The 86,695-nt window shown below is 37.3% G+C and carries 70 protein-coding genes, 2 tRNA genes, 2 other RNA genes and 1 pseudogene (1 of these 75 running past the window's edge); 30 read left to right on the forward strand and 45 right to left on the reverse strand.

Going from position 1 to position 86,695, the window contains the following annotated elements; genetic code table 11:
• Positions 1-65 carry the 3' portion of an MFS family transporter gene (locus tag ACFINK_RS04380; RefSeq protein ID WP_375629940.1) on the forward strand. Its footprint begins 1,246 nt before the window's first position, so the window shows 65 of its 1,311 coding nt (coding positions 1,247-1,311); its start codon lies off the left edge, out of view; its stop codon occupies positions 63-65.
• A gap of 654 nt (positions 66-719) precedes the next feature.
• Positions 720-2,027 (forward strand): MFS transporter, encoded by a 1,308-nt coding sequence (locus ACFINK_RS04385; protein ID WP_375612014.1) that lies wholly within the window; start codon positions 720-722, stop codon positions 2,025-2,027.
• Between the two features lie 68 nt (positions 2,028-2,095).
• Here ACFINK_RS04385 and ACFINK_RS04390 read toward each other — a convergent pair whose 3' ends face one another.
• Positions 2,096-2,401, reverse strand: a complete 306-nt coding sequence (locus tag ACFINK_RS04390) for a DUF2853 family protein (protein ID WP_375638327.1) — start codon at positions 2,399-2,401, stop codon at positions 2,096-2,098.
• Positions 2,402-2,498: 97 nt separating this feature from the next.
• On the opposite strand from ACFINK_RS04390, the gene ssrA reads away from it, so the two are divergent.
• The 5 genes from ssrA to ACFINK_RS04415 all read left to right on the forward strand — a co-directional run bounded on the left by ssrA (position 2,499) and on the right by ACFINK_RS04415 (position 6,499).
• Positions 2,499-2,855, forward strand: a transfer-messenger RNA (tmRNA) gene (gene ssrA, locus ACFINK_RS04395).
• 179 nt (positions 2,856-3,034) lie between these two features.
• The gene (locus tag ACFINK_RS04400) at positions 3,035-3,586 is read left to right on the forward strand and encodes an SspB family protein (protein WP_375612012.1); all 552 of its coding nucleotides are present in this window, start codon (positions 3,035-3,037) and stop codon (positions 3,584-3,586) included.
• 8 nt (positions 3,587-3,594) lie between these two features.
• A complete protein-coding gene (locus ACFINK_RS04405) occupies positions 3,595-3,777 on the forward strand; it encodes a DUF4169 family protein (protein WP_375612011.1) in 183 nt (60 codons plus the stop codon).
• A gap of 10 nt (positions 3,778-3,787) precedes the next feature.
• Positions 3,788-4,039, forward strand: a complete 252-nt coding sequence (locus ACFINK_RS04410) for a ribbon-helix-helix domain-containing protein (RefSeq protein WP_375612010.1) — start codon at positions 3,788-3,790, stop codon at positions 4,037-4,039.
• Between the two features lie 120 nt (positions 4,040-4,159).
• The gene (locus ACFINK_RS04415) at positions 4,160-6,499 is read left to right on the forward strand and encodes an ATP-dependent helicase (RefSeq protein ID WP_375613379.1); all 2,340 of its coding nucleotides are present in this window, start codon (positions 4,160-4,162) and stop codon (positions 6,497-6,499) included.
• 56 nt (positions 6,500-6,555) lie between these two features.
• Here the strand turns inward: ACFINK_RS04415 and ACFINK_RS04420 are convergent, their stop codons facing one another.
• Complete coding sequence (locus ACFINK_RS04420) at positions 6,556-7,185, reverse strand: DapH/DapD/GlmU-related protein (RefSeq protein ID WP_375612008.1); 630 nt, start codon at positions 7,183-7,185, stop codon at positions 6,556-6,558.
• 136 nt (positions 7,186-7,321) lie between these two features.
• Between ACFINK_RS04420 and ACFINK_RS04425 the strand changes: the two genes are divergently transcribed.
• The 4 genes from ACFINK_RS04425 to ACFINK_RS04440 all read left to right on the forward strand — a co-directional run bounded on the left by ACFINK_RS04425 (position 7,322) and on the right by ACFINK_RS04440 (position 11,962).
• Positions 7,322-7,903, forward strand: a complete 582-nt coding sequence (locus ACFINK_RS04425) for an SCO family protein (RefSeq protein WP_273790767.1) — start codon at positions 7,322-7,324, stop codon at positions 7,901-7,903.
• A 26-nt stretch (positions 7,904-7,929) separates the two neighbouring features.
• Positions 7,930-8,799: a 50S ribosomal protein L11 methyltransferase gene (locus tag ACFINK_RS04430; RefSeq protein WP_375613378.1), complete on the forward strand. Its 870-nt coding sequence runs from the start codon at positions 7,930-7,932 to the stop codon at positions 8,797-8,799.
• Positions 8,800-8,821: 22 nt separating this feature from the next.
• Entirely contained in the window at positions 8,822-10,648 is a 1,827-nt protein-coding gene (locus tag ACFINK_RS04435; protein WP_375638328.1) for an aminopeptidase P family protein, read from the forward strand.
• Positions 10,649-11,557: 909 nt separating this feature from the next.
• Positions 11,558-11,962: a hypothetical protein gene (locus tag ACFINK_RS04440; protein ID WP_375638329.1), complete on the forward strand. Its 405-nt coding sequence runs from the start codon at positions 11,558-11,560 to the stop codon at positions 11,960-11,962.
• A gap of 712 nt (positions 11,963-12,674) precedes the next feature.
• Here the strand turns inward: ACFINK_RS04440 and ligA are convergent.
• The 24 genes from ligA to ettA all read right to left on the reverse strand — a co-directional run bounded on the left by ligA (position 12,675) and on the right by ettA (position 45,681).
• A complete protein-coding gene (gene ligA / locus ACFINK_RS04445; protein WP_375638330.1) occupies positions 12,675-14,834 on the reverse strand; it encodes an NAD-dependent DNA ligase LigA in 2,160 nt (719 codons plus the stop codon).
• 111 nt (positions 14,835-14,945) lie between these two features.
• Positions 14,946-16,607 (reverse strand): DNA repair protein RecN, encoded by a 1,662-nt coding sequence (gene recN / locus ACFINK_RS04450; protein ID WP_375628839.1) that lies wholly within the window; start codon positions 16,605-16,607, stop codon positions 14,946-14,948.
• A 6-nt stretch (positions 16,608-16,613) separates the two neighbouring features.
• Positions 16,614-17,507 (reverse strand): outer membrane protein assembly factor BamD, encoded by an 894-nt coding sequence (locus ACFINK_RS04455; RefSeq protein ID WP_375638331.1) that lies wholly within the window; start codon positions 17,505-17,507, stop codon positions 16,614-16,616.
• A 158-nt stretch (positions 17,508-17,665) separates the two neighbouring features.
• Positions 17,666-18,550 (reverse strand): UDP-3-O-acyl-N-acetylglucosamine deacetylase, encoded by an 885-nt coding sequence (gene lpxC / locus ACFINK_RS04460; RefSeq protein WP_375638332.1) that lies wholly within the window; start codon positions 18,548-18,550, stop codon positions 17,666-17,668.
• Positions 18,551-18,764: 214 nt separating this feature from the next.
• On the reverse strand, positions 18,765-20,537 hold the full coding sequence (gene ftsZ / locus ACFINK_RS04465) for a cell division protein FtsZ (RefSeq protein WP_375638333.1): 1,773 nt from the start codon (positions 20,535-20,537) through the stop codon (positions 18,765-18,767).
• Between the two features lie 63 nt (positions 20,538-20,600).
• Positions 20,601-21,902, reverse strand: a complete 1,302-nt coding sequence (gene ftsA, locus ACFINK_RS04470; protein WP_375613372.1) for a cell division protein FtsA — start codon at positions 21,900-21,902, stop codon at positions 20,601-20,603.
• Entirely contained in the window at positions 21,899-22,810 is a 912-nt protein-coding gene (locus ACFINK_RS04475; protein ID WP_375618227.1) for a cell division protein FtsQ/DivIB, read from the reverse strand. Before ACFINK_RS04475 ends, ftsA begins: the two co-directional genes overlap by 4 nt.
• The gene (locus tag ACFINK_RS04480) at positions 22,798-23,718 is read right to left on the reverse strand and encodes a D-alanine--D-alanine ligase (RefSeq protein WP_375611998.1); all 921 of its coding nucleotides are present in this window, start codon (positions 23,716-23,718) and stop codon (positions 22,798-22,800) included. The genes ACFINK_RS04475 and ACFINK_RS04480 overlap by 13 nt, the downstream gene beginning before the upstream one ends.
• A 237-nt stretch (positions 23,719-23,955) precedes the next feature.
• Positions 23,956-24,933, reverse strand: coding sequence for a UDP-N-acetylmuramate dehydrogenase (gene murB, locus ACFINK_RS04485; RefSeq protein ID WP_375638334.1), 978 nt, complete (start codon positions 24,931-24,933; stop codon positions 23,956-23,958).
• A complete protein-coding gene (gene murC, locus ACFINK_RS04490; protein WP_375632331.1) occupies positions 24,911-26,338 on the reverse strand; it encodes a UDP-N-acetylmuramate--L-alanine ligase in 1,428 nt (475 codons plus the stop codon). The genes murB and murC overlap by 23 nt, the downstream gene beginning before the upstream one ends.
• Entirely contained in the window at positions 26,322-27,458 is a 1,137-nt protein-coding gene (murG, locus tag ACFINK_RS04495; RefSeq protein ID WP_375638335.1) for an undecaprenyldiphospho-muramoylpentapeptide beta-N-acetylglucosaminyltransferase, read from the reverse strand. Before murG ends, murC begins: the two co-directional genes overlap by 17 nt.
• Positions 27,451-28,605 carry an FtsW/RodA/SpoVE family cell cycle protein gene (locus ACFINK_RS04500; protein ID WP_375638336.1) on the reverse strand — a complete coding sequence of 385 codons (1,155 nt, stop codon included), beginning with the start codon at positions 28,603-28,605 and terminating at the stop codon, positions 27,451-27,453. The genes murG and ACFINK_RS04500 overlap by 8 nt, the downstream gene beginning before the upstream one ends.
• 143 nt (positions 28,606-28,748) lie before the next feature.
• Positions 28,749-30,143: a UDP-N-acetylmuramoyl-L-alanine--D-glutamate ligase gene (gene murD, locus ACFINK_RS04505; RefSeq protein ID WP_375613367.1), complete on the reverse strand. Its 1,395-nt coding sequence runs from the start codon at positions 30,141-30,143 to the stop codon at positions 28,749-28,751.
• 4 nt (positions 30,144-30,147) lie between these two features.
• A complete protein-coding gene (gene mraY, locus ACFINK_RS04510; protein WP_375611992.1) occupies positions 30,148-31,218 on the reverse strand; it encodes a phospho-N-acetylmuramoyl-pentapeptide-transferase in 1,071 nt (356 codons plus the stop codon).
• A 22-nt stretch (positions 31,219-31,240) separates the two neighbouring features.
• Entirely contained in the window at positions 31,241-32,662 is a 1,422-nt protein-coding gene (locus tag ACFINK_RS04515; RefSeq protein ID WP_375638337.1) for a UDP-N-acetylmuramoyl-tripeptide--D-alanyl-D-alanine ligase, read from the reverse strand.
• The gene (locus ACFINK_RS04520) at positions 32,659-34,110 is read right to left on the reverse strand and encodes a UDP-N-acetylmuramoyl-L-alanyl-D-glutamate--2,6-diaminopimelate ligase (RefSeq protein ID WP_375611990.1); all 1,452 of its coding nucleotides are present in this window, start codon (positions 34,108-34,110) and stop codon (positions 32,659-32,661) included. Before ACFINK_RS04520 ends, ACFINK_RS04515 begins: the two co-directional genes overlap by 4 nt.
• 23 nt (positions 34,111-34,133) lie before the next feature.
• Complete coding sequence (locus ACFINK_RS04525) at positions 34,134-35,876, reverse strand: peptidoglycan D,D-transpeptidase FtsI family protein (protein ID WP_375638338.1); 1,743 nt, start codon at positions 35,874-35,876, stop codon at positions 34,134-34,136.
• Positions 35,876-36,280 (reverse strand): cell division protein FtsL, encoded by a 405-nt coding sequence (gene ftsL / locus ACFINK_RS04530; RefSeq protein WP_375638339.1) that lies wholly within the window; start codon positions 36,278-36,280, stop codon positions 35,876-35,878. The genes ACFINK_RS04525 and ftsL overlap by 1 nt, the downstream gene beginning before the upstream one ends.
• Complete coding sequence (gene rsmH, locus ACFINK_RS04535) at positions 36,277-37,275, reverse strand: 16S rRNA (cytosine(1402)-N(4))-methyltransferase RsmH (RefSeq protein ID WP_375638340.1); 999 nt, start codon at positions 37,273-37,275, stop codon at positions 36,277-36,279. Before rsmH ends, ftsL begins: the two co-directional genes overlap by 4 nt.
• A 264-nt stretch (positions 37,276-37,539) precedes the next feature.
• Positions 37,540-37,930: RNase P RNA component class A (rnpB, locus tag ACFINK_RS04540), an RNA gene on the reverse strand.
• Between the two features lie 83 nt (positions 37,931-38,013).
• Positions 38,014-38,523, reverse strand: coding sequence for a lytic transglycosylase domain-containing protein (locus ACFINK_RS04545; RefSeq protein ID WP_375613362.1), 510 nt, complete (start codon positions 38,521-38,523; stop codon positions 38,014-38,016).
• 1,363 nt (positions 38,524-39,886) lie between these two features.
• The gene (locus ACFINK_RS04550) at positions 39,887-40,264 is read right to left on the reverse strand and encodes a hypothetical protein (RefSeq protein ID WP_375613361.1); all 378 of its coding nucleotides are present in this window, start codon (positions 40,262-40,264) and stop codon (positions 39,887-39,889) included.
• Between the two features lie 2,162 nt (positions 40,265-42,426).
• Positions 42,427-43,365: an ArsR/SmtB family transcription factor gene (locus ACFINK_RS04555; protein ID WP_375613360.1), complete on the reverse strand. Its 939-nt coding sequence runs from the start codon at positions 43,363-43,365 to the stop codon at positions 42,427-42,429.
• Positions 43,366-44,031: 666 nt separating this feature from the next.
• A complete protein-coding gene (ettA, locus tag ACFINK_RS04560; protein WP_375638341.1) occupies positions 44,032-45,681 on the reverse strand; it encodes an energy-dependent translational throttle protein EttA in 1,650 nt (549 codons plus the stop codon).
• Positions 45,682-45,842: 161 nt separating this feature from the next.
• Between ettA and ACFINK_RS04565 the strand changes: the two genes are divergently transcribed.
• Complete coding sequence (locus tag ACFINK_RS04565; protein WP_375613358.1) at positions 45,843-46,379, forward strand: hypothetical protein; 537 nt, start codon at positions 45,843-45,845, stop codon at positions 46,377-46,379.
• Between the two features lie 46 nt (positions 46,380-46,425).
• Positions 46,426-47,034, forward strand: coding sequence for a bifunctional nicotinamidase/pyrazinamidase (gene pncA, locus ACFINK_RS04570; RefSeq protein ID WP_375638342.1), 609 nt, complete (start codon positions 46,426-46,428; stop codon positions 47,032-47,034).
• Positions 47,035-47,505: 471 nt separating this feature from the next.
• Here the strand turns inward: pncA and ACFINK_RS04575 are convergent, their stop codons facing one another.
• Complete coding sequence (locus tag ACFINK_RS04575) at positions 47,506-48,558, reverse strand: DUF475 domain-containing protein (protein WP_375628804.1); 1,053 nt, start codon at positions 48,556-48,558, stop codon at positions 47,506-47,508.
• A 358-nt stretch (positions 48,559-48,916) separates the two neighbouring features.
• Between ACFINK_RS04575 and ACFINK_RS04580 the strand changes: the two genes are divergently transcribed.
• Both ACFINK_RS04580 and ACFINK_RS04585 read left to right on the forward strand, forming a co-directional pair.
• Positions 48,917-49,456 (forward strand): helix-turn-helix domain-containing protein, encoded by a 540-nt coding sequence (locus ACFINK_RS04580; protein ID WP_375628802.1) that lies wholly within the window; start codon positions 48,917-48,919, stop codon positions 49,454-49,456.
• Positions 49,457-49,845: 389 nt separating this feature from the next.
• Complete coding sequence (locus ACFINK_RS04585) at positions 49,846-50,025, forward strand: YegP family protein (protein WP_142416545.1); 180 nt, start codon at positions 49,846-49,848, stop codon at positions 50,023-50,025.
• A 530-nt stretch (positions 50,026-50,555) separates the two neighbouring features.
• On the opposite strand, the gene ACFINK_RS04590 is transcribed toward ACFINK_RS04585, so the two are convergent.
• The 4 genes from ACFINK_RS04590 to ACFINK_RS04605 form a co-directional block, all read right to left on the reverse strand.
• Complete coding sequence (locus ACFINK_RS04590) at positions 50,556-50,726, reverse strand: hypothetical protein (protein WP_375613355.1); 171 nt, start codon at positions 50,724-50,726, stop codon at positions 50,556-50,558.
• A 52-nt stretch (positions 50,727-50,778) separates the two neighbouring features.
• Positions 50,779-51,090: a hypothetical protein gene (locus ACFINK_RS04595; protein ID WP_375613354.1), complete on the reverse strand. Its 312-nt coding sequence runs from the start codon at positions 51,088-51,090 to the stop codon at positions 50,779-50,781.
• Between the two features lie 306 nt (positions 51,091-51,396).
• Positions 51,397-51,645 (reverse strand): hypothetical protein, encoded by a 249-nt coding sequence (locus tag ACFINK_RS04600; protein ID WP_375613353.1) that lies wholly within the window; start codon positions 51,643-51,645, stop codon positions 51,397-51,399.
• Between the two features lie 21 nt (positions 51,646-51,666).
• Positions 51,667-51,792, reverse strand: coding sequence for a hypothetical protein (locus ACFINK_RS04605; protein ID WP_375613352.1), 126 nt, complete (start codon positions 51,790-51,792; stop codon positions 51,667-51,669).
• A 610-nt stretch (positions 51,793-52,402) separates the two neighbouring features.
• Here ACFINK_RS04605 and ACFINK_RS04610 point away from each other — a divergent pair.
• The gene (locus ACFINK_RS04610; RefSeq protein ID WP_007347852.1) at positions 52,403-52,717 is read left to right on the forward strand and encodes a helix-turn-helix domain-containing protein; all 315 of its coding nucleotides are present in this window, start codon (positions 52,403-52,405) and stop codon (positions 52,715-52,717) included.
• On the opposite strand, the gene ACFINK_RS04615 is transcribed toward ACFINK_RS04610, so the two are convergent.
• Positions 52,641-52,823 carry a hypothetical protein gene (locus tag ACFINK_RS04615; protein ID WP_375611974.1) on the reverse strand — a complete coding sequence of 61 codons (183 nt, stop codon included), beginning with the start codon at positions 52,821-52,823 and terminating at the stop codon, positions 52,641-52,643. The genes ACFINK_RS04610 and ACFINK_RS04615 overlap by 77 nt on opposite strands.
• Positions 52,824-54,520: 1,697 nt before the next feature.
• Positions 54,521-54,597 (reverse strand) — tRNA-Ile (locus ACFINK_RS04620).
• A gap of 170 nt (positions 54,598-54,767) precedes the next feature.
• Between ACFINK_RS04620 and ACFINK_RS04625 the strand changes: the two genes are divergently transcribed.
• Positions 54,768-55,511, forward strand: coding sequence for an SIMPL domain-containing protein (locus ACFINK_RS04625; protein ID WP_375638343.1), 744 nt, complete (start codon positions 54,768-54,770; stop codon positions 55,509-55,511).
• A 29-nt stretch (positions 55,512-55,540) separates the two neighbouring features.
• On the opposite strand, the gene ACFINK_RS04630 is transcribed toward ACFINK_RS04625, so the two are convergent.
• From ACFINK_RS04630 to dnaG, 3 genes are all read right to left on the reverse strand, one after another.
• Positions 55,541-56,002, reverse strand: a complete 462-nt coding sequence (locus tag ACFINK_RS04630) for a YcgN family cysteine cluster protein (protein ID WP_375628795.1) — start codon at positions 56,000-56,002, stop codon at positions 55,541-55,543.
• A gap of 610 nt (positions 56,003-56,612) precedes the next feature.
• Positions 56,613-58,628 carry an RNA polymerase sigma factor RpoD gene (gene rpoD / locus ACFINK_RS04635; protein ID WP_375613401.1) on the reverse strand — a complete coding sequence of 672 codons (2,016 nt, stop codon included), beginning with the start codon at positions 58,626-58,628 and terminating at the stop codon, positions 56,613-56,615.
• Positions 58,629-59,039: 411 nt separating this feature from the next.
• Entirely contained in the window at positions 59,040-60,977 is a 1,938-nt protein-coding gene (gene dnaG, locus ACFINK_RS04640; protein WP_375613349.1) for a DNA primase, read from the reverse strand.
• A gap of 134 nt (positions 60,978-61,111) precedes the next feature.
• Between dnaG and ACFINK_RS04645 the strand changes: the two genes are divergently transcribed.
• The 4 genes from ACFINK_RS04645 (at position 61,112) to ubiC (ending at position 66,853) form a co-directional block, all read left to right on the forward strand.
• Positions 61,112-62,329 (forward strand): mechanosensitive ion channel family protein, encoded by a 1,218-nt coding sequence (locus ACFINK_RS04645; protein ID WP_375638344.1) that lies wholly within the window; start codon positions 61,112-61,114, stop codon positions 62,327-62,329.
• Between the two features lie 69 nt (positions 62,330-62,398).
• Positions 62,399-64,090, forward strand: a complete 1,692-nt coding sequence (locus ACFINK_RS04650; RefSeq protein WP_375638345.1) for a Na/Pi cotransporter family protein — start codon at positions 62,399-62,401, stop codon at positions 64,088-64,090.
• An 855-nt stretch (positions 64,091-64,945) separates the two neighbouring features.
• The gene (locus ACFINK_RS04655) at positions 64,946-65,197 is read left to right on the forward strand and encodes a GlsB/YeaQ/YmgE family stress response membrane protein (protein ID WP_375611967.1); all 252 of its coding nucleotides are present in this window, start codon (positions 64,946-64,948) and stop codon (positions 65,195-65,197) included.
• Positions 65,198-66,346: 1,149 nt separating this feature from the next.
• Positions 66,347-66,853, forward strand: coding sequence for a chorismate lyase (ubiC, locus tag ACFINK_RS04660; protein WP_375611966.1), 507 nt, complete (start codon positions 66,347-66,349; stop codon positions 66,851-66,853).
• A 678-nt stretch (positions 66,854-67,531) separates the two neighbouring features.
• On the opposite strand, the gene ACFINK_RS04665 is transcribed toward ubiC, so the two are convergent.
• Positions 67,532-68,029, reverse strand: a complete 498-nt coding sequence (locus tag ACFINK_RS04665; protein ID WP_375611965.1) for a GatB/YqeY domain-containing protein — start codon at positions 68,027-68,029, stop codon at positions 67,532-67,534.
• 213 nt (positions 68,030-68,242) lie between these two features.
• Between ACFINK_RS04665 and carA the strand changes: the two genes are divergently transcribed.
• Positions 68,243-69,439, forward strand: coding sequence for a glutamine-hydrolyzing carbamoyl-phosphate synthase small subunit (carA, locus tag ACFINK_RS04670; protein WP_375628787.1), 1,197 nt, complete (start codon positions 68,243-68,245; stop codon positions 69,437-69,439).
• Between the two features lie 870 nt (positions 69,440-70,309).
• On the opposite strand, the gene ACFINK_RS04675 is transcribed toward carA, so the two are convergent.
• Positions 70,310-71,530, reverse strand: a complete 1,221-nt coding sequence (locus ACFINK_RS04675; protein ID WP_375628786.1) for an MFS transporter — start codon at positions 71,528-71,530, stop codon at positions 70,310-70,312.
• A 758-nt stretch (positions 71,531-72,288) separates the two neighbouring features.
• Between ACFINK_RS04675 and ACFINK_RS04680 the strand changes: the two genes are divergently transcribed.
• Positions 72,289-73,128 carry a DUF1460 domain-containing protein gene (locus ACFINK_RS04680; protein ID WP_375638346.1) on the forward strand — a complete coding sequence of 280 codons (840 nt, stop codon included), beginning with the start codon at positions 72,289-72,291 and terminating at the stop codon, positions 73,126-73,128.
• A 1,292-nt stretch (positions 73,129-74,420) separates the two neighbouring features.
• On the opposite strand, the gene ACFINK_RS04685 is transcribed toward ACFINK_RS04680, so the two are convergent.
• Entirely contained in the window at positions 74,421-75,329 is a 909-nt protein-coding gene (locus ACFINK_RS04685) for a cation diffusion facilitator family transporter (RefSeq protein ID WP_375628783.1), read from the reverse strand.
• Positions 75,330-76,094: 765 nt separating this feature from the next.
• Between ACFINK_RS04685 and ACFINK_RS04690 the strand changes: the two genes are divergently transcribed.
• Positions 76,095-76,904, forward strand: coding sequence for a TrmH family RNA methyltransferase (locus ACFINK_RS04690; RefSeq protein WP_375628781.1), 810 nt, complete (start codon positions 76,095-76,097; stop codon positions 76,902-76,904).
• Positions 76,905-77,184: 280 nt separating this feature from the next.
• Here the strand turns inward: ACFINK_RS04690 and mnmA are convergent, their stop codons facing one another.
• On the reverse strand, positions 77,185-78,408 hold the full coding sequence (mnmA, locus tag ACFINK_RS04695; RefSeq protein WP_375628779.1) for a tRNA 2-thiouridine(34) synthase MnmA: 1,224 nt from the start codon (positions 78,406-78,408) through the stop codon (positions 77,185-77,187).
• Positions 78,409-78,798: 390 nt separating this feature from the next.
• On the opposite strand from mnmA, the gene sciP reads away from it, so the two are divergent.
• The gene (gene sciP, locus ACFINK_RS04700) at positions 78,799-79,074 is read left to right on the forward strand and encodes a CtrA inhibitor SciP (RefSeq protein WP_273790817.1); all 276 of its coding nucleotides are present in this window, start codon (positions 78,799-78,801) and stop codon (positions 79,072-79,074) included.
• Between the two features lie 139 nt (positions 79,075-79,213).
• On the opposite strand, the gene ACFINK_RS04705 is transcribed toward sciP, so the two are convergent.
• Positions 79,214-79,600: a flagellar export protein FliJ gene (locus tag ACFINK_RS04705; RefSeq protein WP_375606932.1), complete on the reverse strand. Its 387-nt coding sequence runs from the start codon at positions 79,598-79,600 to the stop codon at positions 79,214-79,216.
• Between the two features lie 563 nt (positions 79,601-80,163).
• Here ACFINK_RS04705 and ctrA point away from each other — a divergent pair.
• Positions 80,164-80,865 (forward strand): response regulator transcription factor CtrA, encoded by a 702-nt coding sequence (gene ctrA / locus ACFINK_RS04710; protein WP_273790819.1) that lies wholly within the window; start codon positions 80,164-80,166, stop codon positions 80,863-80,865.
• A gap of 223 nt (positions 80,866-81,088) precedes the next feature.
• Here the strand turns inward: ctrA and chpT are convergent, their stop codons facing one another.
• Positions 81,089-81,727 carry a histidine phosphotransferase ChpT gene (gene chpT / locus ACFINK_RS04715; protein ID WP_375632317.1) on the reverse strand — a complete coding sequence of 213 codons (639 nt, stop codon included), beginning with the start codon at positions 81,725-81,727 and terminating at the stop codon, positions 81,089-81,091.
• Positions 81,728-81,941: 214 nt separating this feature from the next.
• Between chpT and ACFINK_RS04720 the strand changes: the two genes are divergently transcribed.
• Genes ACFINK_RS04720 through ACFINK_RS04730 form a run of 3 tightly spaced genes read left to right on the forward strand, consistent with a single transcriptional unit; the run spans position 81,942 to position 83,208 of the window.
• Positions 81,942-82,538, forward strand: a complete 597-nt coding sequence (locus ACFINK_RS04720; protein WP_375613340.1) for a DUF1134 domain-containing protein — start codon at positions 81,942-81,944, stop codon at positions 82,536-82,538.
• Between the two features lie 27 nt (positions 82,539-82,565).
• Positions 82,566-82,952 carry a hypothetical protein gene (locus tag ACFINK_RS04725; RefSeq protein ID WP_375628774.1) on the forward strand — a complete coding sequence of 129 codons (387 nt, stop codon included), beginning with the start codon at positions 82,566-82,568 and terminating at the stop codon, positions 82,950-82,952.
• Positions 82,942-83,208, forward strand: coding sequence for a hypothetical protein (locus ACFINK_RS04730; protein WP_375611955.1), 267 nt, complete (start codon positions 82,942-82,944; stop codon positions 83,206-83,208). The genes ACFINK_RS04725 and ACFINK_RS04730 overlap by 11 nt, the downstream gene beginning before the upstream one ends.
• A 323-nt stretch (positions 83,209-83,531) precedes the next feature.
• Here the strand turns inward: ACFINK_RS04730 and ACFINK_RS04735 are convergent, their stop codons facing one another.
• Both ACFINK_RS04735 and ACFINK_RS04740 read right to left on the reverse strand, forming a co-directional pair.
• Positions 83,532-84,650 carry a DegT/DnrJ/EryC1/StrS family aminotransferase gene (locus ACFINK_RS04735; RefSeq protein ID WP_375628772.1) on the reverse strand — a complete coding sequence of 373 codons (1,119 nt, stop codon included), beginning with the start codon at positions 84,648-84,650 and terminating at the stop codon, positions 83,532-83,534.
• A 49-nt stretch (positions 84,651-84,699) separates the two neighbouring features.
• Positions 84,700-85,656, reverse strand: a complete 957-nt coding sequence (locus ACFINK_RS04740) for a Gfo/Idh/MocA family protein (protein WP_375612035.1) — start codon at positions 85,654-85,656, stop codon at positions 84,700-84,702.
• Between the two features lie 164 nt (positions 85,657-85,820).
• On the opposite strand from ACFINK_RS04740, the gene ACFINK_RS04745 reads away from it, so the two are divergent.
• A tRNA-Met gene (locus ACFINK_RS04745) sits at positions 85,821-85,897 on the forward strand.
• 523 nt (positions 85,898-86,420) lie between these two features.
• Here ACFINK_RS04745 and ACFINK_RS04750 read toward each other — a convergent pair.
• A pseudogene (locus tag ACFINK_RS04750) lies at positions 86,421-86,695 on the reverse strand (late control protein); the annotation flags it as partial.

The raw sequence follows: 86,695 nt of genomic DNA on the forward strand, positions 1-86,695 counted from the left end.
CTATTCTTCTTATGCCCGATATAGATAAAGGAGGATATCTCGATAAAGACGATAGACTTCATTAAACTTATTTTCTGGATAAAAAAAGCCCAAGAAATTGGGCTTTTTTTGATCTCCTCTCCACCCTAGTAAAGAACGAAAAGCCCGCCCCGCATTCATCTTACAAACAACTCAGTTTCTTTTAAATTGTCTATAGTTACTGCCCTCTTTAATGTAATTTACTTGATAAGATTCTATGGGCAGCCCTACCCTAAATATTTATCACGATATCTAAAAAACACCTCATACGGAAAACCTTATCTGAGGCTTACCTCACCCTCCTAAATGATGATGTGTTATGATACAATAAGATAATTAAGGACACAAAATCCCCTTTTACATTACTTAAGCTTTTTGAAATATTTTCAGTTTTGGGGCTTTCTGCTCATAAAGACCATCTCTTCTATAATCCTCCGGTATGATGCCAATATTGCATTCTTCTCATCAAGTTTAAAGGTATCTTGATCTACTTTTCAATGTTCTCTCCCTTTAAATGCAATGTGATAACTTTTTATTCTACAACACAAGTAAAAATCTTAAAACGAATGACAACATAACTCTAATAAATCATCTTAAAGAGTTTCCCTAAGAAATTATTATAATACCATTGAATTTTTCTGGAAATCATAAACAATTATGTTTAGAAAATATGAACTATAAATCCAAAAGGGGAACAATTCATGAAAAATGAAACAACTTCAGCATCACAGGATGCAAGAAAACGTGTTTTTGCTATTATAGCAAGCGCATCAGGAAATCTCGTAGAATGGTATGATTTTTACGTTTACTCATTTGCATCAATTTATTTTGCATCACAATTCTTTCCCTCCGATGGTGATACGATTACGCCACTGTTAAAAACCGCAGGTGTGTTTTTTATTGGCTTTCTTATGCGCCCTATTGGAGCTTGGTTTTTAGGGTTTGTCGCCGATCGTTATGGACGTAAACGCTCGATGCTTATATCCATTTTTATGATGTGTGGTGGCTCTTTTTTCATCGCCATACTTCCCACCTATGAAACCTTAGGAGTAACATCAGCAATCCTTTTACTTTTAGCTCGGATGATGCAAGGACTTTCAGCAGGTGGTGAATATGGTACAGCAGCCACTTATATGAGCGAAGTTGCTCTCAAAAAACATCGTGGGCTTTTTGCTTCTTTCCAATCTGCCACCCTTATTACAGGTCAACTTCTTGCCAGCTTCATTATATTTATTCTAGCATCTTATCTCTCTGAAGATCAGTTAAAAGCATGGGGATGGCGCATTCCTTTTGTGATTGGTGGTTTCGGGGCAGTGATTGCGATTTATCTGCGTCGTTCTCTCCACGAAACAACCACGAAAGAAAGCCGCTCTCACAAACACTCTGGCAGTCTTAAGGAACTTCTCACCAAGCATACAAAAGCCGTTGTCGTAATTGCATGCTTTGCATCAGGAGGATCACTCACATTTTACACCTTTACGACTTATATGCAAAAATATCTGATCACAACCACCGGCTTTGATAAACATACCGCAACAACGATTATGACAGCTGTACTATTTATTTTCATCCTATTCCAACCCATAGCTGGTATCATAGCCGATAAAATTGGAACAAAAACTTTACTTATCATTTGGAGTATACTCTCTGTCATCTTTACATTTCCTGGACTCTGGATAATCGGTAATACGCATAGTATATGGGTTGCCTTTTCCGTCATTATTGGCTTGCTCTTCATTATGAGCATGTATACATCCATCTCTGGTGTCGTCAAATCAGCAATGTTTCCCTCTTCAATACGCGCATTAGGCGTTAGCATCTCTCATGCCATTGGCAACGCCTTATTTGGTGGTTCTGCTGAATACGTTGCGCTTGGATTAAAAAAGTACGGTCATGAATCACTCTTTTATTTTTATATAACCGTCGTGATGATCATGGCATTCATTGCTCTTCTCTTTGTCCCGAGTATGCGTAAAGGAGGCTACCTCCAAGAGGATGAAAAACATTAACCCTTTTTATCAACGAAAAAGCCCAAGAAATTGGGCTTTTTTTATCATTATCACAAATTTAATATTGTTTAAATTTTATGAAGTGCATTAAGTTGCTTAGCAACTAGATAATAAAAAGTCAGTCGACTTTTTCTACGCTCTCCAGACATCATCTCAGCCACTTTTGAAACAGCCGTTTTAGCACTCTTCTCATCGGCTTCTAAAACATCTTGAACCCATTTTTCAACACGTTCTAACTCTTTTGGATCCGATATAGCAACAAGCGCTGCATCCTGCTTTTTCATCACTAAAGCTAAACGACGGCTAAGTCGTTCTACTGCTGCTTCATCGGGATTTGAATCATATAGTTTAATATCTGCTAAATTATTTGTCATTTTGCATCATCTCCTCTCCAAAAATGAGCGGACTATACTTTACAGCCGCATCATATAGCTCCATAAATAATTAGAGGATTAAAAATATTAACAACCCCCCCTTTTCCTAAGACTGTTCTTCATCTATATTTAGAGGGCTGGTTTACCAGCTATGGTAATAAATGGACGGTGAAATAAACCTATTGGACCCGGGGGCGGTACCCGGCGCCTCCACCAAAATATAAGAAACCAAAATTATATTTTGGTGGGGGCGAAATAGGATCGACAAGGGTGTAAAGATCGCTCTTTTACTCGGCATTGTACCACCGTTATCGGGCTAAATGAGTAGTTGCAAATGACAACTATGCGGAAGCACGTCTCGCCGCTTAAGGTGGTGTGAATGTTTCAATTTAAGTCTTAAACCGTCGCAGGTTTAAGCGGGGTTCGGAGGCACCTGGCAACAGAAGCCTTCACTTTTTTAAATGTTGTTGATTGATCTATCAGACATTATCAGACATTATTTACCATAGAGTTTCGTATTTATTCGATTTATTGAGGTGCATCGTAGAAAAAATCTGCTAATTTAAAATATATTCTGTCACACAATATCAATACGCCCCATTCTGCTACGTGAAATAAAAGGAATAAACTTCGATGGTTAAAGATCAAATCCGTTACGATATTCTCGTTCAGGATGCGCTTCGTGGAGTTATCCGTAAAGTTTTATCGGAAGTTGCCAAAGCAGGTCTTCCGGGAAATCATCATTTTTTTATAACTTTTTTGACAAATGCCCCAGGCGTTAAAATTTCTCCTCGGCTAAAAAATCGCTATCCCGAGCAAATGACAATCGTCTTACAACATCAATTTAGAGATCTCAGTGTTTCAGAAACAGCTTTCGAAGTAACCCTCTCTTTCAGGGAAATAACCGAAAAGCTCGTGATTCCTTTTACTTCCATTCAGGTCTTTTATGATCCTGTAGCAGCATTTGAAGCAGCATTTGATCTGCCCTCAAATCTGACCTCTGGAGAAAGTGAAAATTCAGAAAATACCTCAACTACGCCTATTACCTTATCAAACAAACAAAAAAAAGAAAATACGCTTACAAAAGAACAAAATCTCAGTACAAATAAAGAACCTTCAAATAACGATGCAAAACAAAATCAAAGTGCTGATGTTGTCTCTTTAGATTCCTTTCGGAAAAAATAATTTTTCTCATGACTGAATTGATTAATCTTCGCCAATTTCGAAAACAAAAAAAACGTACAGAAAAATCTCTTTGTGCTGAGCAAAATCGTTATCGTTTTGGACGAACAAAAACTGAAAAAAATTTTGAGCAGCAAAAATCTTTAAAAATGCAAAAATTTCTTGATCAAAATCGTTTGCGAAACGACGAATAAAGGTGGAAAAATGCACGAAAATAATTCTATCGATTGGTCAAAAGTCATTCCACGAAAGATATCTGTTCGCGTTGATGGACACGCAACAAGCGTCTCTTTAGAACCACCATTTTTAGATATTCTAAAAGATATAGCCCGCAAAAAAGGACAATCTTTAGCCTTTATTATTACCGATATTGATAGCAAAAGACCACAACAAGTAAATCTTTCGGCTTCGTTACGCGTTTATGCCCTTCAAAGCGTTCTCACCCAAAGCCTTTAATGTTTGTGCTTATTTTTTTACGTTCTCTTTCTGTCTGTTCAACTGAAACTGTTGTGACTTTTTAAGAGAAGTTTTTTTAATCTAGAACTTCAATAAAAAAAAGACTACAAAAGAGAGATAATGAGTAATTTTTCTGATCATACCATACCTTTCTTTGAAGAAGATTCCCCTCCAGACCATGATAAGAAGAGCTCTGGTTTTTTCTCCCATACTCTAAAAGAACAAAAATCATATAACACAGACTATTTAGAACAACTCAATCCAGAACAGCAACAAGCTGTTATGAATACTGAGGGACCTCTTTTAGTTCTTGCAGGTGCTGGTACAGGAAAAACACGCGTTTTAACAACCCGTATTTCTCACATTTTACGCTCTGGACTTGCCTCTCCTCAGCAAATACTTGCTGTCACTTTCACCAACAAAGCAGCACGTGAAATGAAAATACGTATTGGTGAACTTATTGGAGAAGTTGTTGAAGGTATGCCTTGGCTTGGAACCTTTCATTCCACTGGAGCTAAAATTTTACGCCGTCACGCAGAGCTTGTTGATTTAAAAAGAAACTTTACAATTCTCGATAGCGATGATGTTCTTCGACTTTTAAAACAACTTATTCAAGCTGAAGGATTAGACGATAAGCGTTGGCCCGCACGAAACCTTGCCATGATGATTGATTCTTGGAAAAATCAAGGACTTTCACCAAAACATATCTCAAAAAGTGATGCTCATTCCTTTGGTAACGGCATGGGACGTGAACTTTATCACAGTTATCAAAATCGATTAAAAGATCTTAATGCTTGTGATTTTGGTGACCTTCTACTTCATTCTATCTCTATCTTCCAACATAATCCAGATATTCTTCGCGAATATCATTCTCAATTTCGTTATATTCTTGTCGATGAATATCAAGATACAAATACAGCACAATATCTTTGGCTTCGGCTTTTGGCCCAACATCCTCAAGGTCAACATGTTAATCTTTGTTGTGTTGGCGATGATGATCAATCCATTTATGGATGGCGTGGTGCAAAAGTCGAAAACATATTACGTTTTGAAAAAGATTTTCCTTCTGCTAAAATTATTCGTCTAGAACGCAATTATCGCTCAACATCTCATATTCTTAAAACCGCCTCCCATCTCATTGCTCATAATGAAGAAAGACTGGGAAAAGTCCTTTTTTCTGCTCAAATAAAGAGTGAGGAAGAAAAGGTAAAAATTCATTCAGCATGGGATTCGGCAGAAGAAGCACGAGCAATCGGAGAAGAAATCGAACGCGCACAACAAACCGGTCATGCATTAAATCATATGGCTATATTGGTACGCGCATCATTTCAAATGCGTGAATTTGAAGATCGCTTTGTAACACTTGGCCTTAATTATCGCGTCATTGGTGGTCCTCGTTTTTATGAGCGAATGGAAATACGTGATGCCATGGCTTATTTACGCGTTGTTGTCCAACCTACTGATGATTTAGCTTTTGAGCGTGTTATTAATACACCCAAACGCGGCATAGGAGATGCAACCCTGCGCATTCTTTATGAGAGTGCACGTGCACGTGCTGTTCCTCTCTTTTCTGCTGCCGCAGACATCATTGAAACAGATGAATTAAAGCCTAAGGCACGCAGTGCGTTACGAAGCCTCATTGAAAACTTCCGCCGCTGGCAAAATATGCTTCAAGACACTCCTCATAGAGAACTTGCCGAGATCGTCCTTGATGATTCTGGTTATACAACCATGTGGTTAGAAGATCGCTCACCAGAGGCTCCTACAAGACTAGAAAATCTTAAAGAAATGATTCGTTCCATGGAACAATTTGAAAATCTTCAAAGTTTTTTGGAACATGTTGCACTCGTTATGGAAACGGAAAATAATGAAAATATGGATGCAGTCAACATCATGACACTTCATTCAGCCAAAGGACTTGAATTTGAAACAGTTTTTCTTCCAGGTTGGGAAGAAGGACTCTTTCCCCACCAGCGCTCATTAGATGAAGGTGGACGTTCAGGATTAGAAGAAGAACGGCGTCTTGCTTACGTAGGTCTAACAAGAGCAAAAAAACATTTGCATATATGGTTTGTATCGAATCGAAGAATTCATGGACTTTGGCAACCTGCTCTTCCCTCCCGTTTTCTAGATGAATTACCAGCAGAACATATAGAAGTTGTAGAAATGGAAACATCCTATGGTGGTTATGGAAAATCTTCCTTTCAACATCACGATTCCTTTTATACTGACTATGCAACAGCAAGACAAAAGCGTGCACAAAAAAACAAGAATATTGAAGGGAAAGTTATCTCTCAATCAATCTCTCATGCACCATCAGATTTTTCTGTCAATGATCGGATTTTTCACATAAAATTTGGCTATGGTTATATTACAGCAATAGACGATCATAAATTGACAATAATGTTCGAAAAAGCCGGAGAAAAGCGTGTACTAGACAATTTTGTAAACAAAGCTTAATTACAAGTAAACCACGATCAGTTTTTTCAAGAAACCACTTTGTTTTATTCTGACTATCATTTCCATTTACGAACAAAGGCTTCAATGGGCAGATTTTGCATATCAGGCAATGCGTCGTGAATTTTATCAAGTGGCCAATCCCACCAAGCCATATTTAAAAGGCATTCTATCACATGATTGGGAAAACGCATCCGCAATCGCTTAGCAGGCACCCCAACGACAATCGTATAAGGCATAACATCTTTCGTTATAACAGCGTTCGCGCCAATGATAGCGCCATGACCAATTGTCACTCCAGGCATAATAACCGCACCATGTCCAATCCACACATCATGCCCAATAATAACACGTTTTGCACAACGCCTTTCACGAAAACCACTATCTAATGCCATATAACGAAAATATTCGTTTGGACGATAGGTTATTTTATGCGTTGAAACGCGCTCCATAGGATGCTCCAACGCATTCATCCGTACATGAGATGCAATAGAACAAAAACGGCCAATATCGCTATAAATAGCCTCACTATTACGCTCTAAATAAGAAAAATCTCCAACGGTTACATCCCGTAAAATCACCCGCTCATTAATTTCCACATAGCGCCCTAATTTACAACCATGCAGCCGCGCTGTCGTATGGATACGAGGTTCACTTTCATGAAATCGAAGATCTTTCTCAATATTCATACATCTTTCACCAATGTTTTATCAATAGATATGGAAAGACATACCAATCAAGCCAATAAAATCAACCATGAAACAAACATTGCAAAACAAACCTGCCGATGTTACAATTTCTCGATCTATCTAAGAGAGTCAAACTATGAAAAATGTAATACGCATCTTGGGGCTGACAATCATATTTCTTGCAGGTGTTTTTATTTATGATACGCTGACAAATAAGCCTTTAGGTGATAACTTTACTCTCACTGATTCTAATGGAAAAAATATTACTGAGGCTGATGTTCGAAGCAAGCCTTCAATAATTTTTTTCGGCTTCACTATGTGTCCTGAAAGCTGCCCTACCACACTGATGAATCTTGATCGATGGCTTACAGCCCTTGGGCCTGAAGCTGATAAATTAGGTATATGGTTTGTGACTGTTGATCCTGAACGTGACACACCAAAAGTACTCCATGATTATCTCAGTAATTTTAACAATAAAATTGTTGGCATCAGCGGAGATCCTGAAAAAGTTCATAAAATGGTCAATTCTTTCAACATCGTTGCTGAAAAAGTCCCTGAAACAGATGGAAACTATACATATAACCATACAGCAGCAATTTTTTTACTCAAAAAAGGTGGAAAATTAGCTGGCGTTATCCGTTATGACACGAAAGAAAGCGATAGCGAATTAAAAGATGAAATCGCCATTGAACGGTTAAAAAAACTCATCTTAAACTAAAAAAACCGATCAAAAGAAAGAACAGCATGTCGCAACAAATTCGCCTCTATTATACTGCTTCTAGAAATGAAGCAGAACGGTTCTATACCCTTATAGAAACAGCCTTTGACGAAGAAGGGTATCCTCTTGCTCTTACAGAGATAGATGAACAAAATGCTGTATATGAGCTTTCTCTATATGTCGATCAAGACAATCAAGAGAACGCATTGAAACGTTTTGCTCAAATCCTTTCTATAGATTTTGATAATATTAATATGGAAGTTTTACCCAACATTGATTGGGTACAAAAAAGCCTAGAAGGACTAAAACCTGTGCAAGCCGGTCCTTTTTTCCTTCATGGAAGTCACAACCGAAACGCCATTCCAGCAAATGTTCTCCCTATTGAAATTGAAGCTAATCAAGCTTTTGGCACCGGACATCATGGAACAACAGCCGGTTGTTTAGAAATGATTGCCAAAGTCATGAAACACGAAAATCCCAAAAATGCCCTTGATCTTGGTACTGGGAGCGGTGTACTAGCCATTGGCATAGCAATGCTCAAACCAATTACTGTGCTTGCATCCGATATTGACCCAATTGCTGTTCAAGTTGCACAACACAATATCGAATTCAATGGTGTCAAGGAATATGTTACAGCTATCACAGCAACAGGTTTTGCCCATGATGCAATTGCATCACGAGCCCCTTTTGATCTCATCGTTGCCAATATCCTTGCTAATCCGCTTATTGAACTTGCGCAAGAAGTGGTAAAAGCACTTCAAAAAGGGGGATCACTTATACTCTCTGGAATTCTTGAAGAACAACATGCCCATGTTTTAGAGACTTATATAAAACAAGGAATGAAGCATATCGAAACATACCACCGGCAAGGATGGGTTACGATACATCTGAAATAAAAGAAAAGAAAAGGACGTCGTTATGTATCAGTCTTTTGAGGCGACCACAAATCCTGCTTATGCAGCAGAACGTATTTCTTGCCTTCGTAAAGAACTCGATCACCTTGGACTCGATGGTTTTCTTGTTCCGCGGTGCGATGAGCATCAAGGAGAATATGTCCCCCCTCATGCTCAACGCCTTAGCTGGTTAACCGGCTTTACTGGATCAGCTGGGATTGCACTGATTTTAAAAAACAAAGCCATCATATTTACAGATGGGCGATATAAGCTCCAAGTTCGCCAACAAACTGATCCTGATATTTTTAATTATGAAGATCTCATAACTTGTCCTCCCTCACAATGGCTTGAAAAAAATGGTCAAAAACTTTCTATTGGCTTTGATCCATGGCTCCACACGATTGCTGCCACCGATGCATTGAGAAACGCATTAGAAATGAAAGCAGGTGGAAAACTTGTAGAAGTTCAACATAATCCCATTGATTTGCTCTGGCATAATCAACCAAAGTTACCGCAATCTGCCTTATCAATTCACCCTCTCAAATATGCTGGGTGCGATACAGATGAAAAACTCGCTTTGATTTACAAAGATATACAGCAAACTCATGCAAATGCTTTTATTTTTACAGACCCCTCTTCCATTGCATGGACATTCAATATACGGGGCAATGATGTTTCCAACACGCCTTTTTCCCTTTGTTTTGCTCTCATTCCACTTAACGAAACACCAGCCTTATTCATTGACAACAAAAAACTTGGTGTAGAACAGAAACAATATCTGGAACGTTATGCAAAATTATATGAACCAGAACAGCTTATTCCCAAGATCAAAGAGTATGTTCAAAAAGGGACAGTGTTTGCCTTAGATCCACAGCTAACATGCGAAAAATTACGAACTGTTATTGAAGAAAAAAATAGCTCTTTTATCACACTTACCGATCCTGCTGCTCTACCACGTGCCATTAAAAATGACACAGAACTCAATGGCGCACGCAAAGCGCATCTACGCGATGGTGTTGCCCTAACCCGTTTTTTTTCTTGGTTAGATAAACAAATACCAGGGTCAATAAGTGAAATTTCTGCTGCTCAAAAATTAGAAGAATTTCGCATAAATACAGCAAAAGAAATGGGAGAAAAACTTAAAGATCTTTCTTTTGATACAATTTCAGCAGCAGGAGAAAATGGTGCCATTATTCATTATCGTGTAACAACGCAAACAAATAAACAACTCAAAGCCGGTGAACTTTACCTCGTTGATTCAGGTGGACAATATCGTGATGGCACGACTGATGTCACACGCACCGTAGCAATTGGGAATATTGGAGAAGAAGAAAAACGCTGTTTTACGCTTGTCCTCAAAGGCATGATTGCTCTTTCAACTATCAGATTTCCAAAAGGCACACGAGGACAAGACCTTGATGCTCTTGCACGCATTGCATTGTGGAAAGCTGGTTTTGATTATGCCCATGGCACCGGTCATGGTGTTGGATCTTATCTTTGTGTCCATGAAGGACCGCAAAATATTTCTCGCAAAGGGTGCCAAGAACTCATCTCCGGTATGATTCTTTCAAACGAGCCAGGCTATTACCGCGAAGGCGCTTTTGGTATCCGTCTTGAAAATTTGATGATTGTGCAGCCAGCACAAAAAATTGATGGTGGAGATATAGAAATGCTCTCGTTCGAAACACTCACACATTGCCCCATTGATCGACGGTTAATCCTTCCAGAGCTTTTGACACAAGAAGAACGACAATGGCTCAATGATTACCATGCGCGCGTTTATCAGATGAATGCACCTTACTTAAATGAAGAAGATAAAAAATGGGCAAAAGAAGCAACAATGCCCCTTTAAATGAAGCAACCTATAACTTTTACCCTTTCTACAAAACACTACACCCTTCTCTTTTAAAGAGAGAAGTGCGAATTTACCATCAGCAAACACAAAAAATATTTCTACAAGATACTTCAAGTTTTTTGCTGGTACGGTAAACGCTAACCTCGGTGAAGCAAGATGAGATACACCTATACGCGGTAATACTTATCTTGGCGATCTCCATCTAGACACTCTCATATCCCTAGTTTCTTTATATGGAAACTTTCGTTATATTTTGTAACCCTCCGCATCGTATTTCTAAAACACCTATTATAACCAACTTATTACGCTGTTTGGATTCAAAAATTCTGCATATTTATTCGAATAAATTTTACCTTTTTGTTTGCTTCACAATGATAATTTATATTATTTTAATTCTTGAATCATTTACAATAGCTGTAATTCATTATAATATATATTGCTACAATGAAATAGAATCTGCCATGAAATAAAATTAAGTATTTAGAATTAAAAGAAGGAGCATGATGATAACATCAGCGTTAAGGTTTTTTATTTATTTGCATAGTTAACAATACAATATTATTTTCTAGACTATTACTTACTGTTGAAAAAACGTTATCCACAATATAGATAGTTTCCAACTGCACAGTATAAAAACAACATATATGGAGGCATGTGTTTTTACCTGAATGTGTTATTCAGCTAAAAATTAACAACAATAACAGAGGATATAAAAACTAGATAACACAAAAACAGTCACGTAAATAAAGAAGATTCAAACTCTCTACAGAGTTTTACAAATGCTCTGAAAAATACACAATAAAACGTGTGTCTTATAGCTTGTTAGTTAACAAAATCTTAAGCACAGATCTTAGTAATCTATATCCTTTCCTTATCCAGTATTTTAGAAATAAAGTGACTATCTTAATGCGTATAATTTTATTTTATTCCGTAATATTATTATTTGGATACTATATTGGGCCTTCTGTATTGAAGGAAATTACTAAATTTAAGCGAGTTCCTATTGCTTTATTTTCTGAAAATCAAGTCATTACTCAAAATCAGTACGATAAATTATACGAAGAGTACGTAAAGACACAATATCCTGATAATATATACGAAGAGCGCCTAGAAATTGCAAAAAAATATCTGGATAATAAGAGTTATGGTGTATATCATGTTCTAAGCCCTGGGATGATAGTACTAATTCCTGAAAATATAAATCTTATCCATGCGAAAGTTGTTTGGTGTGCATGCCTTGTGGACTTATTACAGGGAGAGTACAATAAAAAATTTCCAGCATTATCCCTCCCTACCTACCTACATACATAAGCTACATTCTCAATATAATTGGAAAGAAAACGATTTCATTTGGGCAAAAAATTTAGTCATGAACTCGACAGATCCAATGTTTAGATACGCACGAATGGTATTTAATTCTGAAATATTCTCAATCCAAATACTAGCTCTAATAAACGAAATTTCCTATGCTGAGAAATTTGAGAGAGATGAAGGAAGTCAGGAAAAAAATTATGCTGCTAGACGCATTAGCGAATATCCGAAATTTTGTAATGAAATTGGACAAGTGTACCATCTAATAATGCCTGATAAGTATAGGTACCAGTAATCTTTTATAAATTCAACATAATAAACAACTCGCATTTATATCCCTTATTCATTTATAGCGGAATGTTTTATTATATTTTGTAATCTTCCGCGTTACATTTCTATTACGTCATTATAATCGGTTTATTACGGCATTTTGGATTAAACTCTACATATTTGTTCAAAAATTTTACCTTTCTTCACAGTAATAATTTATATCTTTTACTAATAATAACCTTGCATATTCTTCATCATAATAGTTTAAGTTTAATATTTAAGCTCAGCGTTAATCATTTTTAATAACTTAATAAATATCAAAATATATTGGCATTCTATGTTTACAAAAAATAGCCCCTTTATCTCCTTTTTGATTCCAGCTCCCCCAAATGTAAGAGAGATAACCACACAAACAGCATACGCATCTTCTAGAAAACATCCTCTAAACATTATGTTTCTCAATCAGCTGTAGCCAAGCCTCTTCATCGATAACCTCAACACCTAATTCTTCAGCTTTAGCCAATTTGGAGCCCGCTCCAGGTCCTGCAACAAGAAGATCTGTTTTTTTAGAAAGTGAACCAGATGTTTTAGCCCCTAATCGCTCTGCCAATGCTTTTGCTTCATCGCGTGACATATGCGCCAAAGTTCCTGTAAAAACAATGATCTTCTCCGCTATTGGTGAAGAATCTGCTATGATAGGCTCCTCATCAAGAGGAGTTACTTCTTCAAGCAAAACAGATAAAATCTCACGGTTATGCGCTTCTCTATAAAAATCAACAATTGCGCCCCCTACCTGTGGTCCAATTCCTTCAATATTGGTAAGTTCCATCCAAGCCTCATTTCCTTCTTCATTTTCCTTATCACATGGCATAAATGCTTCCATAGCCGCAGTTTCAAAAGCTGTATAATTTTTATAAGCACGTGCAAGGCGGCGTGCATTCACTTCGCCAACATGACGAATCCCCAATGCAAACAAAAAACGGCTCAAAGGAATTTCTCGGCGCGCATTAATAGCATCATACAGTTTCCGAACTGAAACAATACCAAAACCTTCCATATTTTCCAAACGTATCAAAGACTTTTCTTGGCGCCGTTGTAAAGTAAAAATATCGGCTGGTGTATGAATACAAAGCGCCTCATCTTGAGCATAGAAAAAAAACTCTACCTGTTTTTTACCCAAGCCTTCAATATCAAAAGCATTGCGTGAAACAAAATGACGAATACGTTCAATTGCTTGTGCAGGACAAATAAGCCCCCCTGTACAGCGACGCACGGCTTCTCCCACTTCACGAACAGCATGACTCCCACAAGCTGGACACAAATGAGGAAAAATAAAAACAGCAGCATCTTTCGGGCGTTTTTCAATGATAACATCAATAACTTGAGGGATCACATCACCAGCACGTTGTACAATCACGCTATCACCTACACGGATATCACGTCCTTCACGAATGGGCTCTCCTTTATGACCAATTCCCTTAATATAATCCTCATTATGCAAACTAGCATTGGTCACCACCACTCCACCAACAGTAATAGGCGTAAGACGTGCAACAGGTGTCAAAGCTCCCGTGCGACCAACTTGAATGTCAATATCTTCCAAAAGCGCTATCGCTTTTTCTGCTGGAAATTTATGGGCGATAGCCCAACGCGGCGAACGAGAAACAAACCCCAAGCGCTTTTGGAGCATCAAATCATTAACCTTATAAACAATGCCATCAATATCATAGCTTAAAGAATGACGGCATTCTTCGATATCGTGATAATAGCAAATAATATCTTCTACTGTCTTAAAGACTTTTGTTAATGGATTGATAACAAAGCCATACTCTTTTAGCTTTTTCATCATCTCCATTTGACTTTCTGCCAATATTTCACTCACCTCACCACAAGCATAAGCAAAAAATTGAAGTTTTCTGCTAGCGGTTATCCGTGAATCAAGCTGACGGAGAGAACCAGCCGCCGCATTTCGAGGATTGGCAAAGGTTAACTTGCCCTTCTCTTGTTGGCTGATATTTAGTGCTTGGAAATCTTCCCGCCCCATATAAACTTCACCACGCACCTCAATGATATCAGGAAAATCACCTTGCAAAACTTGTGGAATATCAGCAATTGTTCGGGCATTTGCCGTCACATTTTCACCGACAGTTCCATCCCCACGCGTTGCCGCACGCACAAGCTGCCCCTTTTCGTAGCGCAAAGACAAAGATAAACCATCAATTTTTGGCTCCGCTGTTATTTCCAACACTTGTGTTTCTGGAAGCCGTAAAAAACGACGAATACGCTCAACAAATTCAGTAACATCTTCAGAGCTAAACGCATTATCAAGTGAAAGCATAGGCTGTGCATGAACAGATTTTTCAAATTTTTCAGAAATTGGTGCTCCAATTTTATGTGAAGGAGAATCAATACGTATAAGCTCTGGAAAAAGAGCTTCAATTTCTGCATTACGACGACGTAAAGCATCATATTCTGCATCAGAAATTTCAGGCTGATCATCACGATTATAAAGCACATCATGACGTGCAATCTCTTTTGCCAACCACTCTAATTCACGTTCTGCTTCAACAGCTGTGAGATTTTTATATGCATCTTTGTTCATAAAATCTATTCCAAATTACAAGCGCTGCCACAAGGGCCTCCCACGCCTCCTCATCAAGTGAATCTCAATAAATATAAGCTTTCTAGTATTTTTATCGCTGACTAATTACCTTTATGCGAGAAGCTTTTGAGCCGCTGCACGCGCTTCTTCAGTAATCTGTTCTCCAGCCAACATACGGGCAATTTCTTCTGCACGCTCATGTTCTTTCATTTTATGAATCGCAGTAACAAAGCGTCCTTTATCATGACTCTCAATTTTTGAAATAAGAAAATGACCATGCGCTTTCGATGCAACCTGTGGAGCATGCGTAATAGCGAAAACTTGGACATGTTCTGATAAGCGTTGCAACCGTTGCCCAATAGCCGCTGCAACAGCCCCCCCAACGCCTGTATCAATTTCATCAAAAATCAGCGTCGGTGCTGATCCTCGATCAGATAAAACAACTTTTAATGCCAGCAAAAAACGAGATAATTCACCGCCAGAAGCCACACTAAGCATCGGCCCAGCACGTGTTCCAGGATTTGTCCGCACCCAATATTCAATACGATCACATCCCTCTGCACTCCGCTTTTCCATATCACTTTGCATTTCAACAATAAATTCAGCCCTCTCTAACTTCAATGCCGGCAACTCAGCCATAACACTTTCAGATAAATGCCTTGCTGTCTCCCGACGCTTTATTGTTAAGGCTTGCGCCAATGTATCATAATTTTTCTTTGCCTGCTCTGCCTCATCTTCAAAACGTGTCAATATGGTCTGAGCCTCTTCAAAATCAGCCAGTTCAGCATCCATTTTATCGCGTAACTGAACCAATTCATCCGCAGAAACTTGATATTTACGAGCAAAACCCCGAAGAGCAAAAAGACGTTCTTCTATCCGTTCCAATTCATCAGGTTCAAAGTCCAATGCTCGTATTGCCACCTCAATACCTTCTTGTGCTGTTGCAAGTGCATGCAATGCCTCATCAATAGATTTCACCACTGGTGCAATAAGTTCTTGCGCCTCAGGAATTTTCCGCTCCAAACGCCTCACCAAATTGGAAAGCACTGGGATTGGTGATTTTTGACCCGTTAAAAGATCATCCGCTTCTTTTATATCCGTTGCTATTTTTTCTAATTTAAGCATATCTGCACGGCGAAGAGAAAGAGCATCTTCTTCACCAACTTGAAAATCAAGCTTTTCAAGCTCTTCTACACACGCACGAAGATAATCAACCTCACGTACAGCGCTCTCTACTTTAAGACGCTGCTGTTGCAAACGCTCCTCACATTCACGCCATGTGTGATAACACTGACGCAAATTTTCCACTTCATCTTCAAGACCACCAAAGGCATCTAATAATTGGCGATGTGTAGCAACATCAACAAGCGCACGATCATCATGTTGTCCATGGATTTCAACCAGCAAACGGCCAACACTCCGCATCAATGCAACACTAGACACCTGATCATTGATAAAAACACGGCTACGTCCATCACTTGATTGCACACGTCGTAAAATAATATCACCCTCATCATCAAGACCATTCTCACGAATAAGTTGACGTGCAGGATGTGAAACAGACACATCAAAAACAGCTGTGACCTGCCCGCGGTCAGCCCCATGACGCACAAGCGAAGCATCACCCCGCCCCCCTAGAGCAAGTGATAAAGCATCAAGGAGAATAGACTTCCCCGCACCCGTTTCTCCAGTTAAAACCGTCAACCCCGCTGTAAAATGAATATCGAGCGTTTCGATCAAAACAATATTATGAATCGAAAGCTGTACCAACATAGAGAATCAACGTACCCTCTTCTTGTCACCACCTAAAGCATTTGAGATCCAAGAAGATTTATGCTCACGTGGTGATATTTTATTCTTCTGCAAGAGATTATAAGAAAATTTATACCACTCACTTTTGGGATAATTACGTCCTAAAATAGCTGCTGCCGTCTGTGCTTCCGCCGTTAAGCCGAGAGCAAGATTAACCTCAGTCAAGCGGAAAAGTGCTTCTTCAATTTGATTTGTATCAGAATACTCTTCAACTACGGTACGAAACCGTCTACTTGCCGCAAGATAGCGCCGCCCCTCTTCATAATAACGGCCAATCTGCATTTCTTTACCAGCCAGTTGTTCGCGACCAAAACGGATTTTATCCTTAGCATCCTTGACATACTCAGAATTAGGATAACGCTCTATAAGAAGCTGCATAGCAGCAATAGCACGTTTCGTATCACGTTGATCACGCGTAACATCAGGAATCCGACGGAAAGAAGAAAGACCAATAATATAGTATGCATAAGCCGAGTCAGTCGACCCTGGATAAAGAGTAATATAGCGTTGAGCCATACTAATTGAATCATCATACTTTCCGAGTCGATAATTAGTAAAAGCACCCATGACCAAAGATTTACGTCCCCAGTCTGTATAAGCGTACTGTTTTTCAATCTTCAAAAACTTCTTCGATGCATCCCCAAGCCGCCCACTTTCAAGGCTAGCAAGCGCCTGATTATATAAAACATCTGGTGGCTCTATTTTCAAAACATAAGCAGATGGATCAAGGGTATTTTTCTCTTTAAAGAGGCATCCCGCTAACATACAGGTGCTTCCCAAAAGCACCACCCCCAATATCTTGCGTACAATGTTAGATTTTCTATATGTCATATTTCCAATGTACACATGAGATTTTTTCATAGTTTTTCCGGCCTCCACAGAATATCACCTTGTAGCAAAAACAATTTATCAAAGGTTTTATACCATATCACTTTAAAATCCACATAACCAATTTAGCAGTTTAGGTCAATCATCCCCTTAAAAATCAAATAAACGATAAAAAAATCTTGCCAATTTTTTTACTTTTTCTCTAAAAAGCTTTTTTCATAATATGATTCGTCTGCCAAAACAGCCTTCACCAATTGCGCATTAATTCTATGCCCACTACAATAAGAACGAAATAATCCAATAAAAGGTGCCCCAAGCAAAGCAGTATCACCAATCGCATCAAGCATCTTGTGCCGAACACATTCATTCTCCCAATAAGGACCATCGGGATTTAAAATTTTATCATTAAGGTCGATAACAAGAGAATTTTCCAAAGAAGCGCCTCTCGCCTTTCCAGAAAGCCTTAATTCTTCCACGTCTTTGATAAAACCAAAAGTGCGCGCACGTGACAAATCATCCCTAAACCCTCGTGTGGTAAGATCAAAACTGAAATGTTGCTTACCAATAGCAGAAGAAGGAAAAGAGATCGTTATATCAAAACGACGTCCATCGAATGGCAAAAGCTCTGCAACACCATGAGCTCCTTCAACCCGCACGGGCTTTTTTATAATGAAATAAGAACGCAACGCATTTTGCTGTACAATACCAACATCTTCAAAAGCTTGGCAATATAGCCACGCTGAACCATCCAAAATAGGAATCTCATTATGTGACACTTCAATAACAAGATTATCCAAATTATAAGCAGCAATTGCCGCCATCAAATGTTCAATTGTTTCAACCCTTACATCTCCATCTCCAAGTACTGTTGATAATTCAGTTTCTCCTGTTTGCGATGCATGGGCTTGAAATATTTTCTCTGTTCCGTCTAATCCACAACGCTTAAAAACAATACCACACCCAACATCCGCTGGACAAACCTTTACCACTGACAAACAGCCACTATGAACGCCAATCCCCTTAAATGTTACTGCTTTTTTAAGAGTAGACTGATATTTTGGTACTAAATTCATCATATCATTTTATTAAATTGCTTGTACATCTTTTAACAAAATTTATAAAACTATAAAAAATATTCATAGTAAATAATACAAAAAAACCGCTTATTGTAAGCGGTTTTTTTAAAACAAAGTATTTTATCCAAAATACAGTAATATATTTTACTGTATAATTTTTGTCTGATCATTAAAGAAATAATAAAATTTCTTACTTTACCTCATTTTTCATCAATTAATTTGCCTGACGACGTAAAAATGCTGGTATTTCCAACTGATCTTCTTCACTTATAAAAGTACGCTGATCTTGTGGTACCTGAGGATGCAGCTCACCAGAACGACGTGGAACATAAACAGAAGCATCTTGAGAAAGCGCCTGAGAGTTTTTATTGTAAACATGAGAATCTTTCTGCTGAGACGATCTAACAGCAGGCTCCAGCCTCGCTTCTGGCTCAGCTTCTTCACGATGTGTCAAGCTCTGTTTCAAACGCTGCCAAAGATTACGAGGACCCTGATCCGTCACAAATGTTCTTTGGCTTTGTCCATGAGCAACAGGAGGAAAATCCTTTAACTCAGGCATACGCATTGGAGCGCGCGCTTGCATTTGTTGCATTTGTTTTGGTTGCACTGGCTTTTCTTTTTGCTTCACAAGCCCTGTCATCTCATCAAGAACATGCGCTGTTGCCTCCATACTCACAGGAGCCGTCATCGCCTGTTGAGAACCACGGCTTACTTGCATACGAGGCACATTTGATCTCTGTTCCTGAACAGCATTTGAACCATACGCAACAGCATTCGTTGCACTTCGTGTTGTCATTGCTTCTGCAGGATGTGCAAAAATTTGACTTTTGGGACGGAACTGTTCTCCGGTTGATTTACCCTTCTCTATTTCAAGTGATTCGATCACTTCTACCATTGACTCAGAACGCAGAGGCGATGATTGAACATGAAAAGAACTGTGTGACGTTCCAGGATCGCTCTTGCGTATTGAAGAAGCAGGCCTTTGAATCTGAGGATGAGAGGACTGAACCACATCACTAACTTCACGATCAATACCGGTGGCAACCACAGAAACACGAATAACACCTTCCAATGACTCATCATCAATAGCGCCAAAGATCACATTCGCATCAGCATCTACTTCTTCACGAATACGATTAGCAGCTTCATCAACCTCAAAGAGAGTCATATCACGACCACCCGTAATAGAAATCAATAAACCACGCGCCCCACGCATAGAGGTATCATCCAACAATGGATTTGCAATAGCAGCTTCAGCCGCAGCCAAAGCACGCCCATCACCAGATGCCTCACCCGTTCCCATCATAGCTCGACCCATTTCGTGCATAACAGAACGAACATCAGCAAAATCAAGGTTAATCAAACCCTCTTTAATCATCAAATCCGTAATGGAAGCAACACCAGAATAAAGCACTTGGTCAGCCATAGCAAAAGCATCAGCAAACGTTGTCTTATCATTTGCAATACGGAAAAGATTTTGATTGGGAATAACAATCAATGTATCGACAGACTTTTGTAATTCTTCAATACCAGCCTCTGCCGTTTTCATACGACGTGCGCCTTCAAACTGAAACGGCTTTGTCACAACACCAACAGTCAAAATACCTTTTTCACGCGCTGCGCGAGCAACAACGGGAGCAGCCCCTGTTCCAGTTCCTCCCCCCATACCAGCAGTAATGAAAACCATATGAGAGTCTGCAAGATGATCAATAATTTCATCAATACATTCCTCCGCCGCCGCTTGTCCAACTTCAGGCAAAGCCCCAGCACCCAAACCTTCTGTCACAGCTGCCCCAAGTTGGATAACACGTTCAGCCTTTGACATAGCCAAAGCCTGTGCATCCGTATTTGCAACAACAAAGTCAACTCCCTGAAGACCAGCATTTATCATATTATTCACGGCATTCCCGCCACCACCTCCAACACCAAAAACGGTAATGCGTGGCTTCAATTCCGCGATATCTGGCCGATGCAGATTAATCGTCATTTTCTTTTCCTTCTCATAAGACACCGCAAGCCAAAGCGATGAAATTTATCCAACTAGACTTAACTAAAAACTCTCACGCAACCACTGACCAACACGCTGAAAATATCCACGCGTGCCCATCGATAAATGATTTCCTGCCGCCTGCATTGTTTTTTCTTCAAAACCCACCAATTGCGGATAAATTAACAACCCAACAGCAGATGTAAACGCCGCCCCTTTTGCAAGAGAAGGAAGCCTCGAAATACCTAAAGGCCGCCCGATACGAACATTTCTTCCTAATATAGTACGTGCCATTTCTGGCAATCCTGTTAACTGGCTTGCTCCCCCAGTCAAAATAACACGTTTACCAATGATGTGACCAAAACCAGAACGATTTAAACAATCACGGACCATTTCTAAAATTTCTTCAACACGCGCACGAATGATACGCCCAAGAACCGCGCGAGGATATTGAGTTTCACGCTGTTCACTCCCAATTTCTGCTACATTAATCATTTGCCGCTCATCAGCACTTGTTAAAAGTGCTGAACCATAAACAACTTTTAAACGTTCCGCCTCTGTTAAAGACATAGAAAATCCGCGCGCAACATCAAGAGTGACATGATGCCCCCCAACAGCAAGAGCATCTGCATGAATAAATTTCCCCTCAAAAAACACTGAAAATGTTGTTGTTCCACCACCAAAATCAATACATGCAGCCCCTAAACGCGCCTCATCATTCATCAAGACAGCAAGACCACTTGCAAAGGGAGTAGCAACCATTGCTTCAACACTCAAATGTGCACGATTAATACAAGTTTCCAAATTACGCAAAGAGGCTGTTTCTGCTGTTACCACATGCACGTCGACACCAAATGTTTCCCCTGCCATGCCAATAGGATCAAAAATTCCTTTATCTCCATCCAATACATAAGAAACTGGAACTGAGTGCATAACATGACGTTCAGCATCAAAGGCTTTACGCGAAACATCTGAAAAGGCCATACGCATATCACGCTTGGTGACTTCACGACCATTCAAATGAACCTTTCCATTAATCAAAGCACTTTGTAATCGACTTGAGGAAAAATTCACAATCACTGAATCCACCACCAAACCCGCCATTTTTTCTGCCGCATCAACAGCCAATCTTATTGATTGTTCTGCTGCAAACATATCCATAACAACACCGGATTTAATACCACGTGAACGCTGCACTCCAAAGCCTAGAATTTCCGTAGAATGTGTACGACCATGTAAATAGTGTGCATGCTTCAAAGGACGCAAACAAGCAATAAGACAAACAATCTTACTTGAACCGACATCAAGTACCGTTAAAAAACGTGTTTTACGCCCCTTCAAATGATGTGATCTGAGTAGCATCATAGGCTTCCTGCCTTTCGCGCTTTTAAAATACGTTCTTCTTCTGCTACAGTAGTATGATAACGCTCCAACGTTTCATCTGATAAAGAAACAGTAATTCGATCAGCAAGACGTAAATCAACACTGAGAATATCGCGAGATAAAAGATCTTGCATTGTACCGGACGAAAAAAGAGAAGAAAGCCTTTCAAGAGCACCATTTTCAGGCAACATAACGCGCATTCCATTATTCAAAACAAGATCCCAACGTCGATCACCTACCCGCACAAAAGCACGAATACGATCATATACTTCCGGATAGACTGACAGCGCTTGAATAAACACTTTAGCAGCATTTTGTGCACCCTGCCCAACCACAAGAGGTAAATCCCGAACAATTTCTCCTTTAAAAGGCACAATGACACGACCTGTATTATCAACAATATCCATTATGCCATCATGTTGCCAAATGGCATAGGGTTCACGCTCCACGATGGAAATGCGCATTCTATTGGGATAAATTTTCTGAACATTAGCCGATTGCACCCAAGCCTGTTTTTCCAACAGAGAACGCGCTCTTTCAACATCAAAAGTGAATATAGAAGGCGCAACATCAAGTTTTAAAATTTTAAAAATATCCTGCTTTGCCAAGCGCTTATTACCGCTTATATCGACATGAGTGACCACAAAACTACTATCCAATATGATCGTATTTACGATCACAGCCATCTGACCACTTGATGAAAGTCCATAAAAAGCCGTAACAAAGAAAAACCACACAACAGCAAAAGAGCCAAAATGGCGTGGAATATGAATATTGACAAAAACAAACTCAAACATAAACCGAAGAAAACGACGATAAAGACGTGGCAAAGCCGGCACTGAAAGCACCTCCATCGGAACATTTGTTTTATTAACATTCAACGCATACATGATGCGTCCTCCACCATCCATTGAACAATATCGCCGTAAGTACGGCCGCTCGCTTTTGCAATATCAGGAAGAAGAGACGTCGAGGTCATACCTGGTTGCGTATTAATTTCAAGCCAAACCAATTCTCCCGTTTTTTCATCAAAACGAAAATCAGAACGGCTAACACCTCGACACCCTATCGCCTGATGGGCTGCTAAAGACATTCTTTGCACACTTTGGTAAATATTTAGTGAAAGTTGTGCAGGACAAATGTGAAGAGAACCACCCGTTTTATATTTTGAGTCATAATCGTAGAATGGAAAGTGTTTATCGGGAAGAATTTCACACACATCCAGCACTTCGTTCCCCAAAACAGCACAAGTCAATTCACGACCAGGAATATATTTTTCAATCATCACCTCATCGGCATACCCCCACTCAGCTCCCCCAATATTATGCGGCGGTGCAGCTTCATTTCCTTGAACAATGACAACACCAAAACTTGATCCTTCACACACAGGTTTAATTACATAAGGAGGCTCCATGGGATGCGTTCGGCCCAAAGCAAAGCGGCTCATGATACGAGAAGGAGCAACACAAACCCCAACATTTGCAACGATAATTTTTGCACGTCCCTTATCCATTGCCAAAGCAGATGCCATCACGCCAGAATGAGTATAAGGAATTTTTAAATATTCAAGAATCCCCTGAATCCGGCCATCTTCACCAAATGGACCATGCAATGCATTGAAGGCAATATCGGGCTGCAACTGTTCAAGAACAGAAGCAATATGAGCATCAACATCCACGCGGCTCACGCGATACCCCTGCACCTCTAAAACATCAGCACACGCCGCCCCTGAAGATAAACTTATAGACCGTTCAGAAGAAAAACCTCCCATTAACACAGCTATATGTTTATCTTTCATAATAAATCACCCTCTTTCGCATACTATATGTAGTCTATATAGAATACATCAGCACTACATACAGGAAAAACAAAGTTTATCCTTGCGAATCAATAACCTAGCATTTTGCATAATGAATCAGACTCAAAAGCCGGATGCAAGAGATTCTTTGTTAATTTATTGATTCTTAATAGAAATTTTTTATTATCTCTTTGAAATGACTCAATTTTTTATTTTCACTTTTTAGTGAACAATAAATCAATGAAATGGATCAAAAGGAGAAACACTTCGACCACGCTCAAATTGACCAATACGCTCTATTTCCCATTGTAAAAGGTGGGCTGAATTTGCAAAAACACGCGCACGCACTGTTTCTCCCAATACTTCAAGATCATATCCTGTTGCTTGCCCTGTATTAATCATAAAATTACAGTGCATTTCACTCATTTGAGCGCCACCAATCCGTAAACCACGACACCCTGCTTCATCAATCACGCGCCACGCAGATCCATTCTCAGGATTTTTGAAAGTTGATCCCCCTGTCTTTTCACGAATAGGTTGCACAGTTTCTCTGTGGAGGGCAACTTCATCCATAGCAGCACGAATATCATCTTTATTGCCGAGTTTTCCTTCTAATAAAGCAGCCGTAAAAATAAAATCTTTAGGAATATCACAATGGCGATAGGAATAATGCATATCTTCCACACTCAAGATATGACGTTGCCCTTTACGATCCAGCGCATAGACCTCGACAACACGCGCTGCGGTTTCAACACCATTCGCACCTGCGTTCATTTTGAGAGCTCCTCCAAGACCTCCAGGAATACCATGATAAAAATGAAAACCTGCAATCTCAGCTTCTAAAGCGGCAGCAGCTAAATGTTTATCCGCCGTACCAGCACCAACTAAAAAGCCTTTTGGAGAAACTTGCTTCACTTGCCCAAATTTTTTTGGCGAAAGACGAATCACAACACCAGGAACCCCCCCATCACGCACCAGAAGATTAGAACCAATACCGACAATTGTTACAGGAACAAATTCAGGCAAATTTTGAAGAAAGAGAGCCAAATCTTCTTCATCGACAGGCTGATAAAAAAGCTCTGCCAACCCGCCCGTGCGAAACCACGTTACCTTACGCATCTCAACATTAGGTGTAAGCTTTCCTCTCACGCCACCTAACAGTGGTTGCAATTGCGCCAATAGCGCCTCACCATCAATGTGCTGAAAATTTATCATGACCATCCAATACCGCTAACTGATGAGGCAAAGCACAAGCCCATTGTGTGATATTGCCAGCACCAAGAAAAACAACATAATCCTCTGCCTGAGCAAATTTTGAGACAAGAGACACAACATCTTCCAAACCATGTATCAAGCGCACATCACGATGACCCGCCATTTTAATATGCTCTACCAATTCTTGAGAACCAAATCCTACAATAGGCTCTTCACCAGCCGCATAAACGGGCGTAATCAACACTGTATCTGCATCATTAAAACAAGCAGCAAAATCATCAAATAAATGATACAAACGCGAATACCGATGGGGTTGTGCAATCGCAATAACACGCCCTTTTGCACTCTCACGTGCAGCACGCAAAACAGCCTTTATTTCAACAGGATGATGTCCATAATCATCAAATATTTCAATGCCACGCCAACTTCCTGTTCGCGTAAAACGCCGTTTTACTCCGCCAAATTCTGCTAAGCCCCTTTTTATAGCTTCATTTGAAATGCCAAGTTCATGCGCAATAGCAATCGCCGCCGTTGCATTGGCAACATTATGCTGCCCTGCCATGGGCAAAAGCAAATTTTTCAACTCAATCTTTCTTCCTGTTTTGCGTGAGCGAACAAGAACATCAAAATGCGTTTTTTGACCATCCATCGAAAGATTAAGAAAACGAACATCCGCTTGTGGATTTGCACCATAAGTGATCACCCAACGATCATCAATACGGCCCGCCAATGACTGAACCTCTGGATGATCAAGACACAAAACAGCAAAACCATAAAAAGGAACATTTTCTACGAATTGCCGAAAAGCCTCACGCACAGCATCAAAACTTCCATAATGATCCAAATGCTCAGCGTCAATATTAGTAATAACAGCAATATCAGCAGGCAGCTTTAAAAATGTACCATCACTTTCATCAGCTTCAACAATCATCCAATCGCCATCTCCCGTACGAGAATTCGTACCATAAGCATTAATAATACCGCCATTAATCACCACTGGATCAAAATGACCAGCATCAAGAAGGGCTGCGACCATTGATGTGGTTGTTGTTTTACCATGTGTACCACCCACTGCAATTGCACGCCGAAATCGCATCAGCTCCGCCAGCATTTCTGCACGTCTGACAAGCGGCAAATGTCTTTCCTTTGCAGCAATATACTCAGGATTTGTTTTTTTAACGGCAGTAGAAAAAACAACAACCTCTGCATTCCCTAAGTTTTCAGCACAATGACCTATATGAACGTTAATTCCTTTTTTCCGCAAACGTTCAACATTTGCACTTTCAACTTGATCTGACCCTTGAACTTTATAGCCAAGATTATAAAAAACCTCCGCAATTCCACTCATACCGATCCCCCCGATTCCGATAAAATGGATAACGCCTATATCAAGTGGCATTTTCATTAAAAAGCTCCTCTTTTATATCTGACAACAATCGCCCTGCAGTTAAGGATTCAGCCATATCAGCAAGGCGACGGGTTGCATGAGGTTGTCCAACTTTTTTTGCAGCAAGCGCTTGTTTTTCCAATAAATGGGGCGCACAACAAGCGTGCATTAAAAGAGAAGAAAGCTTTTGTGCATTTAAATCTTTTTCTGATATAATTTGTGCTCCCCCCACACGAGCAAGCAAAGCTGCATTGGCAGCCTGATCATGATCTAAAGCATGGGGATAGGGAACAAGCAGAGCAGGTCTACCAATCACCGCTATCTCACAAACGGACGAAGCCCCAGCGCGCGACAAAATAAAATGAGCATGTGCCATACGTTCAGCCATATCATCAAAGAAAGGAGCAACTTCTGCTTGTACCCCCATATCACGATAGATTTTGATCAACCTTCCTGCTTCACCGCGGACTTGCTGTACAATTCGTAAACGTTTACGGTTCTTATCATCAAATAAAGCAATAGCTTCTGGAACAATATGTGAAAAAGCAGAAGCCCCTTGACTACCTCCAAAAATCAAAAAATTAAATGGCTTTTCTCCCTCTGAAGAATGATAAGGAATTTTGGCCGCCTTCAACACAGCCTCACGGACAGGATTCCCCGTCAAAAGTATTTTATGAGCATAAGCGCCATTTGGCGACAACAAACCACCAGCGATTGCACGCACAAAAATTGCCAACACCCGATTGGCACGCCCCATAACAGCATTTTGTTCATGAATAAATGTCACACGCCTCGTTAAAGCCGCAATAAAAAGAGGAGGAAAGCTCGGATACCCCCCAAATCCTCCAACAAGAACAGGACGTAATTTATAAAACAACGCCAACGATTGCCCCATACCCCTTAGCAAAGACCAAAACGTCTTTATCAGAGCAAAAGGATGGCGTCGTGTAAATGTTGCCGATGAAACGATATGAATATGCTCTTCATCAAAACACCGAACAAAAGGGCGTGCTCTTTCATCTGTTATTAAATGAACATCATATCCACGCTGCCTTAATTCAACAGAAAGGGCTTCAGCAGGAAAAAGATGTCCACCTGTACCACCAGCCACCAAAATAATAACTTTTTTATCATTCATAAGGGGTATCCAAGACAGAAGAGGAAGAAAAAGCTGAAAGGCGCGCTTCTGGCCAACGACGTGTTAAACTAAGCAAAATGCCCATTGAAAACGCAATCGCCACCATCGAAGAACCACCATAAGAAATAAAAGGCAATGTCATACCTTTTGGAGGAATTAAGTGAAGATTAACGGCCATATTAATAGCTGATTGAAAGCCAATCATCATTGCTATGCCAGTAATACCAAGACGTATAAAGGAATCACGTGTATTCATGGCTATATACAATGAACGCATAACGATAAAGCCAAACAGCATCATAATTAATAAACAAAGAATAATACCATATTCTTCAGCAGCAACGGAAAATACAAAATCTGTATGGCTATCAGGAATGATACGTTTTACTGTGCCCTCCCCAGGACCTTGCCCAAACCAACCACCATTCAAAATAGCCTCACGTCCCACATCCACTTGAAACGTATCCCCTTCACCTGTCAAAAAACCATTGATCCGCTCGCGCACATGATGCAGAAAAAGATAAGCTAAAATAATTCCTACAACGCCTAAAATGAGAAAGAGAAAAATAATAGTAAGAGGGACACCAGCAATAAAAAACAGCCCCCCCCATGTTGCACTTATTAAAACTGTTTGTCCAATATCAGGCTGCAAAACCAGAAGCACACAACAAATGGCATAAAGTAGAATCGCTAACGTATAACCCAGAATGCCCCTCTTGCGTATCTGTTCCGAAAAAAGCCAAGCGGACATAACCACAAAAGCTGGCTTCATAAACTCTGAAGCCTGTACAGAAAAACCAAATAGTAGAATCCACCTCCGTGCTCCCTTTAATTCTGGACCCCAAAATAAGGTTGCAACCATAAGAGCAAGCGTTACAATGAGCAAAAGAGCACATAAACGACGAATATTAGAAAGCGAAAAAAAGGAAATGGTAACCATCGTAAAAAATGCTGAAATGCTAAAAATGATATGCCACCGAACAAAATAAAAACTATCAGCAATTCCGATTTTTTTTGCAATAATAGGGCTGGCAGCAAAAGACAGCATAATGCCAATTCCCATTAAAATTAAACAAGCTGCAAAGATAGAGCGATCAATCGTCCACCACCAATTAGCAATTGGATCTCTATCTGCACGCGTCACCATGGTATCCACCTTATCCATTTTATAAATTATCTCAAAGTAATATGGTTCCCCAGCCTGTTTAACAAACACTTTAAAAACTAAATTACACAAAAAAAGATTCTGGAGTCTTAACGCAAAAATATTTTTTTATAACTGATGCTTTTTTATTGTAACTGCATCACAAAAGAGACAAATGCTTCGCCTCGCATTTCATAATTTTTAAATTGGTCATAACTTGCACAAGCAGGTGACAAAAGAACCGTCACCTCTTTTTCCTTACAACCCATTGCGTCAACAGCTGCTTCACGCACCGCATTTTTCAAAGTTAAGCTCATAGAAAAGGGAAAAGCAGATCCAATAGTGCGAGCAAATTCTTCCGCCGCGCTCCCAATCAAATAAGCTTTACGAATTTTAGGAAAAAATTCTCTAAGAGACTCTATCCCTCCCTTTTTTGCCTGTCCTCCAACAATCCAAAAAATATCATTAAAGGTGGAAAGCGCAGGAGCTGTTGCATCTGCATTAGTAGCCTTGCTGTCATTGATAAACAAAACCGCCCCCATTTTACGCACCTGCTGCATACGATGATCCAACCCTTTATAACTTGCCAAATGCTTGTTCACAGAAGGATCGGTTATTTTTAAAGCCTGCAATGTTGCTAATGCCATAAGGGCATTTTGCGCATTATGACTCCCACGTAACCCCGCCATAGGAGCAAGATCTGCAAGCATATGACTCTGTCCTTGACGAACAGAAAAGAGCTTGGTCCCATCTGCATAAAAACCATTTTCAACAAAATGATCCTTGGAAATTGCCTCAATTTGCTTCCCATCATGAAGTAACTGTTGATATAAAACCCGACAAGCTGCATCATCAACTGAAATGAAAGCCTGAGAAGCCTGAGCAATCAGATGCCTTTTGGTTTGCACATAACAGGCAAAACTCCCATGTCGATCAATATGATCAGGTGTTAAATTCAATAAAAGTCCAATGGTCGGCTGAAGAGAGGGAGTAAGATCAATTTGAAATGATGAACATTCAATCACATAGATACGTTTTTTAACAAAGGGCTTAAGCGTCAATATTGCTTTTCCGATATTTCCCCCCATCTGCACATCATAGCCCATTTTTTCCAACAAATGCGCAAGTAAAGCCGTTGTGGTTGACTTGCCATTCGTCCCCGTAATCGCAATGAAAGGAACATCTTGGTCACACAAACCATAATGTTGTAAAAAATGCTGGCGCGCACGAACAAATAATTCAATATCACCGATAATTTCTATATTTTTTTTTCGTGCTTTTTCAACAATCCAATGGGGCTGAGGATAACTTAAAGGAACTCCAGGAGCTACAATCAATGCAACAAATTCTGACCAATCTTCATAACGGAGATCTCGTGTTGGAATATTGTGCCGAAAAGCCATTTGCACGCTTGAAGAACTATCATCCCACGCCACCACTTCTGCGCCACCGCACATCAATGCTTGTGCCGTTGCTAGTCCAGACTGTCCCAATCCAAACAGAGCAACTTTTTGACCTTTATAACACGTAACAGAAATCACATTCTCACCGCAATTTAAGTGTTGAAAGACCTATGAGAGCGAGAACAATCGAAATAATCCAAAAGCGTATCACGACTTGGCTTTCAGTCCAGCCTTTTTTCTCAAAATGATGATGTATCGGTGCCATAAGAAACACGCGTTTTCTTGTTAATTTGAAATAACCAACCTGAATAACGACCGAAAAAGCTTCCACAACAAAAAGCCCACCAATAAGAACCAAAACAATTTCGTGTTTCGTAGCAACCGCAACAGTCCCTAAGAGTCCTCCAAGAGCCAATGAACCAGTATCTCCCATAAAAATAGCTGCAGGTGGTGCATTAAACCATAAAAAACCAAGCCCTGCCCCAACAACAGCTCCCAATAAAACAGCCAATTCACCTGTTCCCGATACATAATGGATTTGGAGATAATCAGCAAAATTCATATTACCAGAAAGATAAGCAATCAGAGCAAAAGATAAAGCTGCAACCATCACAGGAACAATAGCAAGCCCATCGAGTCCATCCGTTAAATTAACCGCATTACCCGTCGCAACAATGACGAAAGCAGAAAAAGGAATAAAAAACCAGCCCAAATTGATAAGATAATCTTTTAAAAAAGGCAAAGCTAATCCAGATGAGCCAATTTTCAAGATGGCAAAAGCCGCAATTGCCGCAACAAAAAACTCCAAGCTTAATCGTGCTTTCCCAGAAAATCCTTTGTCTGTTTGTTTTGTGACCTTAAGATAATCGTCATAAAATCCAATTCCCCCAAAAGAAAGCATAACCAATAGCGATACCCAAAAGTAAATATTCGATAAATTACCCCATAAAAATGCCGATACCACAATGCCGATTAAAATCATCAATCCACCCATTGTAGGTGTTCCAGCCTTTTTAAAATGTGTTTGAGGACCATCAGCACGAATCGGTTGCCCCTTACCCTGCCGCAATTTAAGAGAAGCAATGATGCTAGGTCCAAACAAAAAGACGATAAGCCCCGAAGTAAGCATAGCCGCTATCGTGCGAAAAGTAATATAACGAAATACATTCACACCTGGAAGCCAATCACTAAACGAAGAAAAAAATAGCATCATGGAATAAAAAAACCTCTTAAAACTATGAAGAAACCGCTTTATAGCGATCAAACAATGCAGTCACAATATTTGATGAACAAAGGCTATTGGATGATTTAACCATAAGCAGATCCCCAGAAGAAATTTCTGCTAAAAGAAGCGATAAAATTTTCTCAATATTTTCAGCATAATGAACCTTAACACCAGCAGACAAATCACTGACTAAAGATTTCATCGCCTCACCAAATAGAAAAACCGGATTAGCACCAGAAAGACGTATTGGTTTTATTAAATCACGATGAAGCTTTTCACTATACTCCCCTAACTCTAGCATATCTCCTAAAATAGCAATTCGCCGCCCCCCTTTCCCTACAGGCCCTGTAGCAAGAAGCTCAAGTGCAGCACGCATAGAAGCAGGATTTGCATTATAGCTTTCATCAATGAGATAAAATTCACCCCCATTTGATAAAGACAGTCGATAACGAACACCTCGCCCCTTTTGAGAAGAAAAATGGCGAAAAGAAAGCAAAACAGGCTCTAGCTCAACCCCCATAGCATCACAAGCAGCAATAACCCCTAAACTATTTTGCACAATATGGCGCCCAGGAGCACCAATTTGGACCTCCCTATCCCGCCCCCCCATACGCACAATCATAGAAGAACTATCGGTTAGAAGACGTATATCATGCGCTTGATAATCAGCATCTTTAGTCTCACCAAAGCTTAAGATCTTTTTTACACCGCATTTCTTTGCTTTTTGAACGAGATAAGAAAAAAAATCACTATCCGCATTTAAAATGGCAATGCCTTCCTCATCCAATCCTTCAAAAATTTCAGCTTTTGCCTTTGCTATTTCTTCAAGATCCTTGAAAAAACCCATATGTCCTGCACAAATATGCGTAATGAGAGCAACATGCGGACAAACCAGTTTGACCAGAGGGCGAATTTCATCTCTGTGATTCATGCCAATTTCAAAGATACCATAATCACTCTCCACAGGCATCCGCGCTAAAGTGAGTGGAACCCCCCAGCAATTGTTTAAAGAAGCGAGATTCGCATGAACATTCCCAGCCGTTGCAAGTGCTTGTTTCAAAGCTTCTTTTGTCGTTGTTTTTCCCACTGATCCTGTTATCGCGATAATCTTAGCTCTTGAACGTTTGCGTGCAGCTTGTGCAAGTTGTTCTAAGGCTTGCAAAACATCAGGAACGACAATGAGTGGAGCCGATATCTTTTTCATATCCCTCAAACGGTGTTCCGCAACGATAAGAACGCCTGCACCTCGTTCATAAGCTTGCGCAGCAAAATCATGACCATCAAGATGATGCCCCTTAATGCAGAAAAAAACATCCCCTTCCGCAAGAGTACGGCTATCAATGGAAACCCCAGAAAAAGTTTCTGGCATGCTTCCCATTACAACACCATTAATTGCAGCAACAAGTGCTTGCTTATCCCATAAAGCTGTCATTTCTTTCGGTCCTCTAAAGCTTCTATCGCTTTCAGACGATCTGAAAAAGGATAAGTTGTCTGCCCTATAATTTGGCCATCCTCATGACCTTTTCCAGCAATGATTAATGTGTCACCAACTTTCAAAAGCTCCACCGCGTAAGAAATAGCCTCACCACGATCTGCTATTTCTATTGCTGTTGGCACCGCCTGTAAAATATCCTTGCGTATTTTTTCTGGCATTTCTGTGCGAGGATTATCATCCGTTACAATAACAATGTCCGCTTTATCCGCCGCAATTTTTCCCATCAAAGGTCTTTTTCCTTGATCACGATCTCCTCCACAACCAAAAACAACGATCAAGCGCCCTTGCGTAAAGGGACGAACAGAAAGCAAAACCTGCTCCAAAGCTTCTGGTTTATGGGCATAATCAATGTAAACAAGCGCATTATTTTCTGTCTTTCCCACAAACTCTAACCGCCCAGGTGCTCCCTGCAAAGTTTCAAGCGCAGAAAAAACCTTACGAGGTGAAACGCCCGTTGCAATTGCTAACCCCGCTGCCATAAGCGCATTGGCGACCTGAAAATCTCCAGCTAAAGGCAAATCAAATGTATAAATATTGTTTTCCACACGACACTCAATACACTGTTTTGAGCGTTGATGTTCGACACGATTAATCGTGATAAATTGCCCCTTACGACCAATTGTCAAGACACGGCGGCGCGCTTGTGTAACAACATCAATAACCTTTTGTGAATAAACATCATCAGCAAAAATCAAAGCAGGAGCAGATACAGGCAAAAGTGTATCAAACAACCTCATTTTAGCCCGCAAATAATCCTCTACCCCCGTGTGATAATCCATGTGATCTCGCCCTAAATTGGTAAAGGCACCAGCCGTTAAACGGACTCCATCAAGTCGTCCTTGGTCAAGCCCATGCGAAGAAGCTTCAAGAGCTGCATGAGTCACACCTTCATGAGAAATTTCATAAAGAAGACGGTGCAAGACGACCGGATCAGGTGTTGTGAGAGAACCATAAACATTCCGTTTAGGAGAAACAACACCAACCGTTCCTATACTCGCAGCACAAAATCCAGCATAAGTCCAAATTTGCCGAAGAAAAGAGACAACAGATGTTTTACCACTTGTACCAGTCACAGCAACGACCGTTTCAGGCTGAGAACCGTAAAAACGTGCAGCTGCCAACGCTAAACTATGACGAACATTAGAAACACGTAAAATGGGAACAGATAAATCCTCAAGAACAGCATGATAATCTGTAACGATTGCTCGTGCGCCACGCTTTATCGCATCATCTATATAGTGCCTTCCATCACTTTTTTTTCCTTGAACAGCGACAAAAACATAGCCTGGCAAAACTTGCCGAGAATCCACACTGATTCCTGTTATTTCTATTGAAGAAAGACTTTCATCTTCAACACATTCTGTAAAAACTGTTCCCAACAACATGATAACGCACCTTTATATTCATTTTACCGTTGTTTAACGAAACTTGAATTGCTCTTTTTACTTAAAAGAGGCTCATATTCTTTTTTAAAATCGGGTTTTACACCAAGAAAACTAGCTGTGCGACGAACAATATTAGCAAGCATTGGTCCAGCATTCATTCCCGCTGTTGCTGAACGCTGTCCCTCCTCTGGCTTTGGTTCATCGATAATTGTTAAAACAACATAAGCAGGATCTTCAATAGGAAAAGCAGCAAGAAAACTATTGAAATTTTTTGTTTTAGAATATTTTCCATTTTCAACTTTTTCAGCTGTTCCTGTCTTACCACCTACACGATAGCCTTCTACTTTTGCATTACGTCCAGAACCAATATCACTATTTAATTGATAAAGGTAACGCATATTTTGACTTGTTTTAGCCTGCAAAACCCGTTTTGCATGGTGCAGAGTTTGTTCTTTTGTGCGTTTTAAAAATGTCGGAGCAATTAACCAACCACCATTCATTAAAGCAGCAGCCCCGACAGCTGTTTGCAAGGGTGTTGTTGCCATACCATGCCCAAAAGAAATCGTCATAGAATGTATATCCTTCCAATGATGTGGCACAATAGGGTGGGCAACTTCAGGCAACTCTGTTGTGAGACGATCCAGTAATCCAAGTTTTTGTAAAAAACCACGATGTTTATCAATCCCTATCGCCAATGCCTCTTTAGCAGAACCAATATTAGAAGAATAAATAAAAACCTCCCATAACGTTAAGGGTCGATTTTTTCCATGAAAATCATGAATAGTATACCCACTACTTGCTTTTATTGGCTTTGAAGCATCAATAATACTGTTTAAATGAAAAATATTGGAATCAAGTGCCATGGCGGTCGTAAAACTTTTAATAATTGATCCCATTTCAAAAGCTCCTGCCGTCATCCGATTGAGACGATCACTTTTTAAAGCTTCGATAGGATTTCCAGGATCAAAATCTGGTAGTGATGCCAAAGCCAAAACTTCCCCCGTATGTATATTTAAAATAACAGCTCCTGCAGCAATTGCCTTATAACGCTTCATAGCCTGAATAAGTTCATCATGAATAATTGCCTGAACACGCACATCAATCGAAAGCTGAACTTGTTTTAACGATTCTTCCATGGCAAGACCAGCGGCACGCAAAGCACTCAACCCCGCATCATCAATATATTTTTCCATACCTGCAATGCCCTGATTATCAACATTCACCATACCGAGAATATGGGAAGTTACAGGTCCATCAGGATAAAAACGACGAATTTCAGTCCGAAAACCAATTCCTGGTATACCAAGAGCCATAATTTGCGTCTTCTGCATTGGTGTTAACCCCCGCTGTATCCAAGAAAAACTAGATTTTCTTTTTAAGCGCTTATAGGTTTCCTGCCAATTAAGATCAGGCAAAACTGTTGAGAGCAATTCAATTGTTTCATCCACATCAATAATACGTCGTGGCTCAGCAAAAAGTGAATAAGTTTTAATATCTGTTGCCAATAAACGACCATTACGATCAACGATATCAGGCCGTGCCATCAATTGAAGAACTCCAGGCCCTTTTGCTTCTTCAATCTGTCCACCTTCCAACCCATAAGAAATAAGGCAAGCCCCCATGATGCCATATAAAATTAAAAAGCAGAACAACGAAAAAAGCAAACGTGGACGACTAGAATAGGGACGACGAACAGAAACATTATGATTATTCAACGAATTCTTTAAGCGCTTTTTCTTCTGTGAGAATAAAAAAGTCGATTTCATTACTGCGCGCCTTTTTGGACAACACTATTGATCTGAGAAACCCGATTATTTGTCAAAATATCTTGATTATCTTCCAAGATATTTTGTTTAATCACTTCTTCAATTTGATCATGTACCCGTACCGGAATGTCTTTAAACTCCACGATTTGACGCGGCTGTATAACCTCTAACCCAAGTTCTTTCTGATAACGTTTCGCAAGTTTTTGCATGCGTGAAGGCCTTATCATCACAGCCCACTCAGCATGAAGCAAACTTACCGTATTTTTTGCTGCAGCAATTTCATGCTCAAGATGAAGAACTTCGTTCATTCGCTTTTGAACATCATATTTTACCTTATAAGTAAGTCCTGCCATACAAATCATAATCAACACTAAAATCATATCAAATGTACGAAAAACTGTCATTTTTTGCTGCCTTCAAAACTGGCAATCTCTGCTAAACCAAATAATTTCATATCTGCTGCAAAAGCCTCTGCTTCAGTCCGTACACCAATACGCAACCTCGCAGAACGTGAACGAGGATTTTTCTGTAACTCCTCTTTAGTTGCCGTGATCCCACCTCGAAACAAAGGAAAAAATGTTGCTGGAGCAGCCTTTATTTCTGGCAGATAGCGTGATCTCATACATTCTCCAGAACGAGCCGAAAAAAATCTTTTGACCATACGATCTTCAAGAGAATGAAAACTGACAACCCCCAAACGGCCTCCAGCTTTTAAAACGCGTTCAGCAGCAAATAAACCACATGCCAATTCACCAATTTCATCATTAACATAGATACGAAGAGCCTGAAATACACGTGTTGCCGGATGAATACGATCTCCCGGCTTACGTCCTATCAACGTTTCGATAGCATACGCCAAATCACCTGTACGCAAAAAAGGCTGCACAACACGACGCTTTTCAATCATCCGTGCAATTCGCCCCGCATAACGCTCTTCCCCTAATATCTTAAAAATACGTGCCAAATCCCTTGCTTTTAAATGATTGACAACATCGCTGGCTGTAAAACCAGTCTGAGCCATTCGCATATCCAATGGACCATCTTTTTGAAAAGAAAAACCTCTTTCTGCTTCATCAAGCTGCATTGAAGAGACACCAATATCCAAAATAACTGCATCCACCTTCTCTTCAACGACACGATCGAGCTGTGAAAACGCCATATGGACCAAACGAAGGCGTGGAAAAAATTCATCAACAAGCGATTGTCCCGCGCTGATAGCATGAGGATCACGATCAAGAGCAATCACCTGTGCTCCTGCCTTTAATAAAGCGCGCGTATACCCACCAGCACCAAAGGTGCCATCAATCACTTTTGCTCCAACCAATGGCATAAGCCCAGCCAAAACTGGCTGTAACAACACTGGAATATGGCGTTCAGCTCTTTGATCCTGCTTTATCAAAATAATCCGTCTTGAAGTTATGCTGTCTTAAATCAACAGCTCTCTCATGGCAACTGATCTTAGAATAACCTGGCCTTCAACTTTCACATTAATCACAATGAACGAAAAAACTAAAGTTATCCCAAAACAGATCCTAACGCATTATACTTAAAGAAATGTTATAATTTTTTTAAACACCCTTTGCTCAAGTGTCCATTTCAAACACATAGACTCCATAAAAGACCATATATAATTGATCTTATAAAATATCGCCTATCATCATGAAATATCAGTCGGCCTATAAGCCGGGTTCTGTAGAGTAAAGCTTACACTTTACATGGCAACCATTCATCTGGGACGGATGTTACCATCCGCCTCGTGCAACCTACCCGAATGACTCGCCCGGAAATCGGCTGCAAATTAAATTTTGCACGTCATTTCTATTTGGTCTTGCTCCCGGTGGGGTTTACCTTGCCACATTCATTACTGAATGCGCGGTGGGCTCTTACTCCACCCTTTCACCCTTACCTATAAAAATAGGCGGTTTACTTTCTGTGGCACTTTCCCTAGGGTCACCCCTGCCGGGTGTTACCCGGCACCGTCTTTCCATGGAGCCCGGACTTTCCTCACCTGCCGTATTTCAGTATCAGACAAGCGCGGCTGCCCAGCCGACTGACATACTGATTTATAAAACATTTTCTGCTCCGTGAAAATAGCATCTTAAAATATTTTATGACAAACCTCTCTCAACAGATGTTTTTATTTTAATGAAGCCAGATAAGTCTTTACTTTTGCGCAATATTTCGCTGAAATGGAATTCATTTTTTTTGCAGCATGACCTGCGTTATATTTAAGGATTGTACCACACGTACTTCCACCACTGAGTTTATAGGCCCTTGCCAAATAACGCATACCATATTCAAGATTGGTCGCAGGATCGTACAAATCCTGTACAGAACCACTAAAGCCCAACCCTCGTGCCGTAGAGGGTTTAATTTGCATCAAACCTATTTCGCCAGCAGCCCCCTTTATACCTGCCTTATAATTACTTTCAACTTTTACAACAGCATGTGCTAAATTAACGGGAACATTATATTTATTCGCAAGTTTCTGAATAAGAAACTCATAAGGACGAGCAGAAATCTTAGAAGCAACAATCACTGAGGTTTCTCCTGATTCCGCAACATTTAAGACACTATGAGTCCAACTTATATCAAATACAAAAAATACAGCACATGCTGTATTTAACAAGATTTTCAAAAATTGCATTTTCTTTCTCTTCACTCAAACATTCTCAAATTCTAGCCGCAAGTAATTTGCAAATGTATTATACAAAAAAGAAAGCAAAAGAACGTCTTTAAAAAGGAAATAGTAAGACAATTTCAAGCTAAAATTATGAAATAAAAGAATATATCTTTATGCACAAGTCTCAGATTTCTCTATATCATAAAATAAAAAAATAAAAAGACTATAATCAATCTTATAGCGTATCAAATAAAATGATATAATCTATAACTTGCGGCTATCTCTGTTGTATCAATCAATTTTTATATTAAAAAATAGCATCTGAACTAGATGTAATATTTTTTACATAAGATTATTAATTTTTTTATTGAGATCAATCCCTCAAAGAAAGAGAGACAAGAGCATCTTTTTACCGAAGATGCTCGATATCAAAAAAGGTTCACAAAAAATATAAACCGTTATCAACGCTTCTCTCTGATTAATAAACACCCACTGCACTCTTTATGTCCGATAAAACCTCAAAAAATCACAAAACAAATCCCCCCATCATTGCGCATAAAAAATTCATAAATATACTAAAACCATCATACTCTTTACCAATTCAAAATATTGGAACAGACTTTTAGCTCTCAAGATGTCTCAAAGAAGCTTTTTAATTCCTTTTTATAAAGAGTTTTTATCCACACAAGCCTCTACTTGTGGTATACAAGAAACTGATTTTAATTTTTTCACCATGGATAAATTTAAAATGAGAGGATTTTACAATTCTTAAGATTCTCATTCAACATAAAATGATAAATTATCATTATAAAACAATATACTAAAAAAGTTATATCCGTTTTTATCCCTACAACAAAGCTTAACAATTACTTGTGTCTATTTTTTTTTGAAAAATGTTAGAAAACTCAATACCCCCAAAGCCTTTTTAAATAAAAATAGACCTCTCATCTTCATTCAAATATTTTTTCTTTGTCACAGACTATCATCTTATCAGTCTTGCACCTCATTTTCAGAAATCATACAAGTGGATAAATATCCTAAAATCCGTAGAACAAAAAAAGCTTAAATCCTTTAAAAAATTTTATTTTCTCATATCAAATAAAAAAATAACCGGCATATAAAATGCAGTTAACGTGTTTTATTATAGTCAATACTGCTTTTGTCATTGTAGCGATTGATAATGCAATTAACTTGGACCAATACCCTTGATAGACTTTCTATCACTCCTGTAATGATTGCAACATTACCCTTATACTCCAATTGCTTACCTTTTGAGAGATAAATTTTGTTAATACCTTACAAATTAATTATCTCCTCGCACTTTTCAAAATTTCACGAAAAGCTCTTTCTCCTTAAAATAAAACCCAAAAGCGCAATTAAAAAATAGCTAAAAATAAGCATTAGCAACGGAAGGACGAGAAATCGCTTTCGAGAGAGCCATAGCAACAGTTTCACCAGATTTTTGAGCCTGCTCACGACTCTGACCACTTTTAGAAGCAAGCGCAATTACATCACGACGCAGCTGCGCAATAAACAACTCTTGCTGTTGAGGGGTCATTTTAGAAAGATGCTTGATAATATCTGGAAAAGATACGGACAATCTCTCTAACAACTCCTCCTCTGTTACATCAAGCTGCTGAGAAGAAAAAGAAGAGCGACCGGAAAAAAACTGATAAACAGCACTACTTTGAGAAGCAAAAAAGACAGCGCCAGAAATAAAAAACACAAATAAAATAAAAATAATACGATGTGAAAAAGATCCCATTATCTCTTACCTAAAGATCACAGAATACAAACATAGCTTCCTTTTATGATTCTCCTTATAACATGCAACAATGCCTCAATAAAGAAAAATCAAATTATTAAAAATGAATACGCTAACACTATCCGCCCAATAAGACTCGCCCCTCTATGTATTTAGGTACTATAGGCGAAACAATAACAGATCTTACACTTCCCCCCTAATAACACCTTATATTTCCTAAAATAATTACAAAAAGCCTGACTGAGGAAATCCTCAGTCAGGCCAGACAATCTAGGGGATCCACGCGGGGGGGGGGGGAGGAGGTTCCCCGATTGTCCTCTTACATCAACCACTAAGATAGCCGATGCAATATTCTTGCTATGGAATAAAATTCTTTAAACAACAAGAAATTCTTATCATCTTCTACGCAAAAAAACATAAAAGAATTATAAATTATTTAAAAATGTTTAAATTTAGGCAAAAAAAGTTCAAAATGACCCAATTTGAAGCAATTTTATTTCAAGAAGCATCAATTAGAATCTACGATCATTATAACTTTTAAATAGTTTCTTTCATAACTCTGATGATCATATTAAAAAACAGTAATTTCTACGTATCCACCCTATAAAAATCAAACTACGTAAAAGTAGAATCACTTTTCCAACAGCAATCACCACAAAAAGAAAAACGTAGATTTTTAAAATCTTACACAAATAACCGTAAAAAATGGAAAATATCTTCTTGCAAGAAAGCTATGAATTATTTAAATTAAAACAATAAATTAGAGAAAATAAAATCTTATCTACCTTTATAAAAAATTTCTGTAAATGATCATTAAAATATTGTTACATCCCTCATGTAACAATCAATGAGAAACTTAAACAGCTTAATCTTATGAGAAAATGAGAACTCTGAAGATATTTGTTTCGAATCACACCCCATCGTCATTCCAAATAACGATAGACCATTTTACAATAACCAACAGTCTCTAACGCATTTTAACATAACAAACCGAAATCAATGCAGACATTTTCTCTTAATCTCTATCATTTAAATGATCCCGTAAAATAATACACACAGTAGTTTCTATGCTCAAAAATTTTTATAATCTGTTCTTCTAACGTAAACAATTCATTGATTTACAATCATAACTCATCATTTTACAATTTACATGAGAAACCTCAAGAACGTAAGATTCCCTTATTTTCAATCTTCGTCTATTGAATTAATGAATAGCCATACTATCGCACATCACAAACAAGAAGAAGCATATGGATAAAAAACATAAAACGATGATGCCGGCTTACAACTTTTACTTAAACTAAAGACGATGGTGCCCTATCAATTTTACGCTATACCCACGGACTGCGTCATAAGATGAGCGGCAAACATAAAAAGAAAGAAAATACTTTTGGCAAAAACAATGAACTTATTTAATAACCTTCATAACTTCTCATGATAAAGAGATACGAAACTTTAGTGTAATATCACACTTTTCTTTCCTACTTTCAGCCACAGACTATCCCTAGATCATCGCCGATCTTATTTTTATGAATATAATGCATTGTCTTACCCTTTTACTTTTTCGTCTTTTTAGAGCATCTTTTTGCACCCCTCACTAAAAGTTCCAACGTACTCCTTATCTAAAAACCTGTTTTAAAGAGATATTTTAAGATCTATTGGGCACCACCATCTTTGACATTTATGAAGGTATGAGCCTTCACTATGATTATATTGTGCGGCATTATATCATATTGCAGCCGCCCTCACATTTAGAAGATGTATTTTCTTTTACAAACGGTATCATTAAGATAAATACCTTCTTTTGTAGCAGACAAACAGACTCTTTCGGATTCTGAAACAGGAAATTTGAAATGAAACAACATTCCTGTATTTAAACCTCTTATTGAGTCTAAAAAAATCAATGATCTTTTAAAATCAATATATTGGCTAATAACATAAATATGATATCAAGAACACCTTAAATAATGATCCTCATAGGCTTAACTCTATAGAAGGTGCTTCATTATACAGCCTACACGCCGCTATAAAACACCAATACTCCCATATAAAAACATAATACAAATGTAAAAAACAATAGCTTATCAATGATTGAATAAAGTTTTATCTCTACGCTATTCCTTGAGAAAAATCAGAGTATAAAGCACGTTAACAAACGCGATTTATGCAAAATCTACTTGTTTATCTTTGATATCGTCAACCAATAAACGCGGATCACGAGCAAGCCAAAGCGTAGCAATCCCCTCCTCACTGTTTTCATTTTGTATAGGAGTAAGACAAACCGTTTGTTCTAGAACAAGTCCCGCATTTTTAAGCCATTGTTCTATTTGTAAAGCCGAAAATCCAAAACGCATATGCACTTGATCAGAATATGAAGACTCAATTTCATGATAACCAAAATCCACAATCAATAAACGGCCATGAGGACGCAAAACACTTGATATCTCATGAAGGAATATTTCAGGATTTTCAAGAAAATGTAAAACCCAATGAAGAATAACTAAATCAAAAGTTGTATCTCCAACAGACAAGTGAAAAACATTGCTATCAAGCACAACTTGAACCGCATGCGTATAAAGATTAGAAAACAATTTTAAGATAGAGTCTCCACCTCTTCCAATATTCAACATCGTCTGAAATGGTTTATCGCCAATGATTTCAAGTAACGAGTTTTCTACACCATGATCTGCCATATAGGATGACCGTAATACATCCCGTTGCAACGCATTTTGTAAGAAATGCTTCTTCCTCGTTTTTTGACGCTGCTTTTTAACATCCTTCAAACGTTCTAAATCATGCGCTAACAACACATCATCCTTTGGCAAAGCCGAAAGAATACCTATCACAATGTCTTTACCCCAAAAATCATGACAAAGCTTAAAATAAAGGCTATCCCCCTTCTGATAACGCTCAATCAATCGTGCTTCGTACAATAAACGTAAATATCGTGATATACACGCTTGCGACTGATCAAGAATAAAAATAAAATCAGGAATTGTTAAATCTTCATGATGTAAGAGCCTAAGAACACGTAAATGGCTTACTTCTGCGACCGCTTTCAGCAGCACAATCATTGCATCTAAACTTGCACTTTTTTTCATAATTATCCCCTAAACATTCCTATAAACATTTGTTTATAGGAAAAAAAGTCAAGCATACAACGCATATTCTCATCTATTTTGTTCTCTCTATTTTATCATACTATGAAAAAAATAGGCTAATGTAAAAAACGAACAGATCTTATCTCCCTGCTTCTCGTTATAATGAGAATACATTGATTTATAATAATAATTCATTTTTAACTTGAATAAAAAACCGGAATACCGTAGATTTTTCTCATTTCAAATCTATTCATGATAAATCAATCCAAATCATTCTCTTACAGCTCATAAACGGAGGGGACAGATGGATAAAAATACCTTTTATGCCCACCTCAAAACAAAAACTGCATACTATTGAGAAAAAATAACATGATAATGCCAGCTTGCATTTTTATTAAGTAAAGATGATAATGCTCAATGACCAAGGCATTTGTAGAAGTAATACTATACGCTCCATCCCCTCCTTTTCATTGCAGTTTTACAAAAAATAACCGGTTATATATCATGAGTAAAATAACCCTATTTAGGTCATAATTTCATAAAGTGTCTCTTACTCTTTTCAATGAATAAAAACTCCCACAGAGTACACACACACTTTATTTATGAAATAACAAACGCAATAAAATACACTATTATTCTAACAAAGTTGCGATAAGATAAAAAATTCTAGCGTGTAAGAGGTTTATAATTTGCATGCTTAGGATTAAGAGATTCCGCCCCAAGACGACGAACTTTATCAGCCTCATATTCAGCAAAATTACCTTCAAACCATTCTACATGACCATCACCTTCAAAGGCTAAAATATGTGTTGCCAATCGATCAAGAAACATACGATCATGCGATATGATAACTGCACAACCAGCGAAATTTTCCAATGCATCTTCCAATGCACCCAATGTTTCAGTATCAAGATCATTTGTCGGTTCATCAAGAAGAAGCACATTCCCCCCCTCTTTTAGAAGTTTCGCCAAATGTACGCGATTGCGCTGCCCTCCTGATAAATTTGCCACCTTCTGCTGCTGATCTGCCCCCTTGAAATTAAAAGCCCCGCAATAAGCGCGGCTATTCATCTCATATTTGCCTAATTTAATAATGTCATTTCCACCAGAAATTTCCTCCCAAACAGTTTTATCCCCCACCAAGGAATCGCGACTCTGATCCACATAACTCATGTGAACTGTTTCACCGATACGTATCTGACCTGAATCGGGCTTTTCCTGTCCCGTCAACATTTTAAACAAGGTCGACTTTCCCATACCATTGGCCCCAATAACGCCGACAATGCCACCAGCAGGAAGTTTAAAAGAAAGAGAATCAATCAATACACGTTCACCATAAGCTTTAGAGAGATTATCAACCTCAATAACAACTTGTCCTAATCTTTCTCCAATAGGAATAATGATTTGCGCCTCTCCAGGACGGCGCTCACGTGCTGCTTGAACCAACTCATCATAAGCCTTAATCCGAGCTTTTGACTTTGCTTGTCGCCCTTTTGGACTAGAAGCGATCCATTCTTGCTCACGTGATAAAGCACGTTGACGCGCTGCCTCTTCACGGCCTTCCTGAGCCAAACGCTTGGCTTTAGCCCCCAAATAAGCAGAATAGTTCCCCTCATAAGGAATACCTCTACCGCGATCTAATTCTAAAATCCAACCCGTTACATTGTCGAGAAAATAACGATCATGGGTTATCAAAAGCACAGCCCCAGGATATTCACGTAGATGCCTCTCAAGCCAAGCCGTCGTTTCAGCATCTAAATGGTTTGTCGGTTCATCCAAAAGTAATAAATCAGGTTTTGACAAAAGCAATTTACAAAGTGCAACACGCCGCTTCTCACCACCCGAAAGTTTTGTTACATCCCCATCGGCTGGCGGACAGCCAAGAGCAGCCATAGCCATTTCCACTTGACTTTCTAAATCCCAAAGATTCTGACTGTCAATAATGTCCTGAAGCTGTGCGCTTTCATCAGCCGTTTCCTCGCTATAATTCATCATCAATTCGTTATAACGCTCAAGAACTTCCTGTTTATCTGCAACACCTTCCATCACATTACCACGTACATCTTTGCTCGCATCAAGCAAAGGTTCTTGTGGTAGATAACCACAGCGTGCTCCTTCAGAAATCCATGCTTCTCCGGTATATTCCTTATCTAGCCCAGCCATAATACGTAAAATAGTTGACTTCCCTGCACCATTTGGCCCTAAAATACCGATCTTTGCATCTGGATAAAAAGACAAATGAATATTTTCTAGAACTTTTTTATTGCCGTAAGACTTGTTAAGCCCAGCCATATGATAGATAAATTGACGTGCCATAAATTTCTCTTTATACTGTGCGATATTAAAGATTAGGATTTTGAAAAAACTGCTTTTGCTTTTTGAAACTGTACAGTAAATAGTACTTACATCGTATCAAAAGCTTTTCGCTTTATATTGGTACATTTTTTCTAATCTCACAAGCCCCAGTATGGTCCTGAATGCAAAAAAACATCCCCCTAAAAAGCAAAAAGCAAATCTTTTTAGCTGTACCTGAAACCTGTTATCAAACATTACCTCTCTTTTCCATACCAGATATAACATTGTATTTTTATCGTATTAAACCAACTTATCAATGTAATATGGTACCACAAAGAAAAGCAATTCTCTATGCGCCTTCTTTTCTCGCTTTATGGGCTTTATATTACGCAGTAAAAAATCCTTCTCTTTTTTCATCGATTTTTTGCTACGGAAAGCAATGGACTTCACCCCTTGCCTTGATATGGCTTAAATTACGTTTACAAAACGACCGCCGCCTTATGGGATCTGACGTCCCAAGCCCAATGATCATGAAAGCTTTGCATCAACACGTAGCAACAAATGAATACAGTGCCCTTCCCATTGGTACGTGGTTACAATTCGTAAAAAACTATAAAGCCAATTGTAAAAACTTATCCATCCCCCTCTTTTGGCTTGATAATTATAAAAATAATATCAATATCCAGCACATCATTTCAAAACTTCAAGACGACATATAGCTTTTTAAAAATACGATAAAAGCTCATCTCGTATAGGAATATATTTATGGAAAAAAAAGCCTTAATCGTCATTGATGTTCAAAATGACTTCTTACTAGGTGGAGCACTTGCCGTACCTCAAGGTGATGCTATTTTACCCGCCGTCAATAATCTCATAAATCATTTTCACCACGTTATCTTAACCCAAGACTGGCATCCCAAAAACCATTGCAGCTTTGCTTCCTGCTATCCTGAAAAAAAGCCCTATGATACAGTCATTCTTGACTATGGTCCTCAAATACTTTGGCCTGATCATTGCATACGAGGAACACAAGGAGCAGAATTCCATCCATCTCTTAGAGTAGAAAAGGCACAACTTATCCTTAGAAAAGGCTATAATCAAAAAATGGATAGCTATTCTGCTTTTCTTGAAAATGATCAAAAAACACCAACAGGTTTACATGTTTATCTCAAAGAACATGGTTTTACCAAGCTCATTATGTGTGGCTTAGCAACTGATTTTTGTGTCGGATTCTCTGCTCTTCACGCCATACAATACGGTTTTAAAGTCAGTGTTTCATTAAATGCTTGTGCTGGTATTGATGTAAACGGATCACTAAACACTATGCTTAAAACTATGAACGAAGCAGGGATAGAACTGTTAATGCTCTCCTAAAATATTCTTTTCTCATCTACCATTATAACATTCTGATTTATAATGAATAAATTTTTTTACCTATTTAAGTAAGGAACGAAAATATCGTAAAATTCTCTCATTTCAACCCTATTTCAACACCATTCTCTTAAAACATCACAAATAGGATTGATGTATGAATAAAAATCTTGCAAAAAAAACAGCCAAAAGGCTTCTTATGAATCATTAAATGCAAGAGCAGTTATGATACTGAAAGCTGGTAAAAAGTATAGCGTAAACTTGCACCTTATATTGAAGTCAAAAAGCCTCTATACGTCAAAAGTTATCCAAAAGATTATACATTATTTCCCTCATGGAGGGGAAATCGTGCAATGATCTCCTCTTTAAAACAAAAACATCAATAAGCAATAACATGGCATTTTTTGCACAAAAGACCTCTTTCTATTCAAAGATATGCGATAAACAAAAGTGTGAAAAAGGAAGAAATCTCCATTACTTAGATACAACATGTTTATCTAATTGACGATGCTTAAAACGAATCGAAGAATATAATGCCATTCCAATAATACAGACTCCCACAAGTCCTGTTAAAACTTCAGGAACCGATATAATCGTTTGCAGATACATAATCACTGCAAGAACTAGAATTGCATAAAAAGCACCATGCTCTAAATAACGATAATGCAATAATGTTCCTGATTCAACCAACATAATTGTCATAGAACGAACGTAAAATGCTCCGATACCAAGACCTATCGCAATAATAAAAAGGTTGTGTGAAAAGGCAAAAGCACCAACCACGCCATCGAAAGAAAAACTAGCATCAAGAACTTCTAAATAAAGAAACGCCCCTACTCCCCCGTGAGCTACTGTTGTTAAAGTCTTTTGAGGAGTATCCAAGAGATGACCGACAACTTCAACACCGATAAAGGTCAAAAGTCCATAAAGTGCTGCTAATAAAAAAGTTATTTTATTTTCTGCGTCAATCTGAGCTGAAACAAATAAGATCAAAATCAAAACAATTGCAATATCAATTCCAACAAGCGCCCCAAACTTTTGAGCAGATCTCTCTATAACATTAAGCCAATGCACTTCTTTTTCAGAATCAAAAAAATATTTTAAGCCAACCATCATAAGGAAAGTTCCTCCAAAAGCAGCAATCCCCATATGCGCATCGGTTAAAACTTCAGCATATCGATGTGGTTCCCATATCGCTAATTTGACTGCCGCAATTGGATTAATCCCAACAGCAACGACAACCACCAATAATGGAAAAACAATTCTCATCCCAAATACAGCTATCAAAATACCCCATATAAGAAAACGACGACGCCACAATGGACTCATTCTACTAAGAACACGCGCATTGATAATAGAATTATCAAAAGATAAAGAAATTTCCAAAATTCCTAAAACAAAGCAAATAAAAAAATATTTAAGAAAACCAGTAATACTTTCCGTTTCAAACCAACCAATAACCCCTCCTAAAAAGACACCAATAATCGTGAAAAAAAAAGCAAACCCAAAATAGCGTAATAGGGACATGATCATTCCTCAAAGTTTATTTTCTACTTCATCTAAGCACACCCAGTACCAATCCAAAGTTTGCATCTCTTTAAAGTTGCATCTATTAATGCAGAGGTGTATAGAATATATATGGTAAAGTTACATGAAAATTCTCTCAAAAAAAGCAAGAGACAAATGTAGCAACAAGGAATTTTGTTTTGAAGTGAATATCAATTGTCAATACAATAAGTGCAAGATTGCTTTCTATCTACACAAATAAAAAAATAACAAGAAATTAAAGCTATAATATTGACATTATATCATAGAATATTAATACATAGTGTGCTTTTATTATTTAATGATTTATACCATGATGATTTACCGAGGGAGATAATTCGTGGCACGTCCTGAAACTGAATCAAAAACCATATTTGGAAAACGTTTACGTTATGTACGTCTTGCTTTAGGCGATCCATCGCGTGAAACCTTAGCTAAAAGTTTTAGCATGACAAAAAATTCCATTGCTTTTTATGAGCGTGGAGAGAGAGAACCCAATCTTAGTGTCTTACAAACATACCGCACGTTATATGGTGTCAATATTAATTGGCTTTTAACTGGACAAGGAAAAATGTTTGACACCGAATATACAAAAGGTGATTTTGACTGGAATTATTTTATTAAAAAAATCGAGGGACTGGAAGAAACACTTGCCGATAGTGATCGTAACGAAAAACTAAATCAAGAAAAAATCGACAGTTCTTATGAAAAATTGCAGCAATATTTGTCAAGACAAGGTTTATCAAATGGTTTTAACTCTAAAACTACAACCTCTCTTATCGATATGAAAGCTAAAATGGCCAATTCTTATACCCTTAGCTTATTCATTGATTTACTCATTCGAAGCGTATCCCAAAAAGAGGTTATAGCTAATCAATAAACGTCTATTTCAAAAGAAAAAGCAAGAAATGATTAAACACCAGTATGGAAAGAAGTATTTTTTTACTTTATCCGTGCTGGTGAAGTTTTATATAATTTATAAACTTTATTTCTGTAACGACAGAAAAATATTTGCGTTGTAAATGAAAGTATAGTGTCTTTAAATTAAAAAAAATAATTTTATAGTATAAAATTCTCATTCATATCTTATTGACAATAAATTTTTTCTTGTTAAAAGAATAATAGCTCTCATAGAAATTATTTTTTAAGGTCAGAAAATTTAAGGGGAATATATTGACGACTTCCTAGAGAGACATACATTAATGTTTACAAGCGGATTAGTTAAATATTTATCCTGAAAATTATCAGCTATTTTATGAGGTGGGAAGCATGTATTTTGAGGTGTTTCAAGGAGTTCACAATCAATGGTACTGGCGTTTAATCTCAGGAGATGCACAAAAAATTGCTTTTTCTAGTAAAGGTTATCCAACAAAACAAGATATCCTAATCAATATTGAGCAAATAAAAGAAATTACACATAAGGCTCTTATTAGAGAACTACAGTCCTAACGTTCTTTAACATTAAAACAAGCGTTTATTTTGTATAATGGTATGGTAGTTACTTTTGTGATAAATGAAAAGTGATTGATTTGCCCTCAATGAGAGGAAGTTTTTGTATTATTTCTGACACTCACAAAGAACATTCATATTCTTACAGATTATATGTTTATTTTCAATCATACTCAAATCTCTATAGCCTTTATCAAAAAGAAAATCTCTTAAGTGTTGTATTTTTCATAAAAAATAAACGCACATGAAGAGAAGATAAATCATCAATGAGAAATATATTTACTCTAAAAGATATTAATATCTTTTACGTTCATATTCCTCTTCTGTATCTGATAATCATAACTGACTTACCCATTTCATCTTCATAAAAAGCAAATATCTCTTTCTTTCTATTATCATGCAATTTTTTATACCTATTAGCTGAAACTATCGTAGCATTTATACCTTACATCTAAAAAGAACGTGCAAAACTGTTTCCAGCAATAATATAAAATTGCTGGATTGTATAGACGCGCTTTTTAATAACTAGCCTACCTATAAACTGGTTTATCATCATAAACTCTTATTTTATGATCAACGACGCTCTGTCTTATAACCTTAAATGTTGTCATAAAATCAGAGTAAACTTGAATATTCTCTTCCAATACAATCTCTCCATCAGCACCATAATTGGCTTCATTAAAGTTTATCTCTCTCGTCATTCCAATCTTCCTAACACATTTCCAAACCCTTTAATGCAAAATATGAATACAATCACTCTTTATCATCTTCAGATTTAAGCATTTTTTTATATTTCTTTTCATTTTTTTCATATTGCTTAATTTGTTTTTTCAGTTTTTCAATTGCTTGGTCGCGTCTTTTAATCACCATACTTTGCTCTCTAATAGCCCTATCTCGTTCTTCAGTCATCTTCATAGAATCTCTTAAAAACTCATGCTTTATTCTTCTAGATTCCTCTTTTAAAATTTTCACTTGACTGCGATAATATAAAGAAAATCGAAATATAACCCCGCTGCACAACAAAACAACAATCATTGCTCCCAATAAAATTTCGTTTACACTCATTTGGATCTCCCTTAATTGTCGCTCAAGTGATGATCTTGACCAATTTGTTTCATCCTCAATCAAAAAAAGAATGCAATAAATTGCATGTTCCAAGTGTGAACAATCACTCTCGGCGTTCTTATTTTCTCCATTAAAGCATTGATAAATGACGCAAACAAATCTCTGAAAGCGGCTAAATCTACACTCACACCAATTATTTGCGACACATTTATTGACACAAAATACAAAAAATAAGGAACGTCAAATAAAACTAACGACGCAATCCAATCATACAAGCCTTGCCCAAATCGTTCCTATCTTCCTTTTTTACGCCATGTGGAATGCGGCTATATATGAAAGTTTTTCATTATTACAAAAATCTTCAGTGTCACAAAGCACAGCATTTCTGTAAAATTTTGCCTTCCCACAAATCTTTACATCACCACAAACTAAAGCATCATTATAAACTCGAGCCTTTCTAAAATCACGAGTATCACCACAAAATTCAATACATTGAGCATTCAAAACTTGATCAAAAAAGACCGCATTAGCATAAACATATGCATCTCCACTCATATTCAAATAACGATAAAGTTCTTATTTTTCATAAACATGCGAACTCTTACGAACGACTAAACAACCATATGTTAATGCATTGTTATCAATAACAATATCATTATAAACACAGACTTCATTATAAACCGCAGCATCATAAAAACACATTCATCCCCATAAGGGCATTGATCGAATGTACAATTCTACCAAACAACCACCTTTGTGGATCAGATTACCTTCCTGTTTAATAAAATATCCAAGATCACTTTTTTGATATTTCCCATTTTTTTACGCATATATACGATATACCATCTGATAGTGATCTAATTTATTACAATAAAGAAGAAATCAGTATTCTTTGTCTATGCAATTTACATTTTTTCTACAGCCATTATCCTATCTCTTAAGGCTCTAAAGCTTCGTTATATTCACACACTACCCCAACATCAGAATTTTTTTTACAAATTCTGATGTTGGGGTATATCTTGATTTATAATGCTGCTACGTATACTATCATAGTGAAATCTCATAAACATACGAGTGTGTATCGCCCTTTCTGGTATACACATTTACTTTTTCACAACCGTGGAACTAAGCAACCATTTTTATTGATTCGAATCTGAAAGTGTATGGGGACATTTTGTTATTAGTTAAAAACAACTCTATATGCTTCCTTAGCGAAGAGCTACACATGGATATTTTCACGCTCCTTGTATCATATATTCTGGATTCGCAACGCAATATTAACGCTATAGCGTAAATATGTAAAGGTCTAAAAATGACAAAGACTGAAAAAGATTGGTTCCAACGCTTAGTTGAATTGATAAAAAGTGACGGACGAACAATGATTGAAATAAGCAGAGCTGCAGGCTGTGGACAAAATTACGTCCAACAAATGATAAATGGAGGCAAGAGGCCTTCTGTAGATAAACTCATGGCTATTTTGAATACACTGGGAAATGCTAGTGCCATATATGTAATAACTGGTTTCAACATCTCCGATGAAGACTTAAAACTCATAACTTTGATTTCGTCTGGAGATAAAAAGAAGATTGAAGCCTTAAATGTTCTGTTGAATGAGCAGAATCTGTAGCATTTTCTACTTTATCCAATATCGCTTGCTTTTGAGACGTCGATAAAGACTCCCATTTCACAATAATATCAGATAAAGTTGTTTCAAATTTTTTATCATTCTTCATAGTCATACTCCATGTAGTCACACTATATAACGCTAAAGCGTTTAAAATATATCTCATACCTTAGAAAAAAATATTTGCAATAGGCAGTATGGAAGCAATTGTGTACAAACTTATTTTACAAAATCAGATGAAGTTCTATTAGTCATGTACCATGGTGAAACAGAAAGCATCACACGATCCAGACCTTCTTATGAAAATTGGTATAATCTATCAAAAACGCGAATAATGTTACGCAGATCTTGCGATTCGGACCAATAAAAACTAATGTGAAAATATCCCTGAAGACACTCCTGAACTCTATATAAGAGAACACGAAAAAGCTTTTTTGAAAAAAATACATCACAATTTATTCTACATAGCACCATCTATGTTTTTTTAACAATATTGCAAAGCGAGAATATAACAATGTTATAGGAATAAATTCTTATAAACAGAGCCACACTACCTAAAACTCTGTAACACATTTACAGGTAACCTCCCCTCTAAACGCACCTTGTAAATACTAATATAAGTCTCTATCATAAGCAAAAATGATACTATCAAAAAAATAAAACGAATCACCACGCACAATCTTTGTACGTAAATTTTATACAGATTTACAACAAGAGAGAAATTCCCTTATGCAAATGAAGAATTATATTTTAAAAGTATGGCTTTGAAGAAGAAGTATACTTTTCCAAAAAAACACCCTCCCTGCCAATAATTTTTCATAAGAGAAAAAACTCATAATAAAGATAAAACTCTCTATACGATCAATACGAGAAAAATGTTAGCAATACAAAAAAGTGCTAGGGTTACCGCAATATTGCCAATTCCTTATCAGAGTAAAATCAAAAAAGACATCTGCTCTTCAATAATAATTCGGATCACATGAAAACTCTATAATTTAAACATTAAGCAAAAAATACACAAAAACAGAAAATGGCATTTTAACAAATTTTCCAATATCATAGAAAACATTTCTTACAGAATAATAAAATGCTTATTACAATAGAATCTGGATGATGCAAAGCGATAGAAACAATCACTCAATTGACTTTTCAAAGAACAATTAATAAAATTCTTTTCAGAAAACACGCCACCGTCACTATGAGCAATATTTCTCAAGATATTAAATAGAATTCCTTTCTTGGGAAAAAGAAAATATCAACAAATGTTATCATCGTTGCCCCCATGATACATATGAATGCCCATAGATCACATTCTCTTATACACTAACCTTTCATCACAATGATGCTATTCGAACATCTAAAAGACATTAACATCACTTAGAAAAAAGCAAATTTACACTAAATGTTTTTTGAGCCATTTGTTCTGAACAGGTACAATCTTTAAAATTGGTTTTATTGAGGTCTGTTTATTTGCAGAACAAGTATAAATAAACTTATCCAATGAAGCTTTTAGCCTTCTATTTTATGAAGAACACCATATAGAAAAGTACAAAACAGTATATGAATTAAGAAAGTAAATAGCGACCCATATCAGTTAATCCAAATGCTAAAAGGTTGCAAATGAGAGAACTTCTTTGATGAGACTAAGAAAACATACCATCATATTAAAGCGACTGAGAGAAAAAACTGCAACAAACAACGACCAAAAGCTTCTAAAACAAACAGGAAAATAAATAAAAAACGAAAAAGGTAGAATCTCAAAACTTTTATATAAGCGATCCATTTTTCTATTGTACATTTCCCTATTGGTGGGCCCGGAGGGACTCGAACCCCCAACCAAGCGGTTATGAGCCGCTGGCTCTAACCAATTGAGCTACAGGCCCTAAATAGGTTGTTTCTCTCTAAACTAAAATGCCCTATGATACAAGAGCTGACAAAGATTATAACCCATCTTTTTCTCTTTTCTATTGGTTTTTTTTTCAGTGCTCTAATTTCTTTACAAAAACTCTTAAAAATGAGAGAATAATTAACTGACAAATATAAAGGTATAGATATGATAGAAAAGAAAATTCAACCACTGAAGAGTTCTCTGGTTAAAACAGTTATATTAGCATTTACACTCTTAGCCACATCGTTGACTGTACGTGCTTATGCTGAAGAAAATAAAATGAAAAATGCAACGATTACAGTGACAGCAATCGGAGAAAGTCAAGCAGCACCGGATATGGCCATTATTAATCTAGCCGTTGTTACCTATGACAAAACTGCCCAAAAGGCATTAGCTTCCAATAATCAATCCATCAATGATATTATAAACGCTTTTAAAAACAATGGCATCCAAGCAAATGATTTGCAAACATCAGGCTTATCCATTTATCAGTCGATCTCTGATAAACACCACGAAAAAAAGAATAATGAAAAACTCTATCATGTTTCAAATTCTTTAACCGTGCGCATTCGTGATCTTACCAATGCTGGTAAAATCTTTGATCAAGCGATGACACTAGGTGTTAATTCAGTTAACGGCATTACTTTTACCAACGCAGATACAAAACCATTTTATCAAGAAGCACGTAAAAAAGCCATTACTGAAGCCATTGAAAAAGCGCAAACGATAGCGCAAGCAGCCGATTTAAAATTAGGAAAAATTATTGAAATCAATGAAAAGGATGATTACTATCACCCAACACCACGTCTCATGAGTAGAGCAGCAGATGTAAGCTACGCAAATACAAATTTTGCAGGTGGTGAATTAAATTATAACGTGAGCGTCACTGTAGTCTTTGCGATCGATTAAGTCACAAACAAGTTGTATAAAAAATCACATTACTGGCCTTCACGTAGAAGACCAGTAATGTGATAAAGATAATCTTCCTCAGATAATAATTCGTCTTCGTAAATCTCTATTTGTCCGCGTGCAGAAATATGCGCTGTATGTACCGTCTGACAATCCCCTGATACCAATGGATGCCACCAATGAAGATCTTTTCCCTCATAAATTAATCTATAAGCACAACTTTCTGGGAGCCAACGCGCTGTTTTAACTGTCGTAATGTCTAGCGATATACAATCTGGTACAATTGATTTACGATGAGCATAATCTCGACACCTGCAGGTTTCCCCATCTAAAAGACGACAAGCAATACTGGTTGCATAAAGGTCACCCGTATCATCGTCCTCAACTTTATGGAGACAACAACAGCCACAGCCATCACAAAGGCTCTCCCACTCAGAAATGGAAATCTCTTCTAATTTTTTTACTTTCCAAAAGGGAAGTTCTCCACTCATAAACTCAGACACACCTTTTTTAATTAAGACGATCTATAAAAAATGAAACGTTTAATTTCTATAATTTTATCTATTTCTGTCTCTTAAAAAGATTCAACTCAATGTATACTTTAAACCATGTTCTTAAAAGCTATCTGAATAAAAAGAGAATATTCAAAAATAGCGCATATAAATGAACATAACCTATTGAAACATCTCTTTGTAAACTTAACGAAGAATAAAATGCGTCACCTAAAATGATAGAAAAATTCCGCAAAGAACATACATTTTTCATCAAAAAGTCCGTATGTTGCAATATAAGTTTACTCCTAACAGATCTCATTTCTTAAAAACGAGCCGCGCTATACGCAAGGTAATGTTTTTATCGTTCATTTCTTGAAAGCCCCCTACTCTCTACTCCATAACCACCCTTTGCCCTATATCTATTCTTTTGAGAAAGAGAAGTATAAAGCCCCAAAGCTAAGAAAAACATTAAACATCGAAAACTTTCTAGATTGTTCAAATTCTTCCTATGTTTTTCTCAAAAAAGTATCCAAGTACAACATGAAGCACCTCCCCCCTTCATTAGGAAGAAAGAGGGAGTTATTAAAATGCACACGAATTCTTTTATTTAAGAATCGAGAAAACTGCGCAATTTTCGTGAACGGCTAGGATGTTTTAATTTACGAAGTGCCTTTGCTTCAATCTGACGAATACGCTCTCTTGTAACTGAGAACTGCTGTCCCACTTCTTCCAATGTGTGATCGGTATTCATCCCTATTCCAAAACGCATCCGCAAAACACGTTCTTCTCGTGGTGTTAATGAAGCAAGAACGCGTGTTGTCGTATCTCGCAGATTAGCTTGGATAGCTGCATCAATTGGTAATAACGCATTCCTATCCTCAATAAAATCACCCAAATGGGAATCATCTTCATCACCAACAGGCGTTTCGAGAGAAATAGGTTCTTTTGCAATTTTAAGAACTTTTCGTACTTTTTCTAACGGCATAGAAAGCTTGCTAGATAATTCTTCTGGTGTTGGTTCTCGTCCAATTTCATGGAGAATCTGACGCGAGGTACGAACGATTTTATTAATTGTTTCAATCATATGAACAGGAATACGAATTGTACGTGCCTGATCAGCAATTGAACGTGTAATAGCTTGACGAATCCACCATGTTGCATAAGTTGAAAATTTGTAGCCGCGCCGATATTCAAACTTATCCACAGCCTTCATCAAACCGATATTGCCCTCTTGAATAAGATCAAGAAACTGCAAACCACGATTGGTGTATTTTTTTGCAATTGAAATGACAAGACGCAAATTAGATTCTACCATCTCTTTTTTCGCAATTGTTGATTCGCGTTCACCTTTCTGCACCTGCATAACAATCCGACGAAATTCACCAATCGAAATAGCCGTTTCTTGCGCAAGATTTTGTATTTCACTTCGCAGTTTTTGGATTTCTTTTGCTTCACGCACCGAAAACTCTTTCCAACCAGGTGTAGGCAAAGCAGAAATATAATTCATCCAATCCGCGTCCAATTCACGCCCTTGGTATTCTTTTAAAAAGTCCTCATGGCCAATGCCATAGCTATTGGCAATCCGTTTCAGCTTACCTTCATTATGAATCAATCTCTTATTAATGTCATAAAGCTGTTCAACCAAAGCTTCGATACGATTTTGGTTTAAAGAAAGGGATTTTACTGCTTGAATCAACTCACCCTTTAATTGAATATATTTCTTCTTCTGAGAAGATGTAAGAGCCCCCTCTTTACGCTCTGCCAAACTGCTTTCAACATGCTGATCTTGTAATTTTCGTAATTTCACATAGGTTTGAGCAATAAAATCCAATGTTTCCATAACTTGAGGACAAAGTTCATTTTCCATTGCAGCAAGCGATAAGTTAACATCGTCCTCGTCCTCTTCATCATCGTCTTCAATGTTTCTCTCTCCTGCGCTCTCCCCCATATTACGTATACCAGAAGACATTTTTTCTTCTACTGTCTTATCAACTTCACTTCGCTCAATAACAGGAGCCTGCTTTGCTTCTGGACCAGCATAAGTCGTTTCAAGATCAATAATTTCACGAAGAAGAATACGCTGCTCTTTTAACTCGTCACGCCAGATAATAAGAGCCTGAAAAGTCAAAGGACTCTCACAAAGTCCTGCAATCATTGTCTCACGCCCTGCTTCAATACGCTTAGCAATGGCAATTTCGCCTTCCCGCGAAAGAAGCTCAACAGCTCCCATCTCACGCAAATACATACGCACCGGATCATCCGTACGATCTGTTACTTCGCGTTTATTCGTTGTCGTTGCAATTGCGTGGCTAGAGGCTTCTACTAAATCACCCCCCTCTACCGTAACTTCTTCTTCATAATTTTCAGACTCGACTTCATCCTCATCATCCACAACATTAACCCCCATCTCAGAGAACATCGCCAAGATATCTTCAATTTGTTCGGATGTAACCTCGTCAGAAGGAAGAACAGCATTGAGTTCATCCATTGTTACGTAACCATTTTTTTTGGCAAGTTTAATCATTTTCTTGATGGCATCATCAGAAAAATCAAGAAGAGGACTATCCAAACTCGCTTGGTTTGTTACTTCTGCATTATCTTTCTGTTTAACCTTTGTTGCCATACCATAACTCCACTCGATCACTTCATAGTTTCCATGTAACCATAGTTTCCATGTGACCAGTTTTTTTTGTTCTCACTAAAATCTACCAATAGTTACTCATATATACTTCCTGTTAAGAGATTACCATTGGAAAGAATACATTTTGTATACGCCCTGACATCCAGACAAACTTGACATCCAGACAAAAACGCGGGAAAACTCCAGAAGTTTCCCCGACACCTCTCAGCCCTTCTGAGATAATCTCTGCACCCTATCGTAAGAACCAATTTCCCGCTTTTCCTAAAATTTACCCGCTTTTCCTAAAATTTACCCGCTTTTCCTAAAATTTAATTGTCATCTTTATAAAAATGTCACTCCACATAAACTTCCTCATCTAAAATTTAAGTGACTGATTCGCATTAAAAAAGCGAATCATTTTATCGTATCTTGTGTATTCCCGTCTATTTTTTCATCCAACCAACTTCCAAATCCTTCAATTAACGCTTCTGTTGCCTGCATCTGCTCCAGCTCATTTTTTACCTCACGAAGCAGATCAAAAACCTCACTCTTAGGATTTTCTACAAGTTGCTCTTCAATATCCTGTAACCTCTTATGTAGGTGGTGTTCTTGAAGATGCAAGTAGACAGCTTGTTTTAATATAGCACGCGCATCTTCTATAGGGGCTCCACCAGGAATAATACGCATACCAATATTTTGCACAAGATGTTTCATACGCTCTAACAGAGCCTTTTGCCCTCTTTTTTCTAAGAACGCAACCATCGTCTCTTTATCATGAAGCTGTTGGTCCCCAAGAATTTCCAACATAGCTTGATGAAAAATTATCAATTGAGTATTTTTTAATTCTAACTCAGAAAGAATTTCAAAATTTTCATACCACAACTCAGGATAGTAAGCTAAAGTAAGTAAAATCACTGCTTCACGCAAAGGGATAGATTGCGAAGAATTTCGTACTATTTCAGAATTTGCTAACAGAGAAAAGGTTTGATCTTTAAAGGTCCTATTTGGTGAAGATTGACCATATCGCCCTTCCCCCCTTTTTTTCGAAAAAGAGGGACGAAAAAAATCAAAAAGGCGTTTTTTTACATCTTGCAAATAATAACGACGGACATCTTCATCCTTAATCGTAAAAATTTGTTGTTTTAGTTGTTTTTCTAGCGCTGCTCGTGCCTCTGGAATTTCAAAATGCTTTCCATAGGTAGCACGCCACCATAAAAGCTCACTCAAAGGAATAGCTTTTTGCAAAAAAGAAGAAAAAAGCTGTGCTCCACCAGCACAAACAATTTCATCAGGATCTTTCCCTTGTGGCAACAAAACAAAGCGTACACAAACCCCAGCCTTTAAAAGAGGCAACACACGATCAGCAACACGAAAAGCAGCTTTTAAACCAGCATCATCACCATCAAAACACAAAATAGGCTCCTTCCCCATCTGCCATAAAAGCTCAATTTGCGCTTCCGTTAATGCTGTCCCTAAGGGCGCTACAACTCCTTCAAAACCAGCTTTAGTCAATGCAATGACATCCATATACCCCTCAACAACAAGAAGTGAATGAATTTTTTCATCGCCAACAAAGCGACTATTTTTGCGAGCTGCTGCCGCGTTATAAAGTATATTTCCTTTATGAAACAGCACTGTTTCAGGGCTATTGAGATATTTTGCTCGTGTCTCTTTCTCTAATGCACGCCCTCCGAAAGCCACCACACGTCCGCGCAAATCTTCGATAGGAAACATAATGCGATTTCTAAATCGGTCATAAGAATCTGCGCTCTCCTCATGCACTGAGAGAAGCCCACATTCTTCCATTTGCTTTATTGAAATGCCCCGTGCACTCAAAGCTTCTTTCAAAGCTGTACGCCTTACCGGTGCAAAACCAATGCGGAAACGCTCTACAAGCTCTGGTGTAACACCACGTGCATCCAGATAACGACGTGCTTGCGTACCTTCTTTATCGCGTAAATTATATTGAAAAAAATCTGTAGCAATTTTCATCACATCATAAAGGTCAGCTTTTTCCAGTTGACGTTTATGACTTTGTGAATCCAAAATAGGGAGTTTTATTCCCGCAAAATCAGCCAAACGCTCTACACTTTCTGAAAAGTGCAATCCATCAAGCTCACACAAAAAGGTAAAAATATCTCCACTTACACCACAACCAAAACAATAATAGCGCCCTTTATGATCATCACAATGAAAACTTGGCGTTTTTTCACCATGAAATGGACAACAACACCAAAAGTCTCCCCGTGAAGGCTTACTTTTTCGAGGATCAAAATCCACCCGTTGCCCAATCACTGTTGAAATTGGGAGTCTCGTACGCAATTCATTAAGGAAATCGGGCGGAAAACGCATTATCTCTCACAGAGTTTGAAAATTCTTTTTTGCATATTTAACGACTTTAGAGCATAATTCCAATACTTCCTCTTAAGCAGTTGTAAAATTTTAAACCCTCAACTGCATATATTTTTAGAAATGGAGAATAAAAAGTGATCGAATTTATTGCTCAATATCCGTGGTTAGAGGCTATTTCTTGGCTTGTTATTCTTACTATAGCTGCCCTTTTAGTGAACTTTCTAGGACGAAAATTACTTATTCACGGAGCAAAAAAACTCTCTTCTTTTCTCCCCAAAAATACAACGATCGATATTAATAATGCTATTCAATACATAGCGGATATCATTTCAGCTTTTATTCTTTCAATTGGTGTTAATTTTATCTCAACATTGCCCGATGCATTTAGCACTGTCATCAGTAATGTTGCCAACGCCTTCATTATCTTCTTTGTCGTCCTGACAATTTCTTCCTGTCTCAATGTCATTAACATCCTTTACGAACAACGACCAACAGCACGACTAAAACCAATAAAAGGTTATATTCAAATTGCTAAAATTGCACTTTTTGCTGTTGCAACAATTTTAATGGTCGCTACATTGATTGACCGTTCCCCTCTTATTCTCTTCTCCGGTCTTGGTGCAATGGCCGCGGTTCTCATGTTAATTTTTCAAGATACGCTTCTTTCTCTCGTTGCCGGTATTCAAATTTCATCCACTGATATGGTTCGTGTTGGGGATTGGATTGAAATCCCCAATCTCGGTGCCGATGGTGATGTTATTGAAATTGCCTTGCATACTGTTAAAGTTCAAAATTTCGACAACACCATCACCTCAGTTCCTATCCGTAAACTTGTGACCGACCCTTTTAAAAATTGGCGTGGAATGCAAGAATCGGGTGGCAGACGCATCAAACGCTCCCTTTTTATTGATCAATCAAGTATCCATTTTCTCACAAAAGAAGAACAAAAATATCTTTCCCGATTTAATTTATTAGAAAGTTATTTCACGCAAAAAGTAGAAGAAATCGAACAATGGAACGCTCAATTAGATAAAAATCATGATGTCTTAGCCAATACGCGCCGTTTAACCAACATTGGAACTTTTCGTGCTTATGTTTTTGCTTATCTACAACAGCATCTAAACATCAACCCTAATATGACCCTCATGGCACGGCAATTACCTCCTACAGAAAATGGTTTACCCTTAGAAATCTATTGCTTTACGAACACCACCGTTTGGATCGACTATGAACAAATTCAAGGCGATATCTTTGATCACCTTTATTCCATTCTGCCCTGTTTCGGTCTAAAGGTTTTTCAAAATCCAAGCGGTTATGATTTTAATCAAGTATTAAAAGCAAAAGTGAAATAAAAACAATAAACTTCAATTTATTAATTTGAGGCAACCACATTCACAACAACAAAGAAAGAATAAAGTATCATGAATGGTTCATTGGTACTCCTTCATCTTGCCGGCGCTATTTCTTTACTTCTCTGGGCCACACGCATGGTGCGCACAGGAGTTGAACGCGCCTATGGTGACAGACTTAAATATAAAATGTGCCACGTCGTTTCAAAACCATTGTTTGCCGTAAGTTTTGGGCTTTTTACAGCAATGATTTTACAAAGCTCTACAGCAATAACACTCCTCGTTGGCTCTTTCGTTGAATCTGGTTTTGTCTCTGGAGTAGCAGGACTTATGGCTGTACGTGGAGGAGAATTAGGATCAGCAATCGTTGTAAAAATTCTCACCTATGACCTCACTCTTGTTGTACCCTTGTGTCTTTTAATTGGCACTTGTATCTTCATGACAACAGAAAAACGTGAATGGCGTCAAATAGGACGTATTGTCATCGGTATTGGTCTTTTGATTTTATCTTTAGAGATGATAAGTACCGCGACAGAACCTTTACGTGAAAGCGAAATTTTGCCTAGCATCATTCGTTATCTTTCAACCGATCCTATTTCCACTTTTTTGTTGGCTGCTGGCTTAACCTACCTCTTACATTCATCCATTGCAGGAATCATTTTGCTGGTCAATTTTGCCAACTACGATCTTATCCATACGCAACTCTGTGTTGTCATGGTTCTTGGTGTCAACTTTGGCTCTTCTCTTATAGCACCACTTTTAACGCGCAACGCCTCTCCTAATACCCGCCTCGTTCCCTTAGGAAATTTACTCATGCGTGGGGCAGGGTCAATCCTTATACTTATCTTATTTCTCTCCTTTCACCCTCCCATCACATGGCTTGGCAATAACGCCCCTACTCAAGTAATCAACACCCATATCATTTTTAATGTTTTCATTCTCCTTGCTGGAATACCGCTTTCAAAATGGGTTTTAAAATTAACCACTCAGATCGTGAATATAAGTGCAAAAAAAATGCAAGCCGACAAAACGCTCAATTTATCCGATCAAACAGCTCTTGATGACAGTGTTCTTGATCGCCCAACTCTCGCCCTCTCGAATGTCATGCGTGAAGTCATTCATATTTGTGATCTTGTAGACATCATGCTAGAAAAAATTATGGGACTTTATGAAAAGCCTGATCCCAATATTATTCGTGAACTCAACCAACTCAACACCATATTGGACAAAAAACATATCGCCATCAAACTTTATCTTGCACGATTAGCGGGACAAAAATTATCTGACGAAGAAGCTCTTCAAACGCAAGAACTTCTAGGTGCCTGTATAAAATTAGACCAAGCAGGCGATATCATTATTCATAATATGTTGATGCTGGTTAAAAAGAAACAACAAAAAGGTTTACAGTTCAGCAGCGAGGGCTGGAGTGACCTCCTTCGTTTCCACGCCATTGTACTAGCCAACGCGCATATAGCATTTAACGTTCTCGTCTCACGTGATACACACACTGCACACCTATTGGTACAAAAAAAAGATCAACTACGAAACTTAGAAAAAGAGATGAGTTTAAAACATTTTAAACGTCTGCGTGAAGGGGATCTCAAAAATGTAGAATCATCCAGTCTTCATCTCGACACTGTGCGCGACCTCAAACAAATCAACTCTCTTTTGACCTCAATGATCTACCCCATTTTAGAAGAACAGGGACTTCTTCAAAGTTCTCGTCTACGCAACCCTGCTGAAGAACAAACAGAAAAAACTTAAACCTTTCAAATAACTTGAATAAAACACACATCACATCGATTATTCAATTTTGAATATGGTCAAGATATTGATTTAATCAAAATATCTTATTATTCGACAATTTAAATGAGCTTTCTGCATCGTAAGTTTCTTTCATTTAAAATCTATACATGATGAATTGCTCAAAGTCATCTGCTTGCACATTACAAACAAAGCAGCATGTAGAATAGAACTCTTGAAGAAAGACGTAAAAATGCCTAACCATCTCAAAGCCAAGACTGTTAAACACATAAAGAGTAGGTCAAGAGTATGATAGTTCCAACCTAAACCCGCCTTGTAAAAAGGGAACCGCTTCACAGTAGCAGCGAAACAGAAATACTCTATAAGAAATACAAAACCCCACAAAAATGCAACATTTATATCAAGATTGGTAGAGGTTCAACCTATACAGCCATGCTATAACGTATCAACGAAACAGTTTTCATTTCAAACATCATTGATATCAATTGGCAAGCTCCAAACTTTTAAATATCCATTTTACTTATTGCTTTAATCACAATTGTTTTTTAATGTAAGAGAGAGATTTAAAAAGCTTATAAATACACTTTATGAGTTCTTAGAACATTTCTACTAATATTTTCTTCTTTTATTCATATTTATCAATTAATTAATTTATTTATAAATTAAAATATGTTGTATATTTATACTTATTAAGTATTATTATGATATAAATGTGAATATTATTTTTATATAAAGGAAAGTAATAAGTAAAATATCTAAAAGAAATATCCTTTCCACTGGTTAAAAAAGGAATAAACCTTGATTTTTACAAAGTTTACTCTAGTTACAATTTAAATTCAGGCAAAGGAGGGTATCATGGAAAATGCAAACATCGGTTGGATTGCTGCTATTATTATCGGCGGGATTGCAGGTTGGGCAGCACAGTATATTATGAAAAGCCAAACAGGAATATTGTTAAATATTATCTTAGGAATTATTGGCGCTGCGCTAGCAAGCTTTCTTTTTAGTCTTTTAGGTGTAAGTTTTGCTGGTTGGCTTGGCTATCTTATTTCAGGTTTTATAGGAGCCTGTATTCTTATATGGATAGGACAAAAAATTCGATCATAGAGTATTTATTTTTTACACCTTTTGGAATTCAATACAAAACTAGGAAACAACGAGCAGAGTTTGAAATATTTTCTTGTAACTTGGTGTTACCAATTTTGATATGATGGTGAGATGCTTAAGCTGCGATTTTAGGCATACACCATCACCGTATTATAAAACGAAATGCAGTAAAGAACTTTATAACGCACCATTTCATACCTATATAAACTTACGCATATCAGGAGAGATATGTTGCGTTATTTTAACGAAATACGAACTGATTTATGTACCACGTGCGCAAATCCAGCATATCTCACTGTAATAACAATTCATAAGGTTACAAAAATCACTAACGATGATTAAAAATTCTACCGTATAATGCTTAACACCTATACACTCTATCAACAATACCCTTTTTACCGAAAAACTCGAAGCGCTTTTTTACATTCTTAAGAAATAAAGAGAGACGGCAAGAATAAAATGATAAATATTTTTTCTAATCTATGAAATAAAATAGTATCTAAAATAAATATGAAAATTAAATTATAATGTGTTTTTTTAAATTTATTTTTAATAATAAAAATATATAAGTAAAAATTAATAATATTAATGCAAATTTATTATAAAATTAATACACATTATGTGATGTAATATTTCAAAATTTTAATAATATAATATATTTTGCAAAAATATATGCATTACTATAAACTTCTTGATTATAAAGAATACGATCTCCTTTACATCTCAATTCAAAAGATTTGAATATCTCTTCTCTTTCTAAAGTATAAAATAAAGTTTTGTTCCTCTTAAAATTTCCTCTTTATATCATCTTGCATAGATGAATTTTTAGCTCTTCTTTATATGCGTTACAAACGAATTTTAAAGCACGAAACATTTTTCCCATTGCTCTCATGCGATAAAGAAATTTCCGTAATGCATTGTGAAAGCGCCTTGAACAAAACATAATACTTTATTTTGCTTTTTTAAATGAAAATAATCCTATAATATATACTTCCTGCATATCTTCTTTTAAAGACCTTTGCTTTCGATTTTCCCTTTGATATCTTCCTGTTAAAATCTTGCTGCTTTTATACTCCTTGTATTACAATAGAGCTATCTATTTAACCCAACATAACATATGGAATAAGACTTTAGCTGTGGAGTAAAACGATGTCTGATCTTGAAGATTCCATCTTACCACCTCTAAAGTGGTTCTCTGATCAAAATCCTCCAATACCAGAAAATGTTCGCGATTGGCTCATGGAATCGGGCTCAATGACGCTTCGATTAAAGAAATATTGTACCTGCCTCCAAGTTCAACCACAACGCGAATGTTTTATTACGCGAGATAAATTAACAGAAGAAGCAGAGCATCTCCCCGAAAATGCGCGTTATTGGCTACGCGAAGTCATATTAATGGGAGATAATAAACCTTGGCTCCTTGGACGCACTGTAATTCCACAAGAAACCCTCCTACACAATCAAGCCTTGATGCATTTGGGAACTGTACCTCTAGGACATTATTTATTTAACAATGACAAATTAACCCGCGATTACATTCATATTGGTCAACAAGGTGCGCTATGGGCACGCCGTTCCCGTTTGCGGTTAACGGGTAAGCCATTGTTGCTAACTGAACTATTTTTAACAGATTCACCACTGTATCCCCACAAATAGAGGTTACTCATTTTATTCTGCATAACTTATAGATTTCATATAGCTTATAAGGGATTTAATCAGAGAAAAGAATTTCAAAATTATCTCAAGAACACATTAAAAACAAAGATTTCTTTTCAAAATATCCTTTTATTTCATCAACTCAGCTTAAAAAATCTCTTCCCTAGAAAAAACGTTCTAAAATTCTGATTTTCTTATCATTAAAACCAGCACTTGAATTAAAAAGATACACACCATATTGATAAAACCATCTATATTTAAATTTCTTGCTGAATAATCACTACTCTAAAATACGGTAACTCTTTATCAAACAAATGCTTTGAAACAGCAAAAAAGACAATAATACACTCCCCAAAATTGGAAATCTGTATCAATTAGCTTAATCATTCTGTTTTAAAATTTTTAACAGTGCTGACAATAGATCTTTTTAAAAAAGTAAAAACTCTATAATCTTTTTGTTTTTTAATGGTCTAACAGCTTTGAAGAACAGAAAAATATAATACTTAAAAGAATGTTTATTGCTCTATAAGAGCCAAAAAAATTTCGTTGATATCAAAAAAATATTTTTTTGATAATAGTATGTATATAAAAAATAAATGATATTTATCAACATCCTACTGACTTACAAAGGCGACGCACAATAAAAAATATTTTCCAATCCCCTTGAATTAACAAGATCTATTGCAATTTTTGACGAAGACTATTGCACACTTTAGAAAAATTCATTTGCCCCGCATACCGTTCCTTAAGCCATGCCATCACCTTACCGATATCGCGTAATTTTTCTGCCTTTGTTTGTGCCAAAGCTTCACAAAGAACCTGTTCTACTTCCATCTCCTTAAGTTGATAGGGAAGAAATTCACGAATAACTTCTATTTCTGCTTGTCCTCTCTCTGCCAATTCCAAGCAACCAGACTCTTTATAGGCTCGCATCAATTCTTCACGCTGTTGAAGCATTTTAGTGAAAACAGACTGTATCTGCTGATCATCCACTTCTAGCTTCCCTTCATCATAATAAAGAATATCACGATCCCTAACTGCAGCATTCATTAAACGAAGTGTAGCAAGACGCGCACTATCTTGCGCTTTCAAAGCAGCCCTAAGAGCCCCATCAATCTGGTTACGCAACATAAATTTATCCAATTTTTGTTCAAGAAGAAGATGCCTTTTAACCAATCTTTATCCATCTTGCAATGGAGAATAAAAAATAATTAAGGACTCGATCTTCGAAAAGCTAAAACAAGACTTTACCTCTTCATGGAATGTACTTATACTGCCTACTTCAAGCGAAACGTTACCAGAATAATATACACAGCATCTGCTAAAGGTATGATTTTTGTGTAAAGTTGATCATTATACCTTTCAGAGAATAAATTGTGGATACATACTATGATACAAGCGACTTCACCCAGCCACCCTTGGAGTATCAAAAAACCGACAGCCCTCTTAGTCTTAGCAGATGGAACCGTTATTGAAGGCAAAGGAGCAGGTGCTACAGGTATAGCTGAAGCTGAAGTGTGTTTTAACACCGCCATCACAGGCTATGAAGAAATCCTCACAGACCCGTCATACACACAACAAATCGTTAATTTTACTTTTCCTCATATAGGAAATGTAGGGGCAAATAGCGAAGATATTGAAGATCTCTCTCCTCTCAATTGTCATGGTGCTGTTGGCGCTATTTTCAAAGCAGACATTACACATCCCTCAAATTATCGATCCAATGAAAATCTTCATCAATGGCTTAAAACGCGTAAAATTATTGCACTTTGTGGTATTGATACACGTGCACTCACAATTCTTATTCGTGAAAAAGGTGCACAAAATGCTGTCATTGCACACGATGCTAATGGAAACTTTGATATTCCTTCTTTAAAGAAACGTGCGCAAAAATGGCAAGGTCTCGTCAATCTTGACCTTACGAAAGACGTGACATCTCAATCATCAATGCAATGGAATGAAAAACCATGGAGTTGGAATAAAGGATACGGTACAAACAATGTGCACAATCTTCATATCATTGCAATTGACTACGGTATTAAACGTAATATTCTTCGCCTTATGGCAACACAAAAAGCACGCATTACTGTTGTGCCTGCTCACACAACTGCAAAAGAAATTCTGGCAATAAACCCTGATGGCGTTTTTCTTTCTAATGGACCAGGAGACCCCGCAGCTACGGCTCAATATGCCATTCCAACAATCAAAACATTAATTGATCATAATTTACCAATTTTTGGAATATGTCTTGGTCATCAACTTCTCGCTCTTACGGTTGGTGCAAAGACCGTGAAAATGCACCAAGGACATCATGGTGCCAACCACCCAGTTAAAGACCTTAACACTGGAAAAGTTGAGATTGTATCGATGAATCACGGTTTTGCCGTAGATTCTTCCTCTTTACCACAACATGTTCAAGAAACACATATTTCTCTCTTTGATGGTTCAAACTGTGGTATTCGAATCATTGGAAAACCTGTTTTTTCTGTTCAATATCACCCCGAAGCTTCTCCTGGACCACAAGATAGCCACTACCTCTTTCAGCATTTTAGTGATCTCATTATGAATTATAAAAAAATATCTTAAAATAAAAAGCCTCACCTTTTAACTTCTCTCCTTTAAATTATATCATCTTCCTACGCACAATTATATTATTTTTATACCTACAACTTATTGAATAAATATTCTTATTGATCATTCTAAAACTAAAAAGAGCGCTCTGAATAGCTTAAATTTTTCTCATTCCTCTCCTCTTAAGGTCGTATCCATCAAAATCATTGGTTTCTCCCCCCAAGCAAGATAAGTGGGTCGATAAAAACCATTTTTAAAAAGAGTAAAGTGCCTAATATTCAAATAAGCATTTGATTCACAATACAATTTTAAGCATTCTATTGTGCATGAGAAACATAATCCCTCCTAAAGAATAAAAAAATTAAAGTGTGAGACAGTGCAACAAATCTCTACTTTTTAAAAGATATTGCCGTAGATGGTTTTGAAAACTGTAAAGTCGAATAAAAAAGTAATCGCAAAACAGAAAACATCTTTTCAATTTTACAACGTTATATTCTTCCAAAATGAGGTTGTCTTTCGATTCCAGAAATGATGCCAACAAATATAAGCAATATTTTACTTCCAATTTGCCATATAAAATTTGGAATTGTTCATACAATACTGATACATCTAACTCAGATACGTTTTAATCTTTTTTTTTCAATATGCTGCTACATTAGCACTGGATATTAATTTGCAAGCAATAGAAAAAATACGGTCTCCCCTATACAAACAATATCACAAAATAAAAAAATTATTTTCACTAAATGAGAAGGATATATCGATATTCTATACAACACTTTGTGAAACAAATATCACAAAAAACTTTCTGCCTATAAAATGATACATTTTGTTTATCTTGTGCATTCTCTAGCAAAATAGTACGTACCAGCCCCTCTCAACAAATTAACGTACCCGCAAGACAAAAATAACTGTCGCAACAACAAGAAGAAAAAAGCCTCCAACAAAAGGAGCACCAGAAAAATAAAACAGTGCATTTTTATCTGTAAAACATTCAAAAAGAAACACATAAAAAACAGAACCAAATGTTAAACTCAACGAAATAACAGATGTCATCGCTCCTTGCAGTTCTCCTTGTACATTTGTCGGTACCTGCGCTGAAGCAATAGCACGTATAGGTGCATGAACAAGATACTCAAGCATAGTACACACACAAACCATATAAACCATCCACCCCTGCGTCGCAAATGTATAACCCAGCATAGCAACAGAGGCAAACAAAAGCCCTACTATAACAATATGCCAATCACTCCATCGTTTAGAAAAATAAGGCAAAATGAGAGCGACTACAATAAATTGACCTATCCCAAAAACACTATAGGAGAGTCCAATAGAAAAAGAACTCCAATCATAGCGTTCTTTTGCAATGAAAGCCCAAATGCTTAACCATACAGATTCCGCAAACCAATAAAGAAAAAAGACCAATAACACCCAAAGAACCATCGGGTATTGTTTCAGATGCCAAAAAGCACCTAAGGGATTTGCCCGCTTAATATCAAAAAAGCGCCTATTCCATAAAGAAAGGGTTTCTGGAAGCATAACCCAAGAAAAAATAAAATTAATGAGTGAAAAACCAACAGCAAAATAAAACGGAATACGCGGACCAAACTGACCTAAAAAACCACCAATAAACGATCCTAAAATAAACCCCAATGCGGATGCAATGCCTAACAGACCAAAATTGCGTGTACGGGTTTTATCATCAGATATATCCGCAAGATAAGCTGTACAAGTTGCAAAACTAGCGCCACTTATCCCTGACAAAAGACGCCCGATAAATAACATAGAATAGCTCCATGCTATAGCACATATGAGATTATCAAGAGCAAAGCAAATAATAGAGAGAAGCAAAATAGGACGACGACCATAACGATCAGAGAGATTGCCAATAACAGGAGCAAACAAAAACTGCATCACTGAATAAGCTGCAAGTAATTTTCCTCTTTCTACAAAAGATGTACTGACCTCTTTTCCAGTTAATTGAGAAAAATATTCAGGCAAAACAGGACAAATGATCGCAATACAAAGAATATCTAACAATAAAGTGATGAACACTAAAACGAGCCCACGCTGAACAAATTTCGGATTGAGCATTTGGTCTGGCATAACATACACACTATTTTACGCATACAATGACTCCCCCGCTCTCTTTTAACTCCCGTTTCCTTTTAAAAGTATTCTATACCGTATACTTTTCACATACAAAATAATAACAAAGTAAAAATTTAAGTAAGAGTCAAGATAAAACTATAAAATTACGTTTTAATTGGTATATATTTAATTGCTATCTCATTGTCAAAGAATAAAAATTTTTTTGCATTATACGAACAAAATATTTGTGCGACAAACTCATGAACAAAATTTCATGAAACACAAAGTATTTCCAATAGTTTTAGAGACATTATGATGAATTTTATCAGACATCGTTTCCCCCTCTCATCCCACCGTTTTCAGGAATCTCAATTCCATCAGATACGTTAGATATACTATAGTAATTGAAACCTTTTAAAAGATAAGCTCTTAAAAAATTTTCTTACCCTCAGAATATGCTATAAGGTTAAAGCAGCATCACCAGAATAGCTTAACAACGTAAAAAGCTCATCATATTTTTAAAAGTATTTATTTGACAATAATTTTGATTAAAAAATAAGTATATTATAGAGAAAGTTCTTTAATTCTATAATCTTAGAAAATATTCATATCGCTTGCAATTTGTGGAACTTTATTTTATCTTTATATTCATTGATACTCTTAATGATTGTATGCTACCATTAAATCTAACGATGATCATGATAAGCATTTAAAAAAATAGCACTTTTAGAAATAGTTCGTCATGAATTTTTAATTCAAAAATGGTGTATAAAATGCGAAAAATATCCCTATTAATTCTCATATTAATGTTGGTAACAGGATGTGATGTTCAGGATTCTGATTCACAAGAGAGTATTTTAGAAAATAAAATAAAAACACAACAAACAACCAACGTAAACCTAGATCCCTATACTCTAAATAAATTAAATACTCTTCTCAAAAAACGTTCAGAAACAAATTATCAGGAAAAAGGGGCACTAATTGACTTTCTTTCTGAAGCTTTTTTAGGGACACCTTACCAAGCAAATATGTTACATGGCTCAGAAAATACACCAGAAAAACTGATTATTGACTTTAGAGGCTTAGATTGCTTCACTTATCTGGATTATGTTGAAGCATTGCGCAAATCAACATCCCAAACAGAATTCATAAATAACGTCATAAAAACGCGTTATATTAACGGTAATGTTGATTTTTTAAATCGGAAACATTTTTTTACGGATTGGGCTTATAGAGAATATAAACTCGCCACTGATATTACCGCTGAAATAAGTCCCCATGCGGTAAAAATAGAAAAATATCTCAACAAAAAAGCTGATGGTGAAAGCTATCTACCTGGGTTGCCAGTTGTGAAACGCACGATAACGTATATTCCAAGTAACTTTATTAATGAGGAGGTTATAGGTCGTTTACAGTCTGGTGATTTCATTGGTATTTATACGAAACTTGCTGGATTGGATGTAACACATGTGGGCTTCTTTATCATGACAGATAAAGGGCCAATGTTAAGAAATGCTTCTTCACGAAAAGAAAACGAAAAAGTCGTTGATTCTCCTTTTATGAATTATGTTGAAAAAACACCAGGAATCATTGTTTTAAGAGCTCTTGAATAACATCATAGCGATATGAAATATCTTCTCTATTCTTAAAATATATACTGTCGTTATTCAGGTAAACATCTAACTTCGTTCAAGCTATACGGATACAATATATTTGTTTACAGTTTTAAGAGAAAAAAGTCGTTTTGATCTAACTTTGTTTATAGGTATGACAAAATCATTTTTGGAGAAATCACGGATTTGTAATCACTTTTACTGGTTGAAAGATTAAAGACAGAAAAGACTCTATTATAGTATCACGCTTTCCTTTCATATTCTCAACCAAGAGTTATCTTTAGATTACCGCTAATCTGATCTTTACGAATATAACGCAAAAAACACAAACGAACGTTTGTAAAAATAAGTAAAAGTAAAGCCAGATATGTTTGGTGTTGTTTCATAAAGTATTTTATAAAAATTCAATCTACCTCTCTAATTTATTGCATATAAATTTTTGACTGTATAGCATTGTTTTCCTTATAAAGTCTTTGCTTTTTGTTATTGTCTATCAATTAAAATAGCTCTAATGTAGAAGCATATTTATGATTAGGATGCACCAATACTGTACGAGTCCTTGTAAAATTTTGATGCCAGATTGGAATGAAAATATGAAAGCATCAATTAAAACCAGTTTCTATCTTTAGCATCATTCTTTAGTTCAGCTTTGCGATTTTCTACAGCAACGACAATAATATCCTTCAAAGAGTAGAGACATGAGCATTATTTTTTTTCATTCTTTAATGAGTCCCCATCCTTCATGCAATAAAGAACACTCTAAACAGAATCCATTGTATCGATAAAACAATACATTTATTAGCAACAATAATGATGATTAATCTATGATCACAAACTTTAAAACCCTATTCATAACTTTTATATAAAATTTATAATTAAATCTCATTAAACTTATTACGAAGGCTTCACTCCTCTTCGCCCTAAGAGACGAAACATCTACTCCTGAAAGTCTGTAAACAATCCGTTCTCTTAAGTGGATTTAAGCTGCTAACCATTTCATGAGATTCACTTACAAAAGAATACAGCGGTAAGTCCTATTTTGAATATTTACTCCATACTCTAAAAACACTTAATAGATCAATTTTATATGCCTTATCTCACCACACCTTAAATGACAGTGTTTTAACGAAATAGAATAAATCTTGCCTTAAATACTCTGTTTAACCTTGTATACTTGATTGATGCAAAAATAAAATGAACAAAAGAGCATCATCGTATTTTCGAAAGGTATGAATCGCTCCATCATAAAAAAACAGTCCTTATAACATAACAGACAATTTGAAAAAATCTTTTTATATAAAAGGGATCACCGTTGTACCAGGAGGCAATTTTGCCTCATCTTCAGGCTCGACATGAATAGAAATACGCACATTATCAAATTCTTTTTGAAGAACAGCTTCGATTTTATCACAAATTTTATGTGCTTCTCCTACCTGCATTATAGCAGGCACAACCAAATGAAACTCTATAAAAGTAACCCTCCCAGCAACACGCGTCCGTAAATCATGGACCTCAAGCGCACCCGATGCATTTGCAGAAATCAGCTCCCGAATCCGCATGCTTTCATTCAATTCAACGCCAACATCCATTAATCCCTGAACAGCACTTCTAATCACCTTCCAGCCCTGTAAGAGAATATTAACGGCAACGATTATCGCTAAAATTGGATCTAAAGCTCCCCATCCTCCGACAAAACCAGCAATCAAACCAATTAAAATTGCAAGCGACGTAAAAACATCAGTTATAAAATGTACTCCATCAGCTTTAAGAGCCGGTGAGCGATGGAGTTTTCCCTGCCCAATAAGAACCATTCCCCACATACAGTTTATGACAGTTGCAATAAGATGAATAGCAAGCCATATTCCAGGCTTCTGCAACAATTTAACGGTAGAAAGAGCTATCCATGCTTCTCTTAAAATAACAATTGCCGCAATAATAATGAGTACCCCTTCAAGAATTGCGGAAAAATATTCCGCTTTATGATGCCCAAAGGGATGATCATGATCTGCTGGCTTCATACTCACTTTAACAGCCCACCATGCTGCTAATGACGCAAGAATATTAACGATTGATTCCAATGCATCAGAATAAAGTGCAACCGAACCTGTGATGTGATATGCCCAATATTTCAAAGCAAAAACAATACACGCAATAAAAATAGAGTATAAAGTTAAGCTTTGTATATTGATTTTTACATCCATGAACCTCATCCTTTTCTTCACGAAATAGGGAATTAATATTTTCAACCATATCATTATACTTTTGGCATAACGACGATCTTTCCTCAATATTACAGAAGCTTCATCATACAATAAACGCCTCAGCTCACCATTATTATCGTAAAAACTGCTCAGTTACACGAACAGCACCAATAAATAAAGAAGAGAGAAAATAATAGAAAGAAGAGTTTTCCCAAGAGCAATCAAACACATAACCTTCATTATTAATCGTTTTCTGAATAACTTAAAGCCATCTCACTTCTCATAAACGAAAAACTTGTTTTTGCTCAAATCTATCATGATCATGCATTATTTTTCAGTCTTATGATGTGCATTATAACCCATCTATAAGCCATCTTTGCACCTTAGAAAAAATATCTTAGCACTCTACGGTAACTTTACAGGTCAACTGGATTTTAAAATATGATTTACTAAAAAATTTAGATATAAAAAGAAGAACAATGATTACCCTCAAAAAAAAGAATCTGGGCATTGGGGACCCAGATTCTTTTCCCTTAGAAATTAAGGGCATACAGAACTTGGGAAATAGCGGGGACCCAAGACACTGCACCCGATACAAGAAAAATATATGATTCCGTATCAGTATTTTTACATTATACCTATGGTTGTATATTGTCAACATAAATTCTACCATAAGTTTTAAAAAATATTTTTTTATCTCTTCTTTTTAAATAAAACAAATTCTAACATCTGGAAATCATAAGAAAAAAGCACTAAAAATCTCGCATGCATTTGAATATCATAACAATCAATGAAACAGATGATCCACGCCTAAAAGCCTATCATAATATCCGTGAAAAAGATCTTGTTGGACGGCAACATCAATTTATTGCTGAAGGCAAAGTAACATTGTCCGCATTACTACATTCGAAAGAGTTTTCTGCCATCTCACTGCTCATCGTAGCAAACCGTCTCTCTGGACTTCTACCGCTTTTAGAAAAAACACAGCCTCTATGTCCCATTTATTGCGTTCCACAAAAAGTTATGGATAATATCACCGGCTTCCATGTTCATCGTGGTGTTCTGGGTATTGGTAAACGCAAAATACTGCCACCCTTACAAAGTTTTTTACAACATCTTCCAGAAAAAGCTTTGATTCTTGTTTTATGTGGTATCTCGAATCACGATAATATGGGATCAATTTTTCGTAATGCAGCAGCCTTTGCCAGTAATGGCATTATTGTCGACAAAACCTCATGCGATCCACTTTATCGCAAATCAATAAGAGTGTCTGCCGGCGCTGCTTTAAAAGTACCCTATACGCAAAACGCTGATATAGATGACATTATAGCTGCTCTAAACGATGAAAACTTTCATCTTTATGCACTCTCCCCTTCTGCCTCACACACTCTCAAGCAAGCCAACAAAACCAAAAGAATGGCACTTATTTTTGGAACAGAAGGCGATGGCTTACCACCCCATATACTACAACAATCAAACACCTTACGTATTCCCATGACTGACGGTTTTGACAGCCTTAATGTTGCCACAGCCTCAGGTATTGCACTTGCTCATTTTACCAACTTTGACCACTAAAGATGATAACACTTCAAGTTATAAAACATACCCAATGTTGTATGTTATCTATCAGTCTCCAATAATATTGCCGTTCCCTAGCCTTTGAAAGCATTGATAAAAAACATTTTTACATTTTCTTTATCATCACTTTCCACACCCTAACCCCGCTTATGACGTGTAAAAGATATAATTTTGATGGATTCAATCATAAAACAAACTTTCAATGAGAAAATCTTCCGGAAGTCTCTCATTCAAGTTTAAGATTAAAAAATATCATTATAAATCAATTTACTATGCTTTATAAAGCTGTTGTTTTTAGTTCTGAGGAAACAGAATCTTTTGTTTCGAGATTACATAAAACGCGCTTCAACATCATTTCAGTATCGGCTGCACGTTCTGAATGTGTTACAAATCCTCCCCCAAGAATACGCGCCTCATGACCATTTCCATCATAAAGAACGCAAGCTTGCCCTGGTGCCACACCATTTTCACATTCCAATAAATCAACGGAAAAAATACCTTCTTTATAATGTAAGCGCGCAAGGTGAGGAGGACGCGTTGAACGCACCTTTACAGCCACCTCAATACCTTGAGAAGGGAAATTATCTAACGACTCATCACCAAGCCAATTCACATCACGTAAAAAAAGCTTATGCGTTTCTAACATTTCACGCGGTCCAACAATAACACGTGCATTTTCCACATCGAGATAAACCACATAAAGCGCTTCACCCGTTGATACCCCAATACCACGACGTTGACCAACCGTATAATTAACAATTCCCGAATGTTTACCTAAAATCTTTCCATCAATATGGACAATAACGCCAGGATTAGCTGCTTCTGGACGCAGTTTTGCGATAACATCTGAATATTTTCCTTGTGGAACAAAACAAATATCCTGACTATCATGCTTATTGGCAACCACAAAGCCCATTTCTGCTGCCATTTCACGAACGCGGGCTTTTGGAAGGTCACCAAGTGGAAAACGCAAATAATCAATCTGTTCTTGTGTCGTTGCAAAGAGAAAATAACTCTGATCACGATCATTATCGAGAGGACGAAAGAGTGCTCGATGCGCTCCGTGGGAACGCGAACGAATATAATGTCCCGTAGCCAAAGCATCTGCTCCCAATTCGCGTGCCGTTGTTAATAAATCAGCAAACTTAACCGTTTGATTACATGCAATACATGGTACTGGGGTCTCTCCATGAGCATAACTTTCTGCAAAAGGATCAATAACAGCTTCGCGAAAGCGCTTTTCATAATCAAGAACATAATGCGGTATTCCTAGTGTTTCTGCAACGCGGCGTGCATCCTCAATATCTTGTCCTGCGCAACACGCCCCCACCCGATGCGTTGCTTCCCCATGATCATAAAGCTGCAACGTAATGCCAATAACATTATACCCTTCCTTTTTCAAAAGACCTGCAACAACCGATGAATCAACCCCCCCCGACATTGCAACAACAATGCGAGAATCCTCAGGTTGTCCTGGTAAATCAAGACTGTTTAAAAACATGTATTCATTCTCTATTTAATGCTCTGTTTAATGGCTAGCCATATGTTGACATTCTGATGCACGCTCTTTAGCACTTTTACACGATTGATTGTCTTTATATTATTTTTTTATCCTTTCCACAACCATAGGCATTACTTTCTTAAAAGCTGCTGCAAACAAAAAAAGAATGATGGAAATAAGGCATAATGGTAATCGTTTAGGAGAAAACCTTTTTTCTCTTTTGAAAAATCCGGTAAAATATTGCAAGAATCTCTTCTACACACTTCAACTTGAGCTTCTTTTTACATACCCAATCACTTTATTAATTTTTTCTTTCAGCGCTTTTAGCTCTTTTTTAAATTTCATGCTCTATAAACGAATCAAGTCCTTGACTAAAGGTAGAGGATACGAATGAGCAACTTGATAAAAACACAAATGAAATATGTTATTGGGCCAGATGGAAGTCCGCTTACAATTGCCGACCTACCGCCGCAAACAACACGGCGCTGGGTGATTCGTCGCAAAGCTGAAGTTGTTGCGGCTGTCAGAGGTGGATTGTTAAGTCTTGACGAAGCGTGCCACCGTTATACTTTGACTGTAGAAGAATTTCTTTCATGGCAAAGTTTAATCGATGAACACGGTTTAGCGGGATTACGAACGACCAAGATTCAACACTACAGGCATTAAGTTGCCATTGATTAATAACATAAAGCAATCTATAAAACAGCCAAACTTGATAAAAGTTTGGCTGTTTTATACTATATCCAAAAGATAAACCTGAAAGAATGGATTTTTCAATAATTGCTTTTATCATCCAGCCATTAAATTAGCCAACCATTGAATTAGATTGAATCAAAATATCCTTATCATCCGCAGCAATCTTCTTTTCTCGTGCTTCCAAAAGCTGTGCACGTTGCAGCTCTGTATTAGCTTCATGGAGAGCAATTTCAGCATTTGTTTTTTGAAGTTCTAAATCACGAATTGAATTGATCAGATTATCACGTCTTTGCCGCGCTGCACGCGCAAAAGCAGAATAAGCAAAATGGTGAACATCATTGTTTCCAGATTTACGTTCTTCATGAGTAATCTGTGCTTCCAACTCTAACACCATTCGTTCAAATTCTGCGATCATCATCTCAAGCTGTGCAATTTCACGGCGCTTTCCACGCACTTGAAACATCCTCAATCGCACCATATTTTCTCGTGGCTTCATACTCACTACTCCTTGATTGCGCCAACTCAAAACTCGCATTCACACCCAATAAATATCTTTTAGTTATATATCTATCCGACAAAAACAGTCTATTAACTTGAAATTATAATAATTTTTGCCTTGCATTAAAGCATCTGAAAATACAATCTGCTTTAAAGAGCAATAACTATTTCTTTAACTTTTCCCCCATTATAAACTGAAGAGGTTTAAAGCTCAGTAAATAAACACTGAAATTGTAAAAAAGTAATTTATAAAGCTCTTTTACAAATTTTTTTAAGTTAAAGTTTATAGAAAAAGCCCTCCTTTTTTATTATGTTAAAAAATATAGGATTTTTCTAAAATAATTTTGTAGCCTCTTTCAAAAATAAAAATATTTTGTTAACCACTATCATGGATAGTGGGGAATTTAGTAGTGATTGTTACGCGTACTACTGAAATGTTCATAAACGCTTTGTTATAAGTGTTTGATTTAATGAATTGTTTTTATAACAGTGGTTTTGCTAACTGATATAAAATAGAAATGCTCCTTATGATTCGTGAAGGAGCAAAGTGAGGGATCTAAAATGCGCGTATTATTAATTGAAGATGATAGAGCAGTTACTCAAAGCATTGAGTTGATGTTAAAGTCGGCTAACTTTAATGTTTATATCACTGATCTGGGTGAAGAAGGTATCGATTTAGGAAAACTCTATGATTATGATATCATTTTGCTTGATCTGAATTTGCCTGACATGTCAGGGTATGATGTCTTGCGGACTCTAAGGTTGGCAAAAATAAAAACTCCTGTCCTAATCCTTTCTGGTATGAATGCCATTGAAGACAAGGTTCGTGGTTTTGGCTTTGGAGCAGACGACTATATGACGAAGCCTTTTCATAAGGATGAGCTCATTGCACGTATCCATGCAGTTGTTCGTCGTTCAAAAGGACATGCACAATCGGTTATTGTTACCGGAGATCTCACCGTTAACCTTGACACAAAAACTGTCGAAGTTGCAGGGCGCCCTGTTCACTTAACCGGTAAAGAATACCAAATGTTAGAGCTTCTCTCTTTACGCAAAGGTACCACCCTTACCAAGGAAATGTTTCTCAATCATCTCTATGGTGGAATGGATGAACCAGAACTAAAGATTATCGATGTTTTTATTTGTAAATTGCGGAAAAAATTGGAAGCAGTCTCTTCCAGTGTAAATTACATTGATACAGTTTGGGGACGTGGTTATGTATTACGTGATCCAGTTGAAGAGAACGTACGAAAAACCGCTTAAGCAGTGAACATGCACATTGTAAAATCTCGGAGTGTAGCGGGCCGAGATTTTTTCCCGAGATCTTTTCTCTGTTAAAAGTAGAGAACTCGCACACTAAAAATCTCATATAGAAAGCGCTTAAAGCTTAAGAAGTAACCACACCCAATTTACACATATAACCTTATCGCTCATAAGTTCAATCGAAGCCACTTTTCCCAACACAGCTTAAGCGCTTCTCTCTTATTCAAAGCTTTTTTACACTTTCTAAAACAATACAACCATCACTTTCATCAATATTTATTTTCATCTCTGTCATCTGAGCAAGTAACATTGTATAATAAAATTGGATGACATGTGCATCAATAAGCTCTTCTTGAACTTCTCCACGAAATAACGCAAGAAAATGAGGGGGTATACGGAGAGTTCTACCGAAAACCTCAAATCGAAAAGAACGTTTATTTTCTTCTTGCAAAATCATAACAACAATTTCACCACCACGAGAAACTGTTGCGTTTGCAATCAATAATAAATTAAGCAAAAGTTTAACTTCATCTTTTTCTAACAATAAAGAAGAAGCTTGCCATTTTAAAGTTGCTTTTTCTTCTTTCATATATTGTTGAGCAACCTGCTCTGCAGTCCGTGTATCTATTTGTCCTCCACTTGCACCAGCAAAACCAAAAGCCAATCGCGCAAATTGTAGACGTGCAGCAGCACTCGCAACGGATAAACGCACCAATTGTAAAGCATCTTCTTCAGCTCCTCCTTCATCATAAAGCTCCATTGCATTTTGAATAGCCCCCACAGGTGAAATCAAATCATGGCAAATACGACTACAAAGCAAAGCAGCAAGATCCATAGGCTTCAAAGAAATATCTAACGTCATAATGATTGAAAACTCCTAGATTCAAAAAAACAAACTTTATTTTAAAGAAAAACTCTTAACATCTGATGCATAATAGGAAACATTAACAATCATGCTAAAAAATTCAGAAATAAATTCAAGAATTTAAATAACCTTATATCTTATTTTTTATTTGAATAGAATGAAAATTCTAATATTATCTTTTTGTTTATCACTAATAAAAGGAGAAAACTCCATGGCTCTCTCTCTGCTCAAATACTGGTACAAAAATATTATATCTTTAATCTTCCTTTTATTCATCACCATAAACACTACACAAGCTCGACTAAAACCAATAGAGCAAAACGAACCTCATTATTCACTCCAAGAAATTATTGATTCTGGTCATATTTTTTTTGGAAAAACAGCCAGTGGTCTGGCTGTTGCAATTCAAAATATTTTTTCAAAATACGGTTATCCCAATGCCTATATTTTAGGAGAAGAAGCTTCTGGTGCCTTTTTTGCTGGATTAACCTATGGCGAAGGAATGGTTTTTACCAAAAGCTATGGTCAACATAAAGTTTTTTGGCAAGGTCCCTCAGTAGGATGGGATTTTGGCGGCCAAGGCTCCCGTTTAATGATCTTAGTTTACAATCTTAATGGCATAAATAATTTATGGAGACGCTATGGTGGTATTTCAGGTTCGGCCTATTTAATTGCAGGTGTTGGTTTTCATGTCCTAAAATACCACAATACCTTGTTAATCCCAATACGTACAGGAGTCGGCGCACGCCTTGGTATCAATATAGGATATTTAAAATTAACACATAGACCGACATGGAATCCGTTTTAAACGGTTTCTTATTTGAAAAGGGGTATTATGCTTATTCAATCATTTCTTTTTTTTATACTTGGAGTTGCTTTCACTTCCTGGTTACTGGTGCTTTTATCTCCTTTTATTTGGCGTAAAGCCGTTCATTTTGCGTATAAAGATGTTTGTGCGAAAATGCCATTATCACTCGCGGAAATAGAAGCAAATCACGATTTTCTTCGTGCACAACATGCTGTAGAATTAGCAAACAACCAACAAAAGTACGAATTTTTGCAAAAAAAATATGTCCAACAAAAAATACAACTGAGCCAAGTAACAGAACAATTTTATCGGCTATGCCTCCCCACAAAAGATACTCTCACCAAAGAAGCGATAGCAATCAAACAAAATATCGCCACACTATACACTTCCAAAGGAAAGACAAATGATGCGTGAAAAAGTCGCACACTATCAGCAACGCTTACAAAAAATCCAAACTCATGAGCTGGACACGACCGCTAACCACCAATTGCTAGAAGAACTCCGAGAAGAAACAAAAGAACTTGCAGCAACATTGGCAGCTCAAATAGCGCTACAAGAGGGGAATACATCACCCATCAACACATTGATTCAAAAATCCAAAAGCAAAAATGACCTAGCATCACGTATTCGCCAAAAAATAACTTTTCTCTCCAAAAGCCCTGTTAAATAAGTTATCTTTTAAAACACCTTAAATGAAGAGTAAAATCAACAAAGGTTCATTGTAACTTTCATAACCCAAATCCTTTTACTAAACGTGACTTTTTTGCTAAGCTAAAGGACAAAGTTTCTTAGCCCATACCGTTCTGTTAAAAAATATCTTCTTGTCTAGAAGCTTCACTTTCTAATCATATCACCGCTCTAAAGGACAACATTTCATAGGTCCTAGAAAGGAAATAATACCAAAACATTGGCCACACACTCTAACAAAAAATACCTTCTAAGATGGATCACCAATAAAGCTTTGACCATAATTTTAAGGATAAAAACACGCTCTCAAGAGTGATAAAAATCTCTTATTTTTTTGATAATCATATCCTGATCCGTTTGTGTCAAGTAAGGATGCATTGGTAAACTTAAAACACACTCTCCTAAAGACTCTGAAACAGAAAGGGAATCTTTTACATAAGGGAAGTGTTTATAAGCTGGCTGTTGATGTAAAGGAGTTTTATAATAAATCATTGTAGGGATAGAATTTTTTTGTAAAAAATCTTTTAATTTATCCCGTTCTTTTACCTTAATCGTATATTGTGCATAAGCAGAACGAATATTTTCTCCTATTTCTGGAACTGTAACAATATCTCTTAAGCCATTGGAATAGCGTTGAGCAATTTCTACACGCTTTTCCATTTCATCTTCAAAAATCGCAAACTTTTCTAGTAAAATTGCAGCCTGAATGCTATCTAGGCGCGAATTCATACCAATACGTACATTGTCATATTGCGTTTCACCTTTACCATGAAACAAAATAGAGCGTAAAAGTTCTGCAAAATGATCATCATTGGTCATCATAGCGCCTCCATCACCATAACATCCTAATGGTTTTGCAGGATAAAAACTTGTAGCAGCCACATCACCAAAAGCACCACACATAGTATTATCGCTTCTCCCCCCCATAGATTGAGCAGCATCTTCAATTACAAAAAGATTTTCCTTTGCAGCCACTTGAGCAATTTGCACATAGTCAGCAGAAAGCCCAAATAAATCAACGGCAATAATAGCCTTTGGCTTTAGACGTCCCTCTTTTTTTACCATTTCGATAGCGTGAGAAAGTTTTTCAACATCAATATTGAATGTATCAGGTAAAACATCGACAAAAACAGGTTCAGCCCCCACCAAAGCAACCACTTCAGCCGTTGCTGAAAATGTAAAACTAGGACAAAAAACAGCATCCCCTAGACCAATATTTTTAGCCATAAGAGGCATCTTCAAAGCATCTGTTCCATTAGCACATGCAATCACATGTTTAACGCCAAGATATTCTGCCAATTTCTCTTCAAATTCTGTTACTTTTGGCCCCAAAATATACTTACCACTAGCGACTACATGCGCAATTGCAGAATTAATTTTATCTTCAATACGCGCACGCTGCGCCCCAAGGTCGATGAATTGCATATTAACTCCATTGATCATCACAAGAATGCAAAAGCGCTACCTATCTCTTTTATCTATCATAATTGACATCAGCAGCTGTTAAAATCCGTAAAACAGCAACAGCATCATCACCATTTGTACGAGGTGATTGACGCGTTTCAATACAATGAAGGAAATGCCGTAATTCGCAAGTAAGCGGCAAATCTTCACAAACATCAATGTAATTCAGCTCATCCATGCTAAAAGCCCACTCTTGATTTTCTTTCCAAACGGCAAAATGGTGCATTGCCAATTTACGACTCCACGGTTCCATATCATCAAAAACGAGTATAGCCTTTGTTCCAACAACAGTTAAACGCCTCTCACGATAAGAACTCAAGCGTGAAGTAAAAAGATGACTACGCACACCATTTGGAAAAATCATATGAATATGAGAAAAATCAGAAATCTGATCAACGACAGCAGCCCCCTCACCGCGAATTTCGGAAGGTTCACATCCTGTCAACGCCAAAATCATTGAAAGATCATGAGGGGCAAGATCCCATAAAGCATCACTGTGTGTGTGAAATTTTCCAAAGCCTAATCTATGAGAATAAATATATCGCACATCTCCCACATCTCCGTTTTTCACCAATTCACACATTTTTTCAAAAGCTGGATGAAAACGCAAAATATGGCCCACCATAAAAACTCGCTCATAGGCCTCAGCCTCCTGAACTTGGCGTTTAGCATCAGAAACATTCAAGGCTATTGGTTTTTCCACCAAAACATCTTTACCATTTTTAACAGCACGGAGCACATTTTGCGTATGCAATTGTGGCGGCAACGCTAATACCAGCGCATCAATATCTCGATGAGTAAAAAGATCATCTGGTGTAACAACCTCTACACCATACAGTGTTGCAAAACTAGCAGCACGATCATTATCAATATCAGAAACTGCTGCTAAAGCCCCGAGAGAGTGGAGTGTCCGTATATGATTTTCACCCCAATGACCGCATCCTAAAACCGCTACACGTGGCACCATTTTCATGCCTTACCTTACTTTATCATATGAAAATTACACTTTTACATATCGAGGATAAAATAGAATGACAAGAGAAAAGCTTAAAAACGATGCTTGACATCTTACTATTCTACCCCTTATATCCGCAAAAGATGTAATTATTGACAATTATGATTGCTTATTTTGGCGGAGTAGCTCAGTAGGTTAGAGCAGAGGAATCATAATCCTTGTGTCGGGGGTTCAAATCCCTCCTCCGCTACCATTACTTTTTTATTGTGTGTGTAGTTTGCCAGCAGTGTAGCTGTAGCTTGCCAGCAGGTTTTGTATATTTTGACACTAGGTTTTGTACCAATTTATTTTTTTTCAAAGAGTTTTTAAGGGGTTCTCAAAGGGTCTTCAAAGACCTTTCAAAGATCATTTAAAGCCTCTTTTTCTTTTCTGCTCAAAATCGCAATTTGAGATGATCAATCATTGAGTTGGAATCGTATTATTTGAGAAGCAGCGTATATAAGATGGTATGACTTCTTTTAGCATAAATTGACTGATGATTTTTCTGTATCCTAAGCACATTATTCAGGACATTATTAAATAAGAGAAGCGTTTAAGGAATTCGGTCAACTTGACCAAATTGCTCTTCAGTATGCAATTGTGCAATGTTTGCACCATTGCTCCTTTGAGGAATTGGGTAAACAATACCCTATTGCTGTACTCATGCAATTGGTGCAAGTTGCACCTATTCCTCATCACGACCGATCAAAGGGTCAAGTTGTCCCTTTGATTTTCTGTCACTCAGAGGTTTCCTTTTCTCCTGCCTCTTTTCCCTTGTTTGGTGCCTCGAGTGTGATTTCTGTGGTGTATCCGCTTTGTTTTTCATAGCGGTGGGTGACGGTCGCGGCTTTCCATGGACCATTGATTTGCCCACGAAACCCTTGAAGGATGAGAGGTTGATCCGCCATGATTTCAGGGCGTCCCTCAAGGGTCAAAGAACCACTGCCTACAGCACGACACAACCTGTCCGACTCGGAAGCAGCAGCAGCTCGTGCTTCCTCCTCACAAGTGT

The sequence above is a fragment of the Bartonella sp. AA16NXGY genome (assembly GCF_042197325.1).
GTDB lineage: Bacteria > Pseudomonadota > Alphaproteobacteria > Rhizobiales > Rhizobiaceae > Bartonella.

What these genes read in the sequence shown, in the direction of transcription:
- ACFINK_RS04555 (WP_375613360.1), bottom strand. Translation starts at nt 43,365, where the DNA reads ATGAAAAAAAGTGCAAGTTTAGATGCAATGATTGTGCTGCTGAAAGCG.
- rpoD (WP_375613401.1), bottom strand. Translation starts at nt 58,628, where the DNA reads ATGGCAACAAAGGTTAAACAGAAAGATAATGCAGAAGTAACAAACCAA.
- ftsA (WP_375613372.1), bottom strand. Translation starts at nt 21,902, where the DNA reads ATGATGCTACTCAGATCACATCATTTGAAGGGGCGTAAAACACGTTTT.
- sciP (WP_273790817.1), top strand. Translation starts at nt 78,799, where the DNA reads ATGAGCAACTTGATAAAAACACAAATGAAATATGTTATTGGGCCAGAT.
- ACFINK_RS04630 (WP_375628795.1), bottom strand. Translation starts at nt 56,002, where the DNA reads ATGAGTGGAGAACTTCCCTTTTGGAAAGTAAAAAAATTAGAAGAGATT.
- ACFINK_RS04605 (WP_375613352.1), bottom strand. Translation starts at nt 51,792, where the DNA reads ATGTGTTTTTATGATGCTGCGGTTTATAATGAAGTCTGTGTTTATAAT.
- ACFINK_RS04525 (WP_375638338.1), bottom strand. Translation starts at nt 35,876, where the DNA reads ATGAAATCGACTTTTTTATTCTCACAGAAGAAAAAGCGCTTAAAGAAT.
- ACFINK_RS04565 (WP_375613358.1), top strand. Translation starts at nt 45,843, where the DNA reads ATGCAAAAAAACATCCCCCTAAAAAGCAAAAAGCAAATCTTTTTAGCT.
- ftsZ (WP_375638333.1), bottom strand. Translation starts at nt 20,537, where the DNA reads ATGACGATTAATCTGCATCGGCCAGATATCGCGGAATTGAAGCCACGC.
- ACFINK_RS04440 (WP_375638329.1), top strand. Translation starts at nt 11,558, where the DNA reads ATGCGTATAATTTTATTTTATTCCGTAATATTATTATTTGGATACTAT.
- ACFINK_RS04615 (WP_375611974.1), bottom strand. Translation starts at nt 52,823, where the DNA reads ATGAAGAATGATAAAAAATTTGAAACAACTTTATCTGATATTATTGTG.
- ettA (WP_375638341.1), bottom strand. Translation starts at nt 45,681, where the DNA reads ATGGCACGTCAATTTATCTATCATATGGCTGGGCTTAACAAGTCTTAC.
- ACFINK_RS04720 (WP_375613340.1), top strand. Translation starts at nt 81,942, where the DNA reads ATGGCTCTCTCTCTGCTCAAATACTGGTACAAAAATATTATATCTTTA.
- murC (WP_375632331.1), bottom strand. Translation starts at nt 26,338, where the DNA reads ATGAAAATGCCACTTGATATAGGCGTTATCCATTTTATCGGAATCGGG.
- ACFINK_RS04575 (WP_375628804.1), bottom strand. Translation starts at nt 48,558, where the DNA reads ATGTCCCTATTACGCTATTTTGGGTTTGCTTTTTTTTTCACGATTATT.
- ACFINK_RS04585 (WP_142416545.1), top strand. Translation starts at nt 49,846, where the DNA reads ATGTATTTTGAGGTGTTTCAAGGAGTTCACAATCAATGGTACTGGCGT.
- ACFINK_RS04410 (WP_375612010.1), top strand. Translation starts at nt 3,788, where the DNA reads ATGCACGAAAATAATTCTATCGATTGGTCAAAAGTCATTCCACGAAAG.
- ACFINK_RS04610 (WP_007347852.1), top strand. Translation starts at nt 52,403, where the DNA reads ATGACAAAGACTGAAAAAGATTGGTTCCAACGCTTAGTTGAATTGATA.
- recN (WP_375628839.1), bottom strand. Translation starts at nt 16,607, where the DNA reads ATGTTGGTACAGCTTTCGATTCATAATATTGTTTTGATCGAAACGCTC.
- ACFINK_RS04685 (WP_375628783.1), bottom strand. Translation starts at nt 75,329, where the DNA reads ATGGATGTAAAAATCAATATACAAAGCTTAACTTTATACTCTATTTTT.
- ACFINK_RS04430 (WP_375613378.1), top strand. Translation starts at nt 7,930, where the DNA reads ATGTCGCAACAAATTCGCCTCTATTATACTGCTTCTAGAAATGAAGCA.
- ACFINK_RS04385 (WP_375612014.1), top strand. Translation starts at nt 720, where the DNA reads ATGAAAAATGAAACAACTTCAGCATCACAGGATGCAAGAAAACGTGTT.
- ACFINK_RS04400 (WP_375612012.1), top strand. Translation starts at nt 3,035, where the DNA reads ATGGTTAAAGATCAAATCCGTTACGATATTCTCGTTCAGGATGCGCTT.
- ACFINK_RS04650 (WP_375638345.1), top strand. Translation starts at nt 62,399, where the DNA reads ATGAATGGTTCATTGGTACTCCTTCATCTTGCCGGCGCTATTTCTTTA.
- ACFINK_RS04455 (WP_375638331.1), bottom strand. Translation starts at nt 17,507, where the DNA reads ATGAAAAAATCTCATGTGTACATTGGAAATATGACATATAGAAAATCT.
- ACFINK_RS04500 (WP_375638336.1), bottom strand. Translation starts at nt 28,605, where the DNA reads ATGGTGACGCGTGCAGATAGAGATCCAATTGCTAATTGGTGGTGGACG.
- ACFINK_RS04590 (WP_375613355.1), bottom strand. Translation starts at nt 50,726, where the DNA reads ATGACGAGAGAGATAAACTTTAATGAAGCCAATTATGGTGCTGATGGA.
- ligA (WP_375638330.1), bottom strand. Translation starts at nt 14,834, where the DNA reads ATGAACAAAGATGCATATAAAAATCTCACAGCTGTTGAAGCAGAACGT.
- ACFINK_RS04390 (WP_375638327.1), bottom strand. Translation starts at nt 2,401, where the DNA reads ATGACAAATAATTTAGCAGATATTAAACTATATGATTCAAATCCCGAT.
- ACFINK_RS04550 (WP_375613361.1), bottom strand. Translation starts at nt 40,264, where the DNA reads ATGGGATCTTTTTCACATCGTATTATTTTTATTTTATTTGTGTTTTTT.
- ACFINK_RS04515 (WP_375638337.1), bottom strand. Translation starts at nt 32,662, where the DNA reads ATGACAGCTTTATGGGATAAGCAAGCACTTGTTGCTGCAATTAATGGT.
- ACFINK_RS04405 (WP_375612011.1), top strand. Translation starts at nt 3,595, where the DNA reads ATGACTGAATTGATTAATCTTCGCCAATTTCGAAAACAAAAAAAACGT.
- dnaG (WP_375613349.1), bottom strand. Translation starts at nt 60,977, where the DNA reads ATGCGTTTTCCGCCCGATTTCCTTAATGAATTGCGTACGAGACTCCCA.
- ACFINK_RS04725 (WP_375628774.1), top strand. Translation starts at nt 82,566, where the DNA reads ATGCTTATTCAATCATTTCTTTTTTTTATACTTGGAGTTGCTTTCACT.
- pncA (WP_375638342.1), top strand. Translation starts at nt 46,426, where the DNA reads ATGGAAAAAAAAGCCTTAATCGTCATTGATGTTCAAAATGACTTCTTA.
- ACFINK_RS04600 (WP_375613353.1), bottom strand. Translation starts at nt 51,645, where the DNA reads ATGAGTGGAGATGCATATGTTTATGCTAATGCGGTCTTTTTTGATCAA.
- mraY (WP_375611992.1), bottom strand. Translation starts at nt 31,218, where the DNA reads ATGATGCTATTTTTTTCTTCGTTTAGTGATTGGCTTCCAGGTGTGAAT.
- murB (WP_375638334.1), bottom strand. Translation starts at nt 24,933, where the DNA reads ATGATAAATTTTCAGCACATTGATGGTGAGGCGCTATTGGCGCAATTG.
- ACFINK_RS04730 (WP_375611955.1), top strand. Translation starts at nt 82,942, where the DNA reads ATGATGCGTGAAAAAGTCGCACACTATCAGCAACGCTTACAAAAAATC.
- ACFINK_RS04735 (WP_375628772.1), bottom strand. Translation starts at nt 84,650, where the DNA reads ATGCAATTCATCGACCTTGGGGCGCAGCGTGCGCGTATTGAAGATAAA.
- lpxC (WP_375638332.1), bottom strand. Translation starts at nt 18,550, where the DNA reads ATGATGAATTTAGTACCAAAATATCAGTCTACTCTTAAAAAAGCAGTA.
- ACFINK_RS04595 (WP_375613354.1), bottom strand. Translation starts at nt 51,090, where the DNA reads ATGAGTGTAAACGAAATTTTATTGGGAGCAATGATTGTTGTTTTGTTG.
- ACFINK_RS04545 (WP_375613362.1), bottom strand. Translation starts at nt 38,523, where the DNA reads ATGCAATTTTTGAAAATCTTGTTAAATACAGCATGTGCTGTATTTTTT.
- ACFINK_RS04705 (WP_375606932.1), bottom strand. Translation starts at nt 79,600, where the DNA reads ATGAAGCCACGAGAAAATATGGTGCGATTGAGGATGTTTCAAGTGCGT.
- ACFINK_RS04420 (WP_375612008.1), bottom strand. Translation starts at nt 7,185, where the DNA reads ATGAATATTGAGAAAGATCTTCGATTTCATGAAAGTGAACCTCGTATC.
- ACFINK_RS04675 (WP_375628786.1), bottom strand. Translation starts at nt 71,530, where the DNA reads ATGCCAGACCAAATGCTCAATCCGAAATTTGTTCAGCGTGGGCTCGTT.
- ACFINK_RS04425 (WP_273790767.1), top strand. Translation starts at nt 7,322, where the DNA reads ATGAAAAATGTAATACGCATCTTGGGGCTGACAATCATATTTCTTGCA.
- ACFINK_RS04690 (WP_375628781.1), top strand. Translation starts at nt 76,095, where the DNA reads ATGCATTTGAATATCATAACAATCAATGAAACAGATGATCCACGCCTA.
- ACFINK_RS04435 (WP_375638328.1), top strand. Translation starts at nt 8,822, where the DNA reads ATGTATCAGTCTTTTGAGGCGACCACAAATCCTGCTTATGCAGCAGAA.
- ACFINK_RS04480 (WP_375611998.1), bottom strand. Translation starts at nt 23,718, where the DNA reads ATGAAAGATAAACATATAGCTGTGTTAATGGGAGGTTTTTCTTCTGAA.
- carA (WP_375628787.1), top strand. Translation starts at nt 68,243, where the DNA reads ATGATACAAGCGACTTCACCCAGCCACCCTTGGAGTATCAAAAAACCG.
- ftsL (WP_375638339.1), bottom strand. Translation starts at nt 36,280, where the DNA reads ATGACAGTTTTTCGTACATTTGATATGATTTTAGTGTTGATTATGATT.
- mnmA (WP_375628779.1), bottom strand. Translation starts at nt 78,408, where the DNA reads ATGTTTTTAAACAGTCTTGATTTACCAGGACAACCTGAGGATTCTCGC.
- ACFINK_RS04475 (WP_375618227.1), bottom strand. Translation starts at nt 22,810, where the DNA reads ATGTATGCGTTGAATGTTAATAAAACAAATGTTCCGATGGAGGTGCTT.
- ACFINK_RS04655 (WP_375611967.1), top strand. Translation starts at nt 64,946, where the DNA reads ATGGAAAATGCAAACATCGGTTGGATTGCTGCTATTATTATCGGCGGG.
- murG (WP_375638335.1), bottom strand. Translation starts at nt 27,458, where the DNA reads ATGAATGATAAAAAAGTTATTATTTTGGTGGCTGGTGGTACAGGTGGA.
- ACFINK_RS04740 (WP_375612035.1), bottom strand. Translation starts at nt 85,656, where the DNA reads ATGGTGCCACGTGTAGCGGTTTTAGGATGCGGTCATTGGGGTGAAAAT.
- chpT (WP_375632317.1), bottom strand. Translation starts at nt 81,727, where the DNA reads ATGACGTTAGATATTTCTTTGAAGCCTATGGATCTTGCTGCTTTGCTT.
- ACFINK_RS04415 (WP_375613379.1), top strand. Translation starts at nt 4,160, where the DNA reads ATGAGTAATTTTTCTGATCATACCATACCTTTCTTTGAAGAAGATTCC.
- ctrA (WP_273790819.1), top strand. Translation starts at nt 80,164, where the DNA reads ATGCGCGTATTATTAATTGAAGATGATAGAGCAGTTACTCAAAGCATT.
- ACFINK_RS04625 (WP_375638343.1), top strand. Translation starts at nt 54,768, where the DNA reads ATGATAGAAAAGAAAATTCAACCACTGAAGAGTTCTCTGGTTAAAACA.
- ubiC (WP_375611966.1), top strand. Translation starts at nt 66,347, where the DNA reads ATGTCTGATCTTGAAGATTCCATCTTACCACCTCTAAAGTGGTTCTCT.
- ACFINK_RS04520 (WP_375611990.1), bottom strand. Translation starts at nt 34,110, where the DNA reads ATGTTGTTGGGAACAGTTTTTACAGAATGTGTTGAAGATGAAAGTCTT.
- ACFINK_RS04680 (WP_375638346.1), top strand. Translation starts at nt 72,289, where the DNA reads ATGCGAAAAATATCCCTATTAATTCTCATATTAATGTTGGTAACAGGA.